Here is a 115,343-nt window from a genome sequence, read left to right as displayed (position 1 = left end):
CTACGCTGATTTTCAACTCTGAGTACAAGCTTATCACCGTCACGTACCGCCGACACCTTTGGCTGCTGGCGCTTGCCCTTGAGGTCTATATAGCGCAGTTCAATCTTGATATCACCTCGGGTCGTATCCCCAAAATGTAACGGGACACTTCCACCCTCGACGTGGACATACTTCACGCCCTTCATATCACTTGGCAGTTCAACCGGCACGATTTTTGTCAAGCGCTCCTCGTCACGTGCTAGCTCATTCGCCATACCGACACCAAACAGCGTCATTCCCGAAACCGATAGTGCTCCCACAACTAGCGCCACCACCGTCATAACCACCGATAGCCGCTTTAATGTCCACGTAAAGGCGCTGTGGCTCAATATCGCGCCCAGCCATACCGCCGCTACGCCACCAATGAGTAAAGATGCCCACAGACCCCACGCCCACGGCTGTGCATAGAATCCATCAAGCAAACCAATCACCGCGATGCCACTGACCGCCCCCACGATGAGTGCAATAAATAATCCCAGCGTTACCATGAGAATACCAACACCAAGAATAAATCGAAATACTTTTGCTGCCGTATGACCCGTGTTACTATTCCGCCCTACGGATGGCTCATTCCGACTGGCCTGACGCTTCAGCGAATCAAACGTTACCGCCTTGCCGCGCATCTGGAGCTTATCAGAGGCAGTCCGCGCCTCTGGAACTGACAGCCACATCACAATATAAATCAGTACCGCTGCACCAAAGGTAATAAATGGTGAGAAAATGAACAACAATCGTATCCACAAAGGATTGGTTCCCCAATAGGCAGCAATGCCCGCACACACGCCACCAATCAGCGCATGCTCCGTATCACGCATCAGCCGTCGCTCCGAACGCTCTGAACGCTCGGGCTCGGCATCGGTCTCCACCGCCTCGTCATCATCCGAAAAATCACGCGGTTCACCCATTTGTTTCTGCACCGCCAGGACGTCGTCGTGACTGATCACGCCGTCCTTCGATACACCGCGCTCCGCCAAAAGCTCCACCATTCGTGCCTCAATTTCGCGCATCGCTTCTGGCTCCGCATGCATATTTTTCTGGATTAAATTCAGGTACTTTTCCAACGATTTTTTGGCGTCAATCTCCGCGCTAAACGGCGTTTTCGCCAAATGGATTCTGGTTATTTCTTTCATCGCTTTGCTCCTTTCTCGAGATTTTTCAGCGAATTATTTAACAGTTTTATCCGATCTTTCAATTCATCCACCAATTGCTTGCCATTGTCAGTCAGCGAATAGTATTTGCGCGGCGGACCTTGCTCGCTTTCCTGCCATTCGTGCTGCAAATAGCCGTATTTTTGCAAGCGGCTGAGCAGCGGATAAATCGTTCCTTCAACCACCATCAGCTCCGACTCGCTCAATTGCTTCACGATGTCGCCGGTATATTGCGGTTGTTTGGCACAAACCAGCAGCACACAGTAAACCAAAAATCCTTTGCGCAGCTGAATCGCCAAGCTTTCAGCGTAAGCACTAACGTCCATGCTTTTTCTCCTCTGGCACGGTCGATTTCTCAACCCGCCCGTCTTTAATTATGATCTGATAATCGCATTTCTTCGCCAGGTCGACGTCGTGTGTTACTACAATCAGCGTGACACCCTTTTGCTTGTTATAATCAAATAGCAATTCTTCCACCTTAGCACCAGTTTCGCTATCCAAGTTGCCAGTTGGCTCGTCGGCAAAGATGATTTGCGGATTGCCGACAATCGCCCGGGCAATCGCCAAGCGCTGCTTCTGTCCGCCCGACAGATCTTTAGCGCGGTTTTTGCGTTTATCGTACAAATCCACCGCTTTAAGCGCCGCGTTGATTTTGTGCGCCCGCTTTTTGCGCGGCAGCCGCGCGATTTCCAGTGGCAAGCTGACGTTGTCAACCACGCTCTCATTGCCTTGGACAAAAAAGCTCTGAAAGATAAAGCCGATTTTCTTGGCGCGAAACTCATCGACGCGCTTTGGTTTCAGCTGCAAGATGTCTTGCCCGTCGATGATCACCTGACCGTGCTGCGGCCTGTCCAGCCCGGAAATCGCGTGCATCAGCGTCGATTTTCCAGAACCAGATTTGCCGAGGATGGCCACGCTCGCGCCCGTCGGAATGTTCAAGCTGACATTTTTCAGTGCCGTAAATTGGTTTTTCTTTTTGCCGTAAATTTTCGTCACATTTTTTAGTTCGATCATGATATTTCTCCTATTCCGTCCTTAATGCCTCAATTGGGTCTAATTTTGTCGCTTTGCGGCTCGGCAGCCAGCCAGAAATTACCGCCATCGCCACCAGACCAATCACCAGCAAACCAATGTGCAGCGGATTAATTACTAGAAGATTCGTGCCAACGCCTAATTTTAAGGCACTGGTAATTACTGGGTTCAGCAACGTCACTAAACTCGCCAGCCCAACGCCAATCAAGCCGCCCAGCAAACCAACCCACGCTGCCTCATAGCGGAATAATTTACCGATATCGCGGCCACGCATCCCCAGCGCCTTCATTAGACCAATTTGACTGGTACGCTCCAACACCGAAATATACATAGTATTCACAATTCCAAACACACTAGCGAGCAGCGCCAAGCCACCAAATCCTGCCAATGCCACCTGTGCTACATTAACCATCGTTAGTAGCGCCTTCCGAATATCCTGAATTGAGTACGCGTTATAGTCTTTGCCAATCACATCTTTAGCAGCATCAACGTTACTCTCGTCATCCACCATAGCAATCGCCGTTGAGTACTGATGTGGTTGGCTCTTGTCGTGGCTAAATTCATAGATAGCCTTAGCATCAGCTGTTGAAATTCTCAACATTGGTTCATAAAACAAAACAGTGTCTGACTTTTTATCCACTGCCGCGATCTTGAATGATACCTCTTTGGCAACATTACCACCCCGCGCTGCGCTACGCACGCCCAAGGTTATCGTCTGGCCAATCGCCGACTGCGCATCCTTAAAGCCTAACTGTTTCACATAATCATCCGGGATGATAATCTCGCCCGGTTTTGGCATAAAATCCTCCAGGGTTCCTGCTGCCAATTCTGCCCGAGTCCTATCCATTTTAACACCCACCGTCAGTGCAAATTTTTTATCACTTGCTGAACTCTTAGCATACGCCACGCCATCAGTCGAATACGCCGGTGTTACCGTTTTTACGTGCGGTGTTCGTCGGATCTTTTCCAAATCCTTGTCGTTGAGCAAATATTTGCTGCGCGCCGCCGATGCTTTATTTTTGTCAGCTTCTTCTGCCGAATTGCCATATTCTGGTAATTTATCTTTCTTATCTGCTTCAATCTTTTTATTGACCATAATTACTTTTTTATCGCCAGCCGCGTCAACTATACTATTGGTGTACAGTCGACCACCCTCACCAGCCATCAGTGCCAAGCCAATCGTAAACGCCCCGACGGAAATCGCCAACGCTGTCAAAACCGTCCGGCCTTTTGACTGGCGAAGATTCCGCCCCGCCCGCTTAATGATGTCGATTCTCCTCATACTATGCTCCTTGCATTTTCAGTATACATAGTACTATGTTATACAAGGTACTATAAAAAGTCAAGCTATTTACTATTTCTCGTCATATTCATCCTCAATTTCCTGGTCCAAAATCTCTTCGATCACGTCCTCTAGCGTGATGATACCCAGCTCATTCTCGTCATCCATCACCACGAACAAATGACTACGCGTTTGGATAAATCGACTGAGCACCGTGTCCAGCCGCGACCGCGCGTCGATGTCATGGATCTTATCACGGTACAGTTGACTAATCGGTAGCGGTAGCTCGCGCCCCACCACATCTTTGACATATAAAATCCCCGCCAGCCGCCCATCAGCCCGCACTGGGATCCGCGAATGTCCAGCGTGTTTGATCTGGGCCAGCAGCGTTGCGTCCAGCTCATCACCCAAATCCACGGTAAATACCTCATCCATCGGCGTCACCAAATCACCAGCTGTCTTTTTACTAAATTGTAGCGCACCCGCCGCGATCCGGCTTTCATCGTAATCGACTGGGCTATCCGACCGCGCGGCATGCTCATGAATAATCTGTTCCAACTCCTGATGTGAATACAGCTGCGGCGTTTCCTTGCCTAGCCAGCGGTTCAGTAGCTTCGACATCGGCCGAGCCAGCGGCCAAAATAGCACATAAATCACATCCAGTAGCCAAAAGAAATGCCGTACAAAACGATAGCCGCGCTGAGTAAAAATCGCCTGCGGTAAAATCTCACCAAACATCGTGATCAATAATGTGGCAATCAACCCGCCGATCACGCCGTTTGTCATATTACCCAGCAAAATCGACATCGCGGTATTCACGCCAACATTACCCAGCAAAATACAAAATATCAGATAATAGCCATCCTTGCGGTAGCGGTATACCCGCGCCGCAATAGCGTCGCCTTGCCTAGCCTTACGCTTCAAGTCATCCGGCCGCGCCATCATCAGCCCGATATTCAACCCCGAAAACGCACCCGACAGAGCCAGCAGAACTGCCGCCATAACCAACAACAAAATATCAGGCATAATTACCAGCCGCCGCCTCCACCGCCGCCGCCTCCACCGCCAGCGAAGCCGCCGCCAGTTGAGCCGCCAGAGGTCGAAGAATAATCGCTTGCACTACTGACTGTGCTTGACAGGCTATTCATGCCTGCCGCAAACGCCGCTGCATTAAATGCACCCTGGCCATTATACCAATCCGGCTGCTCACCAACTTGCTCATAATATTTGCCCAATTGTTTGCTCCATTCTTTTTCCTGTCCAAATAACACTGCATACGGCAATACCCGCTCATACAATTTCACCAACTGTTTCTCATCACTAGCATCAACCTTTACTTTTTCTGCGCCTTCAGGACTCTGAAGCATCTGCAAACGCTCGACCTCAGCCACGCCAATGTACCTCTTCAGGCCCGCCAGATGCCGCCTGAGCGCCAGGCCCTTGTCGGTCAGTACCTTACCAAACGACAGGCAAAACACCATCCCCGCCAGCACCAAGAGCACCGGCGACAGCAATAGCACCGCAAAAATACTGATAATTATCGCATACCGTCGAAATCGTCGGGTGTGTTGCGGCTCGCGCGCCTTTAGCCCATACGCCCCAGCAATTCGCTTATCGAGGCGCTCCTTGTTATTACGGATACGCTTGGCATAGGCAGCGTTATTCCGCAGTGTCTTAAGGTTAAGCGTATCACCAACCGCTGGCCAGCGCCCAAATATATCCCGCAAGAGTTTTTGCTCTTCCACGAGAAGCGTACCCGGGTCCTGTATCACCTTCACTTCATACTCAGCCGCTCGCCACATAGCGCGCGGCTTCACCTCGATAACCTGAATGTAATGACGCACCGCTAGGTCTATCATTTGTGCCGCCATCACCGACCCCTTGACCATATGAAACGGCTGCACCAGCTTGGCCGACGTCGTCACGCTCGTACCTCGCGGTGGCAAATACTCCGGCGGAATTGGCTCCAGTTCTTTACGGCGACCAATCGACCGATAATAAGCCACGATGATCACCCCCGCCAATATCAGCACCACCGCCAGCAACACCAATTGCAATTTCGCCCACCAATCAATCAGCTGTTCCATGAATGACATCTGATATGCCGCAAATGTCCCCGGCATAAATCCGACCGCGACCGTCACGCCAGCCATCTTTGGCAGTGCGCGGGCTGTCGCCGTCAACGTATCGCCCTGTTCACGTACCTCGCAGCGCTGATTACTACCAAACCGACCCTGATAGCACTGGAGGTTCGTTCGTTTAGCAGCCACCAGCTCGGGACTTAGCTTGAGCGTCACCGATGCCGACTGAATTGGCACCTGCCAGTTAGTACCGATCGCATCCCAATAAAACTCCTGTTTACCCGTATCGTGATATAATTTCGTCACGTCCCGCTGCGTATAGGTAATGACATAGGTCTTTTTACCCTTGACGTAGGTGTCTTTATTACCAATTCTCAGCTCATCATTATGCCACGTATACTCCAGCGGCGCACCTCGCTCATCCGTCACTGATTCCAGCGTAAAGTGAGTCGGATGTCCGTTATACTTCTTGACAAACACTGGTGCAATACCATGGTTCTGCCGCGGCGGAAAATCCGCAGTAATGGTCAATTTGGTACGCAGTGTCGAACGCTGTTCACTATCGCGCCCCAGTTCCATGTCGACAGTATAATTACTAATCGTAAAATTATTTGTCGCCTGTGCCGTTGACCCGAACCCAACCAACAGCACCATCACCGCGACCATCCCAAAGAAAAACCGCTTCATATGTTAATTATATCACTTATTGCCAACGCACTTTTAACAAACATTATCCAATGGTATTGCAAAGATGAAGCGTTTATTGGATAATGGAGAACGATGCTCAAAACTGGTATGGATACGCTGCTAACAAGAGATGAAACCCCGACGCCCCCCAGAGACCTCGACGTCCTCATGGGAAATGAGCTTGCCCGATCACTGTGACGATCCAAATCAAGCAAAGGGGCTCTACCTTGACGCCCGTTCGTGGGTAGCAGAACTAAGAGGCAGGACAGAGCCCCCAGCCTATCCACTCCGTACCCTAATGAATGTGGTTAATGTGGCTGATTTACTCCGTAGTAAACACCCGTGGCGCGCTCGCAGACTTGAGAATAGACTCAAAAGACTGGCGCGTCACCCCGACAGACTTTCTAGAGATATACCAAGAAGTCTCGGTCGAGTCGTCTTAGCAATCAATAGGTTTTACCATCCAAAAACCAGTACTACACCAGCAGAAACAATCATGAAGCAGTTTAACCAGCAGAACTTGCCAGTACGAGATGACATCATTCTCAAACAGTTATCTGGAAGTGGGTCTCAGCAACTGACATTAGAAGAAGTACGACAGCAGGCGCGTCAAGCTGTAGAAACCAAGCTAGGCCCCAAGATAATTCAAGCCATCTATCACCAACCAGCAGACATTGACGAGCAGTAAGCCCTTCGGTTGTTCCGCCCGGCTACCGCAGCGCCACCACCGTATACGCCAACTCACCCTTTGGCGTGCTGATCGTTACCGTATCACCAACCGCCTTGCCCATCAGCGCCTGGCCAATCGGCGATTCATTCGAGACCTTCCCCTCTAGCGGATCTGCCTCGACCGGTCCAACGACGGTATAGACCACTGCTTTACCGTTCGCCTCCAGTTCTACCGTACTACCCAGTGTCACTGTTGAGCTGCTGCCAGCCTGGATGATGCTCGCATTCTGCAAAATTGTTTCGATCTCGGTGATGCGCGTTTCTAGCAACCCTTGGGCCTCACGCGCTGCATCGTACTCTGCATTTTCGCTCAAATCGCCAAAATCCCGCGCCGCCGCGATTTTATCAGCGATCTCGCCGCGCCGACTTTTTAGCTCCTCCAGCTCTCGCTCTAGTTCACATTGACCACTCTCGGTAATCTGATATACCTTATTCATGTTACTCTCCTCACTCCATATATAGCGTCTACAAAAACAAAAAGTGCTATATATAGCGCTTATCCATATGGTTATTTAAGTCTTTACGAGTATAGCAATCACCCCAAACCATGTCAATACATGACGGAGCCCCTGGTGCAATCTGGCCTCCGTCGCATATGCCAGACAACGTGATCACCCGCGCTCCAAACAAAAGGCGACGAGTTGCTGATAATCCAGCTTCTTCGTCTCGCCAGTCGCCCGCTCAGTTAATTCGAACAGTCCGTCACCATCAATTGTCCGCTCACCAATCGTAATCCGCCACGGCAGCCCCATCAGCTCCGCATCGGCAAACTTGACGCCTGGCCGCTCAGCCCGATCATCCAGTAGCGCCTCCACACCCTTTTCTGCCAACTCGGTATATAGTGTACTCGCTAGCGCCTGACCCTTATCACCAATTGCTACCACATGGATCTTGAACGGCGCGATATTCTCCGGCCAGACCAGCCCCTTATCATCCGACATTTTCTCGGCAATCACACCCATCACCCGCGTGATGCCAATGCCGTAGCTTGCAAGGTAAATCGGATGCTGCTTGCCATCTTCACCGGTGTACATGATGCCCATTTGTTCAGCTTTTTCGGTACCAAATTTAAAGATATTACCCACCTCTGCACTGACAACTGGCAGCAGATCATCTCTACTGATACCCAATTCCTTAGTAGCATCATCTAGCACTTCTTCGTTAACAGCTACCGTCTGGTCAGTATTGACGTACAGTGTATCCTCACCAGCTTCACATATCGTCTGGAACTCGTGACTAAACTTGGTGAACGCCCCGCCACCAGCAAACGTCACAAATGTACTGTCACCAATGCCAAACCGCGCATAACAGCGCTTATACGCCTCGATAACCCGCTCATAATACTGATCCATGTCCTCCTGTGTGGCATGCAGACTGTACATATCCTTCATGACAAATTCGCGGCCACGCATAATACCGCTCTTTGATCGGAGTTCATTGCGCAGCTTGGTCTGAAACTGATACACGCTGACCGGTAGATCCTTATAGCTTTTGACATATTGCTGCATCATTTCCATGATCGCTTCTTCATGACTCCATGCCAACCCCAGCTCAGTATCGTCTTGCAAGCGAGTTTTAAACCACACATCGACCACCTCATCACTCCAGCGACCAGTCGCCTCCCAAGTCTCGCGGCGCTGCAAATTCGTCATGATCAGCTCTTGGCCACCAATCGCATTCATTTCCTCGCGGACAATTTGTTTGATGTTTTCCAGCACACGCAGCCCCAGCGGCGTATAGGCGTACACCCCAGCCATCACCTTATACACAAATCCCGCCCGGATGAGGAGCTGGGCATTTTTCGAGACTTCGTCCGCTGGCGCGGTCTTGGCTGTCCTCGTAAATAGTTGACTCATTCGCATCTTATATTCCTCCGATGAGCGGCAGTAGCGCTGACTTTAGTTGCTCTAAAAGATTTGGATTAACGTACAGCGCATAAAAGGCGACGCTATTCTTCGCAATATGCATCAAAACTGGCACCCAGATCGCGCCGGTATACTCACGTGCCAGGCTCATCACGATACTCAGTACAAAGGTGTCTGCCGCGACCGCCCACTGCAGTGACCCGCTGCCTCCCCACAAATGCGCCGCCCCAAACGTCAGGCTGGTGATCAAAACCGCCATCCAAACTGGTGCCGTCCGCCGTAATTTACCATACAAATAACCGCGAAATAGTAGCTCCTCCGCCACTGGCGCCAACACTGCTATCGTCATAAATGCCGCGATATATTGCCACTGAGTACCAAGCATTGACTGCGAGAATGGCAGTGCCTGCGGCTGGTGAATATCAATTGCTATCAGTTTAGTCACCACTGTTAAAAACACCGCTGAACAAATCGTGTATACAATAAAGGCTGCCGGTGTAATCACCACGTCCCACCACGACGGCCAATCGGTCACTCCCATTTCCTTCAGCGTCGTCCGGCGACGACGAATATAAAACGGCAGGCCCACCACCAAGGTCACCGCCAGTACATACACAACAACCGATCCCGTCGCGTTCAGCAGCACCTCATTCACCGAACCAAGCGGCACGCCAACATGACTAAGCGCCCACACTAGGCCGAGCACGATTAACTGCGCCATCCAGAACGCCGCATACGTCCACACTGGCAGCACGATGAGCAGCCACCAATTATGTTTATTCAGCCGCCCCTTTGTCGACTGGGTTTTTTCACTTCTCGCCCACTTTCTCATATTTTATCCCCTTAATACCTTCGCGATGTCACTCCACGTCACTAAAACCGTCAGCGCCATTAGCACCAAGAAACCGATGCCTTGAATCGTTTCCTCGCGCTCTTTGGTCAATTTTTTCTTGAATAATTTAAAGCCTGCCATCGTAAACCACCGCCCGCCGTCTAGCGCTGGAATTGGCAGCACATTCATCACCGCCAGCGTCAGCGAAATGATTGCCGCCAGTAGTAAAATTTGCGTCACACCAGAGCTCAGCACTGACGGAAACAGCACGCCCAAGATGCCGACCGGCCCGGCCACGCTTTCGCCAACTGCCGCCAGATCAGCCTTGGCCGCCTGGCGAGATTCTGATGGGCCAACTAATTGTCCGATCGTCCCGTTGACCGTTTTTATGAGGATCGAGCCAATGCCCGCCACTGTCTCATACGTCAATTGCCCCGTCGTCACCACTGCTGCGATTGGCGCCGACCAGGTACTGTGAATTGTTTCTGTCTGTTGCGGGCCAACACCGAGGTAGCCGCCATTTTTTGCTTGCTCAGCAGTTTGTAGCCGGACTTGCTTGGTGAGCGTCTGACCGCCGCGCGCCAGCTCAATCGTCACCTCGCGGCCAGCCTGCGCTTTCGTGGCTGCCGACAGCTCCGCCGGCGTTGTCACGCCGTGGTCGCCGATCTTTCGCACCTCATCACCACGCTGAAGGCCAACTTTCTCCGCTGGCGAACCTGGCGTCACTCGCGCCACCGTCAGTGCTGAACGCTCCACCCGTGAATCAAATGGCAGCACCGCTTGCTGTGGTAAAATTTTTGGCATCCCCACCAACGCCAATATCATAAACAGCAGGACGGCCGTCAGCCAATTCATCATCACGCCGGCTAGCAAAATCTTGGTCTTTACCCAAAAGGTAGCGCCGCCATACGTCCCCGCACCTTCGGCCGAATCGTATTCGCCCTTCAGCTTGACGAACCCGCCGAGCGGCAGCCAGTTTAGACTAAACACCACATTCTTGCCGAGAAAGCTCGTTTTAGGCCGCCATTTTTTTGCAGCTGGCGGAAAGCCGATACCAAATTCTTCAACCACCACACCGTTACGCCGCGCCACGATCGCGTGACCCAATTCGTGCACCACCACCAGCAAAACTAATATGATCAGCCCAACCAAAATTCCAATGAACACCATTATTACCCTCCAAAGCGCCGATTACGTTTTTTGTACTCCTCCAGAATGAACTCCACATCTTTTATCGTCATGTCCGGCCAGTTTTTCTCGATGAACATTAGCTCACTGTATGCCGCCCGCCACAGCATGAAATTACTCAATCGCTGTTCGCCGCTTGTTCGTACGATAAGGTCACACGGCGGTACTTCTGGCGCATATAAGTTCTGAGCGATCAGTTCTGGCGTCACATCTCCGACCGCCACGCCCGACTGAACAATTTTTTTAACCGCATCAGCAATTTCTAAATGTCCGCCATAATTGAGACACAGAAGCAGCTCGCCACCCGTCAAATTTCGCGTTCGCTCCTCGGCCCGCTCAATCGCTTTTCGTAAGGTCTCTGACAGCCCCTCGCGCGAACCAATCACCCGCATCCGTACGTTGTGCTCCAAAAATATCGGCACGTCCGACTCCAGCACCTTGAGCAGCAGACCCATCAAATGCCCGACCTCCTCCTCGGAGCGCTTCCAATTTTCTGTACTGAACACATACGCACTCGCATACTTGACGCCACGGCGCAACGTCTCCAGTAGCACATCCTTCAGGCTGTTGTATCCCGCCAAGTGCCCCTCATAAGCCGGCAGCCCGTGTTGCTTCGCCCAACGGCGATTACCGTCAACGATAAAACCAACGTGCCTCGGCAATTCTGTTTTTTCACTCATGTTTCGCCCTCCACTCATCAATCAACCTCACATCCTGGATATCTTTTTCGCGCCCGCGCCAGTTTTTCCAGCGCCGTAGAAAATCTAGATTAACAAACTTTACACCGTCATATTCCACCGCGTAGTCCAGTAGCTCGTCGTACTCAACAATTCGCCCGTCAATCTCCCAGCCGTCCCAGATCTCGACCGATCCATCATGCTTCACCAAATACCGGCGTTGATTTGTATCAAGCTTTCTGACCCAGCCATTGTTACGAGCAATTTCTTCTAATACCACTCGACCAGCCGCCACGTCAATATCAGTGGACTGACGAATTCCTAATTGATCCAAAATACCACTGCCGATGATGATAATCTGATCCAGCGGCAGCCCTAATTCTTTCACGCGCTCGGCAAATGTCTGACTCATCAAACCGTCAACACATCCTTTTCTTTTGCCTTAAACGCGTCGTCAATTTGCGTCTGCATCGTGCTCATCAGCGCGTCAATCTCTTTCTCAACCCGCTTGAGATCGTCCTCGCCGAGCTCCTTGGCGTCTTTCATCCGCTTGGCCTCCTTCAGGGCATCCTGGCGAATCGTCCGCATAGCGATTCGCGCCTCTTCGACTTTTTCGCTCACTTGCTTGACTAATTGCTTGCGGCGTTCCTCAGTCAATGCTGGCACCGGCACGCGCACCACCCGACCGTCATCGGACGGATTAAAGCCCAAGCTCTGATTATCGCGAATCGCTGCCGAAATTGCCGTAATATTACTCGGATCAAACGGCGTCACCAGCAGCATCTGCGCCTCCGGCGCCGTCACATTTGCCACCTGGTTCAACGGCATCCGCGTCCCGTACGCCTCCACCATCACGCCGTCCAGCATCCCGGCGTGCGCCCGGCCTGTCCGCACCTTTTTCAGCTCGTCCTGAAAATGACTAAACGCCTGCGCCATTTTATCCTCATATGGTTGTGTGTCAAACATATTTCCTCCCGTTATCTGTCATCCATTATAGCAGACTGTTGACGGGGTTGTCTGCTTGACTTATCCAAATATTCATGCTAAAATCAAAACGTTAACGTATAATTAAACAGAAACTTAGAAGATGGCCTACGATATTGAGCGACTAAAGCGAACTGATGAGACGAAAGAGCCGCCGCTTAACCCTGAGGAAATTGCAGCACGCAACAGTGGCTATAATGCAGACCTTTACGGTAATCTCCCGGATGGTATCAACGAGCCTACTGGCGACGTGAAAACACCAGGCGACCAAGACGAGAGTAATCAATTCTTTGATGAGGCTACCGCAATCGCCGCTGAAAACAACGACACTCTTGATGCCGACAAAGAACGCTCCGACGGCTTCAAGACCGTAAAAGTTAGATACGAGGGACAGGAATTCACCATCCGCCGTGCAGAAGCCTGGTATATAGAGGAGCACCCCGAGACGCCACGAGCCACCATTGAATTTCCGCCAATGCCTATTGATTACTTGGGCGTCACCGGCACTCACCATGTTGAGCTCATCGAGAGCACGCCCGACACATGGGAATGTGTCATCAAAAACGATATTACTAGTGGCAGCGAGCAAGACCTACCGCCCGAATATAGAGACATGCAACGTCCCCTTTCGCTGCGTGAAACCCACATCAAACATAGCATTCTCTCTCATCCAGAACTCATCGATCCAGAAGACCAAAAAAATCTCCGACGGGTCGCCGATCCTTATGCGGAACTAACCTCGCCAGAAGAAGCCACGTGATATAATTATCATCAGTGATAACACACATTAAACTATATCATTTTCGCTCCTACGGCCTTTATGAGACGACACTGGCGCCAGGCGGCACCGTCATCGTTGGACCAAACGGTACGGGCAAGACAAACTTGCTCGAAGCGATATACGTCGCCCTCCGCGGCAGCAGCTTTCGCGGCAGCCTCGCCGACTGTATGCAGCACAACCAAACACAAACCATCATCCATCTCGAAACCGACAACACCTCTCGACGCCTCCAGCTGCTCCGCACAGCCGACGGCACGATAAGCAAAGAATTTACGATTAACGATAGCCGCAGCAAACTCCTTCCCCGTAAACATCGCCTGCCGGTCGTTCTGTTTGAGCCGAGCGAACTACGACTCATCTCTTCCTCGCCATCACGGCGGCGGGATTTTCTGGATGGTATGCTGTCGCGACTGGATGCTCAATACGAAGCCACGCTCCGTGCCTTTCACCGAACCTTGCTCCAGCGCAATGAACTACTCAAACACCCCCACGAGACGACCCAAAACTGGCGCGATCATCTCTTTGCCTGGGATATTAAGTTCGTCCAGCTAGCGGCTCACATCGCCCAAGCCCGCGCTGAATTCTTGGCTAAACACGAGGCGGCGCTGAGTAGTTTATATGCAGCGCTGGCGGGACACGAAACAGCTTTTGCAGCCACCTATCAAGCCAGTACATCGCTTGATCGATACGAACAAGCACTTCTCGACCGCCTACAGCGTGCTCGCGACTATGAGATCGCTACAGGCCATACTTCGGCCGGCCCGCACCGCGAAGATTTTACTATTTTCCTCCACAGCCAGCCAGCCATCAAAGTCGCCTCACGCGGCGAAATGCGCACCATTATGCTGGCCTTCAAGCTGCTCGAGCTGGAACTGCAAACGAAGATCAGCCAATCGCGGCCACTGATCCTCCTAGACGACGTCTTTTCCGAGCTGGACGCCACCCGTGAAAAACTCCTCCAAGAGACCATCCAGCACCATCAATTCATCGTCACCACCACTGACGCCCGCCACCAGAGGGATGATTGTTTGATAATCTCAACGCGCTAAAATCCCGCCATTTTGGCGGGATGTATCATGCTAAGCTAAGCGTGACGATATTATTCACTCTCGCTCGGCTTCAGGTTTTGGTTGTTGAATTGCGTCAATATCATCGACAACTTCGCCAAGCACAATCATCGTATTATCTTCAACTATCTGCTCGTAATCCGGCACTCGTGTACGCAACCACTCACCAATCTGATCACCTGACACACCATTATCCTGCATTGTGATTAATTCTTCCAGCTGTTCACCTGTTAGAGACTCTACAGCCTCCTCGCCAATCCGCTCATTAATCGTATCTTGCACGTGAACAGCCAACTCTTGCAGTTGCTGCTCTGGCAGATTAAGACCCATCTCTCGTAGCTGATCAACCGTGATCAGCGCCTCATCAAGATTAACCTGTGGTGTATTGTCGTTATTCATAAACTATCCTTTTTTATTTTATCAGTTATCTCAACTGTTGTATCATTTTCCTCGACAAGTGGCCTACCTACTATTTATCTCGTTAGAACTAGGCTCTGTCACCCACGCTAGGATTTGGATTCTGCATCTCCTGTGTGAACGCTACATGACCTGCAACAGCTGCCCTACCGAACCGTCGGGTGAACTCACCTGTTGCCGTGAGCGTTTCTTTTGTCTTACGCCCCATGAAAGCAACCGGACGTGATAGGTAGCTACCGATGTCCCGCAGTCGCTGTGCCGCGGTAGTACGCACCTCACCGATTCGCTCGGCTGCACGGCCAGCTGCCTTACCTAACCGATCGGCAGTGGCGCTGACCCGCTCACCAGCAGACTGAAAACCATCACCGATCACCTCCTTTACACCCGCTAGCTTTTCCTGGCGCGCCTCGCGGCGTGCTTCCTGCCTTTCTTTGGCAGCCGTTATACGCTCACCTCGCCGCTCATTTATCTCATGAATCTTATCAAGAGCCTCTTGGCGCTGACTCTCAAGACTTTGCTGTTTCATCTCAAGTTCTTGCAAGCTAAGCTTGAGCATCTCGACTTGACCGCTGGCGACTCGCCATGCACTTTCTGCTATGCTTTCTGCTAACGCCAGTTGATTATTTTTGAGAGAACCAACTGGGTGCCTACTGCTCTCGTACGCCTCACGCGCCGCCGTGAGGCGTTCAAATGCGCTCGCCAGTTCGCCACTCGACATTGCTTCAATCTCTGCTTTTGTTCCAGCGATTTCTGTATCAGCACCCCTCTGCTTACCCTCTATGGCTACGATCTCTTCTCTGAGCCCAGCCCTTTTTCGCAAATCCTCAACTTCAGCATTTCTGTCATTCCTGGCTGCCTCGCGGCGTTCGCCTGCCGCCTCTTTGCGCTTCTGGGCCCGCTCCTGACGCTCCTGCCTTTTTGTAGCCAACTCATTTTCACGGTTCTTGCGAGCCTCCTCGCGTTGCTGACGGCGTTCAGCACGACGCTCCTTAGCACTCTGAGCAGCCTGACCGATAGTCTCTTTTAGACTCTTCCCAGTCTCAGCTGCCTTATTGAATACTTCACCAATCTTTCTCTTTGCCGCTCCGCCATGATTTGCTAGTTTTTCTCCTAAGCCTTTCAGGCCACCAACAATTCGTTTTGCCAAAGACTCTCGACGACCACCTGGTGTTTGCTCAAACGGATCAACCCATCCTTGAGTCTTGCTCTCTGGTAACGCAGCAGCGCTCCAGCCGTCCATTGCTTCCATTGGTGTAGGTTCTCGAAAATCAGGACCAGGATTCTGACCCTCACCAAGTTGCGCCCCTCCGGCAGTATTGAGCGTACGACTAGCCTGCTCGCTCCACGTAGATGGAAGATTTCCGCCGGGCGTCGTCAATATAGTCCATTCCTGCGACGATTGTTGCTTTACGCTTGATTCGGGGCTCATTTTATGCATACAAACCTCATATTCTTCATATATTTTAATATCACTGTAGTTAATCCTGTGCTTTATACTATCACAGATTTAATATATTGTCAACACATAAAATCCTAACACCCTTACGGATCAATATGCTAGCACCAGGGGTCTAGCTAGATATGAACGACACCCGAATAAGCTCAGAGCTACTCGCTCACGCCCAGCTCAATTCGCCTAAACTGGCGCACCACGATGTTCTCGCCGAGTTTAGCGATCGCCTCCTTGATGTGCTGCTCAACTGTCTTAGAATCGTCCAAAATGTATGCCTGGCCCAGCAACACTTGCTCAACAAAATGCTTCTTCAATTGACCTTCAACGATCTTCTCGCGCATCTCTTCGGGTTTGCTTGCAAGTGCTTCACTGGCCATCAGCTCTGCCTTCACTCGCTCCATTTCTTCAGCCGGAATATCCGCCTCAGAAACATACTTCGGACTCATGGCTGCAATCTGCATAGCAATTTCGTGCGCCAACGTCTTGAAATCATCCAAGCGGGCCACAAAGTCGGTTTCACAGTTCACTTCAACCACCACGCCAATTCGGCCCGAGTGCACATAGCTCTCGATCAAGCCTTCGCGCGCTTCGCGGTCGCCCTTTTTCTCTGCCTTGGTCAAGCCTTTTTTGCGCATCGCCTCCAGCGCCTTGTCAAAATCGCCATCAGTCTCGACCAGCGCCTTCTTTGCATCAGTCAAGCCCACGCCAGTTAACTCGCGCAGCTTTTTAATGTCGTCAACTAAAACTCCCATCCTATTTCTCCTCTTTTTTCACTGGTTTTTCTTCAGCCTTCACGCTACCCGCGCCCTCAGCTACGGCCGCCGTGAAGTAGTCCAGCAGCTGCTGGATACTCTTGATCGCATCGTCGTTACCTGGGATGACATAGTCGATGCCCGTTGGATTGACATTGGTATCAACCACGGCAAATACTGGGATGCCCAAAGTCTCCGCCTCGCGCACTGCATTGGCATCAGTCAGCGCGTCAACCACAACTACGGCGCCCGGCTTGCCCATCAGGTTCTTGATACCGCCGTATTTGAAATTCAGATTATCAATCTCCTCCTGGAAACGCTGCACTTCCAGCTTGTTGTAGCGCTTTTCCAGGTCGCCCGACGCCATACGCTTCTCGAGGTTTTTCAGTTTTTTAATTTGCTGGGCAATCGTTGCGCCATTGGTCAGCATACCGCCGATCCAGCGCTCAACTACGTACGGCTGATTGATGCTCTCGGCCGCCTGGCGCACCACATCCTTAGCTTGTTTTTTCGTACCGACGAACAGTACCTTCTTACCGCTAGCGGCGATTTTTGTCAGCTCCGGCAGCGCCTTCCCTAGCGCCTCAGCTGTCTTTGCCAAATCAATGATATGGCTATCCTGGCGTTTTGAATGGATGTATGGCGCCATCTTTGGGTGCCAGCGGCTGGTTTTGTGTCCGAAATGAACACCAGCTTCAAACAAAGCTTTCATGTCTACTATTACAGACATTAGATTACTCCTTTTTCCTCGCCCGCCACTTTTGGAGCTGCGACGGGCTGTGTCGTTATATTTAGTTACCTCGTCATTTTAACACGAGTCGACACCAAAAGCAATCCGTTACTGAGCAGAGCGAGACACTATGAACTTATCTAACTCTTGCTCGAGTTCAAGTGCCTCATTACTTGAAGAGGAAAGCTCGTTAACAATAAGTCTATCCTGCCCCGGCGTCACGACTTGCGCCTCGACAGATTGACCATTCTCCTCTGTTGGATCCTTACGGCGCAGCTCTGACTGAACGACATCGCCACTCGTTTGAACAATCTCAAAATAGTCAATTGCGCTATCGCCCACAAGAACACCATACGTACAATTATCACCCCACGCTAAGTCCTTTGCCGTCATATCCGGCACCGGCTCATCAATAAGGCGAGCCGACAGCTTAAATAATAAAATCGAACCAACCTTTGCCCCGTCTCGTCCAACAGAGCCAGGCCCATAAGCATCAAGTGCTACAACTGAAGTATTTACTTCCATTGGCACGACAAGAGAGTTGTCGACGACACGTTCGTGGGGATTAAACAGCTTTACCTTCACAGTATCGCAAGAACCAGAAGCGAAGTTCACTTCAAAAACCTTGCTAAGTGCCCAGCTAAGGCGCGACAATGTGTTCTCAGATAGAAAACCTATAGTATTTGCCTCATTACGGTCGGGGTAATTTAGTATTTCACCAACAGCCTGCGCCTTCTCTTTTTCCTCATTGCGCCGAAACGCTTCCTCTGCCAACCGGTTGAGATTATGCCCACCCCAAATATTTGGCTGCCTTTCCTTATCCATGTCGTGTAACTCCTTGGTTTTTAGCTATCGGAGTCAACTATACTCTCTCTCTTGATTTGTCAAGTACATAACAATATTTTTTAATAATTTACAAGCATAATTGTTGAACGGCCCTTGCCGAACGGCGAGTATAGCTCCAGTATGCAGCTGCACTAGTGGTGATATTTGCAATACCCATACTTTTTTGCTAAAATACCAAGGTTATGAAAAGCAGTATTCACCCACAGAACTATCGCCCGGTCGTATTTAGCGACGATCAAGCGGGCTTCGCGTTCTTGACTCAGTCAACAGCGCAAACCACGGACACCATCGTTTGGGAAGATGGCAAAACTTATCCGCTCGTCAAGGTGCACATCTCCAGCGCCTCACACCCATTCTTCACCGGCGAAGAAAAGATCATCGACACCGAAGGTCGTGTTGACCGGTTTAAGGCACGCCAAGCAGCCGCCCAGGCTCGCAAGACAGCCCTAGCCAACAAAGCCAAGAAAGCTGCCGCCAAAAAAGCCACCAAGGCGGCAGATGACACAGACGACACAAAGAAGAAAGCGGCTACACCTAAGGCAAAGAGCAAGAAAGCTAAGAAATAACTTAAGTCACGACACGGTATAGCTCAAAACCACCCCAATGACCGGGGTGGTTTTAGGTTAACAAGACTTAATGAAAATGACCAACTAGATCAGATTACCGCCTCCGCCGAAGCTGTTCTTCAAACTCCCCCTGTTTCCGAGCCGCTAACTTAGCTTCAATAACCCTAGCCATAGTTTGTACCGATCGCTGATAGTTAACCACACCTTCAGAGCTTGCGGGCTTGTCAACTCGTGAGCCCTCAATAAATGAACCGTCTCTATTCAAATCAATGGTAGTACAATGACCGTCAGGATGAGACCAGCTTACATAATGCCGCACAGGCCCACCATCACCTGGCTCAAAATACGACACCTCCTTCAAAATGCCAGTACTCCTATCTAGGGCAAACTCATCCATATGCCTGTTGAGTGCTGTTGTAGGACCTCCTTCATAGGCACGCGCTACACCGACAACCTGCTCGCCGCCCCTAGTAGCAACGAAGTCATCCGCAGGAAAACCAGGACTAAACCTAACCTCCATCCCCCTCAGAGACTCCAGCTTATAATCTTTTACTAAACCTTCGAGCTGCTGCTCACTTGGGGTACCAGATGTAAGTTGCCTAACGGTATCAAACATCTTATCAAAATACTCGAGAGAACCAGGCTGTATTTCCGGACTTGGTTCCGCCAGATTTTCTCCTTTAGCGGTCCTTGCTGCAACCCATTCCCCCACTTTACGTTCTGCTTTGCGACGTCTTTTTATTTTCTCTTTGCGTTCCCAGGTCCTATTTTCTTCTTGTGCCATCTCCCAGGCCTTCTCGACATTACGCACCCGCCCAAAGTTTGTCCCGAAGGTTTCATTGATCATACGTCGTGCTGATTGAAATAATTTGCCCATACTTTTTATTTTCCTTATCTTTGCTACTGCAATATATGATGCACTAATGGTCTACATATTACTCTATTTTCTTTTGTTTGTCAAGTATCCCTACGCCATTATCAGTATTTTACTAGTAGGCCCGCTGTCCCCCACCAATATGCTATAATAATCCATATGACAAAAATCTCTCTTGACCTCGAGGCGTTGAAGGCGGAGCGGGCGACGCTGGGTGATTTTTTGGCGCGTCCCGACGCGTATGGCTCGCCGGATTTCACGAGTAAAAATAAGCGGTTCTCAGAACTGGAGATGCTTATTATCAAGGGCGACGAGCGAGTGGCATTAGAGCAAAATCTGCGTGACGCCAAAGAATTAGCGAATGACGGCGGCGAATTGGCAGAATTAGCAAAAGCCGAAATCACTGAAACTGAAGCGCGTCTGGCAGAGCTGGAGGAAGAATTATTTACCCTCCTCACACCCAAAGACCCAAACGACGAGAAAAACATCATCATAGAAATCCGCGCTGGCGCTGGCGGCGACGAAGCCTCGCTGTTTGCAGCGGAACTGTACCGTATGTACCTGCGCTGGTGCGAAGCCAACAGCTATAAAACCGAGCTTATCAGCGAATCCGCCAACGATTCTGGCGGTTACAAAGAAGTTATTTTCATGGTCAAGGGTGACGCACCATACGCCAAATTGAAATTTGAAGGCGGCGTCCACCGCGTTCAACGCGTGCCAGTCACCGAAAGCCAAGGCCGCGTCCACACCTCCACCGTCACCGTGGCAGTACTACCGGAAGCCGAGGAGACTGACATCGAAATCAGCCCGAACGACCTGCGCGTCGATATTTACCGCTCCAGCGGCCATGGCGGCCAAAGCGTCAACACTACCGACTCGGCGGTGCGCATCACTCACCTGCCGACCGGCATCATCGTCACCAACCAAGACGAGAAATCACAGATTAAGAACCGCGAAAAAGCCATGAGCGTGCTGCGCTCGCGGCTGCTGCAAATGAAAATTGACGAAGAAAACGCCAAATTAAGCGCTGAACGGCGTTCGCTAGTCGGCACTGGCGACCGCTCCGAAAAAATCCGCACCTACAACTTCCCACAGGACCGCATCACCGACCACCGCATTCATTATAGCCGCAGCAATATCCCCGCGGCGATGAACGGGGATATTGACGATTTGATTGAACAATTACAGCGGTATGAGCGGGAGTTGAAGGCGAAGAACGCCGAAAAATAGTATCAGCTACCTAGTAGTATTATACCCCTAGCGCAGTCGAGCCAAGTTTACTATTCCGTCGCTGCTTTTCAATTTTGTGTTTTATTGTCTCAAATGGACTTTCACCTTCTATGGTATCACGACGACCCGTATCATATTTATACTCCGCCGAAATGGACATTAGCGTCATACCGCCGCGAGCATACCCCGGAATTTCTGTAATGCCCTCGCCGATCACGAACTCCCGTCCGTGTATATCATTGCCCGCTGGTACCGGTATCACCATCTCGTCTCGGGTATTGTTGCGTGTATACACATCATACGCGACCATATGATCATAGTGTCGTGCAGTCACAACCTTATCTGGTGTAACATAAGACTCGACCCTAACGCCATCATCACGAATAGCCTCAAAACAAAGCATACCACCACTCAACATAGGATCTCTAAAGTATTTATCATCAGTGCCGATAGTCACTCTATCACCCGGCTCATCGTGAACTAACACGTTAGCACCGCTTTCATAGGTGACAATGCGTGGCTCGTATTCTTCTGTATGCTCAATTTCCATCAGCGGTGGGATCTTATTTCTATTCATAGCTTATTCCTTTTTACTTGATTATGCTTAGTGTGGTTCTTATATTACTCTCTCTCTCTTGATTTGTCAATACTTTTTACAACTTTATAGCTATTTTGCAACCATAATCACTTTACTCATTCCTAGACCTGTGGTAGAATTAACAACATGACTATATCATCCTGGCTAAAGAATGCCGCCAGACAGTTAAAAGCTATCGGTATCGCGTCAGCGCGACTTGATGCGGAGTTGATACTAGCTAACACCCTGCGAAAAAGTCGGACGTACCTGCATGCGCATTTGGATGAGGAGATTGATCCGCGACGGGTTGATATCGCCGATGCTAGGTTGAGCCTGCGGCTTGATCGAGTACCGCTGGCGTATATTTTGGGCTGTAAGGAATTTTACGGTCGGAAATTTACTGTTTCGCCAGCTGTCCTCGTGCCGCGGCCGGAGTCGGAGGAGATGATTACCCTGTTCCTGGCGCTGACAGCCAGCGAGATCACACCAAAGACACTGATTGATGTTGGCACTGGTTCGGGCTGCCTCGGCATTACAGCGGCGTTAGAACGGCCGTCCCTGCGGGTTATCCTGTCGGATATTAGTCCACGAGCCATCAAAATCGCCGAGAAAAACGCGGGCAATTTGCATGCACAGGTGACATTGCAGCAACAGTCACTCCTTTCTGGGCAGATTGAGCCGGTGGATTATATCTTTGCTAATTTGCCGTATGTTGACCGAGACTGGGATGTTTCGCCAGAACTGCGTCACGAACCCGCCGAAGCGTTATTCGCAGCGGATAATGGACTGAGGTTGATTGAGACACTGATTGAGCAAGCGCCGCGCCGCTTGACGGCAGATGGTCTGCTCTTTTTGGAGGCTGATCCGAGGCAGCACCAGGCAATTCTCCATCAAGCAAGGCATCACGGCTTTCACGAGGTAGAGATGCGCGGCTTTATCATCGTCCTACGCCTTGTAGGCGCCAAGCGTTAGCTTGACCTTCCGTTCCTTGCCGTCACGCAGGATAGTCAGTTCTACCGTCTCGCCCGGCAAGAACTCAGAGATGAGACTGCCGAGGCCACCCTGCTCGCCGATCAGCTTGTCATTTACTTTAGTAATGATATCACCGTCCTTGATGCCTGCTTTATCTGCCGGCCCGCCAGCGACGACCGCCGATTTGCGACGCGAGCCGCCGACATATGCACCGCTTTTGACTGGTAATTTATACTCAGCACGGACTTCAGGGGTAATCGCAACATATTGCACGCCGATGTATGATTTCTGGACTTTGCCAGAACCAAGCACACTGCGTACCAACCCCTTGGTGGCGGCAATCGGAATTGCAAAACCCACACTCTGCGCATCCGAGACGATCGCTGTGTTGATACCAATAACTTGGCCCGACATATTGAGGAGCGGCCCGCCAGAGTTGCCCGGATTGATCGCAGCATCAGTCTGGAGTAGATCAGTCAGGCTCTCGGCTTCGTCGCTATATTCACTAGTAGAGGCCTGAACTGGTCGGCCCTTCCCCGAGATAATGCCCGTTGTGACGGTGTTCTGGTAGCGACCCAGTGAATTACCGATAGCAATTACTTTCTGACCAACATGCACAGTGCTTGAGTCACCCAGCGTGGCTGCCGGCAGGTCATTCACACCATTGATCTTGAGAAACGCCACATCGTTGAGTGGATCAACGCCAGCAAGCTTGACATCCGTATACTGCGTACCGTCACTACCCATAATCTCGATGGTTTCAGCGTCCTTGACGACATGTTTATTCGTCAAAATATAACCGTCTTTACTGATGATGATCCCTGTACCAGCACCTTGCTGCACTGTCGCACGCGACAATGTCCGGTCATTCTTAGTGGTTACGATCGAAACCACGCTCTTAGACACACGCTGCACAACTTCTCTGATATCTGCTTCGTCGCGCGACATGACGAGGTTGCCGTCAGGAGTAGACTGGATAGACTGTTTATTAAACTGCGTCGTTAGCCACGAACCCAGCACTGCCGAGCCAACCATCAGCCATAGCATCGTGATGACACAAGCACTAATCAACGCTAGCTTCCTGCGACGCGGCACACCCGGTCGAGATTGGAGTTGCTGAGCTGAACGAGATTCTTGCTCCATTATAGTGTCACCGAGTTAAAGAATAGTAAAATGGTCAGGATAAGCGCCGACGCCAAGATAGCCGGGCCGGCAACTTCAGCAATAACAATCGTCTTATGCTTATGCCAAGAAGTATAAATACGTTCGGCTACGAATGATAGCAGCGTAAAGATAATCGTCACCTGCGGTAGTTGCAGCGCATTCACCCCAAGCAGCGCATAGCCAAACGTCCAGTAATGCGCCAGCCAGCCAATCTCCGCAAATACCAGCCCCCAGGCTAGACTGAGTACAGTAATCTGCTCCTCACGAAACGTCGATAGGAAATGCCGAGCCGTGCCATACCCAATAATTAGCGCACTCAACACAACCACCGCGGCTGGCCATTCGTGTGACACTGCAAACAGTGCTGCCGTGCCGATAAATACCGCGAGACCCGCCTGTAATGTCATCTGCCAGCGCTTTGATAGCGGCTTGATAGCGACAAGCCATATCGCATAAAATACCGCTAGCGCAATTCGTAGCACCAGCGTCGCCTGCGGCGCATACATCAGCGCCACCACACCGAGACCAACCACCACGTCAACCAGGCTTCCTTGAATATTCGTTAGCCAAAACTTAGGGCGCACCGACAATGTCCGCCACTTGCTTAAGAGTACCAGCACAATCGCCGCCAACGGATAATGAATCTCCTGCGACATCCAGAACAAGACTGCCACCATCCCTAAATTGAGTGCATAATAAGCGATATTACTGAGAAGCGACCGTCGCCTGGCTGTTTTTTTCAGAAACTCCATTGCCACCCTATTATACCAAATTACGGCCCGATTATCACTACGAAGTCAGCCTCAGCTGGCAGGTTAAATGGCGGTTTGCCTTCGGTTAATGTTACACCATACAGTTCTTTAATCTTGTTGGCAGAAGCCTGCTTGGACTTGCCTGACTCCAGCTGATAAACCCTGTACTTTTCGGTAATTTTCTGTGGTGAATTGCCAACGCTTACCACGTTGAGTGATGCCGCCTTTAGGCGATCAGCTTCGGATTTGGCGGCTCCGACCACGCCACTGCCATTGAGCACCAGGACGCGCGCCTTTTCCTTGGCAAGTGCATCACCGTATATTTCCACCTTGATAAACGATCGAATTTGCGAATAATCAAACTGGCCAGCTGTCGGCACGACCACACTGGCGCCACCAACACTACTCGTGCCAAGCAGGACATTATCTTTTTCAATAAAGCTGAGGCGGTGAATGTCCGTATCCTTGATCTTGGAAGCAACATCCATCACCGTACGGACTTCCTTGGCATCAACGTTAGTGCGCAGATTCTTGCCCATGGCGTCCATCAGCGCCGTCACCTTGCCAAGATCAGTCAGCGTGCCTGTCGAGGCTGCCTTGTTCTTGAGCGCCATCAGCACCAACTGTTGGTTTTTCTCGCGGTCAAAGTTCGACTTGTCCAGCCCATACGAACCGCCCAGCGCTCCACGCGCTCGCGAGAAATACAGCGCCTTGTCACCGTCCATCTCATTTGGCCCATTCTTGAAATGAATGTAATGCCCCGTCGGACAGCGCCGTTTCCGCTGCTCTGCTGATAGACCCTTCTCCCGACACATCCAGTCGACGCTCGGGTCAAACACACCTCGTGGATCGTCGCTCTGAACATTCACCGTCACACCACCAACCGCATTAACCGCGTCCTTGATTACCTGAGCATTAACGTGTGCTACGTACTGTATATCCATATCAAAAATCTTGCCAACAAACTCGCGGCTGGCATCTATCCGCTTCTTTTCAGCCTGTTCATCATTACCCTTGGCAACACAGTCAAAATATTCGTTAATCTTGCCGGCACGACCAGAATTACAAACTCGCCCAAACTGCACGTATAAGTCGCGCGGAATACTAAACATATAGGCATCGTGCTTCTTTTGATCAACACTCAGCACCATCATTGAGTCGGTCAACGTTGCGCCCGGATGGTCTGGATCATCATCCGTCGTACCGAGGATCAGCATATTGCTCCGCCCGTGTGCATCCATTTTCAGCGGTTGATTCTGAAACAAGTCAATTAGATTACCGCTACCAAACACTCGCCCCGCATTGACCCACGCCTTGTACAGCAAAAATCCACCCACCAGAATTATCAGCGCCACGATCACCAGGATAATAATCTTTAGCTTGCGACGTTTTTTATGCGATTTCTTGCGCTTTTCACGGGGTGCTTCGGGCTTTTGGATGTCAAGATCTTTGAGCGAATTGCTAATATCTTCGTCGATATCAGCAGTTGACGAAGCCGCGAGGCGCACCCGATCAGCTTGTGACAGTGACTGGCGCGGTAATTGGATCGGCTGCCGGCCAAGTATCTGCGGGGTAGGCTGCTCCGCCTGACGAGGATGAGCAGCTACCTGCTCCGGCGATACACCACCCAAACGAGACCGCTGAGCCCTCCGCGGTACAAATCCATCGACCGAATTCCTATTTGAAATTTTCACTGCTCCTTATTATAGCACACTTCTCTATCGATCAAGCTTTTGGTTTTCGCCACCAAACCATGTATAATAAGGCGGATGGATGCTCATTTTCTCGATCGACACCCTCGTCTAAGGGACAGTCTGGGACTGATTATTTTTGTGATTGGGGTGATTATCGGGACGATTTTGATAAACACCTTTGTCTTTCGTAGTTTTGGCGTGCAGGGACCAAGCATGGAAAACACCATGCACACCAACGACCGCCTGATCGTCGACCGACTATCAGTCACGATCAAACAGCTTCAAAATAAACAGTATATCCCCCAGCGCGGTCAAATTATTGTCTTTAAAAATCCTAATTACAATCCAACCCTCGGTCACGATGAATATATCGTCAAACGGGTCATCGCTTTCGCGGGTGAGCGCGTCACCGTCAAGGATGGCGTCGTCACCGTTTATAACAGTGAACATCCGAACGGCTTTAACCCCGATACAACCGTCAACAAAAACGAACCAAAGTCCCCCACCTCCGGCGATGTCGATACCAAAGTATCTGAGGGGACAATTTTCGTAATGGGTGATAATCGTGAGGGTAATTTTTCGTGTGACTCGCGTAACTGCATGGGCAACATTCCGCTATACGATATCGTCGGGCCGGTCATCGCCCGTATTTTCCCCTTCACACAGATCAGAGGGTTTTAATAATCAGCCAATCAAGTCGCGAATCCGCTCAAAATCCGCTTGGTCTTTGAACGGGATGATAATCTGACCGGCACCGCGCTTACTGGTGCGAACCGTGATGTCAGTACGGAGTTTTTTCGACAGGCGCGCTACCGACGAGGCGTGCGGCTGCTTGACTGACTTTGGAGTTGGCGCGGGGCCCGACGGCTGCTGTGCCCGCTTCCAGGCAGCGATCATCTGCTCGAGCTTACGCACGCTCCAGCCCTGATCAATCGTTTGCTGCAATAAATCCTCCGCCACGTCATCTGGCAGCCCCACCAATGTTCGCGCCTGCCCTTCAGAAATCTTATTTTCAAACAGCGCCGTCCGCACCACGCTCGGTAATTTCAAGAGGCGCAGTGTATTGCTAATGGCGCTGACCGATTTACCGCCGACGTGCTGGCCGATTTGTTCCAGCGTCATATTGAACTGGTCGCGTAGCTTCATGTAGGCCGTCGCCGTTTCCAGCGGATTGAGGTCGCGCCGCTGCAAGTTCTCAATCAGTGACACCTCTAATCGGTGCTGATCGCTCAAACTGCGAATGATACTCGGTATCTCGATTAATCCAGCCAGCTGCGCCGCTCGCCAGCGCCGCTCGCCAGCCACGATCATGAACTGCGCCCCATGTGGCGTTACGACGATCGGCTGCACCACGCCATGCCGACGAATCGAATCGGCCAGTTCACGCAGTGCCTCCTCATCAAAGAACCGCCGCGGCTGATCTGGATCTGGAGTAATATCGGTAATCGGTATCTGGCGTAATTGCGACATTGTCGCATCTTGACCAGCCGTCGGGTCAAAAGCCTCGTCAAACAAATTTGTCGGTATCAGCGAATCAAACCCCCGCCCAAGTCCCTTTTTCATCCTTCAATCCTCTCGATAATTTCTTTGGTCAGTGCGTGGTAGGCCCGCGATCCCTTTGAGAAACGATCGTACACACCAACCGGCACGCCATGACTTGGTGCCTCAGCGAGGCGAATATTACGCGGAATCGTCGTCTTGAAAATCGTATCGGCAAAATGCTTTTTAATTTCATCGTACACCTGGCTCGATAGAGTCGTTCGCGAATCAACCATGGTGGTCACCACGCCGAGCAAGCGCAGATGCGGATTGAGCCCCTTGCGAACCAACTTCATCGTCTCCATCAGTTGCCCCAGCCCCTCGAGTGCATAAAACTCTGCCTGCACCGGCAATAGGACGTACTGCGCTGCGATCAGCCCATTCACGGTCAGCAGACTCAGACTCGGCGGACTATCAATGATCACATAATCATACCCAGCGAGGCTCGCCAGCGCCTGGCGCAGCCGCACAAACCGCCCCTCGGCTTGGGCCAACTCAACCTCGGTATTTGCTAAGTGCGACGTGGCTGGTGCGATCGATAGATTCTTGATGTCGGTCTGAATAATTATATTATTCAAGGCTGCCTGACCAGTCACTACCTCGGTCATCGTTATGCCCAGCTCTTGCTTATCAATGCCAAGGCCGCTGGTGGCATTACCCTGCGGATCAAAGTCAACGATCAGCGTCCGCTTACCGGCTTTTGCCAAAAAATATGCCACATTGATTGAAGTCGTCGTCTTGCCGACGCCGCCCTTTTGATTTGTCACCGCAATAATCTTCGTCATCGATACCCCTTCTGCTTACCTCATTGTACCATAGTTTCGGCCATAAAAATACCGCCCTCATCACGGGGCGGTATGCTAATTCATCGGTTATTTGATCGAGGTAATCTCAATCCTGGTGTACTTCTGGCGATGACCCGTTTCTTTGTGAACGCGTTTTTTGCTCTTGTAGCGGATGACGCGGATTTTGTCGCCCTTGACTTCTGCTTCAGCAACTTTTGCCTTCACTACCACACCTTTTACGGTTGGTGTACCAACTGTTGTTTTATCACCATCAATCACTAAAAGTGCGTCGAGAGTGAGTTCTTTTGTGCCTTCAGGGAGGAGATCCACCAAGAGGGACTCTTTTTCGCTGACAATGTATTGTTTGCCAGAGATTTTTACGACTGCTTTCATTTCGTTCCTTAAAAATTAGTTTTCAATCCGTTCTATTGTACCAGAGACACAGTGGTAAATCAAGGCTACTGCCAGCTTCAATTATCCCACCGACAGCTACACCGTCCGGAGTATCAATGTCAACTCGAACACGACCCCGACCGACCGCACACCACATTGTTTGCGTGCAACCAGCCCTCGACATTACCACCGTCCAAATGCATACCTACCGCTGGCACAACCTTGACGACACCGCCGGCCCGAGCATAATTACTGACTGCATCGGTCAACTCATACTCGCCGCGCGGCGATATTTCAACATCAGCACAAGACTGGATAACTTGTTTGGTGAGGACGTATTTACCGATGTTGGCAAAGTGGCTCGGCGCCTCTTCTGGCTTTGGCTTTTCCACGATCTCTACAAAATTGCCGTCTTCATCCATTACAATCGCCCCGTACCGACTAATGTCATCACCCGGCACTTCCTGGGCCAGCAGACTACACTGACCGTCTGGCGTTGCTGCCAACAGCCGTGCCACTTCGCTTGAGCCATCGGCATTATACATAAAGTCATCACCCATCAGCACCACTGCCGATTCGCCATCCTCGAGATAGTCCGCCGCCAAGGCCACTGGCACTGCTGAGCCATACTTGCCGTAGCTCGGTTGCGTCACAAAGTGAAGCTTCGCATCGATCGGCGCCACCAGAGCCAACTTGTCATCCTTACCCCGGCTCCGCAAATAATCGTTGAGCAAAATATTGCTCCGATAATAGCTCTCTAACTGTGAACTCTGCTCGCCAACCACAAAAATCAGCTCGCGCACGCCGGCCGCCAAACAGTCCTGCACCACGTAATCAATCAGCGGTCGATTGCCAATCGGCAGCATACACTTTTCAATCGATTTGGTGATTGGCAGCATCCGTGTACCCCAACCAGCGACCGGAATAATAGCTTTGGTAATCATATTTCCTCCTTACATCTTGAGTTCTTTATGTGATTTCTGCAAAATATCCATCATCTCCCCGTAGCGCATCTCGCCAGTGGAAATTTTGGCATAGAGATAAACAATATTATCTACCACCTCAATATTAACCTTAATGTCTTGATCGTACAACCAGGCCATGAAACTTGGATTGAGCAGCTCAAAGCTCGTCACCTGGTTCTCATCGGTGGCGTAGACTTGGTAGCGCTTGTTAAAGTCACCCCACTCCAGTTCTACTTTTTTATAACCCGACGGCGCTCTGAACCGCTTCAGGAAGCGCGAATCCCGACGCTCCACTAAAATCCCACCATACGACTTTAGCAAATTAACCTGCCCGATAATGTACGTAGCCGCCGAATCGGTATTTGAAGCGTCAGCCACATAGGTGTATAGCTGCACCAATAAATTACCCGTCCAGAACCCAATGATGTGGTTATTGATGTCGGTACCCTTAAAGCCGCCCTTGAATAATTCACCGCGAGTTGGTAGCAGTAACCGCCCCCAATCCGGACTGAAATACATGTCGTATTGCGCTGCAAACTGCTGCATAGAGGCAACAAGCTGTGCGGGATCTTCCGTTTCCTGATCAATACTATCTAGTAGCCAGCCATCACCCGAGCGCACAAAGTTCCACTGCTCACCAAACTCGCCCGTATCACGATGTAGCACCGCATCACTCGCCACGTCAACCAGCTCATCATTTGCCGAGGCAACAAAACTCACACTTACTCGGTCATTCTGATCATTCGCATCATCATACGCCCGGGTGATAATCGCTTCACTGACCGCCACATTCTTCATGCGATTGACTCGCCCCATCTGTTGTAGGGCATACAACATTAGTCCGATGTGCCGCGCATAATTCGGCGTGACGTACTGCTGAATTGACGGCAAATCCATCCGCTCCCAATCATACTGAAACCGATTAAACACCGTCGTTGCATAATTGACAATACCCTGCTCGTTCCAGGCGCTGTCCTGGGTAGCTGCTTGCTGAACGGCCTGTTTTGCAGCCTCGCTGCCTTTGCGAAAACGGCTGATCTTATCTGTAAATGCCCCGATAATCGCACCGACCAATGCCGAGATGGCCACCAGGATAAAAATAACAACACCGCCGAGTAGGTAGAACAAGCTGGCGAGTAGGCCGGCCAAAAACCCGACCGCTATGGCGGCCATCTTTGACTGGGTAGTTTTTTTCACAAAACCACTTACCGAAATTGCAATTACCATCGGTATCCCGAAAAGGGCAACGCCACCGCCGCCGCCAGAACTTGACCCGCCACCACCAGCTCGCGCAAAAAAGAGTAACTGACTGAGAACTGCTAGATTACACATAGACCCATTGTACCGCGTTGTATGGCGATCGCCAAGGTCATGAATGTCCGATCAGTGCGAGACCAAGAAAACGCTCGCCGTGCATCAATTTTGAGGTCGCAACTTTTATCGTGATGACTATTTTACAACAGCAAGAGCAATCTCGAGCTTAGCCCCTTCAACCGTCGCTGTCGACTGATTGTCATGTACCTCGCCAAACACCGCCAGCGTCTCAGTAGCAATCGCCTCAGCATGCTCATCGATCGCTTGGCGGAGCTGCTCGTCATTCGTCGTCAGCTGTAGTATAATCCGATCGTCCACTTGCAATCCCGCCTTCTTGCGCGCGCTTTGGACGTGGCGAATGACTTCTCGCATCAAACCTTCGCGTTTGAGCTCGGGCGTTAAGTGCTTGCTAATTTCGATCCAACTCTCTGGCTTGATCGCGCCCTCGGTCACATCATAGTCCGCCAAGTGCTCGTCTAAATTCTCAATCCAGCGAATTTCCTTAACATTTAGCTCCTCGGCCATAATCTGCTCGTAATACTCAGCCAATTTCGCACCCGCATATGCCGCAAACTGCAGCGGTTGGCGAACCTTAATTGATGCTTGATGCTCATCTTGCTTCATACGCAAACTAAGACCATTGTTGATCAATTCACGCGTACGGGACATATCGGCTAGAACCTGCTCATCCACCGCACCAGCTGGCAGCCAATCCTTCAAATGAATCGACTCGTTATCACCCGTCAAATTATGATACAATTCCTCGGCCAAAAACGGCGTAAACGGCGCCAAAATGTAACTCAAACGTACCAGTACATAATGTAGCGTCCGGTAAGCATCGTTCTTGTCGCCATCGTCTTCAGACTTCCAGAAACGGCGGCGACTGCGGCGCACGTACCAGTTGGAAGCGTCGTCGAGGAATGGCAAAATCGGCTTAGTGGCATCTTGTAAATTGTAATCATCAAGACCCTTTTCAACATCCGTCACCAATTGATGTAAGCGGCTAACAATCCAAATATCCAACGGATTAGTCAACTCGCCCAGCGGATCTTTCAGCTCGCCGTAAAATTCCCAGCCATCGACCTCAGCGTACATCGTGAAGAAATCATACATATTCCAGATCATACTGAGCTTGCGCGCTACATCCATGACATCCTTATCCGCTAGCGCAAAGTTCTCGCCATTTGTCAGCGGACTAGATAGCATGAGAAAACGGAAACTATCAGCCGACGTTTTATCCATTAATTCCATCGGATCGGTGTAGTTTTTTAACTTCTTACTCATCTTTTTGCCGTCTGCCGCGTTGATGAATCCAGTACAAATCAAATTCTTCCACGGCGATTTACCGAATAATGCCACATTGACCGCTGTCAAACTATAAAACCAACCACGGGTCTGATCAATCGCTTCAATGATAAAATCGGCTGGAAAACTCGCTTCAAATTTTTCCTTGTTTTCAAACGGATAATGGAACTGAGCAAACGGCATTGAGCCAGACTCAAACCAGCAGTCGAGCACCTTACCGATATGCCGCATTTCCACTCCATCACACTCAAACGTCACGTCCATCACTTGCGGCAAATGATAATCATCTAGCCTACGCCCCGTCAGCTCTTCAAATTCCGCAAAACTACCAATCACTTTGACAACTTCCGTGCCGTCATTCTTGACGCCTTTCCACACTGGAATCGGCGTTGCCCAATAGCGATCACGGCTCAAATTCCAATCCGGCGCCTGCTCTATAATATTATGAAATCGCCCCGTCCGCAGATTATCTGGAGTCCAATGAGTCTGTTCATTTGCCTCTAGCATTTCTTTTTTCTGACTTTGAATATCCATGAACCAGCTCGGATGCGCTCGATACATCAGTTTTGTGCCGCAGCGGTGACAATGCGGATACTCATGGCGAATATAGTCAATTTTCAGCGCTCGGCCTTCCTCCAACAATGTCTTGGCAATCTCTTTATTGACCTCCCAAATATTACGACCGAGCCACCTGCCCTCAGTATAGTTGCCATCACCATCCACCAGCGACAACACCGGTACGTCATACTTGCGGCATAGTTCGTAATCGTCTTCGCCATAAGCCGGCGCAATGTGCACCAGTCCTGTACCGTCATCGGTCGTCACGAAATCAGCATGCAGCACTTTATGAGCATTTGGACCGCGATTTTCAAACAGCGGCTCAAATCGCTTGCCCACCAATTCCGCACCTTTTATCGTTTTGACAATTGAATATTCAAGCGGTTGATGTTTTTCATCGGTCATAACTCTTTCGATAGCATCACTTGCGATATAGAATTTCTTATCGCCGTACGCCACTAATGAATAATCAACATCCTGGTTGATTGCCGCCACCATATTCGCCGGCAAGGTCCACGGCGTCGTCGTCCAGGCAAGCAAATATTCATCTTCATCTTCCAGCTTAAAATAGACAAACAAGCTTGGGTCGGTATCCATCTGGTAGCTGTTCTCCATCGCTACCTCACTCTTAGAAATTGGCGTGGCATCCTTAGTACAATAAATTAATATTTTTTCGCCCTCATAAATCTTACCCTCTTCATAGAGCTTCTTAAACGCCCACCAAACCGATTCCATGTAATTATTGTCCATGGTTTTATAAGCACCCTTAAACTCAACCCAGCGACCGATTCGCTCAATTGTGTCTTCCCACTCAGTGCCAGTTCGCACCATAGCCGCACGGCATTCCTTCACATAATCCGACACACTAATTTTCGCGCCAATTTCTTTTTTATTAGAAATTCCCAGCGTTTTCTCAACGTACACCTCAGCTGGTAGTCCATGACAATCCCAGCCCCAGCGGCGCTCAACTCGCTGACCCTTCATGGTATGGAAGCGACCCATCGTGTCCTTAACAGTGCTCACCAACAAATGCCCATGATGCGGCGTACCAGTCAAAAACGGTGGTCCGTCATAAAACACCCAGGAATTATTAGCTGGCCGATTTTCAACCGATTTATTGAATGTATCGTCGTCCTTCCAGTGCTGCACCCAATCTTTTTCATATTCTGCCGCTCGGCGGCGAGTGCCGTGTTTGAATTTCATATTATCTCCTTTATTTAACCTTTTATATTCTTTTTAAATATCCTGTCACGCACAATCACCATTGATTTTAGTATGTTCTTTGCGCGTGCTATCATACGCTCCCCAATATCACCATAACCAATCCGTTGATTCACTTCATCGATATCCACCAAGCGATAGCCAATCACCGAGCCACCGACATCACCTGCAAATTCACCTAACTTCTCAAGCTTCGCCACTGCCCGAAATTGATGATCTATTCTACCGTCAGGATTGGTTAAAACTTGATAACCAATCGGTCTCCACTCAGCCACTCGCACATTTAGCTCTTCTTGTACTTCACGACATAATGTTTGTTCGAGGGTTTCGCCTGGCTCAGTATGCCCACCAGGTAAATTTTCCCTACCATGTGCGTAATAAACCAACGGTACCTTGCCATCAAGATCACCAATCACATAAATCTGTTGCCATGGTAAATCGGGAATCACTGTCTTGTCGTCAACATCAAACCATTCTGCTTGAATTACCTGATTCCGATAGACAAAGGAGGTTTTTAGGACTGACACCTTTAGATCTGGATCTTGTGAAATTATTTCTTGCTTCATTTTTTGCCCTTACCTTTCTTTATTAACTCGGCACAAGTTACTTGAATTAATTGGCGCATTAAATCATAATCTTCAAAATCATCAATTTTAAACATCGGCATTTTGGCGCCACTATAAGCTAGTCCAGTCGAATAATTTTTACCCAAAATCACCTTGCCAGCTTCTGTTATTTTAATAAAAAAGGTATCGTCACAAACCAACGCAAAAAATACACCGTCGCAATAAACACCATAATCACCAAACATTTTACGACAATAAATCTCACCAGCGCCACTCGCCGTCAATTGCTCTTTGAAATATTCGATAAATGCTTGAGAACTAGCCACGGCAAGCCCCCAAATTAGTTGTTATTTTCGTTAAATCACCGTTTAATTCGATCGGCTCTAGCGCCGCTAAATCCACTGCGTAATCAAGTTCCGTTGGTAACTGATTCAAGATAAAAATCGGCTTATTTGTACCAAACGCATACATCATCTCACCCAGCGTACTCACACCAATATAATTATCAACTTGATTTTTTGGTGGATTAACTACCAAAACTGCCACCGACTGATCGATTTTTGCCAAATGTTGTTTAATTAAACGATGACGGATCGCTTTCGCACGCTCAACATCCACCGTAAATTCCGGCTCACCAGACGCCACCGGTCGCAACACTTCAAAACCAGCCAGCTCCAATTGCTCAGCCACGCTCGTCATTACATCAATGAATTTAATCGATCCACATAACGTAATGATTCTTTTAGGCAAAGCTGCGTTTTGTTGCATGCTCATCCTCTCTCCTCCATAGCCTTGCGCAACCTACCGTGTGCATTTCGCAATGGCGCGACTGTGTTGAGCTCAATTATCCGTGCCATAGTATACTCTCGTCCGCTCGTCTTCGTCCGATACCATACGACGCGGTAGAGGTCGTCTTCTGATGTCTGCTCGATCAGTTGGTCAATCGCTGCCACCGTTTCATCAAGCTTTGTCAGTACGGCACTATACGCTATATCAGCATATTGCATATAGAACTTTTGCGCTACCGCACCATAGCCAGTGGTAATAATCGTCGGCACCGTATGAGTCTGATGATATGCACTACCCCACTCTAGCACCGTGGTAGCCCACCCCAGTAGATAGCTGGCTAGCTGGTGAGGATTCATCATCGTGCCTTTTATCTGCCCCGGAATCACCAGCTCATCCGCCCAGGGAGCGGCTGCCTCGAGCAGTGGCCACAGCGCCGCACACTCGTGGCGAATGGCGTGCTGCAAGGCTGACTTGTAGGCTGGTATCGGCATACTACTCCTTATATAAAATAAAATCACCTCTTCTGACTTCGAGAATCCGCTGGAGGTGTTTCAAGCGGACGGTACCATCTCGATTCCAAAAGAAGTGATTCTTCCGTGGGTTTTGCCGAGTTGACCGGCATCCACGCACTCTTTTAGCGCTCAATCGTCACTTTGTCGCAGCGAGTCGCGGCGGGGTCTAATCTCAGCTGATAAAAAGCCAATTTCTTCCCGCAGGCTTCGCGGTTGATAGCCGCTCATTTCGCGCTAATGTCGCCAAGACTACTACCCAGCACACGCAAAAACGCCCTACGACAATTGTAGCGCGTTTTTACTAAAATCCCAAGAGATTATTTAATTTCCAGACCACCCAAGACGCATTCACCCTTTAGGTAGATCGTCTTTTTGGCGGAAGACTTCGGCGCAGTTTTATTCTCACTGCCACCCAAAACACCACGCACCTCATTTTTGACAATCACGTCGTCAGGCAAACTAATACTGGCGCCGCCACAAAAGGTAAAGACGTCGATGACTGCACCATCCTTGATCTTCGCCTGGCGCAAATCCAAATCTACGCCGCCAAATACCGCTGTCACCGAGCCGCCAGTATAATCGCCTTTCACCCGCGATTCTTCACCGTAAAAAATTGCAACTTTTTCACTATCACCATCATCAGCCACCCGCTTTTTAGGCTGCCGACGGCCTGAACCAATACCAAACACGACCGACAAACCAATAGCAATCAGTATTACCGGCCAGAATGATTTCCACGTACCAATATTAATTACACCATAAGCACTCAGCCCGATCAACACGCCAACAGCTATCAATAACAGCCCCCACACCCAGTCTATCGGTCTGCGATAACTGAATAATAGTATCAATAAGCCAGCAAAGGCCCAAAAAGCACCCCAAAACAGGGGCCAGCTATTAAAGGTAATAACTCCGAGATTCCGCAGCAGCAAAATCCCGCCGAGCGACACAATGGTAACACCCAAAAACGCTCTAATGAGAAAATTTTTCTTCATATGCCCAGTATACGGATACCAGCTCCATTATTCAATACGCCTACTCTTAATTTATGCAAATAGCTCACGCCCAAATGTTGCTAAAATAACAACAACGATCACAACGGTCACTAGCGCCAACAGGAACGTGTCAAATCCCCGGTCGACAAATTTTCTCATACGCCTACCGCCAACCATCCTAGTCACCACATTATATCTAGTCAGTCCGTAACAGACCAGCAGCATACCCGCATCCAGCGTCAAACACCACGGACACAACGCACCAATCTCAACATAACTCATATAAAACATCCAACCAGCAAACAGAAGGCCCGCCACCGCGCCAAGCTGCGCGCCCCACATAAACCACTTCGGAAACTTCGTGCCCGCTAGCAGCGCCACCGCAATTGTCACCATCACCGGCAGCGTCATCATACCAATAAAACTATTAGGAAAGCCGAGTAGTGTCGCCGACCAATGGTTTGCCACCGCCGAACAGCTTATCACCGAATTCAAGTCGCAGTTCAATGCAGCATGCGAATTTTTAGCAAGCGTCAGCGCCTCGATCGACAGTACAAATGAGGCCAACAAACCCAAACTGCTGCCGAGCAGCAGCGCTAATGCTGCGAACTGCCGGCGTTTTGAATCTTTGTTCGAGAGCCACTTACGCAGCATGTCAAACATAAAAACTCACCTCACTAATCGTCGGTAGCGGTAATCCGCGCCACATGTTCTGCATCTGGCTATCAGCGCTCAGCGCGATAACAGTCGGGTATTCAACGATGTCGTATGTCCGGCAAAAATCGCTGCCCTCAGCCGAATCTGGGTCAAGCTCTTCAATCGTGTGCCCCGTCTGCCGACTAAAGTCATGCAGAAAACTAGTGACTTGGCGCGCGTAATCACTTTCCGCCCGGTATACGACAACGACTCGCATTATTCTTGTCCTTTCTGGCGACGCTGTTCCAATATCTTGACGAAATCATCCAGCGTTTCAAACTTCTGAAACACGCTGGCAAAACGTACATACGCCACCTCGTTACGCTTCGCTAATTCATCCAGTACAAACTCGCCGATCTGCCGCGACGGCACTTCTGAGGCGCCCAGCGCATACAATTTATCTTCAACCGCCGTGATAATCGACTCAACTTCCTCGTCGGACTTGAGGAATTTACCAACCGACTGGCGCACCGCATGCGCGAGCTTAACTCGATCAAACAGTTCACGACTACCATTTTTCTTGATCACAATGAGGTTTGGCTTTTCCACGCGTTCATACGTAGTGAAACGCCGTCCATCCGGCGTCTCGCGGCGGCGGCGAATCGCCACACCATCAGAAACCTCTCGCGACTCGATCACGCGGCTATCACCAATGTTAAATCCGCTCATTTATTCCTCCTTGTTCTTTTTGCGGCGGCGAAGGAAGGCTGGCGTATCATCTTCGTCCGCTTCATCCTCAGCTGGCTGATCCCAGATGTTGTTTTCCTGCTCAGACGTAAAGTCCGTCGCTCCGCTCTGCTCACTGAGCTCCAGATCAATCCCTTCAACCACCTCATCATCAACTTCAGTCTCTGATTCATGCGACGCTTCACTCGTCAAACTCACCTCGTGATCATGATAGGTCTCACTATCAAACCCAGTGGCGATAACCGTGATGATCACCTCGTCTTCGAGCTCTGGCTTGAGCGTTGCTCCAAAGATAATATTGGCATCAGGGCTGACCGCGCTGGTAATTACCTCAGCCGCCTCCTGAATCTCTGCCATGCTCATGTCATAGCCACCGGTCACGTTAAACAACACGCCCTTTGCACCGTCAATCGACACCTCGATCAGCGGACTCTCGATCGCTTGCTGAGCGGCCTGCACCGCCCGATTCTCGCCATCAGCCCGACCGATCCCCATCAGCGCCGAACCAGCCCGACTCATCACCGCCTTGACGTCAGCAAAGTCGAGATTAATCAAACCATGCTCGGTAATCAGCTCAGAAATACCCTGCACACCTTGGCGCAGCACGTCATCAGCAATCTTGAACGTCTCGAGCAGCGGCGTCCGCCGATCAATCGTCTGCAGCAATCGGTCATTCGGAATAGTAATCAAAGTATCAACCTGTCGGCCCAAGTGAGTAATTGCCCAATCAGCATTCACTCGACGCTTTTCGCCTTCAAAACTAAATGGTCGCGTCGCCACACCAACCACCAAGATGTCCATCTCGCGAGCAATTTCCGCCACGATATGCCCAGCGCCCGATCCAGTGCCACCACCAGCACCAATCGTCACAAACACCATGTCCGCACCCTCGAGTGCCTGGCGAATCTCCTCGCGCGACTCATTGGCTGCCGCCTCACCAACCATCGGATCAGCACCGGCACCCAGCCCATTAGTCGTGGTGTGCCCGAGATGAATCTTGACATCCGCCTTGGAATTATGCAATGCCTGAGCATCAGTGTTCATGGCGATAAACTGCACGCCAGCGAGCCCCGCATCTTTCATCCGATTGATGGCCGAACCACCAGCTCCACCGACACCGACAACTTTGATACTGGCAAACGTTTGAACTTCACTTGGTGTAATCTGCGGCATTTTCCTCTCCCTATCTTTCTCTTATCAAGTATACCATCTTTGTCTACTAGCTCCTACTTAAACCTCGCTAGTAATCGACTAATCATCCCGCCGGCTTTCTTGGTCACCGAACCTACCTTGCTATGCGTCTGCTCGGCCCGCTCAGCCCCTGCCCCGTCAATGAGCATCAGGCCAATTGCCGCCGCAAACTCCGGCCCATTCGCCTCGTCGCTCACGCCTGCATATCCTGCCGGCACACCTAGTTTAGCCGCCACGCCGAGGCTATTTTTCGCAAATTCGACCAGATCCTTGACCTTAGCGCCGCCACCAACCAGCACCACACCGCTCGGCAGCCGTCCAATGCCGCCGGCCCGCTTCAATTCTTTGGCGACTAGCTCGAAAATCTCCTCGTAGCGCGCCTCGACAATCTCATCAATCTCGCTTTGTTCAAATGTGTACACCTGTTTGTCATGCTTGGTATCAACGCGACCAGCCTTGCCGCCGCCCAGCCGGGCATGCGCCAATTTGACTGCCTCAGCGATCTCCGGGTCAGTCTTTAGCCCAATCGCCACATCATTTGTCACATTCTGCGCTCCCATCGGGATCACCGCCACATGCTGCAAATCGCCCTCTTCAAACACGGCCACACCGGTCGTGCTACCACCAATGTCGATAACCGCCACTCCGTTCTCAATCTGCGACTCGCTGAGCACCGCTCGCGCCGCTGCCAACACGCTCGGTGTTAGGCTCGAGGCAGTGACATTGGCCATCTCGGCCGAGCGGCGTAAATTCGCCACATACGGCGTCAGACCCGAGACCACATTAGCCCGCAGCTCCAGGCGCGTCCCGCTCATCCCCACCGGATCCTTGATGTTATCCTGTCCGTCCAGCCGATAGGCATGCGGCACAATCTCCAAAATCTCTCGATTAGCCGGCACCTTCCCGGTCGTCGCCACTTCTTCAATCCGCAGCACATCCTCGTCCGTCACTTCACCGCCACTCATCCCCACCGCGATCATACCATCAGCTTTGGTGCTCAAGATATGCGACCCATTGACGCTCAGCGCCGCTGCATTAATATGATGACCGCTCATGCGTTCGGCCGCCTCGAGCGCCTTGTCAATCGCCGCCGCCGGCCCCGTCAAGTTCGATACCGCACCCTTACGCATGCCGCTATTTTCACTCACGCCGACACCAACAATGTTTGGCAGCCCCGACTCCCCGATATGTCCGACCACGCAGCGCACGGTCTTCGTACCAACATCAATTCCTACCACATATCGAGATTGTTCTTGCATATGCTTAGTATACCAGATAGCCTAGAGCGTCGTCAAAATCTCCGCACCCGTCTCGGTGATCAGCACGGTATGTTCAAAATGTGCACCCAAACTGCCGTCTTTCATGCTAATCGTCCAGCCGTCATCCTCAGTCACAATTTTCTCGCCGCCGAGGCTGGCCATCGGCTCGATGGCAATCGTGTCGCCTGCGTGCAGCACTGGCCCGGTACCGCGTCGGCCATAATTTGGAATCTCTGGACTCATGTGCATTTCCAGCCCCACACCGTGGCCAACCAGCTCGCGAATGATACCCAATTTAGCCTTCTTCAATACCGCTTCCACGCCAGCCGAAATATCGCCAACGCGCGTTCCCTCACCGGAAATCGCATCAATTCCCGCATACAAACTTTGCTCTGTCGCGTGCAGCAAATGCTTCTTAGCGCCGCGCGGCTCTTTGTCAATCACCATAGTAAACGCGCTATCGGTCTTCATGTCGCGGTAGCCAATCACCAGGTCAAAGCTCACTACATCGCCCTTCTCAAACACATAGTCTGTCGGAAATGAGTGCACCAATTGCTCATTAGTCGACACGCAAATCACCCCTGGGAATTTCACCTCATCCGTCAAATACGTCGCCTCCGCACCAAAATCCTTGATTCGCCCGGCCACAAACTCATTGACATCCAATTCACTCATACCAGCCGTTACCCGCTGGCGCAACTCGTCATAAATCGTCGCCAACATCCGCCCGCATTCGCGCATATCCTTCATCTGCTGCGGCGTTTTCTCACCCGTAATTAAAGTTGGCATGCGTACGCCACCTCTTCATAAATCCGGTCATGTACTTCACCAGCCGTCCCGACGCCGTCAAGATGGACAATCCTAACGCCTGCCTCAGCAAAAATCCCCAACACCGGATACATTTTTTGCCGATAAATCGTCATTCGCCGGGCAATCGCCTCTGGCGTATCCTCCAACCGGCCACGCTTTTCTAGCCGCCGCATAATTTCCGCCTCCGGCACTTCCAGTGAAATCACCGTATCAATCTTCTCACTCATCCGTGCCATATACTCATCCAGCCATGCCGCCTGTTCTTTCGTCCGCGGAAAGCCATCCACAATGATATTTGGATATTTTTTATCGCGCGCATCCTGCACCGCCTGCTCAAACACTTGGTAAATCAACGCATCGCTCACCAGCTCGCCCGAGCGTAAAATATCAATCACCGCCGGATCATTACTTCGGCGCAACATCTCGCCGGTCGATAGCCATTTCCAACCCTGGCGCGCTGCCAACATCTGCCCCTGCATACTTTTACCAGCCCCCGGCGGCCCAAACAATAAGATCATCCTTTGCTCCTTTTTCTGTGTTGTTATTGTTTTGCTAGCGTTTCTTTGGTAATTTTCGCAATCAAGGCGCCGTCAGCCGCATTGCCAGCCTTAGCCTTCACCGCACCGATCACCTGACCCATCTGCTGCATCGTCGCACCCAAATCAGCAACCGCTGCCTCGACCATTGCCCGAATCTCATCTTCGCTCAGCTGTTTAGGCAAAAATTCCTGTAAAATTGCTGCCTCTTGCTCCTCCGGCTCGGCTAGTTCTGCCCGGCCATTTGCCCGGTATAACTCGGCACTTTCTTTGCGCTTTTTAACTTCGCGGGCAACTACCCTCTCGACTTCTGCATCATTTAGACCTTCATCGCGCTTACCGAGCGATACCTCCTCATTAAGGATTGCCGCCTTCAAGCTACGCAGGACGTCACCCCGAAAACGATGCCGCCCTAGAAGAGCGGCTTTCATCTCATCAGCAATACGCGCTTTGAGCGCCGACATTAACGCGTTGCCCCCATGCGCATCCTGGCTGTTTTCTCGGCCCGGCGCTCGCGGCGAATAATCGCTTTCTTGCGGCGCTCAACCTTGGAAATCGGCTTGGCAAATCGCATCACCGACTTTGCCCGCGCAAGGACACCGCTCTGCAGCACCTTGCGATTAAAGCGACGAATCACATTCTCGTTCGCTTCCTTCTGATCTTTACGTGTTACTTGTACCATACTTCCTGCATTATAACAGATGAGAAAATATTTGACAAATTAGCATCTAAGATCGGTTAGACTGAGCACGAAAAGACGCCACCCGATATTTATCCATGCGGCGTCCGGCAACTATATTTTAGCCCAGCCAACTAAAGCTACTCTTCTCCAGCGGTTTGGCTATCTTTTTTGTATGTTGCCTCAAACGCACCTCTTTCAATAATATATCTCTCTTTTTTACCATCACTGTTCTCAATTTGACTTTCTACAATTATGCAATTAGCCCCACCTGTCTGTCTACCACCCCACGGCGCATCAATGACAATCTCTTTACCCTCTGGGTTCTCCATGCACTTCACAACATTTTTAGGCAAATACTTGCCATTAGCGGCTACACCATTCTCTTCCGTAAGTGGCTCATAGAGGTTACGAAAATCTTCGGCATTTATGACATAACGCTCGCCTTTCTTGCCCGTAACGATTGCATCACCAGGATTCGCTGTATTAACCGTCTCAACTCGCTCTGTTCCGTCTTCTTCTGTGATAACTGTTTCTACCTTCTGAGTGGTTTCTGAAATCTCAACCTCAATAGCCTTATTGGGATCTTTGATCTTACTGTAAGTCTCTTCTACTTTAGAAAAATCTAATGTAGATAGGTCCAGATAAACTGGTCCATCCTCCCTACCGATCTCGGCCCAATTAGCAGCGTTTGGATTTGGACTTCCATTGCCATTATGTTCATAACTTTGTGTCATGTTTGTTTCCTTCTTGCATTTAGCAATTTTATATTATGAGTTCATGCTACTCTCTTTTTTGTGATTTGTCAAGTTACTGACATTGCCCGAAGGGGATACACGGCCTCAATGCATAACGTCGTTGCTAATTTAACAACAAAAAACTGCTGCGCCCAAGCAACTGGTGATCACCCTCAAACAAAAGTTGTAATTACCACATCAATCCAACAAAGCCATGTGAACGAGCCGCCCCTCAACCGTCCGCACCCCCTGCCATTCGTTGATAGTTGGCTGAAACCACGCTACCACCTCGTCGCCTGGCTCGCAGAAAAACGCCTCGGGCGCATTGAACGCCAGCATTTGCAGCGCCTTGCCATTTTGGTCGCGCAAAGTCAGTTTAACGTGCTGCCCATCCGCGCCCATCCGTCGCGCGCTCAACACGCTCGCTGTAGTGATTTTTACTACAGGCTCGGGATTACCATTACCAAATGGCTCCATTCTTGCCAGATTCTCTACTAATTCCTCATCAATTTCCGAAAAATCAGCAATTTCCACGTCGGCTCGCGGCAGCAAATATCGCTCTTGGTTTGTTAGTTGCAGCGAATCATAAAAATCATTCACGCGACGACGAAAATCACCAATCTTTTCAGTCGCCAGCGTCACGCCAGCAGCCGCCCCATGCCCGCCGCCTTTGATGATAATGTCGTCCGCCGCCCGCACTGCATCCGCCGCTGAAAAATCACCGAAACTACGCGCCGAGCCAGTCGCCTCCTCACCGCGTTCGCCAATGATAAACACTGGCTTGTTATATTTCTCCACCAGTTTCGACGCCACGATGCCGATAACGCCGTGATTCCAGCCGTCGCTACTGACTACCAGCACCCGGTCATTCGCCAATTCCTCGGCTTGCACGCATGCTTCCTCAAAAATCGCGTCCTGAATACCGCGCCGCTTAGCATTTAATTCCTCCAACTTCTCGCTCGCCTCCAGTGCCGCCAGCCCATCGTGCGCCACCAGCATGTCCAACGCGTGCTGCGCCGTCTCCAGCCGGCCCGCTGCATTCATTCGCGGACCCAAACCAAACCCCAAATGCCTGGCATTGACCTGCTCCGGCTCAATACCCGCCACCGCCATCAACGCTTTCAATCCTGGACGTTGTTGTTTTTTCAACACTTCTAAGCCCCAATAGACATTCGCTCGATTTTCATCAGCCAACGTCACGATATCGCACACCGTCCCTAGCGCCACCAAATCGAGCAGCCATTTTTCATAGCCATCAGGCAGCCCGTCCAATTCAGTCTGCAGCGCCTGCACCAACTTAAACGCCACGCCCGCACCACACAAATCACGAAATGGATAAGTATGTCCTGGAAACTTCGGATTCACCGCTGCCACACTCGGCGGCGGAGTCTCAGCAACATTATGATGATCGGTCACCACCGTATCAATCCCCAAGCTAGCGGCATATGCAATCTCCGCATGGCACAAACTACCGGTATCTACCGTCACGATCAAATCCGCCCCCATGTCGCATACCTTGTCCACCGCGCCCATGGTCATACCATAACCTTCAACAAACCGGTTCGGGATGAAAGCGTCAACGCCCTCAAAACCAAACTTACCAAACGCATCCAGCAGCAGCGCCGTGGCGCTCAGTCCGTCAATGTCATAATCACCGTAAATGACGATTTTTTCGCCCTGCTTCTGCGCTTGTTTCAGCCGCGCCACCGCCTTATGCATGTCCGGCAGCAAAAATGGATCATGTTTCACCGCTGCATAATCCGGCTGCAAAAAAGCCTCGCGTGCTGACCGCGTCGCGAGACCCCGCGCCGTCAAAATCCGCTCAAATAAGGTCATCAATCTCTATCAACCGAGCCGCGCTTCGGCCGGGCCGCATGTTGCTGCGACTTAATCACCATACTCTGTAATTCCTTGAAAATCGGGAACTGCTTGTTCGTAAAGTATGCCCGCGAATTACCCTGCTTCTCGCTCCTCAAGAAGCCAACTTTTTCCAGCCGCTTGAGCTCGCGCTGAATGTTACCGGGATCTTCCTTAATCAGCTTCGCTAGGCCACGTACGTGCGTATGAAAATCAGGATACTTGGCATACACAACTACGATTTTGCGTCTCACTCGTGATGTAATAAAAATGTCAAGCATTCTCTCCCCATATTCCCTTTCGCTACCACTCAGTGTATCACAATTTTACAACACCCGACAAGCTTTTTCGACAATTATACGCCCTACACCCTCAGCATACGTGCTTACACCCTAAAACGCTCATGATTATATTCAACCAGCCAGCGCGGTATAATAAAGCAAGACATGTACTACTATTTAGTATCACCGATCAAGATCATTCGTGCCGATGCGCATTCGTTTACCTATGCACACCCCGAGCGGCTGCCAGTCGGTGCGCTGGTCGTTATAGAAGTTGGCTCAGCTCAGTGCGTCGGCATCATTATGTCGGCAGTCGTCAAGCCCGAGTTTACGGTTAAAGAAATTGTCCAGATTTTAGATGACGCTCCCGTGCCGCTACCGCTCATCCAGACGGCTCTGTGGATGAGCAGCTATTATCATACGCATCTCGCAACCGTCTGGCAAACCATCCTGCCACGCGGTTTAACGAAGAAGCGCCGCCACATACCCGCACGCGCCGCCAGTCCGCAGGCCTCACAACCACCGACAACAGCACTCACGCCCGACCAGAGGGCCGCCATCACCGCCATTGACGACATGCTCCCTGGTAGCGCGCTGCTACATGGCGTGACCGGATCTGGCAAGACGCGTGTCTATATTGAACTCGCCCGGCGGCTGATGGACGAGGGCTTGTCGTCAATTATTTTGGTGCCAGAAATCGCCCTCACCTCACAGCTCGTTACCGAATTTGCGAGGTATTTCGACAATATCGTCCTCACCCACTCGCGCCAGACCGAAGCCGAGCGGCACGTGACTTGGCAACATGTTATCAATTCACGCGACCCACTCATCGTCATTGGCCCTCGATCAGCCCTGTTCATGCCCGTCCAGCAACTGGGCCTCATCGTCATTGATGAATGTCACGAACCCAGCTTCAAGCAGGAGCAATCGCCCCGCTACTCAGCGCTGCGCACTGCGGCCATTCTCGCTCGCCAGCACGAAGCCAAGCTCGTTCTCGGCAGCGCCACCCCTACGATCAGCGATTATTTTCTGGCAAAAACCGCTGGCCGGCCCATCATAACCATGCCCACACCCGCCCGTTCAGACGCCGTTAAACCGCGCGTCTCGCTGATCGACATGACCAAGCGTACGAACTTTACTCAGCATTTCTTTCTCTCTGATCAACTACTCACGGCTATCACTGGCTCGCTGAATGATGGTAATCAAGCCCTCGTTTTTCACAATCGCCGCGGCACCGCCGCTATCACCCTATGCGAACAATGCGGCTGGAACGCCGGCTGTCCGCGCTGTTTTGTGCCACTCACCCTCCACGCCGACCAGCACCAGCTCCTCTGTCATATCTGCGGCTTCAGGGCGTCCGTCCCTACCAGCTGTCCCGAGTGTCATCATGCCGATATCATTCATAAAGGCCTCGGCACCAAGCGCATCGAAGCGGAATTACGCAAGCTCTTTCCCACAAGCACCATCGCCCGCTTTGATGCCGACACGACCGCCGACGATGCGGCCGACAAGCGCTACGACGAGCTCAAAAACGGTTCAATTGACATCATCATCGGCACCCAAGTGATCGCCAAGGGCCTCGACCTACCGCACCTACGCACTGTTGGTGTCGTCCAAGCCGACGCCGGGTTGACATTGCCTGACTTTTCCTCAAGCGAGCGCACCTTCCAGCTGCTGGCCCAAGTCGTTGGCCGCGTTGGCCGCTCTCATCACGCCACCGACGTCATCATCCAAACCTTTCAGCCAGACCATCCCGCCATCCGCGATGGGCTTGCCCAAAACTACACTGATTTTTACGCCCGCACTATCGCTCGGCGACGCGCCACCGACTTTCCGCCATTTACCTATCTACTCAAATTAACCTGCGTCTATAAAACCGAAGCCGCCGCCATCCGCAACGCCAAAAAGCTCGCCCAGACACTGCAGGCGGCCGCCCCGACCGACGTCCGCATCCTTGGCCCAACACCGGCATTTTATGAGCGCGTCCGCGACACGTACCGCTGGCAGCTCATTCTCAAAAGCCCGCGCCGCAGCGACCTCGTCAGTCTCCTTGACCTCGTGCCACCGGCTCATTGGCAGGCTGAGCTCGACCCGACCAGCCTCCTCTAACCACCTGTGCTATAATAATCACAATGACTAAAGACGATATTATTGCCCTACCAAATCCGCATCTCCGCCAAAAATCAGCTAAAATTCACGTCATCACCGACGAGGTGCGCCAGTTATCAGCCAATATGATCGCGGCCGCTCTTGACTGGGAAGATTCTCGTCCCCACGAGATCAGCGCTGCCCTCGCCGCCATCCAGGTTGATCATCTCGAGCGCATCATCATCGTCCGCAGCGACTTTGACGACAAAGCTACTCGCGAATTCACCACCCTGATCAATCCTGAAATTGTCAAATACGAGGGAGAAATTGTCGCCGATTTCGAAGGCTGCCTCAGCGTCAAGCACGTCTACGGCAAAGTTCCCCGCCATTCTAAAATCCGCGTCAAGGCTCTTGACCTCGACGGCAACGAGATTCGCCTCAAGGCCGAAGGCTTCCTCGCCCGTGTTATCCAGCACGAGATCGATCACACCAACGGCGTCGTCTTTATCGACCATATCCGCGACCAACACGACGCTTTTTACACGCTTGATGATTCTGGTGAATTACAGCCGCTTGATTACGAAGCCGACATCAAAGATAATGCTCAGCTGTGGGGCTAACATGCCACCAATCATCTTTTTCGGCACCGAAGCGTACAGTCTGATTACCCTTAAAGCACTCTACGAGGCAGGTTTTCCCATTCGCGCCGTCATCACCAAACCCGATATGCGTAGTGGCCGCGGCCATAAGCTTACCGAGCCACCAGTCAAAACCTTTGCCCGCCAACATGGCATCCTCGTCTGGCAGCCCAACAAACTCCGTGACCTAATCCCCGATATCACTGCCCTCCAGCCTGTCGCCGGCGTCCTCGTCGCTTACGGCAAAATCATCCCCCAGTCAATCATCGACCTCTTCACTCCCGGCATTATCAATCTCCACCCTTCACTACTGCCAACATGGCGTGGCCCTTCACCGATCGAGGCGGCCATTGCACACCAAGACTCAGAAACCGGCATCTCCATTATGCAACTTGACGCCCAGATGGACGCTGGCCCAATTTACACCCAACACCGTCACCCGCTCACCGGCACTGAAACCAAACCACAGCTGTATGATGAGCTGTTTGCTGCCGGCAGCGACCTGCTCGTGCGCACGCTGCCAAGCATCCTTACCGGTACGCTTCAGCCGACCCCGCAAAACGACGCCGATGCCACGTATTGCCAGCTGCTTTCCAAGGATATGTCACTCATTGATCCTGCCACCATGACCGCCGCAGCCGCCGATGCCCATGTGCGGGCGTATCTCGGCTTTCCACGTAGTCGTCTGCGCATTCATGACCGTGAACTCATTATCACTAAAACTCGCGCCTCAGACGCCCCAGCATCGCCGCTGAGCGTCAAGTGCTGTGACGGACGATACGTAACCATCCTCGAACTGATCGCCCCAAGCGGTAAACAAATGACCGCAGAGGCGTTTCTCCGCGGCCATCAAGGCTAAGTTCATGGGCTATAAGGTAGCTAAAAGTCGTTCTAAGCTTGCCCCGGCGCCGAGGATGCACCCATGCCGCCTAAAATAGCCTCGCGGTTAGTTATGATCTCCTTCTTCAGTTCGTCCATTGTCGCCGCTACCACATCGCGATAATCAGGCCGATTTACCTCTAGCCACTTCGTCGCCGCAAACTCGTCTTTTAGACCCGGATTATTCGGATCAGCCTTAGTTGCCTGCACCAACCGCTGAAACATCGGCTCCTGCTGGTAATTTGGCGCATATTTGGCGAGAAACTCATCTACCGCGCCCGGCGCCTTGTCGATAATGTTCGCAAACTCATCCAGCTGCGCGTCGCTCATCCCCTGACTCAACCGCTCGCCGACCCGTAGCTCCAACTCGCTATAAATATGCTGTAAAAACGGCTTCTTCTGCTCATCCGGCAGTTGGTCTAGTCCTAATTCTTTCAAAAAATTATCATCTAGTTGGAACATATCGTCTCCTTTGCTTCACTGCTCTTCATTCTATTATATCAATTCTTCATATTTATACCAACTTACTAGCGATTGCAGCCAAGAGACCCGACCCATAGCCGCTAAAGATCTCACTCGATATGCCCACCTCTCTACAAAACCTGCGCTTTTGCCCTGCGGCACTCTCACCTCTTTCCTGCGTTTGTTTTATTTGTTAGATAGCTCGTTATTATACGGCTCATTAATGCCGTACCGGATGGCCCCCCAGCCAAATATCTTCCTTATACTGGCTACTCCCTTTTTTTCCGAGCCATTTTTCAACTCAAGGTCACTCCCCTGTTGCTTCTGCTTTGGGTCATCGCCTTCTCGCCCTGGATCTAGTTTGGCTGCTTCACCATCTCTATCAACAGTCAGGCGCGGTGGCTTATTATTCTGCCACCATGCAAACTCATCAAGTAACTTCTTTTCTTTTGATAGATGAAACTTTCTCACTTGCTCTGACAAGGAGGGCTTGTCAAGTTTCTCCTCCGCCTCCTCGAGGGCAGTAATAATATCACGCACTTTACTGAACCACGAGATCAGATCATATTTAGAGGCATCTTCTTCATAGCTATTCAGAAATTCTTTATGCTTTTCATACTCCTGCTCGTAAGCCTCTCTCAGTTTCTTGACCTCGGCAACTGTTGTCAAGCGATTCTCTCTAGCACTATCATTCAAAGATACTTCTGGCTTCACAGCGCTAGACCGTCGTGATTGCTCACTATTATCCGGTCCGCCTGAAGCACCGCCGCCAAATATATCAAGCTGCTTATTAATCTTATCAATCATACCGTCTACTATTCCAATACGATGTAGCAGCCGACGCCCCTTTTCACTTTTCTTATCTTTAAGATCATCATACTCTTTCTGCAAAGCACGTCGCCGGGCCTCTAATCGACCGCGGTGATCCTTCAGCATCTTGATTCTCTGCTCCTCCTCGGATGGCTCACCTGCGCTCTCCGGCCCGCCTTGACCACCGCCGCTCTCACTGGTCGCCGGTGCTGGTCGTTCGCCAGCTTTCAATGGATCAGTAGCCGAACTGTCGAGAGCGTCGTTTAGACCCTTCATCAGCTGTCGCACTTCACGCATCAGTGCAGCTTTGCTTACGGGATCAATATTTGGGTTGCTAATAACTGCTTGCGCGTCGCGCATAAAGCCAACGGCTTCATTCATCAACTCTTTTTTTCCAGACCCTTCCCCTTCACTACCTGAAGCCCCCTCTGGCCCCCGCACCGGCCTCACTGGAGCTGTTGGCACGGTCTGGGTTGGCTCGAACTGTGCTGCTGGTGCAGACTCTGGGGCTTGAGGTGTAGCTGGGAAAGAAAGGGTTCGCCGGCTGGCTGCTTTGGTGGCTTTTTCTTTAGCGACATTTTCGGCGTTATCCATGATCTTAGTAAGCTGACGGATACGTTGGTCGATGGCTTCTTGGCTCAGATCGTAGGTTTCGGCTCGTTCAATGAGTCTTTGGAGGATCTCGTCTTGGAGATCATCAGCCATGGTCTTGTCGCCACGAGCAAGGGCTTCTCCGGCAGCGGTTGCGAGGTCAGTGAGACTCGTGGCCTCACGCTCACGGCGTGCTTCGTTGAGGGTTCGGTCGTAGAGGTCTTCTTCGGGTGGAAGTAGGTTGCCATTTGGATCTTTGCCGTATTCGTCGGGGCGTTGGTTGAGGTAGGCTTCCAAGTCATCTTGTGCGAGTTGAGCTTCTTCCAGTTGCTTTCGTCGGGCTGGGTCAAAGAGTGCTTTGGCGTCGAGATTGTAGGCGTCAAGTTTTCCCATAAAGCGAGGGTCTGAGTCTACGTCTAGGGTATATGACGAGGAGGTTGCGGCCTCTGGGCCGAGAGACTCAGGGGAGGATGTTGGCAAGCGGTTTGGGTTTTGAGGCATTGTGGTGGTTCCTTTCTGGGGGGATACGATGGTCGGCATTTTTGCTACCGACTAGCTTATGTTTTGAATGGTAGCAGATTTAGGGGGGGAAAGTCAATAGATTGCTGCCCGTCGGACAGAAATATGATAGATATTGTCCTACAGCGTCTTCTTCACCAACTCCCGCGTAAAGAACTCCAGCGTGTCACCTTCCTCGACAACAACTTTTCGCGTAGTTTTGAGGCTGAGCCCGCACATTTCACCTTCAAACACTTCTTTGGCTTCCTGATGTTGACGCTGAACGGATGATACTTCAACCTCGGCGATGTGCTCATCGCCGCGCTTCAGACGTGCCAACAGACCCTTATAAACCTTACCCGTCATCATTTCACCACCAGCGATCACCTCTTCGCGCACCGTTCGGAACACGCCCTTAACACTCAGCTGGCCGACCTCGGTCTCGACGACCTCTGGGGCCAGCAGTGCTTCCATGGATTGCTTGGCATTATCAAGTAGTTCATAAATCACTCGATACAGCCGCACCTCAACGTGCTCACGCGCCGCCAGACGCTTCACTGCCGGCGGCAACTCGACATTAAAACCATAAATGACTGTGTTTTCGCCAACCGCCAGGTGAATGTCATTTTCTGAAATATTACCAACCCCGCTACCGATGACATGTAGATCCACCAAGCCGCCCGTATCAATCAATTTCAGACTATCAATTACTGATGTTAATGACCCCTGAACATCAGCCTTGATGAGAACATTGAACGACTCAGCGTCATGCTGCTGACTCATCATTTTCAAAATATCCGAGCTGGTGACATTGGTGCTGGCAGCCATTTTTTCCTGCTCTAAGCGCGCCGCCTGCGCCAAATGCCGTGCTTCTTTCTCGTTTTTGGCCAACCGAAAACTATCCCCAAACTGCGGCAGCTCCTTAAATCCAGTTACATTAACCGGTGTGCTTGGGCCCGCCATTTTCATTGTCTGACCACGAAAGTCCGACATTGTCCGTACTCGACCGTACGCCATACCAGCCACTAGATAATGCGCTGGTTTCAGCTGACCGTGCTCAACGAGTAGCCCGACCACTGCGCCGCGCCCGATTTCCATATGCGCCTCAATCACCAACCCCTCCGCCGGAACGTCCTCATCCGCCCGCAGATCTTCCATATCTGCCACCAGTAGCACCATATCCAGCAACTTATCCAAATTCTGACCGGTCTTGGCACTAACTTCCACCATCACCGTATCGCCGCCCCACTCCTCAGGATTAAGGCTGTGTTCAGATGCCAGCTGCGTTTTTACCAGCTGCGGGTTGGCGGTATCTTTATCAATTTTGTTGATCGCCACCACAATTTTGGCATTAGCCGAACGAGCAAATCGAATCGCCTCGACTGTCTGCGGCTTGACACCGTCGTCCGCCGCCACCACGATGATCACCACATCGGTCAGCACCGCGCCGTGCTGCCGCAATGCTGCAAATGCCTCGTGCCCCGGCGTATCCAGCAGCGTAATCATCCGCCCATTATGCTTCGTTTGATAGGCGCTAATGTGCTGCGTAATGCCACCGGCCTCGCCTGCGGCGGTCTTGTTACCCAAGACGGCATCCAGCAAGCTCGTCTTGCCGTGATCAACATGCCCCATCACCGCCACAATCGGTGGACGCGGCACTGCCCGTTCCGACAGCGTATGCTCCACACGCGTATGACCAACGGCCGCTTCCTTTTTCTTGAGCGTAACCTCAAGGCCCAGCTCTTCAACGATGATCGACGCCGTCTCAAAGTCCAGTCGCTGATTAATCGTCGCCGCGATACCATTCTTAAACAGCTCGCCGATGAGCGTCGTGACCGGTAGGTTCAAGGTGGTAGCGAGCTCTCCGACGGTTACTGAATCTGCAATTGCGACAATCTTTTCTGTCATCTGCTCGTGCTCCTTTCATCGCCCGCGTGACACCTCGGCGAACTGTTTACATTACTCTTTTTCTATAGGCTATTTTTTCTTGCCGCCAGCCAGCGACAGTGAAATCTTGCGATTATCTTTATCAATTTCGAGCACGGTAAAGGTCTTGCGCTCATTTAATGTAAAGACTTTCTCTGGGTCAGTCCCATCGCCACCCAGCTCCGAAACGTGAACGAGAGCCTCAACAGCTGGACTTAGCTGCACAAACGCACCAAACGGCGTAATCCGTGTGACTGTGCCTTCGACGTCCTCACCTGGCTTAAATTGTTCTACCTCATCGAGCCATGGGTCTTTCGTCAGCTGCTTCATACTCAAGCTGAGGCGCTCCTTGTCGATAGCGATAATCTTCGCCTCCACGGTCTGGCCAACCTTGACGTAATCGCTCGGATTGTTGACCCGCTCCCAGCTAATTTCTGAGATGTGAATCAGTCCCTCAATTCCCTCAACATTCACAAATACGCCAAAGTCCACCACGCCAGTCACGATACCCTTGACAGTATCACCAACCGACAACTTCTCAAACCGCTCCGCCAGGCCTTCTTTGATGGCCTCCTTTTCGGAAAAGATGAGCTTGTTCGCCTTGCGATCAGCGTCCAAAATCCGGACGCGAATTTCCTTGTTCACCAGCGTATTCAGCCGCTGCAAGATCTCATCCTTATCGCTTGAACCAACTCGCGGGTAATGCTCAGCCGATAGCTGCGATACCGGCAAGAAACCGCGCACCCCTTCATATTCAGCCAATAGACCGCCACGATTGGCGTCATACGGCGTCACTGTTACAATTTCACCGCTTTCCAATTTGGCGGCGACCTCGTCCCAACCACGATCGCGCGCCGCTTTACGCATACTGAGCAGTGAGTAACCGTTGTCCAGCTCAACCTCGACAACACTCGCAGTTACCTCGTCGCCTTCTGCATAATTGTTCGACATACTTACCTCACGGCGCGGCACCAAGCCAACGCCCAAAGGCCCCAGATCAATCAGAACTTCGTGTTTCTTTATTGATAAAATAGTTCCGTGCACAACCTCGCCTGCGGTTAGTTGCTTCACGGAGTCGCTCGCCTGAGCAAGCAGATCGTCCATGGTCAATGGATTTGCCATACGTCCAAATAGACTCCTGTATTACGTTAATATTCTTATCCAAGCGGCCTGCCAAAACAGCTACCTCTTGGGGATCTCGTTTTATTATATCGTAGATAGTGCCCCGAGTAAAGAGAAGGAAGCTAAACTACCAACATTGACCGACGATACGCAAAGCCCGCAGCCACAATTAGCCCCAGCACAAAGCCAACTGCCAACGAGTCAGTTGGCCCAGTTGCCGGTAGATGGGATGATCCGTGGCCATTGTTTTGAGCTGGCGGCGTTGGTTGATTCTGCGCGTGTTGTTGAGGCTGCTGCTGCGCGGACTTGTTTGACTCAGCTGAAGAAGTGTCTTTTTTCTCATCGCTCTTCTCGTTCTTCTTTTTGTCGGCCGATTTATCGTCAGGCTTCGTGTTGTTCGTCTCTTTTTGCTGCTCACTCGTCGCAGCATTTTCCGTCGATGAGGCGGCCTGGTTCTGTGCTGATAACTGTCGCAACCCGTATAACGTTGCCAAAGCGATCGCCGCCAAAATAACCCCTACGATCACGTAGATTACAACATATCCTCGCTGGCGGTTCTGCTTCATACTATTATCTCCCTGACGTTACTAATACTTACTGTACCATATTGTCACCACTCTCGTAAAGGGGTATACTAGTTTCATGATTATTGCGATTGATACTGGAGGCACAAAAACATTGGTCGGACGATTTACCGACAACGGCACGCTAGAGACAACAACTCGGTTTGCCACCCCAACAGATATTACAGCATATATCAAACAAGTCGTTGAAACCATTACCGTAATTGCCGAGGGCGCACCTGTTACAGGCATCTCGATCGGTCTACCCGGCACCGTCACTGACGGTGTCGCTACATATTGCATTAACCTCGGCTGGTGCGAGGTGCCCATCCGCGACCTCCTGGCCGAGCACTTTCCCGACGCCCAAATCATCCTCGAAAATGATGCCAACCTCGCTGGCCTCGCCAGTATACGTCGCCTTGAGCCACAGCCAGCCTGCGGCCTCTACGTCACTATCGGCACAGGCATCGGCACCAGCATTATCCTCAACGGCACACTCCACCCCAGCCTACGTAGCAGTGAAGCCGGTCATATGCAAGTTGCGTATCAGTCAACCATCGATTCGTGGGAAAACCTCGCTTCCGGACGAGCGCTCAGTCAACAGTTTGGTGAATTATCGGACGCAACACCGCCCGAAGCTTGGTTTGAGGCTGCCAAGAGACTCAGCTTAGGACTGCAGGCACTGATCGCTGCTATTCAGCCAAACGTTATCGTTATCGGCGGCGGTATCGGCCGCTACACCGATAAATTCTCTGCATCACTAGCCGGACTTATCACCGAGAAACTACCGTCATTTATCACCTGCCCGCACATCGTTGGTGCAGCACACCCCGAGGAATCTGTGCTCTATGGTTGCTACGATAACGCTATCGCCCATCGTTAAGCAGCTGGCCAGCGATTATCCAGAGTATCAGTTCCGAGCTGGCGATGTTTTTTCGTGGTCGCACCATTCACGGACTATCACTTATATTAACGAGGCGTCACCAGCCGCTATCGCCCAGCTGCTCCACGAAACTGCCCACGCCGTCCTAGACCATCATCACTATACTCGTGACATCGACCTCATCGCCATGGAGCGCCAGGCCTGGGAGCTAGCTGTCCATCAGTTAGCCCCGCGCTATAACATTACTCTGGCCATGAATGACGACGTCGTTCAGGATGCGCTTGATAGCTACCGCAAGTGGCTACATGCCCGCAGCACGTGCCCAACATGTAGCGCTGTCGGTATAGAAATCGCCAAGCACCAGTATCGCTGTCTCCACTGCGCTAGCAACTGGCGCGTCAACGAAGCTCGATCCTGCGAACTCCGCCGCTACCGCAAATAGCCCTCTATGGAAAGAGGGCTACCGCATCATTTTAAGCAGTGTGGCTACGCGGCCAGTGTCACGTCGTCTTGAGCCGTTGCCTGCACTGTTGATACTGTCGTTGTCGGATTAACGGTTGTCGTGGCCGTCGTCGTTACCTTACGCCGACGAGAAATGCGACCACCTTTAGCACCAGCGATCCGTGCCAGAGCTGGGTTTGCCGCAAAGCCACCGGTCCGTCCGTTCCGACCGCCCTTCGCGCCGATCTTGGCATAAAAGTCTGGGTCACGCGCTAAGTTTTTCGCTGCCGCTTTCATACCGCCAATTTTTGTACCTGCCATGTGAGTTTTCCTCCCGAATTAAAAAGATTTCCACATCATCTACTATGGAAACCCTCGCCTTTATATATCACACATGATATGTGTTATGTATGCATATTATCATACTGCTCATACTTTGTCAACATTTACATAAGCCGTTTTTATTGTGAATAAAATATTGCAATCAGCGATTTACTTCGCTATAATGAGATCTGTCACACCTTGTGACGGCACCTGTTGGAGCTTAGAAATGATGAGTTCCACCACTCAAAAACCACCCTTTCTGCGAGATGGGTGGTTTTTGATTGTGAAAGGAATTTCGCCAATAGCTAAAATTATCTAGGTCAAAATTACTCCGACGACGAGAAAAATACATATACCCACCTTCAACTTTCCGACCACAAAGCCCGCGTCTATAGAGCTATCTCAATAACAAAGACGCGGGGCCCCCGACTATACCATCCTCACTTCAGTACCGATTAATGCACCGCCAACAGCTGCGCCGCCGGCCCAGCACCAGCTGTCATCGCCACAAACTGTGCTCTTGTCCAATAGAGTCGTCCCGAGATCGGGTCATTAACATAAAATCCAAGTGGATCGTGCGGTTCACCCCGAACCCCAACAATGAGACGCACATGCATCGGTATCGGCCCACTGACCGTCTGACCTGACGGCGTCCTCCAACTATCAATTTTTGCGCCAATCCGCCATACGCCCCACGCAATGACTGGATTACCATTGTGAATTTGCTGTGCTACGAAATTCGCATTGGCGCCATATGCCACTGACGTTCCGCGGCCATATTGACCGGCCGCCCGCGCCACCGGACCGGCATATACACCCCAGCCCGTTCCCGCACCTTGGTTGCCGTTTACGTCGCCCACAAACTGCACATTCGGATCGTCCCACTCATTTGTCGCCTTGTCTCGCGAGCGCGGACGATACCCAAAACGCTGCAAGATATTCCAATCACTATCATGCACACCACGATATGCCAAGGCCATACGCAGTGAGGCCGCTTCGCAGCTTTGGGCGTACGCCTGACGATAGAATGGTACGTTATTGAGTTTGACGACCCGTGAATTAGTTGTGAACGATGTCGCAATTCGCTCCACACTCGGCAGTCCAAACACTGGCTGTACGCCTGGCTCTGCCCAAACCTGAACTTGCCGCTGGAAGCCCATATTGACCACCCGAGCAACCATCGTATTACCACGCCAGGAAATACTCTGAACTGTACCAGATGAAGTCCTGAGACGGTCCTGGGCGCTCTTGTGGTCAACTGCCTGATCAAAGGTTATCCGTACATCCTGCGCCGCTTGATCAACCGTGGTTCGCCACGGGGACGCCCCCACACCACGCACGTGCCCATTAGTGGTAAATGTCTTTTTTACTTCCTCGACGAGAACGCCTCCACGAGCTGTCCGCAAGCCTTTAGGAATGGTGTATGTGTACGTTTTGCCCGGCTCCAATTTATCTGCCTTAAACACGTACTCGGTATCGCTCCGCCACGAACCATTACCAGCCGTGTCAACCGCTATATTTGACCGATCCTTTGCATCAATTGCTTCCTGAAATGTCAACTTCAATTCGTCTGATAGCGTCACTGAATGCTCTTTAATCGGTGAACCAATCGCTGGTAGCGGCGCACTTTTCACCGTAAAACGTTTTAACTCTTCCTTCTGGGCTTTATCGTATAACTTGAAGGTATACTGCGTGTCAGGTGCTAGTAGGCCAGCGTATTTCCATGAAAATGTTTGATCATCCGACGACTCACGCTTCAGCTCAAGCGCTGGCTCAGTCGTCAATTCTAGATCACGCAATTTACCCGCCCGTGAGCCTAAACGCACCGTCAACGCCTGATCCATCGCGATCACTTCTTTACCATCCAGTGACGCCGTGTCCACTCGTGGTGCTTTTTGCGTCTTGAACGATACATCATGGATCGTTGCATGACCAAACAGCGAACGTCTCACCCCCGGGAACGCCACGGTGTAATTTGTATCAGCTGTCAGTGGCTGGTCGGGCGTAAACTCCATCTCAAAAACGCCGAACAGCTGTCGCTTTTCGCGCCACACGCCACGCACTTCTGGTGTAATCTTCGGTTTTACTTCGCCCAGTTGCTGACTAAACTTTAGGCGAACTGGACGGTCGACTTCCTGTAGGGCTTCATCGGACACACGCTCGACGCTGACATTACCACGTGTTGTAATAACAAATAACGTCCCAACTACTATCACCGCCAAGGCAACGATACCGCTACTAATAATAACCCACGATTTTGGCCGCCTTAACCAAGACGCGCATATCGCCACACCCCCCCTACGTTCCGGCCTAAGGGACTCTGGCTGTTCTGTTTGTTTTTTATCCATTTCCCCATCATTATATCATACTTATGCTACTCGCAAGCACCTCTGGCAAAACTGAAAAAAGACCCCCTATTCGGAAGTCTTTTTTATAATTCGGCACCGTGCTAGTTTCCCACTTTCGCAGTATAATCGCCGCTGAGGAGCTTAACTTCTGTGTTCGGGATGAGAACAGGTGTTTCCTCCTCGCCATGGGCACCGAAGGAGGGGGTTACGACGCTTGGTTCCGCATATACTCCGCGGTGGGCCAAACCCCTTTCTTCGATGTCCAGTTTACTGCACGGAATTGAATTGTTAATTGACTGGCACTCGTTGAAAAGCACCAATTACTAGTCAAGTCTACCTTATCCGCGAGCGTTATGCAAGCATAAACGCTAGCAGACAAGGACATAAAAAGGCAATGGGACTATTAGTACGCTTTAGCTCCATGCATTGCTGCACTTCCACCTTGCGCCTATCAAACAGATAGTCTTTCTGTGTCCTCATAGGGAAACCTTATCTTGAGGTTAGTTTCGCGCTTAATATGCTTTCAGCGCTTATCTAGTCCGCACATAGCTACTCGACAATGCAGCAGGTGGCCACAATCGATACACCAGAGGTGCGTCCGCCCCGGTCCTCTCGTACTAGGGGTAGATCCTCTCAAGTTTCCTATCGTCCATACCGGATATAAACCGAACTGTCTCACGACGTTCTGAACCCAGCTCGCGTACCACTTTAATCGGCGAACAGCCGAACCCTTGGAAGGTGCTCCCCCTCCAGGATGTGATGAGCCGACATCGAGGTGCCAAACAGCGCCGTCTATGTGAACTATTGGGCGCTATAAGCCTGTTATCCCCAGGGTAACTTTTATCCGTTTGCGCTGTCGATCCCACATTCATGTACAAATGTACGTACAGCGGATCACTTGCTCCGACTTTCGTCTCTGATTGGAATGTACTCCTCACAGTCAAGCTGGCTTATGCGCATACACTATCACTTCGATTTCCATCCGAAGTTAGCCAACCTTTGAACGCCTCCGCTACTCTTTAGGAGGCAACCGCCCCAGTTAAACTACCCACCATACACGGTCCGCTAACCGGATAACGGTCAGCGTGAGAACACAATCACAACAAGGGTGGTATTTCACTTGGTGACTCCACAAATACTGGCGTATCTGCTTCAACGTCTCCCACCTATGCTACACATGTTGAAACCGTATTCAATGTAAAGCTGTAGTAAAGCTCCATGGGGTCTTTTCGTCCTGGTACGGACAGACGGCATCTTTACCGCCAATGCACTTTCACCGAGTCCTTCGCTGAGACAGTGCCCACATGATTACTCCATTCGTGCGGGTCAGAACTTACCTGACAAGGAATTTCGCTACCTTAGGACGGTTATAGTTACCGCCGCCATTGACTAGGGCTTCAGTTCGCACCGTGAAGCGCTCCCCTTAACCTTCCAGCATTGGGCAGGAGTCAGCCCCTATACATCCACTTTCGTGTTAGCAGAGACCTGTGTTTTTGATAAACAGTTCCGTGGGCTCTTTTGCTGCGGCCCCCACATCGTTAGATACAAGAGATTCGCGTTCAAAAGAGCAATTCGTTTGCTCGTGTCTCAGAAAATTCGTTTTGTGATTAAAAATGTACTCTTTAACCTATTATTCACTGAGTGAACGCGGCTGATATCCACCGAAGTGGGGGCAGACCTTATCCCGAAGTTACGGTCGCTGTATTGCCGAGTTCCTTAGCGAAGGTTCGCTCGTAAGCCTGAGTCTACTCGACTCGAGCACCTGTGTTGGTTTGCGGTACGGGCGGCTAAGTCCACGCGTACACCTGCTTTTCTAGCCAGGGCTTTCACCAAAATCGCGACTCCGAAGAATCACTTTCACTCCCTTTGCGTTCCCGCTCGGTTGGACGGATAAACCATGAATCCGCTTCGATTACTTCCCCGTGAACAGTGTACAAAACTTAACCGGTTCAGGAATATTAACCTGATGTCCATCGCCTACGCTCTGCGCCTCGGCTTAGGCCCGACTAACCCTGAGATGATTACCATGGCTCAGGAAACCTTGCTCTTACGGCCGAGAGGATTCTCACCTCTCTTATGGTTACTCATTCCAGCATTCTCACTTCCTACCGCTCCACCGAACCTTCCGATTCGACTTCACCGCTGATAGGAACGCTCCTCTACCACGCCAGATAAATCTGACATCCATATCTTCGGTATAACGTTTTAGCCCCGTTACATTTTCCACGCAAGATCTCTTGACTAGTGAGCTGTTACGCACTCTTTAAATGAATGGCTGCTTCTAAGCCAACATCCTAGCTGTTTAAGAAATCTCACCTTGTTTCCCACTGAACGTTAATTTAGGGACCTTAGATGATGGTCTGGGCTGTTTCCCTTTCGAGCACCGATCTTAGCACCGATGTTCTAACTGCCGTGGTTACACACATGGTATTCGTAGTTTGTTAAGGGTGGGTACAGTTGCCCGCCCCAGTCCTTTACAGAGCTCTACCCCCATGTGCTACTAACACGACGCTAGCCCTAAAGCTATTTCGAGGAGAACCAGCTATCTCCGAGTTCGATTGGCATTTCACCGCTAACCACAAGTCATCCAAACACTTTGCTGCGTATCCTGGTTCGGTCCTCCACCACCTGTTACAGTGGCTTCAACCTGCTCATGGTTAGGTCACCCGGTTTCGGGTCTAATCCTTACAACTAAACGCCCTATTCAGGCTCGCTTTCACTGTGGCTCCGTCAATTGACTTAACCTCGCTGTAAAAATTAACTCGCTGGATCGTTCTACAAAAAGCACGCCGTCACCGGACAAGCCGGCTCCGACTCCTTGTAGGCACTAAATTTCAGGATCTATTTCACTCCCCTCCCGGGGTTCTTTTCACCTTTCCATCGCTGTACTAGTTCACTATCGATCGTATATTATATTTAGCCTTGGCTGGTGGTCCAGCCAGATTCAAACAGGGTTTCTCGTGCCCCGTCCTACTCGATAAAACATACATAAGGTCAGCGTCGTTTTCGCGTACACGGCTTTCACGCTCTTTGGCTAGTCATTCAAACTATTCTGCTAACCACGCCATTTTCTTACCTTACTACCAGTTGATAGCCTGGTATCACAAATCAGATTATTTGAATGAATTCAAATGCTCTGACTTGGTCATATGTAATATCACAACCCCTTATTAAGTATTCGTCTATCAACTTATTTGCCTAAATAAATAGGCAAAAACTTAAAAGGTTTGGGCTGCTGCGATTTCGCTCGCCACTACTTTCGCAATCGTTATTTACTTTCTCTTCCTCATCCTACTAAGATGTTTCAGTTCAGATGGTTCCCGCTCGCTTGCCTATGTGTTCAGCAAGTGGCAACATGACATGACTCATGCTGGGTTTCCCCATTCGGAAATCCCCGGATCAAAGCTTGTTGACAGCTTCCCGAGGCTTATCGCAGTCTTCCACGTCCTTCATCGGTAATATACGTCTAGGCATCCATTTAGTGCCCTTGAGTACCTTTTTATGCATTGACTTAACTAGTAGTTGCTACCTTGCAATTACTGTTACCGTCAATTAAAAACTCAATTTCTTCTCTTCAAATTGTTAATGATCATGCCTCACGCTTGAGTGCACATCTCGACCCGTCAAAATAACGTCATCTAATCTACACTCAACGATACTATCACCACTGCCCTCGCACATTTTGCAGTGTATTGCCAGAGGTTCTCCTGAACATTCGCGTAACTAGTAATCAACTATACAGCAGCCGAAGTTGTTTTGCAAGAGTTTTTTCAAAGTTTTTTCGTCTTTTTTGACCGGCTGCGAAAATCCGCACCAACTGCCTCGGAGATATGAGAAAAACCGTCTTTTTTCAATAGCTCCACCAATCCGCGATTGATTTGCCCAACCAGCTGCGGTCCTTCAAAAAACAGACCGGTAATCAGCCCTACTAGGCTGGCGCCAGCCTTAATCTTGGCGTACGCATCCTCAGCCGAAAACACTCCACCAACGCCAATGATCGTCAACCGGTCGCCATATTTCTTATACGCATGGCGAATCAGCTCTAAGCTGTGTTCGCGCGTTGGCGCACCACTCAGCCCACCGCGAATTTCATCAGTCAGCGAATCTTTGATGTTAATTTTACTACGGTCTTTGATCAGATTTGCCACCGTCACACCTTGGATATTATGCCGAACAATAACCCCTAGCAGCGCATCAAACTGCTTTATGTCATATAGATGTGGCATTTTCACCCAGAACGGTACGTCACGCGGCACGATATCAAGTGTTGTTAATAATGCATCGAGCGACTCCGCCTCAATAAACGGCTCCTTGCCGGCATTAGGGCATGATATGTTAATTTCTACAACACTCGCCAATTTGTTGTGAATAATATATTCTGTTGCTTTTTTTACGTCATTAATGATCGCCTGTTCGGCTGGATAGCCACCAGCCTGCTCAATCGTTGTTTTATTTGCAATAACCGCCACAGAGATCACACTGACTGCGTTGCTTGACCGACGGGTGTTTCGTTCGATATAGTTACGGATCTTTCGCAAACCTTTATTCGGCATACCCGCAAAAACTACGACTGACTTCGTCCTCGGCAAGCGATGAAACCACGGCCGTCGATTCCCCTTCCTCGGCTCTAGTGTCACCGACCCACCCGAAGCAAACCCAAAACCAATGTCTTCCATTAGTGACAACAGCTGAATATTTTTATCAAATCCTGCCGATAAGCCGATCGGGTTACGAAAAGTGATGCCGCTCACTTCCTGCTGAAGCGAGTTGTCTTGAAAACCCCACGACTTACGGATACCCCACCGAACAGGCGGTAGAGCCTGCGCCACGCGACCGCAAAAAACAATCAGCTTATGCGTAAAGTCTGGCGTTAACAAAAATAATAGGGGTTTTATAACATACTTATACATCTACTTACAGTATAGGGTAATTATTTATTAAAAGCGATATTATCCGGGTTTATATTCCATGAGGCAGCATTCATCCGAAACTTATTGGCATCGTAATCAGCCTCCTTAATGACTCGCTGTCTATGATCTGTTAATGACTCTTCGCCATCCAACCCCACTGGATTTTCCCCAACCGCAAAACCAGGAGCGATGGCTAATGGGATAGCTCCCGTTTCCCTACCTTCAAAAGCACTCTCATACTGAGAATAAACTTCTTCAACTATCCTCAGTAACTTGTCTTTAGACTCCTCAAAGCCATAAAATACTATTGGATCTCGTCTTGTTTCCAGCCGCCCAGCGGCTAGTCCGGCGTAATAATCAACCGCCTTGTCTACAAGGTGCTTGGCGTAACCACTTGGCGCCATAATCTTTGCCTGAAAGCGAAGCCCCTCTCTTGTAGCTTTCGCAAAAATCTTTTTATAGATATCAAGGCTATCTCGTAACTGAGGATTAAGATATATTCTTACCGTTGGGTATTTGTTAGGGTTTTTACCATCTTCCTGCAGAAACTTCAAAGAGTTATGCTGTATCCAAAGCAGGCTGCATCCATGTGCCAACATTCTTTCCTTTATTTGATTACCCCCACCGTACCGCTGTCGATATTTGTCAGAAAAAGCATAGAGCTCTTCGATATGCCGACGCACTCCTGTCTTATAAAACTCGACATCATCGGGATTGTTCACTGACGTGTCGGTATCAAGCCGCCCCAGTACCTCTTCTATGGAATTACCTGGCATCTTTCTTGCCTCATCAAACGATTGAGGAAGTCTAGTGTATCGCTCCGCAGAAAACGCATTGAGGGCAGTGCCCCCCCATCGCCCGTTTTTCATGAATAATCTCATGTGCTAACTTATAAAAACCTGCATCTTCAAGGTCCTTATCAAACGCAAGGTGTGCAATAGTACCCTTGTTAGTGTCGTCAAGATCACCGTAGGCAGAAAACTGCTGCACAAAACTCAAGCGTTTACTATATGGGTTATTTTCTAAATTATGTTTATTGTTTACCATGTACGCCCAATATTAATAGCATAGTTTATGGTACGTGTCAACCTCGATACTTATAAACAAAAACACCCCCCTAGCGGGATGGCTTATCTATCTGGTGGGCGACAAGGGACTCGAACCCCTGACCCTCTCGGTGTAAACGAGATGCTCTAGCCAACTGAGCTAGTCGCCCTTATCAAAAACTTGGTGGGCGATGAGGGACTTGAACCTCCGACCTCGTCATTATCAGTGACGCGCTCTAACCAGCTGAGCTAATCGCCCTCAACCTCGTCTTGGTGGAGTGTCGCGGACGTAAGCCCGCTTCACCCCATATGGTGGAGACACAGGGACTCGAACCCTGGACCCCCTGCTTGCAAAGCAGGTGCTCTAGCCAACTGAGCTATGTCCCCATTGCCAAGACTTTATTCATTGTACCGTATCTTTTTTATTCTGGCAAGTGTATAATGGAGATATGTATTATAAATTTACCTTTGGATCTTTTTTTGTCGGCCTCATCGTTTTGATTATCGGCGCCGTCATGACCGTATATCATCAAAAACTGGCAGACAATCTCGCGAGCGGTATCAGTAGTTACGAGCGCTTTAAGTTCTGGGGACTCGTTGTCTGCGGAGTTGGTTTTGGAATTATGCTCTGTCTCCACACTATCCCGCTAGGCTGGCTCGCAGAATCACTATTCGGTCGCCGATAAGCTCCGCAGCCATCGCCATATCGCGTTCCGCCTATGCTCAGCCACACTGAAAGGAAAGACCCCGTCATTAGTCATAGACGACAAAATACCCTCCAAACAGGAGGGTATTTTTATATTAACAACTTGATTGTGCAATTCATCAATCGGCTTATCGTAGAGAAGGTTTTGAACTTTGTCTCGTCCCTAGAAGGACTATTGTAAATATGTAAGCTCAGCATATTTACGAGACCGACCTAGCTCAACTTGTGATTACTCGACAAGCTGGCATCTATTCTCCCTAGAAAGGAGGTAATCCATCCGCACCTTCCGGTACGGATACCTTGTTACGACTTAACCCCAATCATGCCCCCCACCTTAGGCCGACGAATCGGACTTCGGGTGTTGGTCACTTTCATGGTTTGACGGGCGGTGTGTACAAGACCCGGGAACGTATTCACCGCAACTTGCTGATTTGCGATTACTAGCGATTCCGACTTCATGGAGGCGAGTTTCAGCCTCCAATCCGAACTGGGACTAGCTTTGATGCGATTTGCTTCACCTCGCGGCTTCGCTGCGCATTGTACTAGCCATTGTATTACGTTTCTAGCCCAGGACGTAAGGGAAATACTGACCTGACATCATCCCCTCCTTCCTCCCCGTTACCGGGGCAGTCCAAGTAGAAAAATACAACTACTTGCAAGGGTTGCGCTCGTTGAAGGACTTAACCTAACATCTCACGACACGAGCTGACGACGGCCATGCATCACCTGTCACAGGGTTCCAAAAGGCACAGTCTACTTTCGCAGACCTTCCCTGGATGTCAAGCCCTGGTAAGGTTCTTCGGTTATCATCGAATTAAAGAACATAATCCACCGCTTGTGCGGGTCCCCGTCAATTCCTTTATGTTTTAGCCTTGCGGCCGTACTCCACAGGCGGGATACTTAACGCGTTAGCTTCGCTACTGAAGGGGTCGATACCTCCAACAGCTAGTATCCATCGTTTACGGCGTGGACTACCCGGGTATCTAATCCGGTTCGCTCCCCACGCTTTCGTGCCTTAGCGTCAGAAATGGCCCAGTAACCTGCCTACGCCATCGGTGTTCCTTCTTATATCTACGGATTTCACTCCTACACAAGAAATTCCAGTTACCTCTACCATTCTCGAGTTTAACAGTTTGAATAATAGTCTGTATGGTTGAGCCACCAGGTTTCACTATTCACTTATTAAACCGCCTACGCAACTCTTTACGCCCAGTCACTCCGGATAATGCTCGCACCCTACGTATGACCGCGGCTGCTGGCACGTAGTTAGCCGGTGCTTATTCATGAGTTACCGTCATATTCTTCACTCATAAAAGAAGTTTACAACCCGAAGGCCTTCATCCTTCACGCGGCGTTGCTCCATCAGGCTTTCGCCCATTGTGGAAGATTCCTCACTGCTGCCTCCCGTAGGAGTCTGGACCGTATCTCAGTTCCAGTCTGGCTGATCATCCTCTCAGACCAGCTATGGATCGTCGGCTTGGTAGGCCATTACCCTACCAACTACCTAATCCAACGCAGGCTTCTCCCAAAGCGGATAAATCCTTTAATCCGAAGACCATATGCGGTATTAGCTACCCTTTCGGGCAGTTATCCCTCACTTTGGGGCAAATTCCTACGCGTTACTCAGCCGTTCGCCGCTCGCCGGCATTCTGCACTATCAGTTTGAAATCACCCCAGACACTCACTCCTTTGGAAATGATGCGGCTGATTTCCCTTGGAAATCCCCGCGTCTAGGCTTCAAGTTGATAGTGCAGAACCCGCTGCCGCTCGACTTGCATGTGTTAGGCACGCCGCCAGCATTCATCCTGAGCCAGGATCAAACTCTCCGTTAAAAATCTACTTTGTGTCAAAGTATTAAGGCTCTACAAAAATATAAACTGACGATGATATTGCACAATCAAATTGTTAAAGACCATAGTCGGGTTTGTGTACCGCTTTCGCTTCACCTAACAAATTAGCGTGATTGTCGCTTGGCTCGCACTCCAGCAACCAGACTGATACTCATCTTACCTGATATTAGTGGTCAGGTCAAGGGTTATTAGCAATTATCTTGTAGCGAAAATTACAACAAAGGTTACAACCGTGCCCACGGCCGCCCCGACAAGCATTTCTGGTAGCGTATGACCATGTGCCACCCTAATCGTTGACAGCTTTGGATAATCTTTTCGCACCACTCTATTGAGCAAGTCACCTTGCTGTCCAGAGGAAAATCGCACCATCACCGCATCATACAATACGATTGCCGCGAACCATGCAGCCAGGCCGAACAGCGGACTTCCCCACCCCTGGTAGTGACCGATGGTCAGCGCAAGCGACACCACCGTTGCACTGTGAGCACTCGGCATACCACCTGAAAACAATACCGGCGAACGAGGGTTCGACTGCGTAACTCGACGATTACGGCCAAACAGCCGGGCCAGATGCTTTGATGACTGCGCTACAAACCACGCGATGCCCGGTATCAGGATGTATTGCATCGGCACCTGGCTAATCCTCCTCGTCTGGACGTTTCTCCATTAGGCCAATCGACGACACCGCATCGCCATCACTCAACCGCATAATCGTCACACCCTGCGTTGTTCGACCGAGCAACTTGATGTCACTCAAGCCCAGACGAATTGTTTGACCATTTTGCGATACCAACAGTGCTTCGTTCATCGTCGGATCAATCGTCTGTACTGAAATGATTGGGCCAGTCTTTGCCGTCACAATTGCCGCCTTTATCCCTACACCACCGCGCTTATGACTTGGGAAATTAGTCACTTTCGTGCGTTTACCAAAGCCCTTTTCGCTAATGACCAGCAGCGTCTGTTCATCACTGGTAACGATATCCATGCCAACAACGCAATCATTCGGACGCAGGCGCACCCCGCGTACGCCACGAGCCGCTCGACCCATCGGCCGAGCATCCTGCTCGTTGAAACGAATCGCTTGACCAGCTGATGTTGAAATAATTACATCACTTTTGCCATCTGTTTTCTTGATCCAACGTAGCTCGTCACCCTCGTCTAACTTAATAGCAATGAGCCCGTTCGTCCGGATATTGGCATAGTCGCCAAGCGGAGTCTTCTTCACCGTACCATGCTTAGTTGCCATAAATAGGTAGCCCTGGTCACCAGCGTTCTTCTCGTGTTTAATGATAGCGGTGATCTTCTCTTCTGGCTGTAGCTGGAGCAGGTTCACCGCCGCCACACCTTTGGCACTGAGACTGGCAGCTGGTACTTCATACGCCTTCAGGCGAAAAATTCGACCTCGATTCGTAAAGAACAACAAATAGTCATGGGTGTTTGCTGGCACCACCTGGTCAATGATATCCTCCTCTTTGGTGGTCATGCCGCGCTTACCCTTGCCACCACGGTTTTGCTTGCGATAATCACTGAGCAGGGTCCGCTTGATGTAATTCTCGCCGGTTAGTAAAATGACCGCTTCCTCATCTGGAATTAGCTCCTCATCAGAGAACTTACCCAGTTCATGGTTGATAATTTTACTACGCCGCTCGTCGCCGTACTTTTCCTTCATCTCTAGAAGCTCAGCCTTGATAATATTCAAAATCTCTTGCTCGTCGGCCAAGATAGCCTCTAACCTTGCGATCAGCTTCAGAAGTTCGCGAAGTTCATTCTCGACCGCTTCACGCTCAAGTCCAGTCAGGCGTCGCAGCTGCATTGCCAAAATAGCCTTGGCCTGGATCTCGCTGAGTCCAAACTTAGCGCGCAGATTCTTTTCCGCTTCATCCTGGGTTTTTGAGGCACGAATCGTCTTGATCACCTCGTCAATGTGATCCAGTGCAATCTTATAGCCTTCCAGAATATGCGCCCTCGCCTTGGCCTTTTTCAGCTCAAACTCAGTACGGCGGCGCACCACAGACTGGCGGTGTTTCACAAATTCGCTCAAAATATCGTGCAAGCCTAAAATCCGTGGCTGCATGGTATTAACCAATGCCAACATGTTGTAATTAAAACTCGTCTGGAGCGCTGTCAGTTTGTATAGCTGGTTCAATACTTTCTTTGGATACGCATCTTTTTTCAGCTCGATGACAATGCGGACTTTGCCCCGAGAACTTTCATCACGTAGGTCGGCCAGCATCACTCGTTTTTCTTTATGAAGCTCACCAATTTTTTCGATTAGTGTTGCTTTATTTACACCATACGGGATCTCTGTGACGACGATCTGATGTCGCCCCTTCTTGGTCTCCTGAATCTCTGCCACCGCCCGCATCATTACACTACCGCGACCAGTCGCATATGCCTGACGCATCGGCGCGCCTCCATAGACAATTGCCCCCGTCGGAAAGTCTGGGCCTTTCACGTGTTGCAACAAGTCATCGACCGTTGCTTCAGGATTATCAATCAGTTCAACCGTCGCATCCACCAACTCGCCCAGGTTATGCGTCGGGATACTCGTCGCCATACCAACAGCGATACCAATCTGACCGTTCAGTAGCAGGTTTGGTAATTTTGCCGGCAGCACGATTGGCTCACGCTCTGAACCATCAAAATTATCCTTAAAATCAACCGTTTCCTTTTCAATGTCAGTTAGTAGTTCTTCAGCTGGCTTGTCGAGTCGCGCCTCAGTATAACGGTGAGCGGCTGGTGGATCTCCGTCCATTGAGCCAAAATTTCCCTGGCCCTGCACCAAGGTATAGCGCATCGCCCAATCTTGCGCCAGACGCACCATCGAATCATAAATCGCCGAGTCACCATGCGGGTGATATTTACCCATCACATCACCAATGATACGCGCTGATTTAACGAATTTTGCAGTACTACGATTGCCGTTTTGGTTCATTGAATACAAAATACGGCGATGCACGGGCTTTAGACCATCGCGCACATCCGGTAATGCCCGGTCAACAATGACACTCATCGAATAGCGGAAGAAATTATCTTGCATCACATGTTCGAGTCGACGTCGCTCTAAGCCTGTTGACGCCTCCGCTACCATGTCTGGCGTTACCTCAACTGACTTGTGGTCACTGGTTGATTGTATCTGTTTGTCCTGATCACTCATGATTAAATATCCAAATCCTCCAAGTTAGCATTTTTTGCCCAGCTTTGAATAAAGTTTTTGCGCAAACTCACGTCATCGCCCATCAACCGCGTAAAGATCGCATCCGCCTCTTCGGCGTCTTCCACACTGACTTGAATCAATACACGATTTTCTGGATTCATCGTTGTCTCCCACAGCTGGTCGGCATCCATCTCACCAAGCCCCTTAAATCGTGAAATTGTCACGCCAGCCTGCTTGGTGACATCTTGTTCATCATCGATTGTTGTACCACGACTTTTCTTATCGGCAATTAGGCTCGCCAATACTTTATCTTTCTCCGCCTCATCATATGCGTAGATTTTCTTCTGCCCACGGTTGATGGAGTACAACGGCGGCTTGGCGAGGTACACATAGCCACCCTCAACCACCTCTTTCATATAGCGAAACAGGAATGTCAAAAGCAACGTCGCGATATGACTACCGTCAACATCAGCATCGGTCATGATGATAATTTTGTGGTAACGCAGACCATTGATGTCAAACTGATCACCGATACCAACACCAAATGCCTGAATCATCGCCACAATCTCTTTATTAGCGAACATTTTATCAAGTCGCGCTCGTTCAGTATTCAGCACCTTACCACGAAGTGGCAAAATCGCCTGGGTTTTACTGTCACGACCCTCTTTGGCTGAACCCGCTGCTGAGTTACCCTCAACAATATAAATCTCGCTATCACTCGGGCTTTTGCTTGAACAATCCCACAGTTTACCCGGCAGCCCCATACCATCAAGTGCGCCCTTACGGATCACATTGTCACGGGCTGCTCGCGCCGCCTTACGCGCCCGGGCCGCCAAGGTCGCCTTGCCGACAATTTTCTTAGCAATACTCGGGTTTTCCTCGAGATAATACGCAAAATACTCGTTCATCACCTGCTCGACATAGCGGCGCATTTCTGGATTGCCGAGCTTATTTTTGGTCTGACCTTCAAACTGTGGATCAGGCAATTTAACCAAGATAATCGCCGTCAAGCCCTCGCGAATGTCGTCACCAGTCAGGTTATCTTCCTTTTCCTTCAATAAGCCATTCTTACGCGCATAGTCGTTGATGACCCTGGTTAGCGCTGAACGAAAACCAACTAGGTGCGTACCGCCATCTGGTGTCAGCACATTGTTGGCGAACGGCTTCACCGTCTCAATGTAGGTATCGTTATATTGCACGGCAATTTCCACCATGCAATCTTCAACCTGCTTCTCAACATAAAAGACATCGTTTGATAAAACATCTTTGCCAATGTTGAGGTGTCTCACGTAGCTCTGAATACCACCCTCAAAGTAAAATGACTGTCGCTCACCTGTTCGATTGTCAATAACTGAGGTGTGCACGCCTTTGGTGAGGTATGCCTGATGGCGCAAATAACTAACCACCCACTTGTAGTCAAATTCCACTGTCTCCTTAAAAATCGTTGGATCTGGGTAGAATATTATGCGCGTCCCGGTTGGCCGATCAGTTTTACCGATCTTTTCGAGCGGCTCAACGATACCGCCAGTCGCAAACACCACACGGTACAGCTGCCCGTCTCGCACCACCTCAGCGATCATTTTGGTTGAAAGCGCGTTTACCACGCTCGAACCTACGCCGTGGAGTCCAGATGACACTTTATAGCCACCGCCGCCAAACTTACCACCAGCATGCAGTACTGTCAGCACCGTTTCTAGAGTAGACAGACCGGTTTTTGGATGTTTATCAACCGGAATACCGCGCCCATCATCAGTCACCTGCACACCACCGTCTTCTAGCAGCACCACTTCTACTCTCGTCGCATGGCCCGCGATTGCCTCATCAATTGAGTTATCAGCGATCTCCTTGATCAAATGGTGAATACCATCATATCCCGTGCTACCAATGTACATTCCCGGTCGCTTACGCACCGGTTCGAGACCCTCCAAAACCTGGATTTGCGAGCCATCGTAGGCTTGCTTATCTGTTTGTTTAGCCATGCTTCCCTCACTATTTCTGATTTGTCAGCTATTTACAACTCCCCCATTATACCGCAAAAAAAGTGTTCACTCAAGCTATTTGCGTAAAAGCGATCGCTGTGCTATAGTGGAGACGGAATTTTTACGAAAACATAAAACTAATGAAAAATAAGGAACGGCATGTTTAAGAAAATCGTCTCCCACCTCGCGTTTAGCCCAAGCCTCATCCAAGAGCTCGGCTTTTACGCGAAACGCCTCCACAAAGAGGAAATCACTCGCAAAACCGGTCTCATTCTGACCGCCCTAGCGCTCATCGTGCAGTCATTTGCCGTTTTCCAACCACCTGAATCTGCCAATGCCGCCAATGCTTCAGACCTCGTTTATGGCGGTATTCATACGAAATCACAGCTACTCGCCGCGTGGGACAATAACTCGCAAAATTATCGTGACATGCTGCAGCACGCTGGCATCACACGCGAGAACTTGGCGAGTGCTCGCGACTCTGAGATCAGTACTCGCAGCAGCGGCCGCGATAATGGCTGGCAGTCATGGAGCCGAGTTTCACGCTTCGGCCTTCAGCGCGGAGAAGTCCAGTTTCAGGTTGGTAGCTTAACGCTGTACTCACGACCAATGGCTGAATTTGACACCGGGCGCAACCGCAGCGGCTCAGGCTCATGGTATAAATCATTCGTCGGCACGACTAGCGAGGGCAAACCGTTTGCTATCATGAAGGCCTGCGCTAACATCATGCTCAAAGAGTTGCCAAAACAAAAACCGAAACCAACCGCCGCTTGTAAATTACTTGAGCGACCCGTCGTCACCGACCGTACCAAAGTCTCGATGACAGCGTATGGTGATGTCCAAAACGGTGCAACGATCGCTGGCTATACCTTCATCATTAAAAACTCAGCCGGCACAGAGGTGCTCCGCAAACGTGTCAATACCACCGCTACGAGCACGTCATTACAGTACACACTCGACAAGGACGGCACATATACCGTGTCCGTTATCGTCCACACCAGCCTTGGTGACCAGACGAACAGTGCCTGTGCTTCAACCTTTACGATCAGTCCGAAACCACGCTGTCCACTTAACCCAAGCCTGCCGATAGACCACCCCGACTGCCAGCCGTGCCCAGGCGATGCTACAATTTGGGTCAAAGACACAACCTGTAAAGCCCAGGTTACCCGCACCAAGGCGGCACATAACCTGACCTCTGGCGGCGATGCCACCAAGAAAAAAGCCAACGCCAGCGACCGCATTGAGTATAAGCTAACCGCTAAGAACGAAGGCAAAGCCCCAGCAACAGTTGATCTGAAAGATGAACTATCTGACGTGCTAGAATATGCCGATATCTATGATAATGGTGGCGGCACCTTTGATAAGGAAAAGCGCACCCTTTCTTGGCCACAAGTCACCCTCAAACCGGGCGAACAAAAAGTTATGACCTACGTTGTCCAGCTCAAGGGTCAACTTTCCGCCAAACCACGCGGTACTAGCGATCCATCATCATATGACTGTCGCATGACAAACGTTTTTGGTACCAGTGTCGAAATTGTTGTTAACTGTCCAACGCCAAAGGTCGTCGAGCAGACCGTCGCTACTCTGCCGCGAACCGGCCCTGGAGAAAACATGTTATTTGCCGGTATCATTGCGGCTGTTGTCACCTTCTTCTATTGCCGCTCGCGACAACTGAGTAAAGAGGTTCGCATCATTCGCCACGATATTACAGCGGGAACGTTATAACAACATAGGGAGGGTAATACATGTCAGAAAAAATTCATGGGGCTAATCCAGAATTAGCAAGAAACGCTGGCGAACTTGAGCAGTCAGCCGGCGAAGTAGAACGATCAGCAGCTGAAAAGTTAGAGCGGCGGGCTGAACGAGCTGCTGAACGACAACATGAAAAGCAGCTCGACGATGCTCGTCACGAAGCATTAGAGCAAGCCGAGGCAAGCCAAACCGCTGAAACGGAGAAGCCAGTAGTCTCAGAGGCACCTCGCCAGATCACCAAAGCCGACCGTACCGACAGCTACCGGAAAACCATGAAAAAAATGCAGAGCGAATTATCGCCAGCTTCACGAACCTTTAGTAAGGTCATCCACAACCCAGCCGTTGAAAAAGCCAGTGAAGCTATCGGCAGCACCGTCGCACGCCCGAACCTCATTATTGCTGGCGCACTTGGCGCAATTTCCTCAGTCATCGTCTACTTTATCGCCCGCCACTACGGCTACGTTCTCTCTGGATCAGAAACGATCATTCTCTTTGGTTGTGGTTGGGTTATCGGCGCCATTATTGAGTACGCTCGCGTTGGCTTCCTCAATAAAAGATAGCCTGGCCCACGTCTAGCGTAGCTTGATCGATATCTCGCCATTATCGTTATTATCACCGCGCAGGTCGAGGCGGTTTTGCGACTCTGCCTGCTGCAGTTCTGTCGCCATCCTATCGGCAATTGATAGCGGTGCGACCTGCGCAGCCACATCCGAACCAGCCACTGTCGGCGCAGGCGCCGGATGCTGATCTGGTGATCGTAAACTATCATGAGGCGCACTCGCTGGCTGCCCCAATGGCCCGTTCGGCGAAGCACCAACTCCCTGCGACATCTGGCCAGCCATCTGGGCGGGCATAGCGACACCTTGTGGCACAGCGCCTTGCCCAATCTGTGGCGGTCGCATAGAAGCCAACGGTGGTTGCGCACCCGCCACGCCTGAGGTCGGCGACGCTAGTCGCGACGTAGCTGGACGGCCTGACTGTGGAGCTAGCGGCGATGGCACGCCCAATCGAGACTGCCCCGCACCCGGAGCAGCAGCGCCCACAGCCCCTGGCTTGCCACCACCAAGTTGTTGACGTTTTGACAACCACTCGTCCAGGAAAGACGAACCGCTCTTTGCAGTCGGCCGATTGAGCGATGGGCCAGTCGACGAAGTCGCCGGCTTTTTATTGCGACCAAGCCGCTCAAATATTTCCTTCTCAACCACCGCGCGTGGTTTGCCGTACTTTGCTGCCGATAGTCGCACCAACGCATCGCGGAGCTGATTGTTAACCTGCCCCATCGGTGGCACCCAGTTCATACTAAACGGCGTCGACGGTACATTATTGATCATCACCGAAGCGATCGACTGGAAATTTGGTAGCTTTGATAAGTCATCAATGTCAAACACTGGCTGAAACTTCTTGACCATCAATTCCGCGTCAGTAATACCAATACGCCCCGAGATAACCGTACCAATGTTACCAATAATAGCCTCACGAATCTTCTCCGTTAGCTGCGTCATGAACTGGTTACCCATGATCAGGCTCAGCTTATATTTTCGCGCCTCAGACAAAATTGATTCAAAACTATCAGTCGCAAAGTTCTGCACCTCGTCAACATATAGTGAAAAGTCTTCACGCTGCTCTTCCGGGATATCAGCCCGCGACATAGCCGCCGCCTGGAACTTCATGATAAAGATAATTCCTAGTAGCTTGGCATTGAGTTCACCAAGCTTACCCTTCGACAGATTAACTAACAAAATCTTTTTATTATCCATAATCTCACGGATGTTAAACCCTGACTTCGTCTGGCCGATGATATTACGCATCGAATCATTAGAGATAAATGGGCCAAACTTCGAGACCACCCACGATATCACCTCACCGGCCTCATTTGATCGCTGTGAGGCCGGGAACTCCTTTGTCCAGAAATCAATCACCTGCGGATCAGTGACGTACTTCAGCTTGCTCTTCACAAATTCTGGGTCAATGAGACACTTTGGCACATCAATAAATGTTCCACCAGCTGGATCCGCCATTAACAGCAGCGCACAGTTACGGAAAATATGCTCAAGCCGTGGCCCCACAATACCGGTATGCCCCGGATCGTACAGCCCATACAGCATGTTAATCGCTTCCTGCACCAGAAAGTCCTTTTGATCCGGACTATCGAATTCAAACATGTTGAGGCCAATCGGATTTTCCATATCGGCAGGGTTGAAATAGATAATATCCTCCACCCGCTCTTTCGGCACCTTCCCCATGAGCGACTCGACCAAATCACCGTGCGGATCGATCAGCGCAAATCCTCGGCCGTCCATCATGTCTTGATACGCCATATTTTCCTGCAATACCGACTTACCAACACCAGTCTGACCGATGATGTAAACGTGGCGACGGCGATCCTTCGTACCGATACGAATTGGCTTTTTCGTACCACGAAATTCATTGTAACCAATCAATAATCCTTCATCCAAAACGTCAGTCGGCCCATCAACCTGCTTGGACATCTGCCGCTTAACCTGTGAGGTTGGAATAGCAGTTGCGCTTGGTAAATGGAATAAGGTTGCCATCTCAACACTATTAAGGATATTACTGCGAATATGCTGTGGGAAAAACCGCATAATATACGCCGTGGTCATTTCCTCAATATTATTTGTCAGCGAAAAGCGAAAACCGTTATTGCGCGGCGAGTCAAACATCGCAAACGCAGCGATAATATTTTTAAGCAGCACCTGTGAGCGAGCAGCAGTGTTTGATGAAATTACCACCCGCACCAATACCTCATACGCCGGATAACGCGTCTTCTCGCTAATAGCATCAACCTCTGCCTGCTCTAGTGACGATAGCTGTTTATCCTCAGGCTTGATCTCACCTTCTTTTTCTTTTGCCGACTGTGGTGGTTTCCACAACGCCTCAAAAATGTCCCCGACCATTGAGATATCAACGCCCGCCACCTTCGTTGATTTCTTACCCTTGTTCTTCTTCATTTTCTCAACATGCTCTTCTGAGGCACGCGACCAACCCTCCCGCGCCGGCCGAACCAAGAACTGCAAGCCGATACCATCATCTTTTGTCGCCGCCGACATGGCATTCAGTAGCGCCCGCGACGCATCTCGCTTTGACTCTTGGTAGGTCGCGATAGGATAGACGAACGACTTACGGAGCGAGAATTCGCCGCCAATTGTCCCGCTCATCTTGCCAATTTTACTAAACACATTCGTATCAGCCACTTCTTCCAACCGCGCCGCCGGATAAGCTGCCGCAATCGCTTGGCGAATTACATCAACCAATACCGTCGGTACCACGGCATAATAATGCACCAAACCGCCACGCGCAATAATCTCAAACGACAAATGACGCTGCCCGTAGAGTCGACTCTTAAATCCTTTCGTTGCGGTACTTGATATAATGTTATACATCACTTGCGCTTGGCTAAGAATTTCTTCCGTTAGATCACGCTGGTCACGACTTGCCCCATCAATATCTTCACTCGATGGCGGCAAGTGAATCAGTAGCGGCACCATTTTTAGCCCGCGCTCATAATTTTTTGCTTCACGTAGCATCTTGCGATACTGCAGCGTAACAATCGTCACACCGATCGCTAATACTACGACGACGATAAAACCAGTAATTAACGGCCCGCTATCCATATTCCTATCCGTTCGATTGGCCCATCTCCCTGTTGTACCTCTTTTTGAGGTAGTCGGCCTGTAGTTGCGCAATTACCCGCGCTCGCTCATACGGATCATCCCTTGTCAAAGTAATAATCCGCTTCAATTTGTCAACCCACTCCTTCTCAATCAAATCATCATCACCAGCTATCAGCGGCGTATCGTCAGTTGACGTCGTCGATGCAGGAGTCTGTACCGCTGGAGGCGCTGGCACCGGAACGGTCGGTAGTACCGTTGCTGGCATCGGTGAGTTCGCTACATTTACCGCTGGGCGTTCGGCGGAGCGTTTCTCAGTCTCTACCTGATTTACATCGTCATCCAGCCGAAGCTCGCCGCTTGAAGCGGGCGGTAAACTCTCAACCGGTGGACGCGCCTGAGGCAACTCTGGATTCATACCTATATTGTACCACGTTACCGATAGAGTTCCTACGCCCTAAAATCGTTTGTGTATGTAAAAACAACCAAGGCCCAAAAAAAGTGTCAGAAGCAAGATATCCCATGCCGTAACACCGCCAATTGATTGCATACCAAGTAAGATAACCGGTATAAGCCCGATGATACTCGCATAATAATATAATTTCAACGGTGTTACCGAGGCCAAGCCACGATACATATTATGTCGAACAACACGCATTGCCACACGCCTCGCCGCGACCATCACTAAATAACAGCACGACGCAGTTGCTACATACAGACACACAAAAAACGCCAGGACGCCCAACGGACCAACGCTCATTGGCGTCACCGTGTGCACCAATACGACATCTGCCGTCACAGCCAGCGCCGCGACCATAGCAACATACCGACACTTCATACTCACACTATATCATAGACCAAGGGAGCCCAGGCGACGAACCATTATATGATCAGGTGAACCATCCGCCGCACTCAATAACTATTAGGGCGCGGTCACCTGTTCAAAGTCCGCCGCTCAGGGCAACTGACCGCTCCGAATTTCGGAGCATGTCCTTGCGCAACGTTCCTCATCCCGCACATCCAGTAGTCTCATCGCTAATCGCCTAACAAGGATTAACTGGATGCGCAGTGGTACTAATTATACGCGCGCTCAACGCGTTACATCGCAACTATTAACTACACGTTAATAATCACAAGTTCGGCGGAGCATCGGCAACACTATGGCGGAATAATCTTTTGTTATTCCGGCTTCATACTGCTGCCGACTATACGCCAAACGACATGCGTTACTGTGAATTCGGTCACGTAAATTGTTAATGTTGTTATTATTGTACTGATTTTTGCTTTTTATTTTCTTAAAAGCTTGTACCAATACTATCATGCATACGTTTATCGGTCAATACTTCACATAAAAAATATGTTGTATTTATAACATTTTTGTAATAATCTTTATATATTTTCATCTGTTACGTTCTATAAAATGTTTTATATACAACATTGTAATATAAACATATTCTTACTATACCGCCCGCTAATTCATAGCTCTTGTATAGTTACCCCATACGACATCATGAATCCAACAAATAATCTAGTAATTGATACAGCTCGCTGAACGTTTATACAAATAAAACGCCAAAACAACCAGGCCCTCAGCGTATCCCGTTTCGCCATCTCGCGGGTAAAACACCGGCCGTGCGGGGCACCGACCAGGAACCATCAGGGTTCAACCGTCTCGTCCAGCAACAACCTATATTTTCATCAAACCACTTCACTGACCCTCTAAATTATGTGGTATTTTTTACCTAGATTTTTTCTCAAAGATTATTGACATAACCATTTTTATCATTTACTATAGGGGTAGCTTCTGAATAAAAAAGTTATACACAACTTGTCGGGAGCCAAAAATAAACAGCACACGTAAAACTCCACTTTTTGAAAACAACCACTACTCGCAGGTGGTTGTTTTCATTTCATAGCAACACACGCAGCCACATTATCACCTGTTTTACGATAAAAAATCGACCTCTTTAGGTCGATATATAACTGTCTGGTGGAGCTGCCGGGTACTGCCCCCGGGTCCAACTGGTATCATGATATCCGTCTACGAGCATAGGTTCTTTTAATTTATTTTATAACGTTGCTCGGCTTAAAAACGAACCAAAAAACCAAGCTTCGTTACGCGGAGAAAGTCCCACATGTCCGCCGCTTCCGAACATGCAGCCAGCAACATATATATGACACCCTAGGCTTTGCCTGTTGCCGCAAAGCAAGGACGGTCGCTTAAATTAAGCAGCGACTGGCGCAGCAGCCATCGGAGTGAAAACACTCTTCAGGCTAGCAAATGCACCTGCAAGTTTAGACTTTGCAACTAAAACATACGTTACGCGTATCGTCGGCTCGCAGAATATCTTGATAAAGTCCAATTGTCGAAAGCTACTATATCAGCCCCATCAATCTGCCTTGAATTATAGCAACCTTCCCTTTTCAAGTCTAGCTATCTATGCTTTACTAGGTATATGGTTAGCAAGGTAGTTTCAGCGACGCCATATGGCTTTCACGGTCAGCTTATTGAAATTGAAGGCGACATATCACGAGGACTACCTGGACTACAAATCGTCGGACTTGGCAACAAAGCAATCGATGAATCGCGTGATCGCGTTCGCAGCGCCATCAAGAACTCGCTACTTGATTTTCCAAAAGGTAAAATTACCATCAATCTCGCCCCGGCGGAACTACCAAAAGACGGTACGCAATTCGACCTACCAATAGCCCTCGCAATTCTCTGTCTCGGCAAACAACTTCCTCAAACCGCCCTAGAGGGAGCGCTATTTGCTGGTGAATTGGCACTCGATGGTAGTCTTCGCCCCATTCGCTCGGCCATTACTATTGCCGAAACCGCCAAGCAGCACGGTATCTCAACCATATACCTACCGGCCTCCAACAGCGAACAAGCCCTGCTCATCCCCGACATTACTATTATCCCCATCAATAATCTAACGGAATTATTCCTCCACCTCAAACAAGAAAAACTCATCCAACCCGCAGTAAAAACAAAGCAGCAATATCGCCAAAAGAAACGCGGCATCATCATTGATGACATCCGCGGACAAGAGCAGGCCAAGCGAGCTGTCGCCATTGCCGTCGCGGGTAGGCACAATATTTTGCTGTCCGGACCACCGGGATCCGGCAAGACCATGCTAGCACGCGCACTCAATTCACTCCTGCCGCCGCTATCTGACGTTGAGATTATCGAAGTAACGAAACTCCACAATCTTGACGGCAATCAAGTTAGTCATGATATCGTTACCGACCGACCGTTTCGCACACCACACCACACCGCGAGCCGCATATCAATGATTGGTGGTGGCGCAAAGGCCACGCCCGGCGAAATTAGCCTCGCGCACCACGGCACACTGTTCTTAGACGAATTATTAGAATATCCACGAACGACATTGGAATCGCTTCGTCAGCCGCTTGAGGATAAGCAGATCACAATTTCCCGCGCCCAAGGTAAATACTACTACCCCGCCAATTTTATGTTAGTTGCCACGATGAACCCTTGTCCATGTGGTTATCTGGGCGATCCAGAAAAAAGTTGCCGTTGCTCATCGACCCAAATCTTGAACTATCAGAAACGATTATCCGGCCCGCTCCTTGATCGTATTGATCTAACAATCAACGTTTCCCGCGTCGCACATGAAGATTTGTTGTCCCGTAAGTCATCGTCGGATTCACAACAAAAACAGTTTGAAACTATGATTAAGGTAGCTCGTACACTACAAACTAACAGATACGGTAATAGTAATAAATACAACGCTGATATAGATGGCAGTAGTGTTGATAAAATAACTGCCCTAACGATTGAGGCCAAGCAATTTTTCCTTACAGCCGCCAAAAAGCTTGACCTAAGCGCTCGTGGCTATTTCAAAGTTATCAAGGTTGCTCGCACTATCGCTGATCTTGAGTCATCACTAGAAATAACCATTCCTCATGTCGCCGAAAGCCTACAATACCGACAGATTATCCCGACCTAGTGCTTGAAATCGACCCCTATACCTGATACAATGACTGATGAAATTAATCTAAAATTGCTTCAAAAGGAGAGCTAGGAGATTAATAAATCAATTCGTATCAACGGAGCGATCCGTGCTCGGGAACTGCGCGTTGTTGGTTCTGACGGTGAACAGCTGGGGATAATGCCCCTGCGCGACGCCCTTCAAGCGGCGGAGGATGCGGGACTTGATCTCGTTGAAATATCACCAAATGCCAATCCACCAGTCGCCAAGATTATTGACTGGGGCAAGTTCCAATATCAGAAGATCAAAGACCAGCAGCGCAACAAGCGCGCGGCAAAAGTCGGCGATCTCAAGCAAATGCGCTTTGGCCTGAAGATTGGCGCTGGCGATCTCGAAGTCAAGCTGCGCAAAATACGAGATTTTCTCGCCAATGGACACAAGGTCCGTATCCAAGTCGTCTATAAAGGTCGCGAGATGGCGCATAAAGAAATCGGTTACGAATTGATCCAAAAAATCACTGATCAGCTTGAGGAAGAGGCAATTCTAGAACAAAAACCTCAGATGGCTGGTCGCAATCTGAGTGTGGTAATAAGGAGTAAATAATGCCAAAACTAAAGACCCACAAAGGTACCGCAAAGCGCATTAAGTTAACGAGCTCTGGCAAGTTAACTCGTCAACGTGCATTTGGCGGTCACTTCTTAGCCAAGAAGTCAAAAAGCCGTAAGCGGGCGATTAATACAACAGCGAAAGTAACAGGCTCGATGGCAAAGAATGCCCGACGGGCAATGGGAGTTTAATCTATGAGGGTAAAACGAGGCGTCCCTGGACACGCAAAGCACAAGAAAATTCTGAAAGCCGCTAAAGGCATGCAGCACAATCGAACTCGTAGCTTTCGCTTAGCGAAGCAGGGGGTAATTAGAGCTCTGCAATATGCCTATCGTGATCGACGCAATAAAAAACGAGACCTCCGCAGCCTGTGGATTACCCGGATTAACGCAGCCGCTCGCCAAGAGGGCACGACGTACGGCAGGCTCATGGCTGCTCTCAAGGCAAAGAATATTGAGCTTGACCGAAAAGTGTTGGCAGAGTTAGCCGTTAACGAACCTACGGCCTTTACCGCAATTGTTAAAGCAGCACTATAAGAAAGCGACTTCAGCAAACTAAAACCTTCTCCGCTGAGAGAAGGTTTTAGTTTACAGCCTACCGATAAGCCGGGTTCTGTCGCGAGCGATCATCTATCTAGTTTACCTGTTGCCAGATAAATCAAGCGGTTATCGGCCTACGAGCGGACAACTCATTTGTAGACCTCCTTGCAGTCGACAGGGTTTACCTCTCCTCTGTGTCACCACCGAGGACTGTAAGCTCTTACCTTACTCGTTTCACCTTTTCCTTTGTGTCTATCGCCACAAAGGTAGTTTTGTTTCTGTGGCACTTTCCCTAGGGTTGCCCCCGGTCGCCGTTAGCGACTGTCGGTGTCCTTTACTGCCCGGACTTTCCTCTTGGCTTCACCGCCAAGCGATCGCTTAATAGGCTGCCCTATTATTATACATCATAAAAGCCCCAAGCAGTGCAAGCGCGTGATATTCCCCCGCATAAATGCAAGGTGGGTATCCGCAACCAGTCACCACGATGACTGACCATTAGGACTCCCTATCATATGATGTTAGGAAAATCATATGCGCCCGCCTACCTGAGGCTATCTCTATTATACACCAAAAATCATGCAAAAGAATTGGATAATACCGTTCGTAGCGAACGTCATAATTCGCCCAATTGCCGCCTGTCCGATCATAATGATAATGAACACCACCATTACCCCGTAGCGCTCAATCCACTCCATGCCACGGCGCACACTCTCTGGAGCGAGCGCATACAGCACTCGCGATCCATCGAGTGGTGGCAGCGGCAACATATTAAACACGAAAAAGCCTAAATTAACCAACACGACGAGGCTAGTAATTTGCCCCGCTAACGTATTTTGAATCAGCCCACCGCTGGTGATAACGCCGCTGACAGCACCCATGCCAAACGCTAAAAACGCTAAAAACAAATTAGTCAGTGGCCCAGCAAGCGCTACGAACGCTGCACCCCATTCACCGTGTCGCACGCGTTGAGGATTAAATGGCACCGGTCGAGCACCACCAAAAATTGGCAGCCCTAGCATAGCCAGTAATAATGGCAGCAAAAGCGTCATGAATGGATCAATATGCTTCAGCGGGTTTAACGTCAGCCGCCCCTCCGCCTTGGCCGTATCATCTCCGAGAAAATAGCCCATAAACGCATGCATCGCCTCGTGTAGCGTCATTGAGACGAGAATGACCACCAAGACCATACCTAAATATGCCAAATCCATAATTACCATTATAACACCTTGACTAATTATAGAAATACCGCTACAATACGATAGATTGTTTAGTTAATATAAAGCGAGGTTGGAAATGGCATCACGATGCGAACTAACCGGCAAAGGCAAGCAATACGGTCACAACGTTAGCTTTTCCCTTCGCCGTACCAAGCGCACTTTTAAGCCAAACCTACAGAAGAAAACTCTTGTAGTAGATGGTCAAAAAGTCACGTTGGTTCTGAGTACTCAAGCAATTCGTACTCTTAAAAAGAAAGGGTTGTTACGCCCGATACAGACAAAAACCGTCTAGACTCAACCCCCTCCAGACAAGGAGGGGGTTTATTAGTGCAACGTATCGACTGGCCTAGCTCCGCGCGACAGTAATGATTGATAGTTGTTCAGGTAAAGACGCCGTCCCCTTCACTTTCCATTTTGACCCAGCATCAATAGTCTCCACGCCCATTTCGCCAACAAACACCGACAGGTCGTCTTGCGGCACTTCGTAGTGTAATGCACCATCAGCATAATGCACCGGGATAACCACTTTCGGCTCCAGCTGGCGTACCATATGAGCCGCAGATGTCGCGTCAAGCGTGTAACCACCACCGCCAACCGGTATCACAACAACGTCAACAACACCGATATCCTCCAGCTGAGACTCTGACAATTTTGGAGCAACATTACCTATAATCACAACACGCACACCACCAATTGTTAAACGGTAAATCGTTGATTTTTTGACATCAGTTTCCGTATCAATGTGTCGCCAGGCTGCCACCCCCTTCAGAGACACATCGCCGACCTCATATTCACCCGGGCCACTAAAGAGCAGCCGTGGTACTACATTGCTTGCGGCGAATCTACCCTCCGACAATATCTCAACGTCCTGTACCCCAAGGTTATCCTTAAGTCCAACCAGCGATAGCGCTGGATCAAACGCGATTTTTACCATTTTCGTTGTAAAAATAACGTTATTTGCACCTTTGTATTCTACTTCAAACATATACGTCTCCTTATACTAGTATACTCTCTGCGTCTACCACAACCGAGTGCTTACTATTCATTATTTCCATCACAAACTTATCTCTAACGCTCAGACGATAGTAAAAATCATCATAGCTCATTACAGCATAATTCAGCTCTCTCCCCTCGGCTTTTTCAATTTTCTTAATGGCGACACCAACTCTCGACTCCGATAGCCGACCGACCAACAGTATATCAACCCGACTCGTCGATCCACGCACTAACGCACCGGCGACTATAGCGATCTTTAGCCCGGACAGCCGAGCGATATCGCCCACCCACGGTATACTGTTCTTTTTGTTATGGTCGGTTTGCTCACTCGGTCGCTCATCGGCAAAAATCATCTTTAGTGGCGTGAAGTATGCATACTGCTGATTCGCAGCGTAATACAATTTATTGTCATAATTATTCGAAACAATGACTCCGACTCTGAGCATATTTGATAGTTCACGCCGTACCGAGTTAATTTGCTCGCCGATCAATCGCGTAATCTCTCTAACATAAAACGATTTTTCAGGGTTCGCTAAAAACAGGTGTAGTAACTTCACCCTCGTTTTTGAGCCGAACAGCGCATCAATCATGTATTAAAAATTGTACCATAAATTTTACGCCCGAGCCAAAAGTTGTGACAAATAGTGTTCAGCAGAGTCAAGCGTCGCCCACATGATAAACGGGTTACGCCGCAACCACGTCATCTGTCGCTTCGCCAACCGCCAATCAGCTATAACAAATTGCCGCTTTAATTCATTTTCGGTAATATTTCTATTCAAAAACTCTCGGACCAACGGATAGACATTACCCGTCATAGCCTCATTATCCCAGCCATATTTTCGGGCTAACAACATTGCTTCACTCACAACATTATTTAAAAATAATTGTTCAGACCTGAGCACAATTCTTGTTCGCAATATTTCCTTATTCGTTGCTATACCTACAGCGATACTATTATCTCTAATCATAAATTCATATCTGTTATTTTTATTTTTTTGTTCAATAGCACGTATAAGATAGCGCTTATTCTTGTTATTCTCTGGTAATTTTCTGTTGTATTTATAACAATAATATTGTAGTTCGACTACTGTCCTTTTTTCTAGCTCATGCCGTAAACTAGGATCAGGAGGAGCTCCAAATTGAAAATTAAAAATTACTGCATCGATATAGAGACCCGTGCCGCCGACAAGAAACGGTAACCGCCCCCGAGAGCGAATTTCACTTATTTTTTGCAGAGCATACTCCTTAAACTGTGCGGCGCTAAATGTCTCGCCCGGGCTGACCAAATCAAGGCCCCAATGGGGCACGGCTTCTCGCTCAGCCATAGTTGGCTTTGCCGTACCAATATCCATGTCTCGATATATTGTTCTGCTATCGGCACAAATTATTTCGCCATTATATTGTTTTGCCAGACGAATCGCTAGCGAGGTCTTACCACTAGCAGTCGGCCCCGCGATAACAACTAGGGGTAATTTTGCTTTTATAGTTTCGGCCGCCATCGTCGTTCCTCAAAATCAATTATCCGCCACCTTTCATCGCAATAAATACCATCTTGTTCAAGTAGCTGCCTTTGCACACCTTGCCCACCCGGAAAACCTACCGCCAAGCCACCTTTCGCGTTCACTAGGCGATGCCACGGCAAATTCTCTGGGCCACCATGCGCTATCCCGCCCACAATTCGTGCTGCGTGCGGGTGTCCAGACAGTGCTGCCAAGTCACCGTACGTCGTCACCTTGTCGTCAGGTAGCTGCGCCATGAGAATATAGATCCGGTCTCGCAAGCTAGCTATTGGCAATTCGCTCAATTTCCACCTCCACTTCTGACCACGAATGGCATCGCACCACTCTATCCGGCAAACTATCTGCTCTATTCCAAGTATAATCACCAAATAAGATGGCATTACGACCAGTCTCGGAAACAGCTAAACAGTGTTTCAACTGATCATCAATTAAAACATCAGCATTAATTTGCGTGATTAACTCTGTTTTTGTCAGTTTATGAGAGTCCTCGTGCACCGTATCCCATAGGCCAGAGAAGTAGACCGCAGAACTGGCGAAAACCCCTGGAAAATGCTCCTCGATCCAAAGCAGTGTATCGCTTTGCACCTGCAAGCGACGCGAAATAGCCACCATGAGATGATGCACCTGCGACATGTTTCTAAGCACCTCCTCCGCCCCCCCTATATGAGCATATCCCTTTATCGCACCAGAGTCGTGAAAGACATGAGCACGCCGTTCTGCCTCCTCGCTATCAACATGCCACATCTCTGACCAATGTTCGCTATAGTCATCAACCCTCAATCGTGTGCCCCACCGTTCATTACTAAATGCCACGAACCCGATTGCATTTTCTGCTAAAACATCGTCAATATCAATTGCAATTCTTAGCCTACGCACAAGATTACAGTCCCCGTATATATTCAGCTAGCTGTTCAAGCGGAATTTGCTCTTCACCCGCATGCGTCCTGATACTTACGACACGTGCTATCTGATCCTTTGGCCCAACAATAATCTGTATTGGTATTTTTACAACAGTCGCCTCACGAATCTTTTTCCCAAGGGATTCATTACGACTATCTATTGTAAATCTTACATCGTTGTATTTTATTGGTTTCATTAAGGTCACCTCTGATAAAATCGATGTAATTTCATCAACGTAGTCTGAGACGGTGTCATTAATCGTTAGAATACGTACTTGTTCTGGTGCCGCCCAAAACGGGAACCAACCACCCGTGTGTTCAATGAAGACGCTCAAGAATCGTTCAATCGACCCGAGCAGCGCACAGTGAATCATCACAGGTGTTGTAAAATTACCATCACTATCTGTGTATTCCAAACCAAACCGTTGCGGCTGCACGAAGTCTAGCTGCACTGTCGCGACTTGGTGCTCACGACCGATAGCGTCAGTTGCCATGAAATCAATTTTTGGTCCGTAAAAAGCAGCCTCACCTTCCTGCTCAAAATAGTCCAAGCCAACTTTTTCAACTGCTGATTTCAACTGATTTTGTGCGGAAGCCCACAGCTCACGTTCGCCCAAATATGCATCAGAATCATCGCGATAACTCAGTCGAACCCGCAGTTTCATATCAATAGTACCGTACAATTCCTGGGCAGCGGACAACAAATTATTGATCTCTTGCTCAATTTGATCTGGACGACAGAAAACATGACTATCGTCCTGGGTTAATGAGCGCACGCGATTCAGACCACCAAGCTCACCGGTTTTCTCGTCACGATAATCAGTGGTCGTCTCCAAGTAGCGCACCGGCATATCGCGGTAGCTACGAGGTTGTGAAGCAAAAATCTGCGTATGGTGCGGGCAGTTCATCGGCTTTAACGCCATTTCATCACTGGTTTCCTGACTTTTAACTAAAAACAGCTCTTCGCCAAATTTGGCCCAGTGGCCTGACGTTTCATACAAGTCCTTTTTAGTAATATGCGGCGTCCAGACTTTTTCAAAACCAAACCTCTGACGCAGCTGATTTGAGTATTGGGCCACGATATCGCGCAAGATAGTTCCACGAGGTGTAAATAATGGCAAACCAACCCCCACGAGCGGCGAGGTGGTATACAGATCAAGCTCCTTGCCTAACTTGCGGTGATCACGCTGTTTGGCCAGCTCTAATTTCTCCAAATATTTATCCAGCTCTTCCTGCGTAGCAAAAGCTACACCGTATAGTCGCTGCATTTGAGGATTCTTTTCATTGCCCCGCCAATAGGCGCCCGCAACCCGCATCAACTTAAATGCACCAACCTGACTGGTATTTACAGCATGCGGTCCACGACACAGATCCTTAAACGACCCGTTGGTATAAAACGAAACTTCATCGAGCGCGCTATCACCTTCGGCAATTGTACCCATTTCTGCAGCGTCCAGATCTTTTGCTACCGTTGTCCCGGCACGTTTTAGGTCATTAAGAAGTTCTTCTTTATATGGCTGATGGCTATCTTTGGCCCATTGAATTGCTTCATCAATTGGGCATTTTGTGCACACAAAGTCTTGCTTTTCGGCAATGATTCGTCGCATTACCTTTTCAATTTTATTAAACTGCTGCTCACTGATCTTCGTTTCACCAAGATCAATATCGTAATAAAACCCATGTTCAATAACCGGACCAACTCCAAACTTGGCGTCTGGCCATACCCGCTGCACAGCCGCCGCCATAATATGCGCCAGGCTGTGTCGCATTGCATAGAGTTTATCTTCGCTCATAAAACCTCCTTTAAGTAATTATAAAAGCACGCCCAACGCGTATAGCGTGCGTGCCTCGGTCCTGGGGACGAGCCAGGAGGTTCCACCTTGGCGATGACTCTTGCTCCGGCTGGTTTCGTGCGCCGCAACCGCTTTCACGTTGCTCGAGAGGTGGTTAGTCTCTGTCCTTGCTATTCTCACCGTATCATAGTTAAAAGTTCCGGGCAACCCTTACGACGCATGGACTAGGTAGCGGATCCGTAATACTACACCAAGAAACGACATGACGGCCAACCCCTACGCTCTCCGCAAGAGGTAATTGCGTTCACCACTAATTCCTGCTATTATTGGAAATAGACGGGCGATTAGCTCATTTGGCTAGAGCGCTTCATTGACGTTGAAGAGGTGAGAGGTTCGAATCCTCTATTGCCCACCACAAGTGACTTACACGAAACATCACCCAAGTAAATGTGGGTGCCGCCCTCCGGGAGATCCTCCTGGAGGGCGTTTTGGTTGCCGGGGAGCTGGCTGGTGGCTGTGCCGGTGCGGGCGGTTGTTTGGTCGAGGTGAGCGCTGTTGCTGCCGATGTGGATGCTGCCGTTGTCTTGGTCGCCGTGCCTGTCCCGGCTGTCGTCATTGCCTTGGTCGCTGCTGTCGTTCCGGCGGGCGGATTCGCTGTCCCTGTTCTTTCCTGGGTTTGTGAGTCCGGCGTCGCGTCGCAGGGTTGGGTTGGTGAGTTGGTCGAAGGGTGGTCGGGGTGTGGGGTGGATGGGGCGTTGTGGGGTGCCGGTTGGGGCGTTGTCGTCTGGGTTGATGAGGATTTCGGTGAAGAAGATGGTGTTGAGGAGTTTCTTGAGGCTGGGTGGGGTGTCTGGGTGGGTGTAGAGGTGGTGGCAGTGCTCGAGGAGGGCGAGGGCTTCAGTGAGGTGTTGTTCGACGCGTTCACGGTCAGCGGTGAGGGTGGCGAGTTCTCGGGTGATGTGGTCGAGTTCGCGGGTGAGGCGGGCTTGTTCGGTTTTGAGGAGGTCGAGGGGGATGGCGTCGGCGTAGTGGGCTTCGAGGAGTTTGGCTTGTTGGGTTTTGAGTTTGCGGGCTTGGGTGGTGAGTTTTTGGGTGTGGGTGTGTTGGCGGGTGTAGATGTGGTCGAGTTCGAGGCGAAGGTATTTCTCGATGGTGCGCCGGTCTTCGGGGGTGATGTGGATGTGGTGGTAGAGGTCGGCGATGCGAGCGTCGACTTCGTCGATGAGGACGGCTTTGAAGGAGCATTTGGTGCGGTGGCGTTGGCGGTAGGAGCAGACGAAGTATGGATAGATTTGGCCGTTTCTGGCTTTGGCGTTGTGGACGATGAGCCGGCCGCCGCATTGGCCGCAGCGGATGGTGGTTTTGAGGTGGTGGTTGTGGATGCGTTGGCGTTCGCCGTGGCGGTGTTGGTTGAGGACGGTTTGGACGCGGTTCCAGGTGGCGTCGTCGATGAGGGGTTGGTGTTTGCCGGGGTATTGGATGCCTTGGTAGGTGACGATGCCGCGGTAGTATGGGTTGCGGAGGATGGCGAGGAGTTTGTTGTGGCCGAGGGGGTGGGATGGCCGGTTGGGTGTGGGGACGGTGGTCAGGCCTTGGGCGGTGAGGTGATCAGTGAGGGTGGATAGTGTCCAGCGGTCGGTGGCGTATTCGGTGAAGGCTTGGGTGATGAGTGGGCCGCGGACAGGGTCGATGTCGACCCAGCGGGCTTCCCTGCCTTGGTTGTCGCGGCCTTGTTTGTTGAGGTAGCCGAGTGGGGCGCGGCCGATGGTGCCGCCGGCGCGGGCTTTTTGGCTGAGGCCTTTGACGACTTCGCTGGCGAGGTTGCGGGAGTAGAACTCGGCGATGGAGCTCATGATGCCGTGGAGGAGGATGCCGCCGGGGGTTTGGTCGATGTTCTCGGTGGTGGAGATCAGGCGGGTACCGGTTTGGTCGAGGATGCGGTTGATGTCGACGTCGTCGGCGCGGTTACGGGCGAGGCGGTCGAGTTTGTGGACGATGACGTAGTCGATGTCGCCGGCGTCTTGGAGGTAGTGGAGCATCTTTTGTAGTTCGGGGCGGTTGGCGCTGCGGGCGGATTCGCCGCGGTCGACGAACTCTTTTACGATGAGAGCGCCCAGGGCCATGGCCTTTTTCTTGTTGGCTTCGCGTTGGGCGGGGATGGAGAAGCCCTCGGCAGCGCCGCCGCGTTGGGCTTGTTCGCGGGTGGAGACCCGTAGGTAGGAGACGGCCCGCTTTGGGGTGAGTGAGGCGGCCATGGCGGCAAACGGATCGGTGGTCATAGGCGGACTCCGTGCCGGTGGCTTGTGGGGTTGGTGATGGTGTTGGTCATGAGCGCCCTCTCCTTTCTCACCCTCTACCCGCCTGCGTCCTCGGGACCCTGGCTACCGGGTGTTATGGCTTGTCAGGGCAGAAACCGGCGGCTCGTCCGAGACTGCCCTGCTTCTATTGACGCTCAGATGGAACGAAAAGTCCAGAGGGCTGGGGGAGCGACAGGGGTGAGGATGTGTCCTGGACAAGCCCCTCGGGTCATCACTGGGTACTTTGGCAGCGGCGTCGGCGCTGTCCGGGGCTGCTTGGTACGGCGCGGAGTGAAAATGCGGTTAAGGAACGGATGGTGAGGGAAACATCATGAATCGAGATATGCGGGGAACCGTTGGCTGCTACGCGCTAATAGACATGGCAGCCAACCATATTCTCTTACTATCTACGATCCCCTTGGTGCTTCTTTATGAACTCTACCACGTTCTGCGATGGACGCCGCCACCAATTGTTCGGCAGCTGAAACTGTAGCTTCATTGACTGCTCCTTTGCCAGTTCAAGCACTTCATGCATAGCCTGCGCGACTCGCGCATCACCGCTCTCCGGAAGCAGCTCGCGGCGAACCTCAGCATTCGAGACAACCAAACTAAGTGCCGGGTTTGCGCGTTCTTGCCGGAAAGCCGAAGACGCAGGATAGGCTCCACCATGGTGTCCTCCCTCCGCCGCAACCACCAGACAGTAGAGTATGTCAAACTGACAAAGTGAATCAAGAAGTCGATCAGGTGAGTCGTAACTATCATCTGTCGAGGTTTCAACTGAGGGCAAATATGGCCGCATAGCGGCATGCTCTATAGCAAGTAGTCGCGCCGACGGAATCATCAAGCTACCCCTAGAATCACTCGGAAACAGTTTTGACCTAGTGGCCTCAACTTGTCCTTCACGAATCCAAGATGAATAAACATAATCAAGGCTAGGATGCGCCGACGATGGATGGAGTACAAGATCACGAACAACTCCCCAAGCCCTGTACCGCACGGCCGCCGCGCCGATTACATATGCACGCACTATCACCTCGAGCTTTTGCGCGGCAGCATCATGGTCGAGTTGCCGGTAGATCGTGATTAGCGTGTCCACAGCTCGCTTGGTAATATCAGGAAGTCCGAGCGCGAGCGCTTGAACAATGATGATCGTTAGCTTATCTAGGGATTGACAGAACGTATCGGTGTTGCTATCGGTCGCCACCACACTCGTCAAGAACTGCTTGATTCGCAGATCGCTACCTGTTTCAAGGTTGGCTATCATGGCCTCAACGAAGGCTTCATCCGCCATGTCGACTGTAAGTGGGATCGAGATTTTCCCAGGCCCTCCACGAAAAGATTTCGCCAGCTCAGCTATCAACGAGTTGATGTCGGCGCGTGCTTCTTCGCGAATACGCTGATCGCGCCCCCGGAGCAACATATCCCAGTGCGACCACCGCAACAGCACATTTTGCGCCCCTTCTCGTAGCCATACTTCACCTGGACGGAAGCAGATGCCATCTTTTCCGTTATCGTTTTTATACTGCCCAAGTTTACTCATTGGGACAGGTAGACCGCTTCCTTCATGATGAGTATATATGAGCACCACTTCTTTCCCCTCTATCTCATGGAGCTGCGATATTATTTGGATTTGCCCCTCGGTATAATTTCTAATGAGGTCATTCAAGCGAGCTCCGTCAAACCGCTCGCGATCAAACGTTTCGATCGGCGCCACAGGATCACCTGAATCGCTCACACCAATCAATAGATATCCACCCGGAGGGCAGTTCGACATGGCAACCACATCTTTAACAAATTTAACCCTATCCTCTGATTTACTTAGGTCAACACCCTCCTTAAAATCAAGATGCTCTTGCTCCGGCTCTCCGAGCAGCTCAATGAGCTTCTCCATGTCGGTGCGACCATCAGCGGTAACTGCCACGATTTTCCCCCTTTTAGCTGAGTAGGTGTTGGGCTATCAGCATACTGTATATCAACACAGTGCAATCAACAAACGCACAGCGAAGGTCACCCTGCACGGTCGATGCGACTCTCAGATACAGCCAACTACAATTTGACCAGCATCAACCTATCCCTCTCCTCACCCCACCCGTCCCATTACCCACATATCGCGCCAGCCGCCGTTTAGGCGGTAGCGCTGGGTCAGGGTTGCTTCGTGGGTAAAGCCGAGGGCTTTGAACAGTCGTCGTGAGGCGGTGTTGCCTGCCAGGATCCAGGCTTCCAAGCGGTGGAGGTCGAGGTGGTCTATTGCCCAGTTGGTGATGAACCGAACACCGGCGCGACCGTAGCCGTGGTGGCGGTCGGCTGGACGCCAGATGCAGATACCGATCTGGGCGTGGCGGTTGCGCCAGTCGATGGCGTGGAGGGAGCATTCACCGACCAAGCGGCCGATGGGCAAGACGGTGGAGTCACTTGCTGCGTTGTCAGGCCCTGCGTCCTCCGCAGCGATGACGAAGGTGTACTCGGTGGCTGGTTGCGTCCCGGTGGTAGCAGCGATCTTGCGCCGGAGCTCGGCGCTGCTGCGTGGGCGCCAGTACGGCGGGCCGAATCGGGCCAACTCTTCCCAGTCGCTACAAGCAGTCAGGATGGCAGTAATGTGGGATTCAGCAAGGGCGTGGATGGTGATAGCCATTCCAAAACTTTCCTTTCTGGGCTGCTTTCCTCCGGTGGTGATGGCGGCCTTTCCGCCCTTTTTTCTGGCGCGCTGCCGACTCTCAATGCTACGTATAAGTCTACTAATAATGTCCGGAGCTCGGCCCCGATCAGTTCACCCCTGCCCCTCCACCACCCTCCCCAAAACCCGCACCAGCCGGCGCGCGCTCTCGATGCTCAGGTCTAGGCCATGGCGGCCGTCGCCGATGTAGATCCATTCGTCGGGGTCGTCCGGGTACTGGTAGCGGGTGATAGTGAGTTCTGTCGCGACGGCGTGGCGGGTGATGCTGTTTGGCGCTTCCCCTGGCGAGCGTTCGAGGGTGATGGCCCCGAGTGGCCGCGTGCGGCCTTCGTGAAGCTGGTCGGTGGGGTCTTGGTCAGCGTGGTCACGGACGCACCACGATGGGCATGGTGGCGCTTCGATGTGAGTGTTGGGATGGCTGCTGCTCGTGGCGGCTGGGTCGGCGGGAGCGGAATCCATGCTTGCCTCCTAGTCGGCTCAAGCAGTCAGGAAAGCGTGAAGAGGAGAGGAAGTCCAGCGCTGGCCCACACCCTGAGGGGTTGGTCACTCACCTCGAGGCGAAGTTTGTCCGCCTAGCCCCCGCACCAACTCCCCAGCATCCACGCCGAGGCCGCTGGCGATCTTCAGGATGTTGTGGAGGCTGAGGTTGCGTTGCCCACGCTCCACCTGCCCGATGTAGGTCCAATGCAGTCCTGCTCGTTCGGCCAAGCCTTCCTGGCTGAGCCCCTTCGCCTCCCGGGTGGCACGAACGCGGTCGCCAAAGGCCCCGGTCACGGGTGACAGGGGCGGCTTCCGCGCAGGATTGGACACCTGCCAATCCCAGTCGCCCGAAGACGGAGTATCCAGAGACGATAGGTCCTGTGACGATGTATCCTGTTAGGACCGTCGACGGAAAGGAGACCATCATGGGTGGCTGCTGACCGGCCGCATCATGACCTCGTGGCGTGATGGCAAGAGTCCCGACGAGACAGTGAGGGAGGTGACGGCTCATGGGTGGCGAGTGATTACTAAACGGTGCCGACCCATCTCTTGGTGTCGGTGAACGGCGCCCGCTAGGCCGTCTTGGTTGAGCGGGCGCTTCCGTTCTCTCGTCCCCGCTTCTTGCCAGCGGTCTGTGCCGCGCCCTCTTGTGTTTCATGCGCTTGAATTGACTTGTCTAGGCTCTCATCCTCCAGGATCCACACAAACGCCACACCGGCCCGCGGCAGCACCCAGCCGTCGTAGCTCATGGTGTACTTCTTCACCCCAGCGACGTCTGGAGCCTCGCTCACCCGAGCACGCCGGGTGCTTGAGATGAAGTCCACCAGTTTCATCTTGGCTATTCCAGCGTCCTGGTAGTTCAGTTCCAGCTCAAACCCCTTGGTCGGGCGGTCGACGTCGAAATGGACCATGTGCCCATCCCGCCGTAGTCGTGACCGGTACGTGAACGACATGACCACCGGTTTCTCGGCCTCCACGACGGCCTCGCCGACATCCACGGTGTACACCTGCCCATGTTCATCTGTCGTCCGGATAATCTTCAGCGGCTCCCCATCCACCACGAACTCAATGAGTGCAAAGTTGTCCAGATCTGTCACGTCAAGCTTCGTCCCAGCAGGTTTGAACCACACACTCGTCTCCCCGTGCTCAGCCACCATCTGGTCATACCGCTGCCGATCCGAGACCATGGCGAACTTCCGGAACCGGTGCTTGGGCACCACCGTGTATTCCCAGCGGACCAGTAAGTCAAAGAACAGGTTAGGGGTTACACCCCTAACCCTAGGTATACCTAGGGTCGCGTCGACTCGCGCGTCATACCAGCGCTCCTCGGCCGTGATCGCCTGGTGCTTGATGTCTCCATAGACTTCCCGCCCGAAGGCCGCATCACCAAAACGCATGCCCAAGCTATTGACCGCCAACTCATCCAACAGCCGGGGCGTGGCTATCCGCTTGAGGTCCTGCGTGTCGAAGCGGAATCCCTCGATCACCGCATCCCGCATCGCCGGTGCCTCATCGTGAATGATCTGGCGGAACTGGCGAGTGGTGGCGGCTTCTTGGTCTTTGCGGAAGGAATACTCAAACAGCGTACCCAGCAGCCCAGCACCAAACAGCGTGCCGCCTAGCTCGCCCAGTGGCAGGGCGTGGAGCCACGACCAGTTGCCGAGATTGAGGCCAGAAAGCCAGCCATTCAGCATGATGAGGAGGATGCCAGCCAGCGTCAACGCTGTCGCCAGAAAGGCCGCTTTGGTCTTGCGGAGACGCTGAGGTAAGGAATCGGCTTTGATGGTATCGCGCGAACAAGTCATATGCTACGTTTAATTGTAGCAAAATGAGCATGGAGAGACTAGAGGGTTGCGTTGTCAAACTCAAATAGCTTTGCTACAGTGAATAACGAAGAGGCGTCGCCACCGTGGTTCTGCGGAGGCCACGCCTCTTCTTTTTGGAATTTCACCTCCATGGGTTTATATCATTATTCATAGACAGATCTCCGCGTTGTCGCTATTGCCTAGAGCAGCTATTTCGCGGTAAAATAGATAGTAGAAAGGGGCGAATATACGATGCAAGATGGTTTACAAGAAATAAAGGAACTTATTACACGCGAGGTAGGTTCGCTTAAGAGCGAGGTTACTTCTGTTTGCAAGCGACTCGATGCGCTTGAAGAGGGTCAGACCAAACTACGTGAGGAGATTGAGGCTGTAAAGACTGATCTCAAAGCGGAGATTAGCAATGTGAAGAGCGAGCTCAAGGCGGACATCGGCGCCGTCAAGCTTGAGCTGCGGGAAGAAAGCGGCAAAACGCACGAGCGGCTGGACAAGATGGACGAGCGGTTTGAAGACGTCGATGAACAGCTCGAGACGCTTACTACCTCAGTCAACGCGACGCAAGAAACGGTCCTGCGGACGCGTGATCATATGGATAATCGCTTCGAACGGGTGGAGGCGCGGATGGATCACGCCATCGCTGACCTGAAGGTAGCGCGCTCCGACATTAGTGCTCTTCGCCATGACCTCCAGATGGAAGAAGAAAGCCGCGGGCTTTCTGACGCAACGCTGTTCGTGAGCCAGCGAGAAACTAACCAAAACCTAGAGAAGCGAGTCGCCGCCCTGGAAGCCCAGTTCTCAGCACTGCGGGAACGAGCAGCGTAGCCAGGCAGGAGGTTCGGCCACGCCCTACGAACCTTGCCCCGCCCGTCCTTCCAGCCGCAGCGCCTCTTGCAACTGCTCCACCCGGATAGGTGCATAGCCCTGCCCCGGGATACGAGCGCCTTTGAACAGCTTCATGAACTGATCGACCGTCGCCTCATCCGGCAACGTGGTGTCCGATTCCAGCAGGCGGTTGATGCCATCCGCAATCCGTTGGGTCGAGAGCTGTCGTATCGCTCCTGAGAGCAGTTCCACACGCTCACTATCCTCTGACTCAAGACGGACACCTGAGAGCGCACGAATTTGCTCAGCGATACAGGCCGCGGCAATGAGGATAGCGAAGAGACGCTCTTCTGCCTCTGCCTGACTCATCGAGGTGCCGGGCTCACCGGAGAGAGCATCAACCTGTTCGACGAAGAGCGCACATGCCGCGTCTGCCTGCGTCAGCAGCAGGGCCGGAGCGTCTGTGGTTTCAGCCGTTTCGTTCTGGAGCGCGCCCTGCTTACGCCGCTTGCGCCGGAGCAGGTTGCGCACCCACGACTGCATGCCCGGCAACGCCCGATCGTTCCACGCAGGCAGTAGGCGGCTCTCCCACCACGCCTTGACATGTGGAGCAAGTTTGACGATGGCAGCACCACTAAGCACACCGCCACCAACCCACACGAGGAGACGCGACAGGTCGAACTCTGTATCTTTGCCAGTGATGGGATGGAGTATCGCATGGGTGGTGAGGCTGTTGGTCTTGTCATCTCGGGCGAGGGTGCTGAACCCGCCCGGATCTTGGCGTGACTGCGACAGATGTGTTCCGTCTGGGTAATCAACCCACATCTTTTCGCGTGGCATGAGGGTATCTTAGCTGTCAGGAGCTAGGGGTCTGCGTGGAGGTTGGGGTGGTCGTGAGGTTGGGGCAGGAACTTTTTGGACCTCTGTGTTGAAGAATGTATAATGATCCTGACTAAGGAGGTCATGTGTTTGAGCACGGAACAGATTATCCAATCGCAGTAACGAGCCAAGATGACGATGGGATCAAAGCCGGAATCAGCTGGTGCTTTGGTCATATGAATGGCGGCGATCATGTTACGGTATGGACTTCTTTGAAGAGTAACCTCAGTCACAATCAACTGCTGGAGTGGCTTGTGACACGATACAGCGAGGTTGACCACGTGACAGCACGGGGCGGCGCATACATGCAACATTCTGGGCCAGTACTCATGGCTTGGGCGAATCCCAATGACATCGCCGAGTTCATTGAACGCAATAGTAGAAATATCCGTGCGCTATGCGTCATCTCGTGGGACATAGTTAAGCTTATCCCTTGGGTGAGTATAGCTATGCCAGAGTTGCTTGGTGATGCAAGTACGTGGACCATACCGACGCCAAAACTGGACCCGGTAGTTATTGAAGAGATGGAATACCTTACGAATACGATCAATCACAATAACACCATTGCTGTCGGCTACGACAAGGACTGTGTTGTATCTGTCCTACTCGGGCTTCATGATGCAGGATATGAACTCAACGGTCCCCTGCTCGCCGCTTGGGCAATCGCGAACGGATGGGCCGGTAAGAACCCAGCGAAACTTGAGGAATACGTCAAAAAGATCAATCAAGGTACGCGACCACGCACACGGCGGGATCTTTCTCCTGAATACGTCGAACAATTGAAATCACGCTCAACTTTACGAGGAGAAGATTCAGATCTTGAATAGCTGAGCCCGTCACCGGCCAGCGAAATCTTATTTTGCTGAATCTCTCGAATTAAAGGTTTTGACGAGATCGGCGCCACACTCTGATAAAAGGTTGCCGAGGTCGTTCAGCTGTTCTGATTCTGATCCCGATGAGGAAATAAGCGAAAGAATGCTATGGAACCCACAATCAAATTCTTCACCAGGAAGCATGTCGTATTTACTTGTCTGTAGCACGAGGGCGCCAACTATAACTCGACCTTCACTAGATGCAGAAAACAAATCACGTTCAGATATAGCTATAGGAACTGCCATATACATGTTCCAAGGTCGATCTAAATTATTAACATTTCGGCTAGGGGATAGTAGCTCAAACGATCCACTGTAGACAGACCTGGCTGAAGCATATACTGATCTCCACGAGATTGGTGAACACTGAGTCATTATGTTGCCATCCCTCCGCGAGTAGCTGGATGATCCAACAAGGAATACTTCAAAAGGTGCATTCCGCCCATCCTCAAATACACGCAACCACAAGTGAAGTCCAAAATTCTCTGATTCATAGGGCTCAGCCAGCTTTTCCTTGGGTACGCGTGTTACCTTAATTTTCTCGCGCATACTCTTCCTATAAGCCTCCAAATTCTGCGAATATAGGGAGTCTAGTTTCGGCTTTATGATCTCCGTTAATAGATTCTCGAGAGCGTCGCTGACCGCAACGGATGCCCCATTTCCAGGCGCAATACCGCCATCTTTGATATCAAATCTGTTATAGATATATCGCATTATCCTACCAAGTCTAAACCCATAGCGGGACGAGTTTTTAGGATCATCATCCATGTAGCCTGAGGGGTTATTCAGTGCGACAATAGCCTCCTGTATGCATTGCGTAACTTGACTATAGGATTTAAGTCTAATAACGCTAGTTCTATAGACATTATTGATATGTTTTAGCCGGAAATCGAAGTAGGCATCGACAAGGTCGTCTACCTCTGGAATTTGATCATCAGGAATGCCTTGCGCCATACGTTTCTCAGTAAGCTCGAAGGCTGATCTTTCACTGGGCACCATAAGAGCAAATGCTTGCTTGATATCACCTGCCCTATAACCACTGCTTAAAGGGTGTGTTGTATTTGCATCCGTAAGGCTGGACCCTACAAATATACAATGGCTACACTCGGCTTGGCGCCTAATTATATCTTGAACCCTTGCACCGTATTCTATGTACTGACCTTCAGTCAAAATCACTGGCATCACACTGCCCCAAAGGCTATCCCCACGTGGAATTAAGCCATGAATATGCAGAATCCCGATTCCATCGCAACTACTCCATGCGTCAAAATCGTCAATACCAAAAACCTTTATATCAGTAGCCTCCAGTTTCCCCGCTTCGCGCAAAGCATACTCCAAGCAATCATCATAGTTAGTTGTTATTACCTTGACGCGCTTATTTAGCTTTAGTAACAATTTTGCTAGCGAAGAGAGAAGTGCGCCGCCTTTATTTAACTTCGTTTTATAAAGCGCAGCCGTAATATTATGAAGACTATCCAGGGCTGTCTGCTCACTTCTTTTCTCTAAAATCATCTCCGCGCGACGCGTAGGTTCGGGTTCTTCTGCGCAAATCAGTTCATACAGACCACTAGAATTTCTATCACGAAGAATTGGCAAAGCAAGTTGCTCAAGCAGGCTTTCCCACGAAGGTAATCCTGCTTCTATAGACACTCCCGCCCCAAGTACAAATGTCACTGGGGCATCAGAGCATATGGTGGTGATGAAACCTTTAAATGCACTACTTCCACTAAATGAGAGAGAGTGGCTAGACAATTCCTGCTACTCCTATATTGCCGAATCAGTCTTCTACGAGCATGCTCCTGCGAGGAGTTCGGCCTTGACGAATTATGTAGTTATTCTCCAGGTCCTCCAAGGTTGCCAAGCCGGCAGGAGGATACCTTCGGGCCCGACTCTTCTCTTGGATGTTTTTTTTCCTTTCTTGAATAGCCTTTTTCTTTTCCAGTTTCATCATCTTAGACGTCCCAGATTTCTGCTTCACCAAGGCGGGGCTAGCCGATGAGGAACTCCGAAAAGCGGCGCGCCCTCTCTGTCGGCGAACAGAATTCTTGCTGCTTAACATGTCATGCTCTGCTCTCAAAGTTTTCAAGACTTTCTCCCCAAGTTCTTTCTTGCGCGCATATGGCCGTCCGCATTTCTCACACACCGCTTCTTCGTGAGATATTTCCTCTGGAGCTACTTCTAAGCCAGGCACAGCCTCTGACTGCTGAGCTGCTGGCGGCTTTTGCTCTGATGGTTGCGATGAAGGCCCGTGTTCTTTCATGCTGCCTTTTAATATAGCACAGGCATTCGAAAATTGGTAGACGTGAGCGCGCGCGCTGAGCGGTGTGGCGTTGTGCCATCCGCGTCATTGTCCACGTCACCGTGACCATGAGGGTATGAGGGCTCCTCGTGCATCTCTCTGGGACGGGCCCTGCCCGCTGTCGCTGTCAAGGCTCGCGCCGGGCTTTCCGGCGGTGAGAGATAAGTCGAGGGTAGCACCTGAGAAAATCCATATGGTAGTCGCCTCTGGCTGGCAAAACCCCTCACTTGCGTTAGGAAGACTCGCTCACTTTCGTCAGGGACGAGGTTAACTTTCGGTCAGACGGCTCTTGAGGACTAGCTTCTGCGGCTGCGTCAGTCATCAGTGCGTAATCCCTTTCACTGCTCCCGCGGCCACCCTGTAGCGCCGCTGTAGGCGCCGTAGCAGTCCGCGGTGATGGTGTTGTGGCTCGTCAACGGCCAGTTGCCGTCCCCGACCAGCTATACAACCTCTGCGTCTGGCACGGCTGTGCTACTGGTCAGGGGTAGTCCAGCGCCTTGGGGGCTCGGCGCGCATCGGAGGTTCAGTGATGCTACTCCGCGTCCACCACCGTCACTGCACAGGCTGCCCCTAGTGTTTGGCTCTTGACCATGTCTGCGTAGATGTTGCCGGTGAGGACGACGGTGAATTTGGGCCAGGTTTCGCCTCGCCAGACCAGCCGGATGGTGGTCTCGCTTTGGAGCTGGACGATGGTTGGCTCAGTCAGCTCCTGCTCGTGCCACAGGGCCTCTGGTTGGGAGGTGGTTGTCCAGGCTGGGCTTAGGGGTGTGGGTTGGGGTTCGTTGTCTTGCCACAGGCTGAGCTGTGGTGGGTGCATGTGGATGTGGTGTTGGCAGCGGAGTTGGATGGTGAAGCCGACTTGGGTCTCGTCCAAGCCGATGAGGATGAGGGTGGCTTCGGGGACGGTTTGGGTGGTCCAGTGGGTGGAGATCAGCCGGGCCAGCTGGTGTAGGCCGCGGTCGCTGTAGCGGCGGGCTTGGCGTTGGTCGAGGAAGTGTTTGGCGCCGAACTCCTCGAGTCGAGCCAGGTGGGTGTCGGCATCGGTACACAGCCCAAGGGAGTAACTAGCCGCCTCCACGGCGGTGATGTCGTCGTCGGAGTCGATGAGTTCCATGATCTTGTGGTTCAGCTCCACCAGCGCGACCTCGGGATCACCGTTGCCGAGTAGATCGCACATGACTGGACACTGGGCCATGGCCTGCGGCGACAGCCCACCGGGGCGTTTACGAGCAGCCCGGAGCTCCTGGTGGATGGCGTCTTCGGCGGCGCGGCTACTGCCGCCAGTGCTGTCGCTGCTGCTCATCTGGGCAGCCTAGCCGAGCAGACTGAGGGCTGTTCTGCCACTGGGAGCAGGAGCGCGTTGGTTGCTTGGGGGCTTGAGGGGTCTTCAGGTGTGCGGGCTCGTGAGGTCTCAGCCCCTTCCAAGGGCGATGTCACTTTCATGTCACGACAGGCCCCGGTGTTGTGGGTTGGACTTGGGGTGTGAAGTCAAACCGGCTTCTTACGCGAGTTACACCGGCTCCGCTGCTTGGTGGTGGCGGGTGGTGTGGAAGGAGTTCTCATGTCGAATCTGATCCCTACGTCTGGGTTTGGTGCTGGATCGGCTCGGGCGGCTGGGTCTGGGTTGGTGTCGTCGGTGACCGGGTCGGGTGGACGAACGCGGGGGTTGGCTCGGGCGGTGCAGCGTGAGTTGGAGTGGACGGCTGGTCGAGGTGATGTCGTCAGGGCGGTTGATTCGGCTCGGGCAGAGTTGACGAATCAGGCGATGGGCAATGTTGGGAATCTGGTGATGACCGGTCAGGCGTTGGTGCAGGTTGCGCCGGAGAGTGCGCCGTATTTGGAGGCGTTGTTGGGTGCGTATGCCACTGGTGCAGCGCAGGCTATTGCGAGGTTCCAGTGACCGGCCTGGCAGTCCTTGGGGTGGTTGGTGTGGCGGTCCTTGGGCTGGTGGGTTTGGGAGTGGTGGTGTGGGGGTGGGTGGAGGGGTGGCGGGATGAGCGGCGGCTGGCCAAGGAGCGGGCTCGGGCGGAGCGGCGGGGTGTTGAGCGCGAGGCCAGCCTGGTGGCTGTGCGGCTCAGGCAGCAGGCTTTCCGGGTTCAGGGGGAGATGATGCGGCGGGTGGTTGAGGAGTTGCGGCGCCGGTCGTGATGGTTGAGAGCGTGGCATCCAGCTGCTTGTGGGGGTGTGGTTGGTGGCTGGGTGTTGCGTTTTCTACAATAGCGGTTTTTGTGTCCCTTAATTGCTGAATATGCCCTGCTGTTTCTGTGGTGGGGCTGGGTGGTCGGGGTGTCCGATCGGTGGGAATTGTGTCCGAGTGGATGGTTGTTTTCTCGGGTTGAGTGAGTCGTAATACAGGTAGCGCCCCGGGCGGATGCCGTCTTCCGGAGGTGCCGGGTTGAGACGAGGTATATCCGGGGCGCTTATACCAACCAATTGTAATGAAGAAGGAGGAGGTTGTATGCAGTATGCAGGTTGTGACAAGCAGTTCCGAACGGTGTTGGCGGATCCGCCGTGGCCGGGTCAGTCGAGTGGGAAACACTATCCGATGATGAGCCTGGAGCAGATCAGGCAGTTGCCGGTGGCAAGTTTGGTGGGAGCGGATGCGCATTTGTGGTTGTGGACGACGAATGGCCTGCTCCGGGAGGCCTATGAGGTGGCGGAGGCGTGGGGGTTCACGGTGCGCTCGCCGCTGACGTGGGTCAAGTTCCGGCTGGGGCTAGGTGGGCGGTATTCCTTGCGTAACGCTACGGAGCAGTTGTTGTTTTGTACGCGTGGTCGAGAGCCGGTGAATTTCCGGTCGCAGCCGACGTGGTTCACCGCGCCGGTGCGGGAGCATTCCCGTAAACCGGCTGAACAGTTCGCGGTTATCGAGAGGGTGTCGCGGGGGCCGTATCTGGAGTTGTTTGCGCGCCGGCGTCCGGAGTCACGGGCGGATTGGTCGGTGTGGGGTAACCAGGTTGATGCTGACATTGTCATTCCGGGGTATCCGGTGCCCAGTGATACCGGCCGCAACCAGGACGGAATGAAACAGCTCGGGGGACTGCAGCGATGAAACGGATGCGAGGAGGAACTGATGTCTGGTGGTGGGATGAACAACCGATCTACGAGGCTACTCGCCGGCGCGCTGTCGCTGCTGGTAAGCGCCGTATGCGTCGAGATGACGTTGTGCGTTCTGGGCAGGATTTGGCTGCCCGTGATGCTGGTTGCCGGCGGCATCGGGCTCGTCGCCGCCGGGGCGTGGGGGCTGATGTGGTGGTGGCGAAACCGGTTCTGGTGGTGAAACGACGAGGAGGTCGACATGGCAAGGCGTGGACGTAAACGAGAGGTCGGCCGCGGCACGTCCCGGTCATCGCAGGTGCGGGTGGTGCCGCTGTGGCAAACCCCGATCTCGCGGCGTGAACTGGCCAAAGCCTTGGCGATGTACCTGCTGTGGCGGATCGAACAAACCCCAGAAGCAACCACCGAGGCCAACGGCCCTGCTGGGTCTGATGAGGCTGGCGGAGTCAGTGCCCCTGCCCCGGATGATGGAGGCGCATCGTGAGTAGCAAGCGGCGATGGTGCTGGCGTGAGTTGTATTGGCCGCGGCCGCTGAAATGGACGATGGTGCAGCAGCTGATGCATCGGCTGGTGGCTGATCCTGGTCTGGGGTCGCTGGTCATTGAAACCCGGGCAACGAACGAGACGATCCGCTTTCAGATCGCGGCCGACGTCAGGTGTATCCGCGTGGTGGAGTCGCTGCTGGGTGAGCTAGTTCCCGGTATGCAGACGGTGAAGGCCGGGGTGCGGCGGGCGGTGACCCGGGCGGCACGCCTCAAGGTGACGCATCCGTTACTGGCGCTGGATACCAGCCGGATTGAAGCGGTGACTCGGGCGCTGCTGGCTGGCTTGTCGGGGCTCCGAACCGGCGAGCAGCTGGTGTTGCAGCTGTTTATCGGTGGGCGGGTTGCGCCGATGCTGTCGCGGCGTCCGCCCCTCGAGGCGCGGCAGTCGTGGTGGAGTCTGCTCAACCACGGAGCCCGAACTGCCAGTGGTGATGAACTCGCCCGGGTACGCGAACGCCGCCGGCAGCACGGCGCGTTGGTGAGTGTGCGACTTGGCGCCGAAGCAGCCACACCCCAAAAGGCCCGGGCACTGATCCAGCGGCTGTTCGGGGCGCTGTGCACCATCGAGGCGGCCGGCGTGCGGTTGCGGTTGTGGCCTGAGGATCCCGCCAAACTCCACCAGGTACGGCGGCCGTGGTACTACGGATTGCAGCTGAGCAGCACCGAGATCGCCTCCCTCACCGGTTGGCCGGTTGGCGAGGGAGACTTGCCCGGCCTGCCGCCGGTATCGCCTCGGCAGATCCCGCCACCGAACTGGCTGGCTGGCATGCATCAACGACTGGCGGGGCGGGTATTCGCTCGCTCCAGTGCACCCGGCAGGCCGGTCGCGTTGGGGATTCCTCCGCGGGATGCACTGCTCCACACGGTCTTGCTCGGCCCGACTGGGGCTGGTAAATCGACGGCGCTGGAGCATCTGGCACTGGCCGACATCACGGCCGGCCGCGGCGTGGTGGTCATTGACCCCAAAAGCGACCTGGTCACCGATCTACTGGAGCGGATCCCGACCGAGCGTGTGGATGATGTCGTGGTACTGGATCCCACCGACCCCGGCCCGGTTGGATTGAATCCGCTGGCAGCCGCTACAAGGCAGCCGGAGCTGACCGTCGATGCGCTCCTGGCAACCTGCAAGGCCGTGTTCGCCGACTCGTGGGGTATCCGCACCGAGGAAATCCTGACCGCCGCGCTGTTGACCCTCGCCAAGGTAGGCGGCCCGGCAGCCACCCTAGTGATGATCCCCAGCCTGCTGACTAACCCTGCCTTCCGGCGCATGGTCACCCGCCAGCTTCACGACCCGCTCGGTGTATCAGCATTCTGGGCGAAATTCGACGCTAAAAGCCCAGAGCAGCAAGCCACGGAGATAGCGCCAGTCCTCAACAAACTCCAGCAATTCGTCATCCGCCCGCAGCTGCGCGCCGTGCTCGGACAGACCCAGCCACGCTTCCAACTCCGAGAGGTATTCACCAACCGCACCATCCTGCTGGTCAGCCTCAACAAGGGGGTGATCGGCAGCGAGGCCGCCCGGCTCCTCGGCTCGCTGCTCATCGGGCAACTCTGGCCACTCATCTTGTCCCGCGCCGCACTACCGCCAGAACGCCGCCACTTGGTCAGCATCTACGTCGACGAAGTCCACGACTTCCTCCACGGTATCCCCGGCGACCTGGCAGACGCCCTGGCACAATCCCGCTCGCTCGGCGTGGCCTGGCACCTGGCGCACCAATACCGCAACCAACTCACCCCAGCAATGCGCGCGGCCATCGATGCCAACGCCCGCAACAAAATCTGTTTCGGCCTGGCCGCCCCTGACGCCCGCGACATGGCCGCCATGACATCCGGCCTTGAACCGCTCGACTTCATCCGCCTACCGCGCTACGCCACCTACTCGACCGCGTGGGTCGACGGCCAGGAAACCGGCTGGATCTCCGGCATCACCCTGCCACCACACCCGAGCCAACGCCCCGCCATCGACGCACGCGCCGCCAGCCGCCACCGCTACGGCATCCCCGCCAAGGAAACCGAAACTGCCCTGACCCAACTCACCAGCCACCCCATCCCCACAGCACCAGCCACCGAAACGACCTCACCACCAGCACCACCAACATCACCGGGTGAATTCGGCCGTCGCCTAGCTCCGACCAAACGCCGCCAGAAGTGACCAATCGCCTGACCAGTCGCGTCACTGAACCAACCAGCCTTCACCCCGCCAACCGGCCCTCAACCACCAACTACGGGACACGACTGTCTACCTCTTCACCGAGGCAGCCACCACACCGGCACCGGCCAGCGACCAGCGGCACTAGAGCCGGGCCTCTCTCTAACCACATCGTGAAAGGAGGACTCCCATGATTCGTATCTCCGAGCACCAACTTCACCACCTCATGGCACGTCTCAGCCAGCGCGCCATGACCGTCCTGCGATTCCTCGCCCAGCAACGCTTCGCCACCACCAGCCACCTTGCCCGGCTGCTCAGGCCCCACCACGCCAGCCCCGCCTCGGCCCTACGTCAAACCAGCCGCCTGACAAAACACCTGGCCACGCTTCACCTCATCCGTGCCCTCACCAGACGCATCGGCGGCATGCGCGCCGGCTCCGCCGCCGCCACCTGGCACCTGACCGAACCCGGCCACCGCCTCATCACCCGCCACGACGCCGACACCGGCACCCCAACCCGACGACGCTGGCACGAACCATCCCTCGGCTTCCTCACCCATACCCTCGCCATCACCGAAACACGCATCACCATCGAAGAAACCGCCCGCCACAGCCACTTCACCATCCACCACATCGAACCCGAACCCACCTGCTGGCGCAGCCACCTCGGCCCCTACGGCCAACCCGAATGGGTCAAACCCGACCTTGGCCTCATCACCGAAACCAACGGCTACCAAGACCACTGGTGGTGCGAAATCGACCTCGCCACCGAAAACCCCGCCCGCATCACCACCAAAGCCCGCGCCTACCACCGCCACTACCAAGCCGGCACCGAACAAGCCACCCGAGGCATCTTCCCCCGCGTGCTCTGGATCACCCCACACCCCGCCCGCAAGCAACAACTCCACCGCATCCTGACCAGCGACACCACACTACCGACCGGCATGCACAGCGCCATCACCCTAGAAGAGGTAAAAGACGTGCTGAACAACTAACCAGAAAGGAGAAGACACCATGAACCACCAACCACGACACACCCAAACCGGCAATCACCAGCCAGACAACACACCCGAAACCACACCACACAACTACCCAGCAGGCGCCATCACCGCCTGGCGCCAACTCACCGGACAACCACCAAACCAACCCCTCGACCCAGACTGGCACCACAACTTCACCAACTGCTACCACGGCAGCTGGCCAAACCGCAGCGCCTACATCGAAACCCTCGTCGAAGACATCTTCAGCCAACAACTCGAAACCATCACCAACACCATCGGCATCCCAACCGACTACATCCGCTGGAACTACCAAGCCATCTGGGAAGACGTCACCCGCTGCTTCGACATCATCGAAAACGAAGATGGGGTGCATGTGTTTGAGCGATAGGGCCTTCGCCCAGCATGCGACTTACTCGCACCACTTTTTGGGCTGTTCTAAACAAAAATTATGGGTGATGGATGGGGCGTCGACAATTCTCAGGCGTATTTTCGCTAGCGAGCCTGACCAAGCGGGTGTGATCGTGGCTGTGCAGACTTCTTGTCCCATCGAAAAATTCCATAAGACGTACCTCCAAAAGCAGCTATAACGCTCAATATTTGAACACATGGAAACTTCCAATTTGTATCAAATGCTTCGGCGCATAACCATACTCCAATAATTATAGACGCTGCAGTCGACACCTTTCTGATCCAAAGAGTAGGCACGCGAAAAGATAAACGCGGCATTAGAACAAGGAAAATAAAAATCAAACCCAGCAGGCAAGCTGTCGATAATACATCTATGTGCGCACCATTGCCTAAAGCTATTTCTAGCGGAGACCGAGTCCAAAATTTAATAGGCGTAAACAACCACCCCTCCCCCGTCTCATACTGTGCATGAAGAACGGGGGAGAGGGCGAAAGAGATTAGATATTCAGTTATCACCTTTTTAGTATATGCTAGAAAGTGATCTTGAGCAAGTAGGCACGAGAACTAGGATATTTCTTTTCAAACCACCCTGCGGGTGCAGAGAATTCCGACCAAGACCAATAGCGATTCTCCTTTCCATGCTCAGTCACCGACGGGAACCCAGACTCGTTCAGACTAGATACAATGGCGAAGTGATCCAACTCGCCATCACCCTCGAAGTCATAGGTAATGAGGTCGCCAACAGAAGCGCCGGCAGCAGTATTATCAGACCAAGAAATCTGACGTTCCTCAGCCAACTTTGCTTTGACAAGGTAATTCCTTAGCGCTGGGGCATATCTTCCAGCCAAAGTTACGCCGCGCCATCCGTAGTCGAGAGGATTAGGTATCTTCGTGAGATCCCCAGAGATATCCGTCCAGTCATCAGATTTGGGCATTCCGCCGTTCCAAAGGGCTTGGCTGACAAACCAGGTGCAATCACCGCGATTTGATTTGAACCGAGCTGGATCAGTGTAGTGTTCTTTCGCCCAAGCAACAGAGGCAGCAGCATCGTAGCGTGAAGATGGGGACGCGGAAGGCGAAGGGGAGCTTGTTGTCGCGGCCTGATCACACCTCGGCACTCCGGGTGTCCACCCCTCCACTCCGGTGTTGGCGTAGGCGTTAGATACGTACGTCCCATCACTCAGACGCTCCCAGATCTTGGTAGCTGGCGTGGTGTTGTTGTCGACCAGCTCTCCTTCAAGTTCACAGGCCACCTCCACGGACAACCCTTCAGGCAGCGCCGCCCCGACGCGCTGGCTGCTCATACTTGGTCCAGAACGCGGGTACACCCCGATACCGCCGGTGTAGGCGATCGTGAATCGCTGGCCAGCTGCCGCCCTCGGCGCCATGCATACTGCGGCTGCCAAGCAAGCGGCCAAGGCCATACACATGGCCAGAAAGCGCTTCGCAACACTCATCTCGAGCCCCCTTGAGGTTCATCGGGGCCCTGTCGCCCTGAATAGACCAATGATAGCTAACTTTTGACAGCCGAAGGGACGACACGACCATCTTCTTGGGGAGCTTTAAGATCGCAGCCAGAAAGATGAAACCTAAACTAAATTCCTGAGTGCCAGACCGCCCGCGAGAATCGGAAAAACAATGCTCTGACGAGGCCTTACAACCCTCATGCGACCCACTACGCCCCGTTCCTCCTCCGCATCCTCACCCCGCGCCGCAGCAGGCAGCCCCGGACAGCACCGACGCCGGTGCCGAAGCGCTTGGCGATGGTCAGGAGAGACTTACCCGAGGCGTACATCACTTCGGCCTCGTCGCCTTGCGGCTCATTGAGACCGCGCTCCCGCTGGGGAACGCCAGCCTGCTTGCGAAGGCGGATGACCGTGTTCTTCGTGATGTTGAAGCGGGCGCAGATGTCCGGCACGGGGACGCCAGCCGCGTAGAGATCAGCGACGTTGGCTCGCTGGGCCGAGGTGAGCGAAGTGAACTTGACCCTATGTGGTAGACGCGAGACAGCGGAACCCTCATCACGGGTGGTAAAGTCAGGCGGCAAGCTCGCGACCAGGTCAAGGAGCGGCTGCCATTGTTTCGAGAGGGTGTCGGTGAGGGCCACCATTATTGCATACAACCCTCGCAGTGCGGAGGGTTTTTAGTTTTTTCTATTTTACACATTTTCATATACTTTTCCACTAGTATTTTTTATAGTGATATGTCAATATATTGATATGATTTGTATAAATTGTTTTCACGATAAAACTACTACCAAAAACTCCCGCAAGCACACGAAACACCCCAGCGTCTGGCGACGACGGACCTGTCCAGAATGTGGTGCAGTCTTTACGACATACGAACGGGCTACACTAGACGGGCACATGGTGTTAGCACGCGACGGATCAACCACCCCTTTCAATCTAGGAAAACTCATCGTAAGTATTAGCCGTAGCTTTCAACATAATAAGCATGCTGCAGCACATGATAGCTACTTCCTTGCACAAACCGCGCAGGAACAGATTATCAAGCAAGATAAACCGCTATCTACGCAAATCATCGCTCAAATAACACACATAATCCTCCAGCGCTACGACCCAGTAGCAGCACTCCAGTACGCCGCCCAGCACCGACTCATCACTTCTCGGCGACGCGGGAGGCCTTCGACCGTTTACGTGCAGCCGCCTTCTGACGAGCGTTAATCGCCGCTGTGGCTTTTTCGGTGACGTCAAACTTATCAAGATATCGCCCGACTAACAAACGAGTCTGCGCGGCAAACGCCGCAGCAGAGCTATAGACAATAGACGTCACTGGCATCAGCACCCACTGTAAAAGCATCCAGACACTTCGACGTCGCGTGTAGCGAACTGGACGCGGTGGTAAAATCTTGAAGGCACTAAAAATCGCTATCGCCATACCAATCAACGCAATTTGCTGCAGCGTACTCACCGTATCAGGCAATTGATGCGCGGCGACACTACGAGCTGCCTCGGCATTAACAATAAGCGGTACCCAGCCACCAAAAGCAACTAGAACCGAATTACAGGCTAACGTCACATTTCCATCAAGTAGCCGCACAAACCGTGAGAAACCAGCCCAAAATGGTACATTACGCTGCTTAGTAAAGACCCGTTCACCAACATACGCAACATCAGATGCCCCATACGCCCAACGACGAAACTGGATAAACTGCGCTTTGAGCGTTTTTATATACGTAGCTGACAATACCGCGTCTTGATAAATTGGTACATGGAGCGGCACGACCCCGTAGTTACCACCAAAATAGAAGTAGCTGCGCCAATACTGGTGGCCGTCTTCGACGATCGTTCGAACACTCCAGAAGTCCATCTCAACGAGCGCATCCATCGGCTGAGCATGTGAAGCAAAATTACGTAGCGAATGAGGGCGCATTGAGCTAATGATATTCCAAAATGAGTTACCCGTCGCAACCACGCGCATCGGCGCCGGCACGTCCCAAATATTACTAGTGAATAGGCAGACTGGTTGATACGAGTAGTGCTTACGATCCTCGCGGACGATATATTCGTATGTCAGGTAGTCAAAGTAGGTTTCATGTGGCTTATTATCACAGTCCATCGTCGTGACAATAACATTACCGTACGGAATATGCTGCTCCTTGAGCCACCCCTTCAGCCAGCGCCCGGCATGCGTAATATTGCCACCCTTGCCGATCACCTCATTCGGAATGTCTTTTGGATGCTTGACGATATGAAAGGCGTGAAAATACTCGCCATAGCGCTTTTGTAGTGTCTTGGCAGTTGTGTCAATATCCTTACCGCCTCGCTCTTCATACGCAAATACCATAATCATACGCTTTTTATCATACGTAGTAGCGATTACTGCTTGAATGGCTGGCTCAATCACCTCAATGCTCTCATTATAGGCAGGCATGATAACTGCGTTATAAATTTCAGATGGTTTCGGGAAAAACCCTGGCTGTGCAGAAGCAATGAGACGTAAGTTTTCTTTGTGCTGCGCAAAACCAACCTCCTTATGTCGCTGGTCGCGAATACGTGCATATACCGCCTGCGGATCTTCGAGATCTTCAAGACGCGCATGCCAATTGATCAGACACGCCTTATCCATCTTAGCACGGCCAGCGACCATATGATAGGTAATGCCAACCACGCGCACCATCATCGACAGGATGATAATAAGCAGATAGAGTGACGCAAGCAGTGGACTAAAAATCGACAGTATGACAAGAAGAATAATTGCACCATAGCTCAACAGACCCGGCAGAATCTCTAAAAATCGATAGAGCGGCTTTCGTTTACCAAGTGGTATTTCTATATCCATAATTCTACACCACCGACGCGATTACGATTATTGAGTAAGCAAACAGTGCTAGTATAACTGATATAGCGATTGTGAGCCAAAGAAGTGCCAGTGCTAAGTCTCGACGCTGTACCACAGCAAGCTTAGCGCTCAATATGATGTGCCCAACCGTAATCATAAGCTGCAACACGCCATACGTCCAAAGCGAATACCAGTGACCACGATAAAGCCCCGTCACACTAAATGCACTATGCTGAACAATAACTTGGGTTTCTTTAGGCTTGATAGTAACAGCAAAGGAGATAATAATTATTGACGCTAGTAAGATATTAACAATAACAAGACCAAGTAGCCAGCGGTCTTTCATTATCTGTCGTAATGTGTTTGTAATATGGTTCTTCATGCTGTTCTGGAGCCGCTGACCGGATTCGAACCGGTGACCTACGCTTTACGAAAGCGCCGCTCTACCAACTGAGCTACAGCGGCATGTCTCCCCAAGAATTATAGCAGATGAGTGAGGCTTTCGCAAAGATGATGACGAGCAGGCCGGAGGCTATTTCTGCTCACCAGACTTTTGTTCGGCTGGCTGATCAAGATGAACGTAATAGGTAACTTTCTTGTCATTGATCAACTTATCAAAATTAGCTTTAAATGTCGTCAATGGAATCTTGAGGTATGAGTAGGTGATTGAACCGTTATCCCGTGAGCGTGGCTGAACAAAGTAGTAGCCATCGCCACCGAGCGGCTTAATAACCCCAGAAATCGTACCATCTGCAGTTTTAATCGCCGCCTCGGTCAAGCCACCGTCTTTGTTGGTCTTCGGAACAACAGTCTCTGGCATTACTTGTACTCGTTCGCCTAACGCCGCCGCGACATCGGTCAACGATTTACCGGCCTTGAGCTGTGCTTCAACTTCCTTAACAAGGTTGGCCGCCGCTTCATCAACGGCAAACGATACTTCCCAGCGCAGCAGCGATGCCCTAATGCCATCACGCGCCTCATCAAGCGACCAGCCAATCATATCTTTTACCGCCGAACGGTAGGCTTCTTTTGACAGGCCGGCATCCTTTTGCTGGCGGTCCATCTCTTCATCAACTTTTCGATCATCAACTGATATACCCCTTTCTCTCGCTAGCTTACGCACATATGCATCCTGCACCGCTTGGTTCATGGCCCGCTGCCGCTGAAAAGCGACTTTATCACCAGCCTGATCTTGACCCTGAGTCTTAAGCACCGCCATATTACCGCGGTTATATAGTAAATAATCACTATAGCGCACAAATTCCCCTTCAACTGAACCGGCCGGTAGCGGCAAAATTTTGGTAATACGATATGCTAAATCGCTTGTGTCCTTCCAGACATAGAGTTGCAGATACAATAGGACAATCACCGTCACGAGTCCAGCAATACTAATAAATACCGTGTTCCAGACTAGTTTATGTTTGGAGTATTGTATCGGGTATTTGTGTTTGCGCCCACCAGCCAGCACCTTTTCGCGATGCTCCGCGACCGTGTCATTGGTAATCCGCGACGGC

The 115,343-nt window shown here is 51.5% G+C and carries 111 protein-coding genes, 5 tRNA genes, 3 rRNA genes, 2 other RNA genes and 3 pseudogenes (2 of these 124 cut by a window edge); 32 read left to right on the top strand and 92 right to left on the bottom strand.

Going from position 1 to position 115,343, the window contains the following annotated elements:
- The 6 genes from GWK74_01225 to GWK74_01200 form a co-directional block, all read right to left on the bottom strand.
- On the bottom strand, positions 1-1,169 hold the 5' portion of the coding sequence (locus GWK74_01225) for a PspC domain-containing protein (protein QHU90145.1). It extends 124 nt beyond the left edge of the window; 1,169 of the gene's 1,293 nt are visible here — the first part of the coding sequence; its start codon is at positions 1,167-1,169; its stop codon lies beyond the left edge, outside the window.
- Positions 1,166-1,513 carry a PadR family transcriptional regulator gene (locus GWK74_01220; protein QHU90144.1) on the bottom strand — a complete coding sequence of 116 codons (348 nt, stop codon included), beginning with the start codon at positions 1,511-1,513 and terminating at the stop codon, positions 1,166-1,168. Before GWK74_01220 ends, GWK74_01225 begins: the two co-directional genes overlap by 4 nt.
- Entirely contained in the window at positions 1,503-2,201 is a 699-nt protein-coding gene (locus tag GWK74_01215; protein QHU90143.1) for an ATP-binding cassette domain-containing protein, read from the bottom strand. The genes GWK74_01220 and GWK74_01215 overlap by 11 nt, the downstream gene beginning before the upstream one ends.
- Positions 2,202-2,211: 10 nt before the next feature.
- Complete coding sequence (locus tag GWK74_01210) at positions 2,212-3,501, bottom strand: FtsX-like permease family protein (protein ID QHU90142.1); 1,290 nt, start codon at positions 3,499-3,501, stop codon at positions 2,212-2,214.
- Between the two features lie 72 nt (positions 3,502-3,573).
- Positions 3,574-4,527, bottom strand: a complete 954-nt coding sequence (locus tag GWK74_01205; GenBank protein ID QHU90141.1) for a DUF21 domain-containing protein — start codon at positions 4,525-4,527, stop codon at positions 3,574-3,576.
- Positions 4,528-4,529: 2 nt separating this feature from the next.
- Complete coding sequence (locus GWK74_01200; protein QHU90140.1) at positions 4,530-6,269, bottom strand: DUF2207 domain-containing protein; 1,740 nt, start codon at positions 6,267-6,269, stop codon at positions 4,530-4,532.
- A gap of 298 nt (positions 6,270-6,567) precedes the next feature.
- Here GWK74_01200 and GWK74_01195 point away from each other — a divergent pair, with 298 nt between their 5' ends.
- Positions 6,568-6,957 carry a hypothetical protein gene (locus GWK74_01195; protein QHU90139.1) on the top strand — a complete coding sequence of 130 codons (390 nt, stop codon included), beginning with the start codon at positions 6,568-6,570 and terminating at the stop codon, positions 6,955-6,957.
- Between the two features lie 22 nt (positions 6,958-6,979).
- Here the strand turns inward: GWK74_01195 and greA are convergent, their stop codons facing one another.
- From greA to GWK74_01160, 7 genes are all read right to left on the bottom strand, one after another.
- Positions 6,980-7,435: a transcription elongation factor GreA gene (greA, locus tag GWK74_01190; protein ID QHU90138.1), complete on the bottom strand. Its 456-nt coding sequence runs from the start codon at positions 7,433-7,435 to the stop codon at positions 6,980-6,982.
- 174 nt (positions 7,436-7,609) lie between these two features.
- Complete coding sequence (locus GWK74_01185; GenBank protein QHU90137.1) at positions 7,610-8,860, bottom strand: prolyl-tRNA synthetase; 1,251 nt, start codon at positions 8,858-8,860, stop codon at positions 7,610-7,612.
- A 1-nt stretch (position 8,861) separates the two neighbouring features.
- Positions 8,862-9,695: a CPBP family intramembrane metalloprotease gene (locus GWK74_01180; GenBank protein QHU90136.1), complete on the bottom strand. Its 834-nt coding sequence runs from the start codon at positions 9,693-9,695 to the stop codon at positions 8,862-8,864.
- Positions 9,696-9,698: 3 nt separating this feature from the next.
- Positions 9,699-10,865 (bottom strand): PDZ domain-containing protein, encoded by a 1,167-nt coding sequence (locus GWK74_01175; GenBank protein ID QHU90135.1) that lies wholly within the window; start codon positions 10,863-10,865, stop codon positions 9,699-9,701.
- Between the two features lie 2 nt (positions 10,866-10,867).
- Complete coding sequence (gene uppS / locus GWK74_01170) at positions 10,868-11,563, bottom strand: di-trans,poly-cis-decaprenylcistransferase (GenBank protein QHU90134.1); 696 nt, start codon at positions 11,561-11,563, stop codon at positions 10,868-10,870.
- A complete protein-coding gene (locus GWK74_01165) occupies positions 11,556-11,972 on the bottom strand; it encodes a hypothetical protein (GenBank protein ID QHU90133.1) in 417 nt (138 codons plus the stop codon). Before GWK74_01165 ends, uppS begins: the two co-directional genes overlap by 8 nt.
- On the bottom strand, positions 11,972-12,526 hold the full coding sequence (locus GWK74_01160; GenBank protein QHU90132.1) for a ribosome recycling factor: 555 nt from the start codon (positions 12,524-12,526) through the stop codon (positions 11,972-11,974). The genes GWK74_01165 and GWK74_01160 overlap by 1 nt, the downstream gene beginning before the upstream one ends.
- Before the next feature lie 121 nt (positions 12,527-12,647).
- On the opposite strand from GWK74_01160, the gene GWK74_01155 reads away from it, so the two are divergent.
- Both GWK74_01155 and recF read left to right on the top strand, forming a co-directional pair.
- Positions 12,648-13,304 (top strand): hypothetical protein, encoded by a 657-nt coding sequence (locus tag GWK74_01155; GenBank protein QHU90131.1) that lies wholly within the window; start codon positions 12,648-12,650, stop codon positions 13,302-13,304.
- A gap of 14 nt (positions 13,305-13,318) precedes the next feature.
- A complete protein-coding gene (gene recF, locus GWK74_01150; protein ID QHU90130.1) occupies positions 13,319-14,374 on the top strand; it encodes a DNA replication and repair protein RecF in 1,056 nt (351 codons plus the stop codon).
- 54 nt (positions 14,375-14,428) lie between these two features.
- On the opposite strand, the gene GWK74_01145 is transcribed toward recF, so the two are convergent.
- The 5 genes from GWK74_01145 to GWK74_01125 form a co-directional block, all read right to left on the bottom strand.
- On the bottom strand, positions 14,429-14,791 hold the full coding sequence (locus tag GWK74_01145) for a hypothetical protein (GenBank protein ID QHU90129.1): 363 nt from the start codon (positions 14,789-14,791) through the stop codon (positions 14,429-14,431).
- Positions 14,792-14,879: 88 nt separating this feature from the next.
- Positions 14,880-16,247: a hypothetical protein gene (locus GWK74_01140; protein QHU90128.1), complete on the bottom strand. Its 1,368-nt coding sequence runs from the start codon at positions 16,245-16,247 to the stop codon at positions 14,880-14,882.
- 170 nt (positions 16,248-16,417) lie between these two features.
- The gene (gene tsf, locus GWK74_01135; protein QHU90127.1) at positions 16,418-17,014 is read right to left on the bottom strand and encodes a translation elongation factor Ts; all 597 of its coding nucleotides are present in this window, start codon (positions 17,012-17,014) and stop codon (positions 16,418-16,420) included.
- Position 17,015: 1 nt separating this feature from the next.
- Positions 17,016-17,744: a 30S ribosomal protein S2 gene (gene rpsB / locus GWK74_01130; protein ID QHU90126.1), complete on the bottom strand. Its 729-nt coding sequence runs from the start codon at positions 17,742-17,744 to the stop codon at positions 17,016-17,018.
- Positions 17,745-17,852: 108 nt separating this feature from the next.
- On the bottom strand, positions 17,853-18,569 hold the full coding sequence (locus tag GWK74_01125; protein QHU90125.1) for a hypothetical protein: 717 nt from the start codon (positions 18,567-18,569) through the stop codon (positions 17,853-17,855).
- Positions 18,570-18,772: 203 nt separating this feature from the next.
- Between GWK74_01125 and GWK74_01120 the strand changes: the two genes are divergently transcribed.
- Entirely contained in the window at positions 18,773-19,156 is a 384-nt protein-coding gene (locus GWK74_01120; GenBank protein QHU90124.1) for a type B 50S ribosomal protein L31, read from the top strand.
- Positions 19,157-19,250: 94 nt separating this feature from the next.
- On the opposite strand, the gene GWK74_01115 is transcribed toward GWK74_01120, so the two are convergent.
- On the bottom strand, positions 19,251-20,033 hold the full coding sequence (locus tag GWK74_01115; GenBank protein ID QHU90123.1) for a hypothetical protein: 783 nt from the start codon (positions 20,031-20,033) through the stop codon (positions 19,251-19,253).
- 156 nt (positions 20,034-20,189) lie between these two features.
- Between GWK74_01115 and prfA the strand changes: the two genes are divergently transcribed.
- Positions 20,190-21,260, top strand: a complete 1,071-nt coding sequence (prfA, locus tag GWK74_01110) for a peptide chain release factor 1 (protein ID QHU90122.1) — start codon at positions 20,190-20,192, stop codon at positions 21,258-21,260.
- Between the two features lie 19 nt (positions 21,261-21,279).
- On the opposite strand, the gene GWK74_01105 is transcribed toward prfA, so the two are convergent.
- Positions 21,280-21,837, bottom strand: a complete 558-nt coding sequence (locus GWK74_01105) for a hypothetical protein (protein ID QHU90121.1) — start codon at positions 21,835-21,837, stop codon at positions 21,280-21,282.
- A 147-nt stretch (positions 21,838-21,984) separates the two neighbouring features.
- On the opposite strand from GWK74_01105, the gene prmC reads away from it, so the two are divergent.
- Positions 21,985-22,809 (top strand): peptide chain release factor N(5)-glutamine methyltransferase, encoded by an 825-nt coding sequence (gene prmC, locus GWK74_01100; GenBank protein ID QHU90120.1) that lies wholly within the window; start codon positions 21,985-21,987, stop codon positions 22,807-22,809.
- Here the strand turns inward: prmC and GWK74_01095 are convergent.
- The 3 genes from GWK74_01095 to GWK74_01085 are packed head-to-tail and all read right to left on the bottom strand — an operon-like array spanning position 22,783 to position 26,419.
- A complete protein-coding gene (locus tag GWK74_01095; protein QHU90119.1) occupies positions 22,783-23,952 on the bottom strand; it encodes a PDZ domain-containing protein in 1,170 nt (389 codons plus the stop codon). The two genes, prmC and GWK74_01095, sit on opposite strands and share 27 nt — an antisense overlap.
- Positions 23,952-24,725 carry a hypothetical protein gene (locus GWK74_01090; GenBank protein QHU90118.1) on the bottom strand — a complete coding sequence of 258 codons (774 nt, stop codon included), beginning with the start codon at positions 24,723-24,725 and terminating at the stop codon, positions 23,952-23,954. Before GWK74_01090 ends, GWK74_01095 begins: the two co-directional genes overlap by 1 nt.
- A gap of 20 nt (positions 24,726-24,745) precedes the next feature.
- Positions 24,746-26,419, bottom strand: a complete 1,674-nt coding sequence (locus GWK74_01085) for a hypothetical protein (GenBank protein QHU90117.1) — start codon at positions 26,417-26,419, stop codon at positions 24,746-24,748.
- A gap of 75 nt (positions 26,420-26,494) precedes the next feature.
- On the opposite strand from GWK74_01085, the gene lepB reads away from it, so the two are divergent.
- Positions 26,495-27,100, top strand: a complete 606-nt coding sequence (gene lepB, locus GWK74_01080; GenBank protein QHU90116.1) for a signal peptidase I — start codon at positions 26,495-26,497, stop codon at positions 27,098-27,100.
- 3 nt (positions 27,101-27,103) lie between these two features.
- On the opposite strand, the gene GWK74_01075 is transcribed toward lepB, so the two are convergent.
- From GWK74_01075 to GWK74_00965, 23 genes are all read right to left on the bottom strand, one after another.
- On the bottom strand, positions 27,104-27,982 hold the full coding sequence (locus tag GWK74_01075; GenBank protein QHU90115.1) for a ParB/RepB/Spo0J family partition protein: 879 nt from the start codon (positions 27,980-27,982) through the stop codon (positions 27,104-27,106).
- Positions 27,979-28,743 (bottom strand): AAA family ATPase, encoded by a 765-nt coding sequence (locus tag GWK74_01070; protein ID QHU90114.1) that lies wholly within the window; start codon positions 28,741-28,743, stop codon positions 27,979-27,981. Before GWK74_01070 ends, GWK74_01075 begins: the two co-directional genes overlap by 4 nt.
- An 87-nt stretch (positions 28,744-28,830) precedes the next feature.
- A complete protein-coding gene (gene rplU / locus GWK74_01065) occupies positions 28,831-29,136 on the bottom strand; it encodes a 50S ribosomal protein L21 (protein ID QHU90113.1) in 306 nt (101 codons plus the stop codon).
- A gap of 119 nt (positions 29,137-29,255) precedes the next feature.
- Positions 29,256-30,080, bottom strand: coding sequence for an NTP transferase domain-containing protein (locus tag GWK74_01060; GenBank protein QHU90112.1), 825 nt, complete (start codon positions 30,078-30,080; stop codon positions 29,256-29,258).
- A 9-nt stretch (positions 30,081-30,089) separates the two neighbouring features.
- Positions 30,090-31,433: a DUF3137 domain-containing protein gene (locus GWK74_01055; protein QHU90111.1), complete on the bottom strand. Its 1,344-nt coding sequence runs from the start codon at positions 31,431-31,433 to the stop codon at positions 30,090-30,092.
- Positions 31,434-31,550: 117 nt separating this feature from the next.
- The gene (locus GWK74_01050; GenBank protein QHU90110.1) at positions 31,551-34,481 is read right to left on the bottom strand and encodes an isoleucine--tRNA ligase; all 2,931 of its coding nucleotides are present in this window, start codon (positions 34,479-34,481) and stop codon (positions 31,551-31,553) included.
- A 14-nt stretch (positions 34,482-34,495) separates the two neighbouring features.
- Positions 34,496-35,065, bottom strand: a complete 570-nt coding sequence (locus GWK74_01045; GenBank protein ID QHU90109.1) for an NUDIX domain-containing protein — start codon at positions 35,063-35,065, stop codon at positions 34,496-34,498.
- On the bottom strand, positions 35,062-35,391 hold the full coding sequence (locus GWK74_01040; GenBank protein QHU90108.1) for a competence protein TfoX: 330 nt from the start codon (positions 35,389-35,391) through the stop codon (positions 35,062-35,064). Before GWK74_01040 ends, GWK74_01045 begins: the two co-directional genes overlap by 4 nt.
- The gene (locus GWK74_01035; GenBank protein ID QHU90107.1) at positions 35,384-35,839 is read right to left on the bottom strand and encodes a hypothetical protein; all 456 of its coding nucleotides are present in this window, start codon (positions 35,837-35,839) and stop codon (positions 35,384-35,386) included. The genes GWK74_01040 and GWK74_01035 overlap by 8 nt, the downstream gene beginning before the upstream one ends.
- Positions 35,836-36,345, bottom strand: a complete 510-nt coding sequence (locus GWK74_01030; protein ID QHU90106.1) for a ClbS/DfsB family four-helix bundle protein — start codon at positions 36,343-36,345, stop codon at positions 35,836-35,838. The genes GWK74_01035 and GWK74_01030 overlap by 4 nt, the downstream gene beginning before the upstream one ends.
- A gap of 338 nt (positions 36,346-36,683) precedes the next feature.
- Positions 36,684-37,361 carry a hypothetical protein gene (locus tag GWK74_01025; GenBank protein ID QHU90105.1) on the bottom strand — a complete coding sequence of 226 codons (678 nt, stop codon included), beginning with the start codon at positions 37,359-37,361 and terminating at the stop codon, positions 36,684-36,686.
- A gap of 51 nt (positions 37,362-37,412) precedes the next feature.
- Positions 37,413-38,024, bottom strand: coding sequence for a vitamin K epoxide reductase (locus GWK74_01020; protein ID QHU90104.1), 612 nt, complete (start codon positions 38,022-38,024; stop codon positions 37,413-37,415).
- Positions 38,017-38,274 (bottom strand): hypothetical protein, encoded by a 258-nt coding sequence (locus tag GWK74_01015; protein QHU90103.1) that lies wholly within the window; start codon positions 38,272-38,274, stop codon positions 38,017-38,019. The genes GWK74_01020 and GWK74_01015 overlap by 8 nt, the downstream gene beginning before the upstream one ends.
- Positions 38,274-38,726 carry a transcriptional repressor NrdR gene (gene nrdR, locus GWK74_01010; GenBank protein ID QHU90102.1) on the bottom strand — a complete coding sequence of 151 codons (453 nt, stop codon included), beginning with the start codon at positions 38,724-38,726 and terminating at the stop codon, positions 38,274-38,276. The genes GWK74_01015 and nrdR overlap by 1 nt, the downstream gene beginning before the upstream one ends.
- The gene (ftsZ, locus tag GWK74_01005) at positions 38,727-39,917 is read right to left on the bottom strand and encodes a cell division protein FtsZ (protein QHU90101.1); all 1,191 of its coding nucleotides are present in this window, start codon (positions 39,915-39,917) and stop codon (positions 38,727-38,729) included.
- A 53-nt stretch (positions 39,918-39,970) separates the two neighbouring features.
- Positions 39,971-41,194, bottom strand: a complete 1,224-nt coding sequence (ftsA, locus tag GWK74_01000) for a cell division protein FtsA (protein ID QHU90100.1) — start codon at positions 41,192-41,194, stop codon at positions 39,971-39,973.
- A 21-nt stretch (positions 41,195-41,215) separates the two neighbouring features.
- The gene (gene map / locus GWK74_00995) at positions 41,216-41,983 is read right to left on the bottom strand and encodes a type I methionyl aminopeptidase (GenBank protein ID QHU90099.1); all 768 of its coding nucleotides are present in this window, start codon (positions 41,981-41,983) and stop codon (positions 41,216-41,218) included.
- Complete coding sequence (locus GWK74_00990) at positions 41,971-42,522, bottom strand: AAA family ATPase (GenBank protein QHU90098.1); 552 nt, start codon at positions 42,520-42,522, stop codon at positions 41,971-41,973. The genes map and GWK74_00990 overlap by 13 nt, the downstream gene beginning before the upstream one ends.
- A 23-nt stretch (positions 42,523-42,545) precedes the next feature.
- The gene (locus tag GWK74_00985; protein QHU90097.1) at positions 42,546-43,004 is read right to left on the bottom strand and encodes a GatB/YqeY domain-containing protein; all 459 of its coding nucleotides are present in this window, start codon (positions 43,002-43,004) and stop codon (positions 42,546-42,548) included.
- The gene (locus GWK74_00980; protein QHU90096.1) at positions 43,004-43,222 is read right to left on the bottom strand and encodes a 30S ribosomal protein S21; all 219 of its coding nucleotides are present in this window, start codon (positions 43,220-43,222) and stop codon (positions 43,004-43,006) included. The genes GWK74_00985 and GWK74_00980 overlap by 1 nt, the downstream gene beginning before the upstream one ends.
- Before the next feature lie 137 nt (positions 43,223-43,359).
- On the bottom strand, positions 43,360-43,956 hold the full coding sequence (locus tag GWK74_00975; protein QHU90095.1) for a hypothetical protein: 597 nt from the start codon (positions 43,954-43,956) through the stop codon (positions 43,360-43,362).
- Positions 43,957-44,154: 198 nt separating this feature from the next.
- Positions 44,155-45,792 carry a single-stranded-DNA-specific exonuclease RecJ gene (gene recJ, locus GWK74_00970; protein QHU90094.1) on the bottom strand — a complete coding sequence of 546 codons (1,638 nt, stop codon included), beginning with the start codon at positions 45,790-45,792 and terminating at the stop codon, positions 44,155-44,157.
- The gene (locus GWK74_00965) at positions 45,792-46,094 is read right to left on the bottom strand and encodes an ArsR family transcriptional regulator (protein QHU90093.1); all 303 of its coding nucleotides are present in this window, start codon (positions 46,092-46,094) and stop codon (positions 45,792-45,794) included. The genes recJ and GWK74_00965 overlap by 1 nt, the downstream gene beginning before the upstream one ends.
- A 165-nt stretch (positions 46,095-46,259) precedes the next feature.
- Between GWK74_00965 and priA the strand changes: the two genes are divergently transcribed.
- Genes priA through fmt form a run of 3 tightly spaced genes read left to right on the top strand, consistent with a single transcriptional unit; the run spans position 46,260 to position 49,679 of the window.
- Positions 46,260-48,203 (top strand): primosomal protein N', encoded by a 1,944-nt coding sequence (gene priA / locus GWK74_00960; protein QHU90092.1) that lies wholly within the window; start codon positions 46,260-46,262, stop codon positions 48,201-48,203.
- 23 nt (positions 48,204-48,226) lie between these two features.
- Positions 48,227-48,802, top strand: coding sequence for a peptide deformylase (gene def, locus GWK74_00955; protein QHU90091.1), 576 nt, complete (start codon positions 48,227-48,229; stop codon positions 48,800-48,802).
- Position 48,803: 1 nt separating this feature from the next.
- Positions 48,804-49,679, top strand: a complete 876-nt coding sequence (fmt, locus tag GWK74_00950) for a methionyl-tRNA formyltransferase (protein QHU90090.1) — start codon at positions 48,804-48,806, stop codon at positions 49,677-49,679.
- A gap of 32 nt (positions 49,680-49,711) precedes the next feature.
- Here fmt and GWK74_00945 read toward each other — a convergent pair whose 3' ends face one another.
- The 5 genes from GWK74_00945 to GWK74_00925 form a co-directional block, all read right to left on the bottom strand.
- The gene (locus GWK74_00945) at positions 49,712-50,161 is read right to left on the bottom strand and encodes a hypothetical protein (protein ID QHU90089.1); all 450 of its coding nucleotides are present in this window, start codon (positions 50,159-50,161) and stop codon (positions 49,712-49,714) included.
- 186 nt (positions 50,162-50,347) lie between these two features.
- Complete coding sequence (locus GWK74_00940) at positions 50,348-51,955, bottom strand: hypothetical protein (GenBank protein ID QHU90088.1); 1,608 nt, start codon at positions 51,953-51,955, stop codon at positions 50,348-50,350.
- Between the two features lie 246 nt (positions 51,956-52,201).
- Complete coding sequence (locus GWK74_00935; protein ID QHU90087.1) at positions 52,202-53,968, bottom strand: translation initiation factor IF-2; 1,767 nt, start codon at positions 53,966-53,968, stop codon at positions 52,202-52,204.
- A 69-nt stretch (positions 53,969-54,037) separates the two neighbouring features.
- Positions 54,038-55,108: a S1 RNA-binding domain-containing protein gene (locus tag GWK74_00930; GenBank protein QHU90086.1), complete on the bottom strand. Its 1,071-nt coding sequence runs from the start codon at positions 55,106-55,108 to the stop codon at positions 54,038-54,040.
- A gap of 122 nt (positions 55,109-55,230) precedes the next feature.
- Positions 55,231-55,674, bottom strand: a complete 444-nt coding sequence (locus tag GWK74_00925) for a hypothetical protein (protein ID QHU90085.1) — start codon at positions 55,672-55,674, stop codon at positions 55,231-55,233.
- Between the two features lie 76 nt (positions 55,675-55,750).
- Here GWK74_00925 and GWK74_00920 point away from each other — a divergent pair, with 76 nt between their 5' ends.
- Both GWK74_00920 and GWK74_00915 read left to right on the top strand, forming a co-directional pair.
- Positions 55,751-56,554 carry an ROK family protein gene (locus GWK74_00920; GenBank protein QHU90084.1) on the top strand — a complete coding sequence of 268 codons (804 nt, stop codon included), beginning with the start codon at positions 55,751-55,753 and terminating at the stop codon, positions 56,552-56,554.
- Positions 56,520-56,996, top strand: coding sequence for a hypothetical protein (locus tag GWK74_00915; GenBank protein ID QHU90083.1), 477 nt, complete (start codon positions 56,520-56,522; stop codon positions 56,994-56,996). The genes GWK74_00920 and GWK74_00915 overlap by 35 nt, the downstream gene beginning before the upstream one ends.
- A gap of 44 nt (positions 56,997-57,040) precedes the next feature.
- On the opposite strand, the gene GWK74_00910 is transcribed toward GWK74_00915, so the two are convergent.
- From GWK74_00910 to GWK74_00870, 9 genes are all read right to left on the bottom strand, one after another.
- Entirely contained in the window at positions 57,041-57,316 is a 276-nt protein-coding gene (locus GWK74_00910; protein QHU90082.1) for a hypothetical protein, read from the bottom strand.
- Between the two features lie 458 nt (positions 57,317-57,774).
- Positions 57,775-59,667: a hypothetical protein gene (locus tag GWK74_00905; protein ID QHU90081.1), complete on the bottom strand. Its 1,893-nt coding sequence runs from the start codon at positions 59,665-59,667 to the stop codon at positions 57,775-57,777.
- Between the two features lie 88 nt (positions 59,668-59,755).
- Positions 59,756-59,864 (bottom strand): 5S ribosomal RNA (gene rrf, locus GWK74_00900).
- Between the two features lie 188 nt (positions 59,865-60,052).
- Positions 60,053-63,167, bottom strand: a 23S ribosomal RNA gene (locus GWK74_00895).
- A 270-nt stretch (positions 63,168-63,437) separates the two neighbouring features.
- Positions 63,438-64,577 (bottom strand): dihydroorotate dehydrogenase (quinone), encoded by a 1,140-nt coding sequence (gene pyrD / locus GWK74_00890; GenBank protein QHU90080.1) that lies wholly within the window; start codon positions 64,575-64,577, stop codon positions 63,438-63,440.
- Between the two features lie 20 nt (positions 64,578-64,597).
- Positions 64,598-65,446 carry a hypothetical protein gene (locus GWK74_00885; protein QHU90079.1) on the bottom strand — a complete coding sequence of 283 codons (849 nt, stop codon included), beginning with the start codon at positions 65,444-65,446 and terminating at the stop codon, positions 64,598-64,600.
- 270 nt (positions 65,447-65,716) lie between these two features.
- Positions 65,717-65,793: transfer RNA gene (locus GWK74_00880), tRNA-Val, on the bottom strand.
- Between the two features lie 12 nt (positions 65,794-65,805).
- Positions 65,806-65,882 (bottom strand) — tRNA-Ile (locus GWK74_00875).
- Between the two features lie 51 nt (positions 65,883-65,933).
- Positions 65,934-66,010, bottom strand: a tRNA-Ala gene (locus GWK74_00870).
- 62 nt (positions 66,011-66,072) lie between these two features.
- Between GWK74_00870 and GWK74_00865 the strand changes: the two genes are divergently transcribed.
- Positions 66,073-66,309 carry a hypothetical protein gene (locus GWK74_00865; GenBank protein ID QHU90078.1) on the top strand — a complete coding sequence of 79 codons (237 nt, stop codon included), beginning with the start codon at positions 66,073-66,075 and terminating at the stop codon, positions 66,307-66,309.
- Between the two features lie 278 nt (positions 66,310-66,587).
- On the opposite strand, the gene GWK74_00860 is transcribed toward GWK74_00865, so the two are convergent.
- The 4 genes from GWK74_00860 to gyrB form a co-directional block, all read right to left on the bottom strand.
- Positions 66,588-68,164, bottom strand: a 16S ribosomal RNA gene (locus GWK74_00860).
- 210 nt (positions 68,165-68,374) lie between these two features.
- The gene (locus GWK74_00855; protein ID QHU90077.1) at positions 68,375-68,806 is read right to left on the bottom strand and encodes a divergent PAP2 family protein; all 432 of its coding nucleotides are present in this window, start codon (positions 68,804-68,806) and stop codon (positions 68,375-68,377) included.
- Between the two features lie 10 nt (positions 68,807-68,816).
- A complete protein-coding gene (gene gyrA, locus GWK74_00850) occupies positions 68,817-71,336 on the bottom strand; it encodes a DNA gyrase subunit A (protein ID QHU90076.1) in 2,520 nt (839 codons plus the stop codon).
- A 2-nt stretch (positions 71,337-71,338) separates the two neighbouring features.
- Entirely contained in the window at positions 71,339-73,315 is a 1,977-nt protein-coding gene (gyrB, locus tag GWK74_00845) for a DNA topoisomerase (ATP-hydrolyzing) subunit B (GenBank protein QHU90075.1), read from the bottom strand.
- Positions 73,316-73,474: 159 nt separating this feature from the next.
- On the opposite strand from gyrB, the gene GWK74_00840 reads away from it, so the two are divergent.
- Together GWK74_00840 and GWK74_00835 are read left to right on the top strand one after the other, a co-directional pair.
- On the top strand, positions 73,475-75,040 hold the full coding sequence (locus tag GWK74_00840; GenBank protein ID QHU90074.1) for a hypothetical protein: 1,566 nt from the start codon (positions 73,475-73,477) through the stop codon (positions 75,038-75,040).
- A 20-nt stretch (positions 75,041-75,060) separates the two neighbouring features.
- Entirely contained in the window at positions 75,061-75,627 is a 567-nt protein-coding gene (locus GWK74_00835) for a hypothetical protein (GenBank protein QHU90073.1), read from the top strand.
- A 498-nt stretch (positions 75,628-76,125) separates the two neighbouring features.
- On the opposite strand, the pseudogene GWK74_00830 reads toward GWK74_00835, so the two are convergent.
- From GWK74_00830 to ssrA, 4 genes and pseudogenes are all read right to left on the bottom strand, one after another.
- Positions 76,126-78,699, bottom strand: a pseudogene (locus tag GWK74_00830) (DUF87 domain-containing protein).
- Positions 78,700-78,703: 4 nt separating this feature from the next.
- Entirely contained in the window at positions 78,704-79,114 is a 411-nt protein-coding gene (locus tag GWK74_00825; protein ID QHU90072.1) for a hypothetical protein, read from the bottom strand.
- 39 nt (positions 79,115-79,153) lie between these two features.
- Positions 79,154-79,534 carry a hypothetical protein gene (locus GWK74_00820; GenBank protein ID QHU90071.1) on the bottom strand — a complete coding sequence of 127 codons (381 nt, stop codon included), beginning with the start codon at positions 79,532-79,534 and terminating at the stop codon, positions 79,154-79,156.
- Positions 79,535-80,684: 1,150 nt separating this feature from the next.
- Positions 80,685-81,085: a transfer-messenger RNA gene (gene ssrA / locus GWK74_00815) on the bottom strand.
- 67 nt (positions 81,086-81,152) lie between these two features.
- Here ssrA and GWK74_00810 point away from each other — a divergent pair.
- The 4 genes from GWK74_00810 to rplT all read left to right on the top strand — a co-directional run bounded on the left by GWK74_00810 (position 81,153) and on the right by rplT (position 83,794).
- Positions 81,153-82,670, top strand: coding sequence for a YifB family Mg chelatase-like AAA ATPase (locus GWK74_00810; GenBank protein QHU90070.1), 1,518 nt, complete (start codon positions 81,153-81,155; stop codon positions 82,668-82,670).
- Positions 82,671-82,760: 90 nt separating this feature from the next.
- On the top strand, positions 82,761-83,255 hold the full coding sequence (locus GWK74_00805; GenBank protein QHU90835.1) for a translation initiation factor IF-3: 495 nt from the start codon (positions 82,761-82,763) through the stop codon (positions 83,253-83,255).
- A complete protein-coding gene (rpmI, locus tag GWK74_00800; protein ID QHU90069.1) occupies positions 83,255-83,449 on the top strand; it encodes a 50S ribosomal protein L35 in 195 nt (64 codons plus the stop codon). The genes GWK74_00805 and rpmI overlap by 1 nt, the downstream gene beginning before the upstream one ends.
- A gap of 3 nt (positions 83,450-83,452) precedes the next feature.
- Positions 83,453-83,794, top strand: coding sequence for a 50S ribosomal protein L20 (rplT, locus tag GWK74_00795; GenBank protein QHU90068.1), 342 nt, complete (start codon positions 83,453-83,455; stop codon positions 83,792-83,794).
- Positions 83,795-83,843: 49 nt separating this feature from the next.
- On the opposite strand, the gene rnpB is transcribed toward rplT, so the two are convergent.
- An RNA gene (gene rnpB, locus GWK74_00790) (RNase P RNA component class A) lies at positions 83,844-84,187 on the bottom strand.
- A 170-nt stretch (positions 84,188-84,357) separates the two neighbouring features.
- Positions 84,358-85,005 (bottom strand): site-2 protease family protein, encoded by a 648-nt coding sequence (locus tag GWK74_00785; GenBank protein ID QHU90067.1) that lies wholly within the window; start codon positions 85,003-85,005, stop codon positions 84,358-84,360.
- Positions 85,006-85,090: 85 nt separating this feature from the next.
- Between GWK74_00785 and rpmB the strand changes: the two genes are divergently transcribed.
- The gene (rpmB, locus tag GWK74_00780; GenBank protein QHU90066.1) at positions 85,091-85,306 is read left to right on the top strand and encodes a 50S ribosomal protein L28; all 216 of its coding nucleotides are present in this window, start codon (positions 85,091-85,093) and stop codon (positions 85,304-85,306) included.
- 54 nt (positions 85,307-85,360) lie between these two features.
- On the opposite strand, the gene GWK74_00775 is transcribed toward rpmB, so the two are convergent.
- From GWK74_00775 to thrS, 6 genes are read right to left on the bottom strand one after another with little or no spacing between them, the layout of a single operon-like run.
- Positions 85,361-85,999, bottom strand: coding sequence for a Zn-dependent hydrolase (locus GWK74_00775; protein QHU90065.1), 639 nt, complete (start codon positions 85,997-85,999; stop codon positions 85,361-85,363).
- A gap of 10 nt (positions 86,000-86,009) precedes the next feature.
- Positions 86,010-86,600: a transcriptional regulator gene (locus tag GWK74_00770; GenBank protein ID QHU90064.1), complete on the bottom strand. Its 591-nt coding sequence runs from the start codon at positions 86,598-86,600 to the stop codon at positions 86,010-86,012.
- Positions 86,601-86,624: 24 nt separating this feature from the next.
- Positions 86,625-87,509, bottom strand: a complete 885-nt coding sequence (locus GWK74_00765) for a tRNA (adenosine(37)-N6)-dimethylallyltransferase MiaA (protein QHU90063.1) — start codon at positions 87,507-87,509, stop codon at positions 86,625-86,627.
- Positions 87,491-87,814: a cysteine methyltransferase gene (locus tag GWK74_00760; protein ID QHU90062.1), complete on the bottom strand. Its 324-nt coding sequence runs from the start codon at positions 87,812-87,814 to the stop codon at positions 87,491-87,493. The genes GWK74_00765 and GWK74_00760 overlap by 19 nt, the downstream gene beginning before the upstream one ends.
- Positions 87,792-88,406: a hypothetical protein gene (locus GWK74_00755; protein QHU90061.1), complete on the bottom strand. Its 615-nt coding sequence runs from the start codon at positions 88,404-88,406 to the stop codon at positions 87,792-87,794. Before GWK74_00755 ends, GWK74_00760 begins: the two co-directional genes overlap by 23 nt.
- Before the next feature lie 4 nt (positions 88,407-88,410).
- Positions 88,411-90,222: a threonine--tRNA ligase gene (thrS, locus tag GWK74_00750; GenBank protein ID QHU90060.1), complete on the bottom strand. Its 1,812-nt coding sequence runs from the start codon at positions 90,220-90,222 to the stop codon at positions 88,411-88,413.
- Between the two features lie 338 nt (positions 90,223-90,560).
- On the opposite strand from thrS, the gene GWK74_00745 reads away from it, so the two are divergent.
- Positions 90,561-90,637 (top strand) — tRNA-Val (locus GWK74_00745).
- 151 nt (positions 90,638-90,788) lie between these two features.
- Here GWK74_00745 and GWK74_00740 read toward each other — a convergent pair.
- The 6 genes and pseudogenes from GWK74_00740 to GWK74_00715 form a co-directional block, all read right to left on the bottom strand.
- Positions 90,789-92,477, bottom strand: a pseudogene (locus GWK74_00740) (recombinase family protein).
- 445 nt (positions 92,478-92,922) lie between these two features.
- Positions 92,923-94,440, bottom strand: coding sequence for an ATP-binding protein (locus GWK74_00735; protein ID QHU90059.1), 1,518 nt, complete (start codon positions 94,438-94,440; stop codon positions 92,923-92,925).
- A 159-nt stretch (positions 94,441-94,599) separates the two neighbouring features.
- Positions 94,600-95,151 carry a GNAT family N-acetyltransferase gene (locus GWK74_00730; GenBank protein QHU90058.1) on the bottom strand — a complete coding sequence of 184 codons (552 nt, stop codon included), beginning with the start codon at positions 95,149-95,151 and terminating at the stop codon, positions 94,600-94,602.
- 135 nt (positions 95,152-95,286) lie between these two features.
- Complete coding sequence (locus GWK74_00725) at positions 95,287-95,652, bottom strand: hypothetical protein (protein ID QHU90057.1); 366 nt, start codon at positions 95,650-95,652, stop codon at positions 95,287-95,289.
- A gap of 84 nt (positions 95,653-95,736) precedes the next feature.
- Positions 95,737-96,003: a helix-turn-helix domain-containing protein gene (locus tag GWK74_00720; GenBank protein ID QHU90056.1), complete on the bottom strand. Its 267-nt coding sequence runs from the start codon at positions 96,001-96,003 to the stop codon at positions 95,737-95,739.
- A 350-nt stretch (positions 96,004-96,353) separates the two neighbouring features.
- Positions 96,354-97,478: pseudogene (locus GWK74_00715) on the bottom strand (hypothetical protein).
- Between the two features lie 252 nt (positions 97,479-97,730).
- Here GWK74_00715 and GWK74_00710 point away from each other — a divergent pair.
- Complete coding sequence (locus GWK74_00710) at positions 97,731-98,318, top strand: DUF1640 domain-containing protein (GenBank protein QHU90055.1); 588 nt, start codon at positions 97,731-97,733, stop codon at positions 98,316-98,318.
- A gap of 24 nt (positions 98,319-98,342) precedes the next feature.
- On the opposite strand, the gene GWK74_00705 is transcribed toward GWK74_00710, so the two are convergent.
- Positions 98,343-99,158 (bottom strand): hypothetical protein, encoded by an 816-nt coding sequence (locus tag GWK74_00705; protein ID QHU90054.1) that lies wholly within the window; start codon positions 99,156-99,158, stop codon positions 98,343-98,345.
- 125 nt (positions 99,159-99,283) lie between these two features.
- On the opposite strand from GWK74_00705, the gene GWK74_00700 reads away from it, so the two are divergent.
- Complete coding sequence (locus tag GWK74_00700) at positions 99,284-100,024, top strand: hypothetical protein (GenBank protein QHU90053.1); 741 nt, start codon at positions 99,284-99,286, stop codon at positions 100,022-100,024.
- A 27-nt stretch (positions 100,025-100,051) separates the two neighbouring features.
- Here GWK74_00700 and GWK74_00695 read toward each other — a convergent pair whose 3' ends face one another.
- The 3 genes from GWK74_00695 to GWK74_00685 all read right to left on the bottom strand — a co-directional run bounded on the left by GWK74_00695 (position 100,052) and on the right by GWK74_00685 (position 103,545).
- Positions 100,052-101,821, bottom strand: coding sequence for a hypothetical protein (locus GWK74_00695; protein QHU90052.1), 1,770 nt, complete (start codon positions 101,819-101,821; stop codon positions 100,052-100,054).
- 25 nt (positions 101,822-101,846) lie between these two features.
- Positions 101,847-102,329, bottom strand: a complete 483-nt coding sequence (locus GWK74_00690; protein QHU90051.1) for a hypothetical protein — start codon at positions 102,327-102,329, stop codon at positions 101,847-101,849.
- 571 nt (positions 102,330-102,900) lie between these two features.
- Positions 102,901-103,545, bottom strand: a complete 645-nt coding sequence (locus GWK74_00685) for a hypothetical protein (protein QHU90050.1) — start codon at positions 103,543-103,545, stop codon at positions 102,901-102,903.
- On the opposite strand from GWK74_00685, the gene GWK74_00680 reads away from it, so the two are divergent.
- The 9 genes from GWK74_00680 (at position 103,544) to GWK74_00640 (ending at position 109,507) form a co-directional block, all read left to right on the top strand.
- The gene (locus GWK74_00680; GenBank protein ID QHU90049.1) at positions 103,544-103,684 is read left to right on the top strand and encodes a hypothetical protein; all 141 of its coding nucleotides are present in this window, start codon (positions 103,544-103,546) and stop codon (positions 103,682-103,684) included. The genes GWK74_00685 and GWK74_00680 overlap by 2 nt on opposite strands.
- A 245-nt stretch (positions 103,685-103,929) precedes the next feature.
- Complete coding sequence (locus GWK74_00675) at positions 103,930-104,268, top strand: phosphoenolpyruvate carboxylase (GenBank protein ID QHU90048.1); 339 nt, start codon at positions 103,930-103,932, stop codon at positions 104,266-104,268.
- Positions 104,265-104,516, top strand: a complete 252-nt coding sequence (locus tag GWK74_00670; GenBank protein ID QHU90047.1) for a hypothetical protein — start codon at positions 104,265-104,267, stop codon at positions 104,514-104,516. Before GWK74_00675 ends, GWK74_00670 begins: the two co-directional genes overlap by 4 nt.
- 310 nt (positions 104,517-104,826) lie before the next feature.
- Positions 104,827-105,420: a methyltransferase gene (locus tag GWK74_00665; protein ID QHU90046.1), complete on the top strand. Its 594-nt coding sequence runs from the start codon at positions 104,827-104,829 to the stop codon at positions 105,418-105,420.
- Positions 105,417-105,686 carry a hypothetical protein gene (locus GWK74_00660; protein QHU90045.1) on the top strand — a complete coding sequence of 90 codons (270 nt, stop codon included), beginning with the start codon at positions 105,417-105,419 and terminating at the stop codon, positions 105,684-105,686. The genes GWK74_00665 and GWK74_00660 overlap by 4 nt, the downstream gene beginning before the upstream one ends.
- Complete coding sequence (locus GWK74_00655) at positions 105,667-105,909, top strand: hypothetical protein (GenBank protein QHU90044.1); 243 nt, start codon at positions 105,667-105,669, stop codon at positions 105,907-105,909. The genes GWK74_00660 and GWK74_00655 overlap by 20 nt, the downstream gene beginning before the upstream one ends.
- Before the next feature lie 62 nt (positions 105,910-105,971).
- A complete protein-coding gene (locus tag GWK74_00650) occupies positions 105,972-108,122 on the top strand; it encodes a type IV secretion system DNA-binding domain-containing protein (protein QHU90834.1) in 2,151 nt (716 codons plus the stop codon).
- 187 nt (positions 108,123-108,309) lie between these two features.
- Positions 108,310-109,113 (top strand): hypothetical protein, encoded by an 804-nt coding sequence (locus GWK74_00645; GenBank protein QHU90043.1) that lies wholly within the window; start codon positions 108,310-108,312, stop codon positions 109,111-109,113.
- Positions 109,114-109,132: 19 nt separating this feature from the next.
- The gene (locus GWK74_00640; GenBank protein ID QHU90042.1) at positions 109,133-109,507 is read left to right on the top strand and encodes a hypothetical protein; all 375 of its coding nucleotides are present in this window, start codon (positions 109,133-109,135) and stop codon (positions 109,505-109,507) included.
- Between the two features lie 550 nt (positions 109,508-110,057).
- On the opposite strand, the gene GWK74_00635 is transcribed toward GWK74_00640, so the two are convergent.
- The 6 genes from GWK74_00635 to GWK74_00610 form a co-directional block, all read right to left on the bottom strand.
- Positions 110,058-110,915: a hypothetical protein gene (locus GWK74_00635; protein QHU90041.1), complete on the bottom strand. Its 858-nt coding sequence runs from the start codon at positions 110,913-110,915 to the stop codon at positions 110,058-110,060.
- Positions 110,916-111,202: 287 nt separating this feature from the next.
- The gene (locus GWK74_00630; protein ID QHU90040.1) at positions 111,203-111,637 is read right to left on the bottom strand and encodes a hypothetical protein; all 435 of its coding nucleotides are present in this window, start codon (positions 111,635-111,637) and stop codon (positions 111,203-111,205) included.
- Positions 111,638-112,146: 509 nt separating this feature from the next.
- Positions 112,147-113,829: a hypothetical protein gene (locus GWK74_00625; GenBank protein ID QHU90039.1), complete on the bottom strand. Its 1,683-nt coding sequence runs from the start codon at positions 113,827-113,829 to the stop codon at positions 112,147-112,149.
- 4 nt (positions 113,830-113,833) lie between these two features.
- Positions 113,834-114,175, bottom strand: coding sequence for a hypothetical protein (locus tag GWK74_00620; protein ID QHU90038.1), 342 nt, complete (start codon positions 114,173-114,175; stop codon positions 113,834-113,836).
- Positions 114,176-114,218: 43 nt separating this feature from the next.
- Positions 114,219-114,294: transfer RNA gene (locus GWK74_00615), tRNA-Thr, on the bottom strand.
- Positions 114,295-114,361: 67 nt separating this feature from the next.
- A protein-coding gene (locus GWK74_00610) for a hypothetical protein (GenBank protein ID QHU90037.1) crosses the window boundary here: on the bottom strand, positions 114,362-115,343 show its 3' portion. It continues 47 nt past the right edge of the window; 982 of the gene's 1,029 nt are visible here — the last part of the coding sequence; its start codon lies off the right edge, out of view; its stop codon occupies positions 114,362-114,364.

The organism is Candidatus Saccharibacteria bacterium oral taxon 488 (assembly GCA_010202115.1).
Classification (GTDB): Bacteria; Patescibacteriota; Saccharimonadia; order Saccharimonadales; family Saccharimonadaceae; genus Nanosynbacter.
The sequence above is the reverse complement of the archived record's forward strand: the minus strand, read 5'-3'. Positions and strand labels throughout refer to the sequence as shown.

Bases quoted from the DNA above. Each gene is read 5' to 3' on its own strand.
- GWK74_01220 (QHU90144.1), bottom strand. From the start codon at position 1,513: ATGGACGTTAGTGCTTACGCTGAAAGCTTGGCGATTCAGCTGCGCAAA.
- GWK74_01215 (QHU90143.1), bottom strand. From the start codon at position 2,201: ATGATCGAACTAAAAAATGTGACGAAAATTTACGGCAAAAAGAAAAAC.
- GWK74_01210 (QHU90142.1), bottom strand. From the start codon at position 3,501: ATGAGGAGAATCGACATCATTAAGCGGGCGGGGCGGAATCTTCGCCAG.
- GWK74_01205 (QHU90141.1), bottom strand. From the start codon at position 4,527: ATGCCTGATATTTTGTTGTTGGTTATGGCGGCAGTTCTGCTGGCTCTG.
- GWK74_01200 (QHU90140.1), bottom strand. From the start codon at position 6,269: ATGAAGCGGTTTTTCTTTGGGATGGTCGCGGTGATGGTGCTGTTGGTT.
- GWK74_01195 (QHU90139.1), top strand. From the start codon at position 6,568: ATGAATGTGGTTAATGTGGCTGATTTACTCCGTAGTAAACACCCGTGG.
- greA (QHU90138.1), bottom strand. From the start codon at position 7,435: ATGAATAAGGTATATCAGATTACCGAGAGTGGTCAATGTGAACTAGAG.
- GWK74_01185 (QHU90137.1), bottom strand. From the start codon at position 8,860: ATGCGAATGAGTCAACTATTTACGAGGACAGCCAAGACCGCGCCAGCG.
- GWK74_01180 (QHU90136.1), bottom strand. From the start codon at position 9,695: ATGAGAAAGTGGGCGAGAAGTGAAAAAACCCAGTCGACAAAGGGGCGG.
- GWK74_01175 (QHU90135.1), bottom strand. From the start codon at position 10,865: ATGGTGTTCATTGGAATTTTGGTTGGGCTGATCATATTAGTTTTGCTG.
- uppS (QHU90134.1), bottom strand. From the start codon at position 11,563: ATGAGTGAAAAAACAGAATTGCCGAGGCACGTTGGTTTTATCGTTGAC.
- GWK74_01165 (QHU90133.1), bottom strand. From the start codon at position 11,972: ATGAGTCAGACATTTGCCGAGCGCGTGAAAGAATTAGGGCTGCCGCTG.
- GWK74_01160 (QHU90132.1), bottom strand. From the start codon at position 12,526: ATGTTTGACACACAACCATATGAGGATAAAATGGCGCAGGCGTTTAGT.
- GWK74_01155 (QHU90131.1), top strand. From the start codon at position 12,648: ATGGCCTACGATATTGAGCGACTAAAGCGAACTGATGAGACGAAAGAG.
- GWK74_01145 (QHU90129.1), bottom strand. From the start codon at position 14,791: ATGAATAACGACAATACACCACAGGTTAATCTTGATGAGGCGCTGATC.
- GWK74_01140 (QHU90128.1), bottom strand. From the start codon at position 16,247: ATGCATAAAATGAGCCCCGAATCAAGCGTAAAGCAACAATCGTCGCAG.
- tsf (QHU90127.1), bottom strand. From the start codon at position 17,014: ATGGGAGTTTTAGTTGACGACATTAAAAAGCTGCGCGAGTTAACTGGC.
- rpsB (QHU90126.1), bottom strand. From the start codon at position 17,744: ATGTCTGTAATAGTAGACATGAAAGCTTTGTTTGAAGCTGGTGTTCAT.
- GWK74_01125 (QHU90125.1), bottom strand. From the start codon at position 18,569: ATGGATAAGGAAAGGCAGCCAAATATTTGGGGTGGGCATAATCTCAAC.
- GWK74_01120 (QHU90124.1), top strand. From the start codon at position 18,773: ATGAAAAGCAGTATTCACCCACAGAACTATCGCCCGGTCGTATTTAGC.
- GWK74_01115 (QHU90123.1), bottom strand. From the start codon at position 20,033: ATGGGCAAATTATTTCAATCAGCACGACGTATGATCAATGAAACCTTC.
- prfA (QHU90122.1), top strand. From the start codon at position 20,190: ATGACAAAAATCTCTCTTGACCTCGAGGCGTTGAAGGCGGAGCGGGCG.
- GWK74_01105 (QHU90121.1), bottom strand. From the start codon at position 21,837: ATGAATAGAAATAAGATCCCACCGCTGATGGAAATTGAGCATACAGAA.
- prmC (QHU90120.1), top strand. From the start codon at position 21,985: ATGACTATATCATCCTGGCTAAAGAATGCCGCCAGACAGTTAAAAGCT.
- GWK74_01095 (QHU90119.1), bottom strand. From the start codon at position 23,952: ATGGAGCAAGAATCTCGTTCAGCTCAGCAACTCCAATCTCGACCGGGT.
- GWK74_01090 (QHU90118.1), bottom strand. From the start codon at position 24,725: ATGGAGTTTCTGAAAAAAACAGCCAGGCGACGGTCGCTTCTCAGTAAT.
- lepB (QHU90116.1), top strand. From the start codon at position 26,495: ATGGATGCTCATTTTCTCGATCGACACCCTCGTCTAAGGGACAGTCTG.
- GWK74_01075 (QHU90115.1), bottom strand. From the start codon at position 27,982: ATGAAAAAGGGACTTGGGCGGGGGTTTGATTCGCTGATACCGACAAAT.
- GWK74_01070 (QHU90114.1), bottom strand. From the start codon at position 28,743: ATGACGAAGATTATTGCGGTGACAAATCAAAAGGGCGGCGTCGGCAAG.
- rplU (QHU90113.1), bottom strand. From the start codon at position 29,136: ATGAAAGCAGTCGTAAAAATCTCTGGCAAACAATACATTGTCAGCGAA.
- GWK74_01060 (QHU90112.1), bottom strand. From the start codon at position 30,080: ATGATTACCAAAGCTATTATTCCGGTCGCTGGTTGGGGTACACGGATG.
- GWK74_01055 (QHU90111.1), bottom strand. From the start codon at position 31,433: ATGTGTAATCTAGCAGTTCTCAGTCAGTTACTCTTTTTTGCGCGAGCT.
- GWK74_01050 (QHU90110.1), bottom strand. From the start codon at position 34,481: ATGAAATTCAAACACGGCACTCGCCGCCGAGCGGCAGAATATGAAAAA.
- GWK74_01045 (QHU90109.1), bottom strand. From the start codon at position 35,065: ATGAAGCAAGAAATAATTTCACAAGATCCAGATCTAAAGGTGTCAGTC.
- GWK74_01035 (QHU90107.1), bottom strand. From the start codon at position 35,839: ATGAGCATGCAACAAAACGCAGCTTTGCCTAAAAGAATCATTACGTTA.
- GWK74_01030 (QHU90106.1), bottom strand. From the start codon at position 36,345: ATGCCGATACCAGCCTACAAGTCAGCCTTGCAGCACGCCATTCGCCAC.
- GWK74_01025 (QHU90105.1), bottom strand. From the start codon at position 37,361: ATGAAGAAAAATTTTCTCATTAGAGCGTTTTTGGGTGTTACCATTGTG.
- GWK74_01020 (QHU90104.1), bottom strand. From the start codon at position 38,024: ATGTTTGACATGCTGCGTAAGTGGCTCTCGAACAAAGATTCAAAACGC.
- GWK74_01015 (QHU90103.1), bottom strand. From the start codon at position 38,274: ATGCGAGTCGTTGTCGTATACCGGGCGGAAAGTGATTACGCGCGCCAA.
- nrdR (QHU90102.1), bottom strand. From the start codon at position 38,726: ATGAGCGGATTTAACATTGGTGATAGCCGCGTGATCGAGTCGCGAGAG.
- ftsZ (QHU90101.1), bottom strand. From the start codon at position 39,917: ATGCCGCAGATTACACCAAGTGAAGTTCAAACGTTTGCCAGTATCAAA.
- ftsA (QHU90100.1), bottom strand. From the start codon at position 41,194: ATGCAAGAACAATCTCGATATGTGGTAGGAATTGATGTTGGTACGAAG.
- map (QHU90099.1), bottom strand. From the start codon at position 41,983: ATGCCAACTTTAATTACGGGTGAGAAAACGCCGCAGCAGATGAAGGAT.
- GWK74_00990 (QHU90098.1), bottom strand. From the start codon at position 42,522: ATGATCTTATTGTTTGGGCCGCCGGGGGCTGGTAAAAGTATGCAGGGG.
- GWK74_00985 (QHU90097.1), bottom strand. From the start codon at position 43,004: ATGTCGGCGCTCAAAGCGCGTATTGCTGATGAGATGAAAGCCGCTCTT.
- GWK74_00980 (QHU90096.1), bottom strand. From the start codon at position 43,222: ATGGTACAAGTAACACGTAAAGATCAGAAGGAAGCGAACGAGAATGTG.
- GWK74_00975 (QHU90095.1), bottom strand. From the start codon at position 43,956: ATGACACAAAGTTATGAACATAATGGCAATGGAAGTCCAAATCCAAAC.
- recJ (QHU90094.1), bottom strand. From the start codon at position 45,792: ATGACCTTATTTGAGCGGATTTTGACGGCGCGGGGTCTCGCGACGCGG.
- GWK74_00965 (QHU90093.1), bottom strand. From the start codon at position 46,094: ATGCTTGACATTTTTATTACATCACGAGTGAGACGCAAAATCGTAGTT.
- priA (QHU90092.1), top strand. From the start codon at position 46,260: ATGTACTACTATTTAGTATCACCGATCAAGATCATTCGTGCCGATGCG.
- def (QHU90091.1), top strand. From the start codon at position 48,227: ATGACTAAAGACGATATTATTGCCCTACCAAATCCGCATCTCCGCCAA.
- fmt (QHU90090.1), top strand. From the start codon at position 48,804: ATGCCACCAATCATCTTTTTCGGCACCGAAGCGTACAGTCTGATTACC.
- GWK74_00945 (QHU90089.1), bottom strand. From the start codon at position 50,161: ATGTTCCAACTAGATGATAATTTTTTGAAAGAATTAGGACTAGACCAA.
- GWK74_00940 (QHU90088.1), bottom strand. From the start codon at position 51,955: ATGGGAAAACTTGACGCCTACAATCTCGACGCCAAAGCACTCTTTGAC.
- GWK74_00935 (QHU90087.1), bottom strand. From the start codon at position 53,968: ATGACAGAAAAGATTGTCGCAATTGCAGATTCAGTAACCGTCGGAGAG.
- GWK74_00930 (QHU90086.1), bottom strand. From the start codon at position 55,108: ATGGCAAATCCATTGACCATGGACGATCTGCTTGCTCAGGCGAGCGAC.
- GWK74_00925 (QHU90085.1), bottom strand. From the start codon at position 55,674: ATGAAGCAGAACCGCCAGCGAGGATATGTTGTAATCTACGTGATCGTA.
- GWK74_00920 (QHU90084.1), top strand. From the start codon at position 55,751: ATGATTATTGCGATTGATACTGGAGGCACAAAAACATTGGTCGGACGA.
- GWK74_00915 (QHU90083.1), top strand. From the start codon at position 56,520: ATGGTTGCTACGATAACGCTATCGCCCATCGTTAAGCAGCTGGCCAGC.
- GWK74_00910 (QHU90082.1), bottom strand. From the start codon at position 57,316: ATGGCAGGTACAAAAATTGGCGGTATGAAAGCGGCAGCGAAAAACTTA.
- GWK74_00905 (QHU90081.1), bottom strand. From the start codon at position 59,667: ATGGATAAAAAACAAACAGAACAGCCAGAGTCCCTTAGGCCGGAACGT.
- pyrD (QHU90080.1), bottom strand. From the start codon at position 64,577: ATGTATAAGTATGTTATAAAACCCCTATTATTTTTGTTAACGCCAGAC.
- GWK74_00885 (QHU90079.1), bottom strand. From the start codon at position 65,446: ATGAAAAACGGGCGATGGGGGGGCACTGCCCTCAATGCGTTTTCTGCG.
- GWK74_00865 (QHU90078.1), top strand. From the start codon at position 66,073: ATGTATTATAAATTTACCTTTGGATCTTTTTTTGTCGGCCTCATCGTT.
- GWK74_00855 (QHU90077.1), bottom strand. From the start codon at position 68,806: ATGCAATACATCCTGATACCGGGCATCGCGTGGTTTGTAGCGCAGTCA.
- gyrA (QHU90076.1), bottom strand. From the start codon at position 71,336: ATGAGTGATCAGGACAAACAGATACAATCAACCAGTGACCACAAGTCA.
- gyrB (QHU90075.1), bottom strand. From the start codon at position 73,315: ATGGCTAAACAAACAGATAAGCAAGCCTACGATGGCTCGCAAATCCAG.
- GWK74_00840 (QHU90074.1), top strand. From the start codon at position 73,475: ATGTTTAAGAAAATCGTCTCCCACCTCGCGTTTAGCCCAAGCCTCATC.
- GWK74_00835 (QHU90073.1), top strand. From the start codon at position 75,061: ATGTCAGAAAAAATTCATGGGGCTAATCCAGAATTAGCAAGAAACGCT.
- GWK74_00825 (QHU90072.1), bottom strand. From the start codon at position 79,114: ATGAATCCAGAGTTGCCTCAGGCGCGTCCACCGGTTGAGAGTTTACCG.
- GWK74_00820 (QHU90071.1), bottom strand. From the start codon at position 79,534: ATGAAGTGTCGGTATGTTGCTATGGTCGCGGCGCTGGCTGTGACGGCA.
- GWK74_00810 (QHU90070.1), top strand. From the start codon at position 81,153: ATGGTTAGCAAGGTAGTTTCAGCGACGCCATATGGCTTTCACGGTCAG.
- rpmI (QHU90069.1), top strand. From the start codon at position 83,255: ATGCCAAAACTAAAGACCCACAAAGGTACCGCAAAGCGCATTAAGTTA.
- rplT (QHU90068.1), top strand. From the start codon at position 83,453: ATGAGGGTAAAACGAGGCGTCCCTGGACACGCAAAGCACAAGAAAATT.
- GWK74_00785 (QHU90067.1), bottom strand. From the start codon at position 85,005: ATGGATTTGGCATATTTAGGTATGGTCTTGGTGGTCATTCTCGTCTCA.
- rpmB (QHU90066.1), top strand. From the start codon at position 85,091: ATGGCATCACGATGCGAACTAACCGGCAAAGGCAAGCAATACGGTCAC.
- GWK74_00775 (QHU90065.1), bottom strand. From the start codon at position 85,999: ATGTTTGAAGTAGAATACAAAGGTGCAAATAACGTTATTTTTACAACG.
- GWK74_00770 (QHU90064.1), bottom strand. From the start codon at position 86,600: ATGATTGATGCGCTGTTCGGCTCAAAAACGAGGGTGAAGTTACTACAC.
- GWK74_00765 (QHU90063.1), bottom strand. From the start codon at position 87,509: ATGGCGGCCGAAACTATAAAAGCAAAATTACCCCTAGTTGTTATCGCG.
- thrS (QHU90060.1), bottom strand. From the start codon at position 90,222: ATGAGCGAAGATAAACTCTATGCAATGCGACACAGCCTGGCGCATATT.
- GWK74_00730 (QHU90058.1), bottom strand. From the start codon at position 95,151: ATGGCTATCACCATCCACGCCCTTGCTGAATCCCACATTACTGCCATC.
- GWK74_00725 (QHU90057.1), bottom strand. From the start codon at position 95,652: ATGGATTCCGCTCCCGCCGACCCAGCCGCCACGAGCAGCAGCCATCCC.
- GWK74_00710 (QHU90055.1), top strand. From the start codon at position 97,731: ATGCAAGATGGTTTACAAGAAATAAAGGAACTTATTACACGCGAGGTA.
- GWK74_00705 (QHU90054.1), bottom strand. From the start codon at position 99,158: ATGCCACGCGAAAAGATGTGGGTTGATTACCCAGACGGAACACATCTG.
- GWK74_00690 (QHU90051.1), bottom strand. From the start codon at position 102,329: ATGAAAGAACACGGGCCTTCATCGCAACCATCAGAGCAAAAGCCGCCA.
- GWK74_00680 (QHU90049.1), top strand. From the start codon at position 103,544: ATGACTGGACACTGGGCCATGGCCTGCGGCGACAGCCCACCGGGGCGT.
- GWK74_00685 (QHU90050.1), bottom strand. From the start codon at position 103,545: ATGTGCGATCTACTCGGCAACGGTGATCCCGAGGTCGCGCTGGTGGAG.
- GWK74_00675 (QHU90048.1), top strand. From the start codon at position 103,930: ATGTCGAATCTGATCCCTACGTCTGGGTTTGGTGCTGGATCGGCTCGG.
- GWK74_00665 (QHU90046.1), top strand. From the start codon at position 104,827: ATGCAGTATGCAGGTTGTGACAAGCAGTTCCGAACGGTGTTGGCGGAT.
- GWK74_00660 (QHU90045.1), top strand. From the start codon at position 105,417: ATGAAACGGATGCGAGGAGGAACTGATGTCTGGTGGTGGGATGAACAA.
- GWK74_00655 (QHU90044.1), top strand. From the start codon at position 105,667: ATGGCAAGGCGTGGACGTAAACGAGAGGTCGGCCGCGGCACGTCCCGG.
- GWK74_00645 (QHU90043.1), top strand. From the start codon at position 108,310: ATGATTCGTATCTCCGAGCACCAACTTCACCACCTCATGGCACGTCTC.
- GWK74_00640 (QHU90042.1), top strand. From the start codon at position 109,133: ATGAACCACCAACCACGACACACCCAAACCGGCAATCACCAGCCAGAC.
- GWK74_00635 (QHU90041.1), bottom strand. From the start codon at position 110,915: ATGGCGCCGAGGGCGGCAGCTGGCCAGCGATTCACGATCGCCTACACC.
- GWK74_00630 (QHU90040.1), bottom strand. From the start codon at position 111,637: ATGGTGGCCCTCACCGACACCCTCTCGAAACAATGGCAGCCGCTCCTT.
- GWK74_00625 (QHU90039.1), bottom strand. From the start codon at position 113,829: ATGGATATAGAAATACCACTTGGTAAACGAAAGCCGCTCTATCGATTT.
- GWK74_00620 (QHU90038.1), bottom strand. From the start codon at position 114,175: ATGAAAGACCGCTGGCTACTTGGTCTTGTTATTGTTAATATCTTACTA.